Below are 115,343 nucleotides of genomic sequence, written 5' to 3' on the forward strand. Positions count from 1 at the left end.
CTATTGTGTTATCGATAACATGTTATTAACAGAATAACCCTTTTGGGTACTAATCTCCATAGTTTCTTATTAGGAAAAAGTTGGTTTTTTATGGTTCAATCAAATAAAAAAATCTGCCATTCAATTGAATGGCAGATTTTTTTCGAAAAGAGTTAATTTTCTTTCGATTTAGGCAGCTTTTAGTATTTGCGGGTGGGTAAAATCTCGCTGGCATCTTCAGGGAAGAAAATACCCTCAATGGAGGGTACCCATTTGGGGATGGGCTGGCCGTTGACCACTTTCAGGGCAAGTTCGAAAAATTGTGGACCGAGCAGGGGGTTGCATTCGACCGTGGCATTTAATTTACCTGCGATCATCGCCTCAAACGCGCCTCGCGCAGCATCTATGGAAACAATCTTGATATCCTGACCAGGGTTGAGTCCATACTCTTCGATGGCATCGATGGCTCCCAGCGCCATATCATCATTATGAGCATACACCGCAGTAATTTCATTTCCGTACTTTTTCAGGAACGCCGCCATTACTTCCCTGCCGCGCGCACGCGTAAAGTCACCTGACTCCGAATCAATAATATGCATCTGGGGATACTCTTTTAGTATTTCTCGAAAACCCAAATAACGATCATTTGCGGGGGCAGAGCCAATCGTACCCACCAACTCGACAATGCTTGCTTTCTCATTTACCAGATCTGCCATAATCCGCGCAGCTTTGCGGCCTTCTTCAAGAAAATCGGAACCCAGATAAGATACATAGAAGTCTTCCGGCACATCCGCGCGCCGATCCACAAGGATGATCGGAATACCGGCATTTTTTGCCTCCTGAAAAACTTCCTCCCAGCCTGTTTCAACAATAGGTGAGATACCAATGATATCCACTTTTTGGATGATGAGTTTTCGCACTGCCTCGATCTGATTGTCCTGTTTTTGCTGTGCATCCAGGAAACGCAACTCGACCCCCAATTGTTCGGCAGTTTCTTTTATGGATATGGTGTTTGCAGCGCGCCATTCACTTTCAGCTCCAAGTTGGGCATAACCGACGATCAAATCTTCATATTTTTTCTCAAGCCTGGAATTTGAATTTGAATCAGGCAGCAGGGTAGATAATGAATCGGGTCGTTGAATACAGGCCACAGGTCCAAAACTGGAAGCGAAAAGCGTACATAAAATCAGGATGTGTGAGATCTTCATCAAAAGTACTCCTCGAATCTTTCTGCCGCGGTTCTTAATCCTGACCGTTGGCAGGGTCTTCCTTGTTGGGAGCTTCCTCCATTTTGGCTGGGATCACCAAAGTTACACAAGTACCGCTCGTATATTCACTTTGAACGGTGAGACCATAGGGCTCGCCATAATATAGCCTGATGCGTTTATTAACGTTGCCAAGCCCGAAACCGCTTTCCAATTTGATATCACTCTGATCTTCATCCAGTTCGGCACGCAATTGAGCAAGCTTTTCCGGCGTAAACCCAATGCCATCATCTTCCACTTCAAGCAGGATCTCGTTCTCCCCCTTGCGCCTTGCACGCACGTTAATCATGCCGCGCTGACGTTTATTTTTGATGCCATGATACAGGGCATTTTCCACCAGCGGCTGAAGCAGGAGTTTTAGGATTGTGTTCCCGGCGACATCTTCATCCACTTCTATTTTGAAATCAAGGATATCGCGATAACGCATCTTCTGAATCGTCAAGTAACTTTTGATACGTTCCACCTCTTCGCCAATGGTGATCCAATCCATGCCTTTGCTCAAGCTGATCCGAAAGAAATTCGATAATGCAGTGACGATCTTGACCACCTGATCGGTCTTCTTGGATTCGGCCATCCAGATGATCGTATCCAGGGTGTTATATAGAAAATGGGGGTTGATCTGGGCCTGGAGCGCGCGCAGTTCAGCTTTCTTTAGGTTTTCTTGTTCCTTGATCTTGGAATCCAACAATTCTTTGATCTTGCCGATCATAATGTTGAAACTCATACCAAGTTCGGTGATTTCATCCACATTATCACTGGTCATTAACGCTTCCAAATCATTTTTGGTGATGGTAGTGGTGACATCGTGCAGTTTTTTTATGGGTGTGTAAATACTGCGGGATAAACTCCAGGCGGCTACCACTGAAAAGCCCACGGCGCTAAAGATCAAAATGATGGAAAAGATTTGCCAGCGCACATAGCTTTCCCGCATCAATTGATACTGGCTTTCTGTACGATTTACTTCATACAGCACATAGTTCTGTACGACTTCTTCCATCACTGATGTTGCAAAGCGGATGTTCTCCAACACTGCCTCGTTCTCTGCGGCAGTGCTGTTATGGGCGATCTTGTCACCCATCTGGTCGACATATTCCTCCAGCGATTGCAAAGTTCTAAGGATCAAATCCAGTTTCACCCTGGCTCGTTGAGAATCGGTATTGTCCATCATCCAGCGAACTTTGGCGTTTACATTGTCAATGATTTCGTATTGCTTTCCCTCTGAAAATTTAACCTTCCCGGAGACGATCTTCCACATTTCATTATCGATATCTGGCTTGATGCTGCCACTGATGCTGTTAGCGGTGGTAATGTTGGTGATAATGGCGTCATACTGACGGCTATAGTTTAGCGCTTGCAGCATGGAGACGACATTGGTGGTTCCCATCAAAAAAATGACGATACAAAGGGCGACCAAAATCTTTACGCGGATGGATAGATTAAGCCCGGCAAGAAAATCGGCCAGCCGCCCTAAAAATTTACGGGGGGATCTGCTGGTTGCATTTGCCTGCACGCCAATTCTGGTCAAAAATTGTCTAAACCCAGGCGTTGTTGTTTTTTGAGCCACGTTTTTCTCCTGCAAAAGATCCTAAATTTGTGACCGAAATTCAATGGGTGAGAAACCTGTATTTTTTTTGAAGACCGAACTGAAATAATGGGGGTCGTTATAACCCACCTGATAAGCGATATCGGCCGACCTTAATGCGGTCATACGCAGCAATTCTTTTGCCTTGTTGATACGGATCTCAGTCAGGTATTCCTTGAAGGTTTGATGGGTTTCCTGGCTAAATACAACACTAAAGTGACTCGCACTCAGGTTTGCCTGCGAAGCCACATCGTTAAGTGTCAGTTCTGGATTTGTGTAATGGTGTTCGATATATTCCTTCGCCTGGCGGATCAGGGTTTTATATTGCCCGTTAGGTTTGCTGTCACGATAGGCCAGCGCACTGGAAAGGATATTATAAGTTTGTTCCTGCAACTGATCGATCGTTTTGATGGACGACATGGTCATTTCAATGGAATTCAACTCCGGTATCACATCGTCAACATCCCCACCCAGCTCGTTCACTAATTTGGCGGTGGCCAAAACAACATCCACGAAAATATAGTTTTTGATCAGATTTGATCTCAACGCAGTTTCACCCAATGGCCGAATATAAGCATTAAAGAACTCGGTAAACTCGTCTTTTACGCCATGACGCAGGTAATTTTCAACTGCCAATTTATCCACTTTGAGCAATTCCGCCCGCTCAACAGCCTGGTGTAACTCAGTTTTATTTTCACTGGCAACATATTCTATATTCGCCAATGCTTCTACAAATGACTGGTATATATCGGCAATCCGTTTTTTGGAGCCCCCTACTCCGCTGGTTACCTTATAGCGGGTCTTAGCAACTACCTGCTCGATTTCTTCAAGGAGTAGATCACGCTCCTCTTCGAGATATTCCGGTGTACTTCCTTTCATCATCAAGATCAGGTCGCCCCAATCCCTTTTTAGCACAAAGATATCTGGATTTTTTTCAGCCAACTTGATGACAGCAGATTGAACCTGCTGGTATTCGTCATAATCATAATTTTCCGTACGATCATCCAGTTCAATTTTCAAGATCACGATCAAATAACATCTGGCGATCAGGTCAATTCCCAGTATCTGTCCCTTCTCGATGGCCTCTGTAGGGGAAATTGCGCTCACCACCAATTTAAACAGAAGCCTCTCACGAAGTATGGCCTGGTTTTCTTCCACCTGTTCCTGAAGTTTTTTTAGATTTTCTTTTTCTTTTCTTTCCTGATCCAACTGCAGGGTAAGTTTCTGAAGGATATTTTGCAGTTTTTGAACTGTGACAGGTTTTAAGAGATAATCTGTAACTCCTAGTTTAATAGCTTCCTGAGCATATTCAAATTCATCATGGCCGCTGAGAATGATTATTTTTACCCAGGGCATGCGTTCCCTTACTATTTTACTGAGCTGCAGGCCATCCATAAAAGGCATCTTGATATCCGTAATCAATACATCGGGCTGGGCCATGCGCAAGAGCGGCAAAGCCATTTCCCCGTCAGCAGCTTCACCACAAAATTCAAATCCTCCAGCTTGCCAATCCACATTATCGCGAATTCCTTCGCGGGTAATGATCTCATCTTCAACAAAGAAAACTTTGTATGGCATATTTATTCTCCGCAACCTTAAACATTTTACTCCATACAAGGCGCTACGGCAGAACTCCGAATTCTCCCAATTCCATGATTGAAAAAGGAAAGAAGAGTCCGATACAGGTGTGGGGAAATTTAGCAGGAGTGTGCCCACAGCGCATTCTTGAGAGCGGGCTTTGCAGTGCCGTCCGAAGATCATGTATACAGGTATTAGTTTAGGTCCACGGTATATCACGTAGAGGAGCGTGTATGAGATTTTATTTCAGCTATGGATCAATACCCTTTGGTATGTCCCATCTCTGGATCAGTATAAATGTAATCACAACGCAAACCAAGCCAAGAACACTGGCTTCGAGTCCAAATTGACCACCAGTCAACCATTCTGGAACTTCATTAAAGACAGGTTTTAATAAGCCCGACTGGTCTGCACCACTCACGCCAAAACCAAGTACACCTCCTTGTGTCAAATTCGCCATAAAATGCAGACCAAGCGGCATGGCCAGGCTTTTGGTACGAATGAAGGCTACTCCAAACATGAGCGACGCAATAAAAATATTAATACTCGCCAAAACTTTGACATCCCCCGTCATGCCCGGATTATTCAAATGTGTGAGCAAGAAATACCCTGCCAATATCAATTGAGCTGGCCATTGGCCGAGACCAGCGATGAGGCGTTGAAAAATGAATCCCCGAAACAACAACTCTTCTGCCGCTGCAACTCCTACAAAGAGCAGCACAATTGACATTAGAGTTGAGAATCCTATGGGATTCCATTGCCAATGAACCCAGCCCAAAAACCACATGATGAGTGCGGGGACAAGCATGAGCGCCGCACCAGTCAGGCCGCCCAGGCAAAATTCCTTGAGCCAACGCATATTGAATTTTCCCAGCAGCTCAGTCAATGATTTCCGTCGCAGCAATTGACAAATCCATGAAGCAATCACAATGATAACGGCTTGCAGCCCAATGGAGACATCCATGGAGTTTTGTTGCGCAACCAGTAAAGCTGGCATCAAGATCGAAGCAAGTACAAGAAAAAAGATAAGGATCCACCAGCCATTGCGTAACTGGCGTTCAGAATTCAGAAATGGATTAATCGACATAAGACACCTTTGTTAAGCATACACATGTAACAACCAGTTGATTAGCAACCCGAACAGATAAAGACCGATACCAAACGCAGTATGATTCATCAAGCTGCGAAGTCTCGCCTGCGTCGGATTTGACGTCTTTGATGCAGCAAACCCGAGCCCAAATGCAGGCTGCATGATGAAAAATGGCATTAGAACCGTTCCGACCCCGAAGGTGAGTGCGAGAATCAGCGTCGGATGCTGAAGCCAGCTGTTACCTGCCAATGCAACAAAAGCGATGGCGAACGTGATGCCAATTATATAGTGGGCGATCCATCCGACCAAGCATTCTGCGCTTTTTTGTGGTGCAGATGCAATATTTGAATGCCTAAAAGTTCCATCCGACATGTGTCGGAGCCAGCGCCCAACTAGACAGTAATTGGGCGCTGCTATCTTAAAGGCACGTTTGAGAAACAATGCCCATAAGTCGGTGGTGAGTGTTGCGCCAAGTCCGATCAGGATTGCGCTAATGAGGGAGAGGGCCTGACTATTCATGAGATACCTTTTCTTAATTGTTTATGTCTAACTGTGATTAGACTGTACGGCTAACTCTTTTTTCATAAAGAATGCAAGGCTAAAGCTAGAGTGCCCGCGCAGTAATCGGAAGGCAACACAAGACTTATGAATCCATTTGTGTATCACGGATTTTTCATAATTTTTTCAAAGAACGCTATGATGCTAGCATTCATATTCTTATGGAAGGCTTTCCTGTCGAATTGTCCTTGATCCGAGCATATTTCGGGAGGCGCCAGAAGGCCGCAGGGTGTGAGAAACGAGAAATGGGCAGCGCCAGGAACAGAATGAAACTCAACCCTGGAGCCAAGCGCTTCGCGAACCAGCTTAGTATTTGTGGCATACGGAACATTGATATCGTTGTCGGCGCCCCAAAGTTGAATTGGCACACGCACATTGTCAAGTCCATTCGGAACCATTGTGAATCCCAAACCTGGTGCCGCCACGACCGCCGCCTTAATTCTCAAGTCGGGCAAAAAAGCATCTCCCATCGTTAGCGTATCGGTATTCAGGTAAGGAGAATTGACGGAACGCAGCAGATCGCAAACAAGCTCAGGCGACTCGACACAATGTTTCGCTATGATGCGAAGGTCTGGCTGAGCGCCGACGGCAGTCAATACCGTGAATGCGCCCGCAGAGAAACCAAAAGCGCCGATGCGTTCCGGGTTGATGCGGTCATGACCTCGCCAATTCTTGAGCATATAGTCGACGGTAATATGGAGTTCTTTGGTGCGCCCACTCAACCAGGACAGTGAATCAACAGCGCTTTGGTCAGCATAGTTATCACCGCTGTGCATGGGAGCTACGACTATATAGCCGTCGTTCGCAAGGGCAAGGGCTAAGTCGGCATGGCTTGCAGGCCCGCCGCTGTTTCCATGCGAGATGACTACCAATGGCAAAGCATGTCCTGAAATTGGGGCATTGCGAGCTACATCCATCAGCACGATGCTTAACATTGTCGTTGGCTTAGGTTGTACCTGAGTTGGATACCACACACCGGCGGGAAAGGCATGTCCGTCCGCATCAGGGATTTGAATTATTTCAAATCCTACAGGGTTCTCGGTTCTTAACGCTGTTGACATAGCATAGTGTACGAGCCCATAAGCCAGTATTACCACAACAATCATTATCCAAACAATCCATTTCATCATTTTTTCTCCTTTTTTGAACGTTTCTGCTTAACTGAATTGGTTGATATTTTCATCTCTACATGTTTGGGTTCAACCTGGTTCACAGCAAGCAATGGCATTCCTAAGTCACGAATTTTTTTTAATACTCCATGCAATGCAGACTGATCAACCATGATTCCACTTAAAAGGGTATTGCCATCTTCCTCCAAAGTGACCGTCAATCCTTCAAACCATTTCATCCGTTGTGGCCCCAAATGCCCTTTGATCTTGAGTTGATAGACCGTCTGTTGATTCGCTTCGGGTTTTGATTTTTGTTCATCTGTCATTATTTTGCCCCACTGAGATGACAACATTACCCTTTTTGTGTCCTGCATCAACGTAGCGGTGTGCCTCGACCATGTCTTCCAGTGGATAGCAGCGGTCGATGACAACTTTGAGCTTGCCTGCCTCGATCAGCTCTTTGATGAAGACCAGGTTTTCCATGCCCTCTTTCGTGCTGAGATTGGCCATCGTTACGAAGGTCCCGTTCGGCGCGAGAACCTTCGATGCTTTCGATTTCGGGAATTTTGCAAGGGTATCAAAGATAACGTCATATCGCTCTTCTCTGGATGAAAAATCCTCTTTTGTGTAATCAATGACGTGATCGGCACCCAGCGATTTCACCAGCTCCAGATTGGCGGTACTGCAAACCCCGGTCACTTCTGCTCCGAAATGTTTTGCCAACTGGATTGCGTACGTGCCGACACTTCCAGATGCGCCATAGATCAGGACTTTTTGTCCGCGCTGGATATTTCCTTTCCGAAGCATGCGCAATGCTGTGGTCGCGCCGATGGGAAGGGCTGCCGCTTCTTTATAGGTTATATTGGCTGGTTTGATCGCCACCATCGCCTTTTCAGGCAGACATTTATATTCGGCATAGCCGCCAAAATTCTCTGTGAGGGTGGATGCGAATACCTGGTCACCGATCTTGAAACGGGTTACGTTTTTGCCGACCGCTTCCACCACGCCGGAAAGTTCAGAGCCGAAGATCGGTTGTCTGGGTTTTGTGATGCCCAACGCGAGGCGAGCGGGGATCCATAATGCGGCAGGGACGGTAAAACTTCGCATTCGAAAATCCGCGGCGGTGACGGTGGTCGCATGGACTTTGATCAAGATTTCATTGTCTTTGGGTGTCGGTTTCTCGATCTCTTTGAGTTGAAGAACTTCAGGACCACCATATTGGGTTGCTACAATTGCTTTCATTTTAGACTCCTTATTTTTGAAAATATTAAGTGAACTTGATATCAATATTCAAATTTATGCTGTGCGGGTTTGTCTGGTTGAACCCTTGCGGATGCTCCATTCAGCCACGGCAAGATTGATCACCCAGGCTGCGCCATTCAACAACGCGTTTTGAAATTCATTGGGTGTGCCGAAGATCAGTGCACCGACCATACCCGTGAATACCTGCGTACCTGCACCAAGACCGATTGCGTAAGCGCGTGTCATCCAAGCTAGGTGCTGATCAACATCCTTCCGCAGGATGGCGAGGTATCCGATGATGATCGAGAGAACCATGCCAGTTCCGAACAGGAGCCGAAAGGCATACAGCAGGTTGCTTGCGCCTTCCGGGCGGGGATAGAACACGGTCATCCATACCCCTGAAAGCCCAACGAGAAGTCCAACTGGAACCAGAAACCTGCCAACCCAACGATGCCATTTACTTCCGCGCTGCCAAAGGCGACCCACGAACTGGAGCGCGCCAAGCAGGGCATAGACCGCAGATGCAATAATGTGAATAACCACAGGCGAGGGAGAGGCAAAGAAGCGCGCGTTGTCTGGTGTGATCTCAGCGCCGCTTGCCAATTCGTTCAAGCGTAACGCGCCAAAGATCAGGGGAATGATGCTGAGGAAGATCAGCCCGACGGGCACCCACCACGATATTTGAGTTTTTCTTGCAGGTGCTTTGATTTGACTTGTATTTTGAATGATCGCTTTCATCTTAAACTCCTTGGAAATATTTATTGGTACTCAGGCGACACTGCCTGGTTCCTGTGAAACGATTCTCTGATCAAGCAAGGATTCAGACAGTTTCTCTCGTCGTTCGGAAAAGAGGGCGTACCCCAGCCAGACCATAGCACCTCCTATCGGTATCGATGTCAACTGGACGAGCTGATAAGGAAGCAGCGTGAACATGGTGCCCGCCAAAGGACCTGATATGGCAAACAGGGCAGCCGCCCAGCGCGGCAGGATGCGAGCGCGGAACATCGCAATGCCAAAGAACAGGGAGCCAAGTACATAAAGTATCGATACGAGCGAATACATTGTTGTGAGTCCGCCAAGGTTCGTTGGTTCTCCAACCCCATTTGCCAACTGCAATACGCTTTCAACAAACGTTGGCGCTACGGTCGTCAACAGCGGCAGGATTGTGGGTTCGATGAATGAAATGCACATCTGAACTGCATAATAGATGGTTAGCAGAAGATAGCCAACCAAACCCAGCCAACCGGTTTCTTCCACTTGTCTGGCGTAGAGCCCTGTAATACCGAGCAGACCAAAGATTGAGATGGAGGTCTTGAAGGAAGTGATGATGATGAATGTACTGGTATTGATAGATGGATGGGTCGGCTCAATAGCCGTGAAAATAATCCCTGCCACCACGGCGGATAAACCTGCCCAACGGATGAGTTTCGGGGTTGTCACTTTCATTTTGTCTCCTTTTTGAACCTATAAAATAAGTGTCAGTGGGTGACACCCGGCATCGCTGCCTGTTTGGGTTCGATTGAAGACAATATACAAATCAATGTGGGGAGATGTCTTCCCCACATGTGGGGATTTCGGGTGGGGATTTATGGAGGACGGGAACGATCGATTAGGTGGCAATTAAGTACACAAGGGACAAGCAATCCTACGGCGCTTGTCCCTTGTGTAATGTCTCTCGCGAATTTACTTGGCTTCGGTTTGGCTAAGCTGCGAGCTTACCTTGCCCGGCACGACTTCCGATGATCTCTCGCGGCGTTCAGAAAAGAGCGCGTATCCCAGCCACGTCAAAGCCAATGCGATCGTCAGCAATGCGACCTCAGGTTGGTACTCTGCAGGGACCATTGCGCCTACGGGAATTAGCAAGGCGCCGAAGGCAAGCAGACCACCCGCCCAGCGAGGCAGGACACCGGCACGGAACGTAGCAATGCCAAACAGTAGGGGTCCCAGGATAAACATGGGTCCTGATAGATTCCACAGTGTTGGGAGGATTCCGAGGTCGATCTCGCTGGGGACGCCGGTAAACATCCCAAGGAAGCCTGCCACAAACTCCGGTAGTACAGTGGCAAGACGAGGCAGGATAAATGCTTCCATGAAGGAAAAGGGCATAACGATCCCAAACCAGAGGCTCATCAAGGCAAAGCCCGTCAGCCCCAGCCAACCGGACTTTTCTGCCTGCCGGGCATACAGCCCTGCCATGCCAAACAGTCCAAAGAAGCTCATGGCAGTCGCGGCGATGTGGACATTCACCCAGGTGGTAGTGGTAACGGCTTCAGGGATGTTCACGGGATGAAACAACCCCATGATGACCATGCATAGTCCTGCCAGCATTGCCGATAAACCTGCCAGCCGCATGAGAGTGGATGCAGTCATTTTTGTCTTGCTCTCTTTGATCGAATTCTTTCCTTTGGCGTTCATTTATTTTTCTCCTTTTGAATTCATAAAATAGGTTTCGAATTTCGGGATATCTACTTCCTCCACGGATCGCCGGGCGCCTTCAGATAGTGATTGAAGACATAACCCCAGGGCATCACAAGTGGAACCAACACAATACCCACGAGGTTGTTGATCAGTACCTCTTGAGCGTCCGGAGCTAACTGCCCGGCAGACCATTGGGGGAGCGCGAACGCCAGAACCCAGACAGCCTTCCACAGAAACTCGAAGAACAGCAGTGGCAGCATCTTGAGTGGGCGATGAATTCCTACCCCTGCCAAGAGCGCTAGCCCAGCGAGCACACTGAGCACAACGCTGCCCATGGTCGACAAGTTTGCAGGAGGGTTGAAAATCGCGGGCAATTTATAGATTGCCAACCCAATAGCCATGAACGCATACATCGCTCGCAACATGTAGAGCCTTAATATCGATACTTCAGACCTGGTATTCATATTTGTCTCCTTTTTGAACCGATAAGATAAGTGTCTGAGGTGGACACCCGGCGTCGTCGCCTGTTTGGGTTCGGTTGAAGACAATATACAAATCAATGTGGGGAGTTGTCTTCCCCACATGTGGGGATTTGGTGTGGGGAGAATCGAAAACCCCGCCACATTTCTCTGGCGGGGTTTGGGATTTTGTGAGTTTCAGGCTTATATCAAGCCGAGTTCAATTGCCTTTTTTACAGCCGCTCGACGGCTATTGACGTTGAGTTTGTTGTAAATGCTCTTTGTATGAGTCCGAACTGTACTCAATGCGATGACAAGTTCCTGTGCGATCTCGGGACCCGACAATTCGGTTTTGAACAAGCGGAGGAGATCCAACTCACGCTGACTGAGCGCCTCGATCAGGGACGATGAAGCTGATTCAGCGGAAGGAGGCGTTTCTACATCCAAGCCTTGATCTTCCACTTCAAATGCAGATAACAGCTTGCGTGTGTAGTTCGGCAGGATTCCGCGTGCATCCATATCATGAATTAATTCTGCCATGCTAGAGCCTTCAGCTAGGAATATTCGCATATAGCCTTCAGGCTCAGACAGTTTCAGGGCACGCTCCAGGGATATAAGAGCAGCAGGCCTATCCTCTTGCATTTGATGAGCGAGTGCCTGCAAGATCAGGATTTCGATCACACTTCCGATCCTGCCACCTTCATCTGCCGCTTTCAAGAGGCGCTCCAGTAAGCCCAGCGCGTCGTGAAGCAAACTGATTAAATGGTTACCCTGATATTGAGACAGCAGAATCCTGACAAATGTGATTTGCTCGAACTCCCGCAGATAGCTGGGCTCTTCCTCAATGGACAGCTTCCGTTCACGCGCCCAATCAAGAGCCTTTTCCAACTCGCCTTGCTTGACCCATACTCGCGCCTTCAACGCTGATGTTGGGCGGACGTTGGGGGAAAAGTCGCCCACATATAGGCTTTCTGCCTCATCAAGCAGGTCAAGCGCGCCGTCCAGATCACCCTGAACTTCTTGTATTTGAGCCATGGCAACACGCCAGCGATATGGGTTTTTCGGTAATCCGTTAAGTTCACCAAGCTCCTTGCTTTTCAAAAGGTGTTGCTCGGCGATATTCAACTCATTACGCTCATAGTAGAGCCCGCTCATTCCTACATGCATGTCTGCCGCGCCTCGCAAAACTGGAGCATCCTGCTGCTTTGTCGCGAGCTGCAATCCGCGCTCGTAGATACTCATTGCCTCGTGTAAATGACCTTGCGTGATCTGTAAATCCGCCAGAGTAACCGAGCCGCCGATCACATCTGAGATGAATCCAACTTTCTGCAAATAAGCCATCCCTTTAGAGAACATCTGGTACGCTGTCTCAAGATCGCCGTTTGTCCAAAATGCCAGTCCTAGCAGAGATGATGCTGACCCGCGTAGGAGATCGTCATTCTCACGCGCCAACTCAAGCACCTGCTGGGCATGTTTCATGGTATTTGCCACATCACCTTGAGTCAGGGCAATCGCGGCATGATACATGGAAACCAAGCCGGGCAGACGCTGAAAATCCTCTTTATCCACGTAAACAGGTTGCACTTGAGTATCCGCTGGCATATCCAGCCATCGTTCGGCATTGCGCAGGCGGACCTTAACACCGTCAAGCTGACCTGTTTGCAGCAGCGTGCCTGCATAGTGAACGCTGAGCACAGGTCTGTACTGGAGCACTTCGTCAGGGATCGCCTTAAGCCAGTTTAGCAGCTGAGTCTCCTGTCTATTTCTCCGCGCTTCCGGTACGGCTCGTTCGATCAGGTTTGCCGCTCGCTCGAAATCCTGAGCGGCAAGGGCATGGTGAATCGCTTCGGATGTGGAACCATTCTGCTCGTACCATTCACTTGCACATCGATGAAGAATAGGGATTTGATCGGGTTGCTCCGTCATCAAATGCATACGAAGCACATCGGCAAAAAGATGGTGATAGCGATACCAGTGACGCTTGTCATCCAGCGGGATAAGGAAGAAATTACCCCGCTGCAATGTTTCCAATCGCTCTTTGCCCCCCAACTGGTCAGTAACGGCATCGCACAGCGGGCCATTCAATCGGTCAAGGATGGCAGTCTGGAGTAGGAAGTTTCGAATCGATTCGGGCTGGCGCCTCAGGACCTCTTCAACCAGATAATCCACAATATAGCGGTGGTCTCCTGCGAATGCATGGATGAATCCATGAACATCCTGGCGGCCTTGCATCGAAAGTACGGCTAATTGCAGTCCCGCGATCCAGCCTTCGGTGCGGATTTCCAATGCAGAAACCTCTTCCGTCGAAAGATTAAGATCCATCACCTGGTTGAGAAATTCGGCGGCTTCGGACGGAATAAAGCGCAAATCTGTAACGCGCAATTCGGTCAATTGATTGCGAACTCGCAACCGAGCCAAAGGCAGATTTGGATCCTCACGAGTGGTAATAACCAAATGCAATTGTGGCGGCTGGTGATCGACCAGAAAATTGAGAGCATTATCAATCGCTTTGGAATCAAGCATGTGGTAATCATCAAGAACGAAAATGAAATTGTCCGTGACTGCTATGACCTCATTTAGCAGAGTTGTCAGAATCGATTCGATTGGCGGTGGTTGAGGGGTTTGAAGCACACCCAGCGCCTGTTCCCCAATATTTGGTGCAATCGTCTGCAAAGCAGAGATAAAGTAAACAAAAAAGCGGGTGAGGTCGCCATCCTCTTCATCCAATGATAGCCAGGCGGTTGGTCGTCCGCAATCCGCAACCCATTCGCTGACCAGCGTCGTTTTGCCAAAACCTGCAGGAGCAGAGATGAGGGTCAGTCTGCGGCCAGAACGGAGACCCATGTTCAGTTGTTCGATCAGGCGAGAGCGAAGGACAATTTTAGCCCGAGGCGGAGGGGTATAAAGTTTAGTAGCTAAAATTGATGTAGACATATAATAATTATAAAACGAACATCCGAAAAAATGGCATTTTCCCCGAACAAGAGAAATCGCCCATTATCTCCCCCGATAAACTACAGTCCACCTTTTTCAGCAGGCATAATTTTGAAAAATCATGCCTGCTTGTAGAGGCCCTAAAAGTGGATGATTTTTATAAGTATTTGTTCGATAAAATCGTATTCTTCCGGCTTACACTCCACGCAACCACAACAGCTGACACAAACAGCAATATGGACATTGTACAAATGTGCGTACTTTAGATCGCAGATGCTTTCGCAGCTGGGTTATCGTCACCAACGATGGCTTGCCGTGTTTGCAGAATCAGCTTCATGCGGATGACACCTGTTAACAACACGGTCAGCGCAAATACCCAAATCCACAAAACAAAGTCGGGGAAGACGGTCAGGACTTCAACCCATGATTGAGCGCCAAGACCTGTGACGATGACCACGCGGATACCGATCAGGAACGCTAACGCAAAGCCGATCTCCCACGCCGCCCGCAAGCTGACTCTGATCAAGGGCAGACGATTCTCCTGTTGCTGTACCAGCAACCAGCGGCGCCAGAAGCGCATCCGCAAAAGTGGGAATAGCACAATGGCAAGGAGTCCCGCCAACAGGGTATCGATCATCAAATAGACAGTCCCCAAACGGGTTGACGTAGGCGCGGGTTCAAGATCAGCAAGCATCCGAGCAACACCTTCTTCGATCTCCCTGTATGCACCTTCATAAGCAACAATGCCGAATGAATTCATCAGCACGACCGCACCGCGCTTTGTTTCGGGCTGCATGAGCAGCAACGAATGAAAATTGACATTGACGCCATCGTGCCAGACGGCAGGCACATCGCCCACTGGCGCAATGACCCAACCAAATCCATACCCGCCATTCTCACCGCGTTTCGTTCCCGCTACTTGCATGGCCGCAACGCTATTCGCGGACAGTAAGTTTGTATCGGCGTATTGACCATCATTGAGTTGCGAGATGAGGAAGTGACTCATATCCTCGGCGCTTGAGATCATATACCCGGAAGGAAGCTGCGAAGGATTGTAGGGATGTTGTGTCGGCACAGACAGCCCGAATAACCACTGATACCCTTGAGCTAATCCAGCCTGCTTCGCTTCCTGCTCGGATGTGAAACTTTGCCGCATATCTAAAGGAGTAAAAATATTTTCCTGCATGTATGCGCCAAAAGATTGCCCAGAGATAACTTCGATGACGCGGCCAAGCACGTTGTAGTTGCCGCTGCAATAACTGTGGCGTGTGCCAACAGGCGCGTCGAGTTTTACAGTTTGAAGTTCGGCCACATATTCTTCAATGGTTTTGGCGTTTATTTTTGTGTCGCAGGCCGTGGCGGGGATACCGCTGGTGTGGAGCAGAAGATGACGCACCGTGATCTGGCCCGATGCGGTCAAGTCAGCCACTCGAAACTCTGGCAGATATTTTTGCACGGGGGCGTCGAGCTCAACCTGACCCGCATCAACCAATTGCATAATTGCCACCGCAGTCAACGGCTTGCTCACTGAGGCCAAAATAAATGGCGTTTGCGGAGTGATGGGGCGACCCGTTTGGTCGGCCTTTCCATAGCCTTTCATAAAGATCACCTTGTCGCCATCAACCAGGGCTAATGCCAGTCCGGGGATTCCGTGGCGTTTCATCTGGTTGTTCACGAAGGTGTCGATCTCTTCCACTTTCGAGGCGTTTACGGAAGACGCCGACGCAACGGGAAGCTGCGAGAATGAAAAAATCAGAATCAGCAAACCAATAAAAACTCTCGTAGACCATATTTTCATATTCTCTCCTTTTCAATACCTAATAAAGTTTTTTCTGCGTACTTTATACAAGAGATTGAGCATGGCTGGGTGCGAATCTTTGGACAAAAACTAGCACAATCTTTTCCGAACTAAGTGTGTGGAAAAATCTCCAAGGACATCATCGGATTTCTTCCTTCGCTTTATTTACCATTTTAAACTTTTTATTAAATCAGCAAGCCCGTCGCGGTCCAGATCTGTTCCATTCGAAAGGATGGCGATGCCCAACCTGTCATCGGGATAAAGGCGCATGATCGCGGCGAAGCCCGGTCCACCGCCACCGTGTTCAAGGTAGCGCTTGCCATTGGATTCGCCAACCGCCCAACCAAGTCCACGGCCATCGAGCGGGGCGGTATTTGTCAGCGTGGAGATTGATTCAGGAAGCAGGATCAACTGTCCGTTAGGTGTGACGCGGTTGAGATATGCGAGCATCAACTTTGCCACGTCAGGTGCGGATCCGATCAGACCTGTGGATGGAGTCGCATCAATGTAAACTCGATTCATCCAAAGCATTTTTCCATCCCGCTCGCGGATGAGTGTATTCGTGTCCAACAGAGTTGGCAGGAGTGGTGTGAAATAGTGGACGACAGGCAGCGTGCCAGCAGCTTCGTGTTCAGCCATTGCAGGCGAATAAACAAAACTTGTTTGCGACATGCCAAGCGGCTGCAAAATATTTTCTGTGATGTAAGTCTCGTAGCTTTGACCAGAGACAGCCTCAATGACCGCTCCCAGCACCATGTAATTCAAATTACCGTAAACAGCCTTTGTGCCTGGCTCGAATTTCAAAGTGTTGAATTCAGGTAAATATTTTTTCAGCACATCAGTTTGATTGAACGTTTCATCGTTGTAATGCACCCAGCCGATCATGGCAGGGATGGGGTCGGGCAGACCTGATGTATGTTGAAGCAAGTTACGAATGGTGATGGCGGGGCTGGTATTTGATGGATAATTCACCTCGAACCACGGCAAATGTTTTCTAACCTCATCATCGAGATTCAGGTTGCCTTGTTCCTGCAACTGCATGATGGCAAAGGCGGTGGGAATCTTGGTCATCGACCACCAGTGATAGACGGTATCGGGCGTGGCTTTGATATTGCGCGGACCATCGGCAAAGCCGAAGGCTTTGTTGTAGACGACTTCGCCATCTTTGACTACGACAGCCGATAATCCAGGCGGATTGCCTGAAGCAACCAATTGATTTAAATAGGTTTCCAATTCTGTGATATTCGCTGCCTGCTTCGGCGTGGCTGGCGGATGAGGAGCGAAGGTGTATAAACTCAAAATGATAATGAGTAGAAGGATTGAAAGTGATATCAACATGGTTCGCCTTTTCATGACTTGCCTTTCATTTAGTGGCAGTCACATGTATCGTGACTGCCACCTTTGGTGATATTTTTTATTCTTGAATTCTTGTATTTGTCCGTGAAAGGTTTTCTGCACCAGATACGGCAACCACAATAGCAGCAACGATTACCATCACGACGGTCATCATCCAATCCTGGAAATGATTGTCAGCAGTTTCGATCGAGAAGACATTCGTCCATGTATTGAAAGCAGCGTGCATAAAATAAGCCAACAGGACACTTCCACGGGTGTTGTTGTAGATCCATGTGAATAGGATAGTCAGAGCGACGGCTCGAATTGCAAAGCTGGTAAATGGGCCCATGTTCATTGCGGGGTCGAAAAACAGCGGCAGGTGGAACAAAGTAAATGGCACGCTGAGAATCACACTGGACACCAGCGCGTTATATTTAGATTGCAGTTGTGGCAGGGCGGAACCGCGCCAGGCGAGTTCTTCGCCATTGAGGATGCCACGAACTATGAACATGACCGTGATATTGAGCAACAATGCGATTGGGACAGAAGGCATTTCAGTAGACAGTATCGGAAGCGCAGGAGAAGGTCCAAATTGGTTGCCAAGCAGGACGGCCGCAATGCATATCGCTGCAATAACAAAGATGGAAAAGGCGTACCACCTGAATCCAACGCGGGCGATAAAAAGCTTTGAAAATAAAGCACGGATCCCTGCCTTGCCTTTGGTTATCCCAACGACGATCACTGCTGCGAGAGTTGGCATATACGCCTGCATAAGCATCACTGGAATCGGCAAGCGGAATGGCAAAACATTATGTGAGGCGAGAGCATCCCAGATCATGAATGGCCAGGTCAATCCAAGTACAAGCAGGAAAATAATCAGGGTTTGATACCTCTCAACAAGTGAACTGAAGCTGGTTTTGTTAGTTGATAGAACCGAAGTAGTCATTGTTAAACTCCTTATATAAAATATTCAACGAATAAAATTTTCAATATGGTGCTACAAGAAAGAAATGAGGCTATCTGTTTTCACGCCTCCTTTCTGTCGAACCAGTACGCCAGACCGCAGATCAGGAACGGTTGGAAAATCCATGACATGGCGGCGCCGTTGGCAGGCGGAGGCGTATCGGCGAATAACTGTCCCGTGACGGTCAAGGTGGTGATCAAGATCATCAGGGCGGCGATGCCGTAGCGGGCGAGGTTTGTCTTTGGCTTGACTGTGATGAGGTAGAAAACAAAGCCAAAGATGACAAGAGCAGTTTCCAGTGCGATGGCGAGCGGAAGGTTATTCCACAGGCTGAGCCCGATCTTCGGAGAGTCATCCCCGAGCAAAGGCATTTCGGGGATATGCACGAACCAATCCAAAACGAAATGGGAGAACACGGTCAGAGCGATTACCCATCCCGCCTGACTGCGCTCTTTGTATGTCCAGCGCGGCAGGACGGCGTACGTTATTCCGAATGCAAGCGCTGACCAGATAATTGAGGCCGCAAGTCCATGCGAGTACGGGAACGTGAATGTGAGATAGTGCGTCTGCGCGAAGTTCGCAGGGATGTGGATCTGCTCCAATCCCAGCAGAACAAGAATACCGAGCAGAAAATCATGGAACAGGGCGGCGAAGAACAACCAGCCTAAATTGATGCGGCGTTCCATTTTCTTGAGAACCAAACCAGCGGCTAAATGTCCAGCAAACATGAGATACTCCTTTTACTTTTCTATTATTTAGATTCAACCAGTTCACGAATAGCGTCAATGACCAGGTTCGGTTCATCCAATTGGATGTAATGTCCGCTTTGCGCGGCGATGATCTGCCTACTGTTTGAGGACAAGTTTGCCAACTCACTCTGCATTTTTGTCCATTCTTGCTCGAACACGTCATCATCACTGCCTGGATCAGGGAGGCCGTGGCTCAAAACGATTAGCGGCAGGTCACCCAACTCTGAGGTGTTCGTTGGGGATATGTTGGAATAGAAAGCGGTTGACTCAGCAATGGAAGCATTGAAGTAATTCGTGGTTGCCAAAACCGCCTGATACTGTTTGTACGCTTCATCAGGGAAGCCGCGGTTTGGGATGGTCGCAGGTGAGATTGCCATCAACCCGAATGAACTCATTGCGGATAATGTGCGGAACTGACCGATGAACTCATCCGCAGAATCTTTTAGATGTGGCATGCGCGATACCTGCTCCTCATGAGCGGAATCCACCAACACCATGCCTGCCACTTCATCGGGATAGCTCTGTGCAAAGAGGCGCACGATGATCCCGCCGAAGGAATGTCCCACCAAAATGTAGGGACCTTCGATACCGCTGTTCGTCAGCAGGGTGTGAAGTTCCTCCGCCATAACCGCGCTCGTGCGTGGATGAGGACTCGCCTCACTCCAACCCAGGCCTGCCCTGTCATACGAGCAGACTCGCGTATCCTTTGCGATCTCCGCTTGCACCTTTGACCAACTTACATGGAAGTCATTCAAGCCCGCTTCAAGGATCACAGTTGGGCTGCCTTCTCCCATGCAATACAAGTGCATGGTGTAGCCGCCGACATCGGTCAATTGACCAGATGGCAGATTCTCGCGCGTGAGTTTCGATTTTGCGTACATGCCTGCAGCGTAGGTCAACGCACTCAAACCTAAAATAAGTATCAACAAACCAGTCAGCATCTTCTTTGTCCATTTCCAAAAAGTACTCATTTTTTCTCCTTATCTAAAGCTGGTAACGAACCCAAGGTTTCTATTTTGAAGCGAGCTTCCAACATCATCGCTTCAAGATCATTAAAGGGCTTGCCGCATGCGATAACGAATTCATCAAAACCTGATGGGACGGTCATGTACGATATTCGCGCGTGCGCTGTTCCAATCACACGAAATCCATGCGGTGTGCCGCGCGGCTGGAAGAAAAACGATCCAACTTCTGCACGTTGTTTTTCATCGCCCCAAAAAATATCAAGTGCGCCTTCCAACACATGGATCGCCACATCTTCTGCGTAGTGGATGTGAAGCGGCGTTTCGTATCCAAGCGGGAGCAATATATTGAATAGGTTAAATGCACCTCCTGTCTGTTCTGCGCTCGCCATAATACTGACCAGCACTCCCAACGACTCAAATCTTTGTTCTCCATCGTTGAGCATATAAGGTTTGGTTTGAAGTGAAGTCTTTTTCATGCCCACATTAAACATCCCGCGCAGGCTTTGCAGGTAACAATTCAGTGTTACAAAAAGTGATACAATTTTTTTACATGGATACATTTGGCGAATGGCTTCGTGGACAGCGTACTGATCGCAAACTCACGCGCGAGGAGTTTTCAAATCGCGTCGGCTGTTCTGTCGCCATGCTTCGCAAGATCGAAGACGGCGAGCGCCGACCTTCCATGCAGATTGCAGAACTGATCGCAAATTGTCTGGATATTCCATTGGATGAGCGGGGGACATTTATCAAAGTAGCGCGCGGTCAATTGACGACTGAACGCCTCTCTCCCGTATCGAAGCGGGTTGCCCACCCAAACATTTCCCCGGCCCAAGCCGCTTCTTCACCTCACGTCAATCTCCCCGTTTTACCGACACCATTGATCGGTCGTCAGCATGAAGTGGACGAACTCAGCAAGACGCTGAACGACCTGCAATGCCGCATGTTGACCATTGTTGGTCCAGGCGGCATTGGCAAGACACGTCTCGCGATAGAAACCGCGTCACAATGTCAGGCTGGTTTTGAAGATGGTGTTTACTTCATTCCGCTTGCGCCAATTCAGTCATCCCGTTTTGTAGTTCCCGTCATCGCAGATTCGATTGGATTTATGTTGCAGGGTGAAAGTTCTCTACACCCCAAATTACAACTGTTCAACTATCTCAAAGAAAAAAACATTCTCCTGCTTGCCGATAATCTCGAACATCTGCTTGGCGATTCTTCAGTTACCGAGCTTTTCTCTGAATTGCTGGCACAAGCGGCCAGAGTAAAACTACTGGTCACATCCCGAGAGTCATTGGGCTTGCAAGGTGAATGGATATTTGAAGTTCACGGCTTGCCCATCCCTGAAAACGCGGACATGGAAGGCACATCTGTGGAGTTGTTCTTGCAACGTGCCCGCCGTGCTCATGTGGGTTTCGATGCTACGACGGAAGATTATCCTGCCATCGTCCGCATCTGTCAGTTGGTGAATGGAATGCCGTTGGGAATCGAACTCGCCGCAGCCTGGGTGCGGACTCTCACTTGCGACGAAATTGCAAAAGAGATCGAGAACGGCTTGGATTTTCTATCTGTCTCTGCAAAGGATCTGCCGCCACGTCACCGCTCCATGCGCGCAGTCTTCGACCATTCATGGAAATTGCTCCCCGAAGAAGAGCAAAACGTTTTACTTCGGCTTTCTATTTTTCAGGGAGGATTCTCGCGCGAGGCGGCGCAGCAGGTTGCAAATGCGACTCTCCCAGCGCTCTCGGCGTTGGTCACAAAATCATTGATCCGACGAAGTGGGACAGGGCGGTACGATCTGCACGAAATCATCAGACAGTACACTCTTGAAGAATTGGAGAACCATCCTAAAGTTAAGAAAGAAGCGGCGGCTCGTCACGGTCAATATTTCATGGCTTTCTTGAGTCAACAGGATGTGCCTTTGCGAAGTTCCATCCAGCGCGAAGCTCTTACTGAATTAATCGCCGATGTTGACAATATCCGCAGTGCGTTGGAATGGGCGCTTGCCCACAAAGAATTTGCATTGATCGAAATGACCATGCGCGCCTATTCGACATTTTTGGATACATTGGGCTGGGCACAGGAAGGATTGGATTATCTCGGGCGGGTGAAGGATGTTTTGGAAACGAAGTCATCGCTTTCCAGAACGGAGCAGGTGGCGTTGGCGCATGTGCTTACATCCCGTTCGCTATTCGCATTTCGGATGGGAAAATATGAACAAGCACATACCATGCTTACCCGCAGTCTTGAAATTCTGCGTTCCATAAATGAGCCTCGGATTCTAGTGGAAGCGGTGACCTTCATGGGAATCATCACGATCATTACAGGTGATCTTGTTGGCTCATCGAAACTATTCATGGAAGGGCTACAAATTGCCAGGGATATTAACGATCAATGGTATGAAGCTTTATGCCTGACTGAGGTGGTTGGCATCAACCTTATGACAGGCACAGCAAATGACATTCACAAACAATTTCAATCCGCTGTGGAAGCGTGGCGCAAAACAGGCGACCAGCGATTCACTGCGTTTGGACTCACCTCGCTAAGCCTGGGCGCGATGGCGGCACGTAAATACGATGATGCTTACGCAGCATTGGAAGAAAGCCTGGCGATCAATAGTTCAATTGGAGATCGTACGGGATTAGCAAATTCATATCGCGGATTGGGGCTGGTGGAACAGGCACAGGGAAAACATGCGGAAGCGCTCGGCTTGTTCCGCTCGAGTCTGCAGATCTTCACCGAACTTGGTGCCCGTTGGGATATGGCACGACTTCTTTCGGAAATGGGGCAAAGCACATTTGCCCTGGGAAATGATTCAGAAGCCAAACACCTTTGGCACGAGTCCCTGCGGCTCTCGATGGAAACCCATGGAATGATCACCGCCATGGAAGCGATCGTTGGCATTGCCAGCGCGCATGCAAAACACGCGGATCATCAGTATGCCCTCCAACTGCTTCTGATCTGCATTGATCATCCTGCTATCATGCAGGAAACAAGAGTCCGCGCTGAAAAAATGGCCGCTGAATTGAAAGAGAAATTAACTTCGAAAGAAATTAAGTCAGCAAAAATCTTTACCAAAGACAACCCACTCGAAGCAATTGTAAAAGAAATATTGAAGTGAGCTTAAAAAGAAACACGATAAAAATGTGCAGCACTGATACACCGTCGGGGAGGAACAGGCATTTTTTTCAGCGGCAGGTTGCAGGTCGGGTTTGACGCGGGTGGTAATTCGTCCAAAAACTATGCGGGTGTCATCGCTTCTCCAAGATTGAATTGCTGTACGGTCCCCTGCAATGACTTGGCCATCTCCATCAGTGATTGAGCCGAAGCAGTGACTTCTTCAACCTGCGCGCTCATCTCTTCGGCAGATGAAATGAATTTCAAAAAATCAAGCAAGGAAGGTTTTTACAACTTGATCTTTCGTAACATTTCCGTCTCCGGCTGAGTCATCACAAATTCAATTTCACCTGTATGAATGACATATTCAGGTTCTTTTTCAGCAATTGACCAATTCTCCCGAATCGTATTTTTCCCGTAATTGACAGCAGGCTCCAACACCTCATTTTGAATTGGTTTTGGCCTTCTACCATTCTTTCTATGGACATTCGTCCAATGCCTTTGCATTTTTAGCTGTACAGGTTCTTTCACAGGCAGGTTATATTGTTCAAGATCAGGAGCAGTTCTTAATGCCTCATCATGGCTCGACTCGTTTTCGACGATACCCTTCCTCCCCATGCTGATCACGTAGCGATATGTCACCCTATTATCCTGCACAAAATAATAATGCAGGAAATTGCGGGTCATGTGAAGAATCATGGTCCCCTGTCGTTCGGCAAGTTTGGCAAGATTATCCATACTGGTGACATCGATCAAGGCGGAGGTAAATTCCAGGCTTTTTTCGTGAACGTCCACTATCATTGAGCCGTAGCGTAAGCGAATGAGCGCCTCTTCGTTTTGACGGGTCATATTAAAGATGGACAGACCCATGATGGCAAGCCCACTAAATGAAATTCCTAATCCAAGCAGGGAAAATAAGCGAATAAAGTCAACTGTAGTCTCCCATCCCAGCAAGGACAAAGTACTGGCTTGCATGCTGGAGCTATTTGCAAGACCCTCTTTCGTTATGCGCATGGGGTCTATTTCATCATTCGTATTGGCAAGATAGAGATGCACTTTGTCATACTTGAAAGCAAGTGTGGGGTCAAATGTGTCAGAGATCACTTGTCCTGAAACGACAGCAGTGAAGGCAATGTTTGTAACGATTTCAACGGTATAAGAGTTTGTGCGCAGCCCTGTTTCTTTTTCAACCAAATTTACTAATGTTTCCAATTGACAAATATCCAAGGTGGCCGTACCGAAATATGGATTACTGCTGAATGCTGTTTGTGGAAGTAATGGGATGGTACGCTGCCAGCCGCTCGGCTGATCTATGATCCGTGCAAACATTTGCTGGCTGCCCGATAAACTTTGAAGCTGATTCCCCGTAATATTATAGGCAAGCCCAATATTGAGAAAACATGCCAGTCGGGGGAAAACAGGTTCCCCGCTGCGTACCATCCCCGTGTCATAAACTCCGGGGGATCCAGTCGCAGTATAGGAGTAGATACCATCCTGTTGATACGGAATGGTATCTGCCGTACGCGTGGCTGGCCGGGTGAATGCAAAAATGGCCAAGCCAAGAAACCCGATAAACAGGGTCCCCAGCAGGTATAGCATGCCCTCAAGCATTCCACCTAACCCGATTGATGAGCCATTCTTTCCCTTTTTGCCTTTTGATGGTTTGGTTATCAGACTGGACATAAAAATACCTCCCAGTAAAACAATGGTGAGTGACAGGTTAAGGGGTTTGCGAAGCCACTGCATTGCCAAACCCGCTTTGGGCAAGTAAGCCAACTGTTTGCCGGTGATTTCTTCAGGGGTGGGCTGGGATGCATCAATCCACGAATTATTATCGCCTTTTATTACGAAATGTCCCTGCTCAATGCCGACGATACGGTGAATCACATATGCGCCCATTTCTGCATCGCGATAAGTGACAACGTCACCAATTTGGTATGTTTTTGCCCTGCGAACAATGACCAGGTCACCGGTATGGTAGTTTGGCTCCATGCTGATGCCATTCACCATTACGTAGGATGCCTGTCCACCAATTTTGGTCGGGGCGAAAGTAATCCAAAAAAATATGAGTCCCACAAACAGGATGAGATTGAAGAAAATGGATGACCAGCGCTGGGTTTGTTTCATAAGATGCTTACAGGAGCATGTGTGAATTTGAAAGTTCGTTTATTGTATTTATGAAGATAAGGCCTGGCAAGGCCAGACCCTATCTTCATAATGAGCTATTCAAATGTCAGTGTCATACGGATATTACGGGTCGAGGGTGCTGCTGGCGACAATGTTCAGTGCGGTAACATCAATAAGGTTGAGAGCGCCATAGGTGCAGGTAACTTCCATGGACGGGGCGACACCAGCTACGAGGGTGCAATCTGTCCAGGCGCCGCCTGTTGCGGTCTGAAGTTTTGCTATGGCAGCAATAACTGTCCCGCTGCTGGGGGCGACGTCGAAGGTGATCGCGTCGACCAGGGTTGGGTTGGTCGTATCCAGATCATATACGATATTGGTTACTGTGTAACCAGGAATTACATTTGCCTTGTACCCCGCGGCGCTGTCTGGTACGGTATTCGTTGCGGCGAAAGCGTACACGCTTCCCGCGGCAACGATTACGACAAGAACGATCAACAGAATTTTGAAATTGCGAAACATGGCTTATCTCCTTTTGACAAATCCGATTCTCATCGGATCTGCGCTAATGAAGCGAACAGCGTTTTTGAAAAACGATCAAGCCATTTGATTAAAAAGACCCGGCTTATGTTAAGCCAGGTCAAATAATCACGTGAGGTTTCTTGTGGTATTCGGCGGCCTGGCGGTCATGGTCACTTGCGTGACGTTAGACCCATGACTTTGCGTCCCTGCCTTTAGACAGGTTTGCCTTTTCGTTTTTCTTATCTACAGTATAGTCATACGAGAAGTTTACCTCAATCGTTCCGGTACTTAAATCACTTGCGTAAAACTACTCATTTTGTTCCTGGCTATAAAAAGGGATTACCAGAATTCCAGGACATAACCGTCATTGTATCGGGGAGACTCTGCACTTTGGGCAGAAGCAGGCCCAAGGTTCGTCACGATCGGGCCGTATTTCGGCATCCACATTCGGGGATACAATGTCATCTTCAAATGAATTGAAAACGAACCATCAACCATGGAATAGTTTTAGGAGTACGTGAAATCATGAGAAAGCCCATCATTGAAGATACCGCCAAACCCGTTGAACCGATCCTCTCGAGTTCTCCCCCGCCCTCGGATGGCAATACAACCTTCGTGGCCATGCGGCATCGAAATTATCAATTGTATTTTGGCGGACAGTTGATCTCGAATATCGGCACATGGATGCAGGTCATTGCGCAGGGTTGGGTGGTGTATCAACTCGGTCATTCAGAGTTGACCCTGGGACTGGTTGCTTTTGCTTCGGCAATTCCCACGCTGATCATTTCGCCGTGGGGCGGCGTGGTGGTGGACCGTGTATCACGCCGCAACCTGTTGATGATGACTCAATCCGGCGCGATGATTCTGGCGTTTGCATTGGCAGCCCTGACATTTTCAAATGTGGTTCAAGAGTGGCATGTGATTATTCTGGCCGCCCTATTGGGCGTGGTCAATGCCTTCGATGCCCCGGCGCGTCAGGCATTTGTTCCTGAGATGGTGGGAAAAAAGGATCTTCCGAATGCCATCGCCTTGAATTCGATGATGTTCAACAGTGCACGCGTCATCGGGCCAGCGATCGCGGGGATGATGCTGGCGGTGATCGGCGCAGCCTGGTGCTTTACATTGAATGGAATTTCCTTTTTTGCAGTGCTTACCGGATTATGGCTCATGAAACTCCCTCCGCATCAACGCCGACAACAGACCACTTCGCCGTGGCAGCAATTGGTCAGCGGCTTGCGCTATGCGGCTGGCACCCGTGAGATCGCCGCATTGATCCTGCTCTCGCTGGTCTTCAGTATATTTGGTGTTTCCTATTTCACGATCCTGCCCGCATTCGTAGAGAAGACTCTTCATCAGGGAGCGATCGCCTATGGTTGGGTAAATACAGCGTCTGGATTGGGTGCAGTCATGGGAGCCTTGCTGTTGGCGAATCAAGTAAGCCATGGCAGGCGCGGAAAGTTATTGGTCATTACCAACATTGCGTTTCCGCTGATCCTTATCGCGTTTGCTTTCGTGAGCAGTTATCCGCTTTCGCTTTTGCTGGCATTTGGTCTGGGGATTGGCTTCATGGTCCAATTCACCACGATCAACACCCTCCTTCAAACCCGCGTGGAAGATAGCTTTCGCGGACGGGTCATGGGGTTATATACGCTGACCTTTTTTGGTTTCGCACCGTTCGGCAATTTGATGATCGGTGCACTCGGTGAAAAAATGGGATTGGGGTTCGCAATGACCCTGTTCGCAATTTGTTCTCTGGTTCTCTCACGCGTGGTGCTGACAAAGATGCCCGAAGTTCAAAGTCTACCGTAGACGGGTAACGTAATTGAACGCGGGCGGCAGAACGACATTGCATAAGCTGAGTTATTAAGAAAAATCAGCCCCGAAAGAATAATTTCGGGGCTGGTCATGTTTATATCGATTCTTTATCTTTTGAATTTTTTACCCGTGGCGAGTTCAACGCTCTTATACGCGCCGTCGTAGATGCCGATGCTTTTGTTCTTGACGATGCAATCGCAGAACATGGCGAGCAGGTCATCGGCTTCGGTGAGGAGGTCGATGGCTTGCAGGGTTTGCGGAATGGTGCGGGTTTCGACGGTGCTGTCGCCGATCTCTGCGCCGCGGATGGCGCCCCACATTTCATGTCCGCCGACGCGGGCGTTGAAAATTTTGGGAACGGGATAGAAGGCGAGTTCGCTGGGCTTGGTGATCATCACATCCATGACGCGCATGAGATAGTTGGTGGCATAGACCGCGTGGAAGGTATTGTCGTGCAGGAAGATGTGCAGACCGTGCGCGGGCTTCTTGCGAATGCTGTCTGTGAATTCTTTGGTGTCTTCCCAGGTGAAGTGCGTGTTGATCAGGTCTTTGTGGTGAGCAAGTTGTTCCTGCAGCCAAACCCAATTGTCTTTGTGGTCGCCGAGGTTGATGAAGAGCGCGATCTGGTCTTTCTCGATCATTGGGACAGCGTGTTCGATGATGGCTTTGAAGAGTTCACGCTGCGCGCCAGCGCCGCCCATCGTGACGAGGAAGCGGCGGGGTTCTTTTGCATTCATGCGGGTGATGCGATCTGCGCAATCGACTTCGATGTTCTCGACGAGTTCATGGTCAACGTGATGACCTGTGAAGAAGAGCGCGTCCTGCGGGACGGGCTTGAGGACTTTGCCTTTGTCGTCAAATCCGCGCATGGCACGGAAGCCGTAATAGCCTGACGGAGATTGAACCGCGTGCTTGGCGCCTTCGGTGAGTTGGAAAGCCATCGGCCAGTTGTCGAACATCATGTCCACCACGTTGGTCATGCCGCCCGCGACAGCGCCCATCGCTGTCCACATGTGGGAGGTGAGCGTGGGCATATCCGATGGAAGCGCGCCGTAAAGATTATTGAACAGCTCGCTCATCTTGTAATCTTTGACTTCGGTCTTGAGGAAGCGCCACGGCCAGGTGCTGGTCATGTAATTGAAGAGCGCGTCCAACCCGGGGAGAGTTGGTTCGCCCGTGGTGAGAGATTCCCACACGTATTTATCGAACCACGGATAACGCTGTGAGATGCGCGAATATTTGCTGTAGTTGGTATTGCACCAGTTGATCACGTCTGTGCTGATGCCGGGGATGCCGAGCAGATCAAGCCAGTACGGAGTGAAGCCCATTGCCTTTGCCGCAGAGACACCCGCCATGGCGATGCGGTAGTGACCGAATCCCATGCGGATGGTGCTGACGATGACGCCGTTTGTTTTATCGAGCGGCTTGCCATTTCCATTGCGGACGATATTCTTGAGGCCAAAGATACCTGAATCGTAAGGATGGTCTTCGACGGTAAGATTGAATTTTTCATTGGGGTCGTAATTGAATTTCTTCGCCAGCATGGCCTTCCATTGATCTGCTGCGCGGGTTTGGCGTTCTGTGATGGGGTTTCCGTATACCTCGTATCGGCCATCCTTTTTCTGTAACATGATGCACGTTCTCCTTGAAATTAAAATGATTGCATGGAATGACCGTGGACGATGGACAGCAGACTACGGTCTATTGTCCATCGTCCACGGTCTATTATCCAAACGGTCAGGCTTTGTGAACCTGGATTTTACTATCCTTTGACACCGCTGCTGGCTACGCTCTCTACAAAGAAGCGTTGACCAAGGATGAAGACGATCAGCGGCGGGACAATGGCAATTGCTGCGCCTGCCAAAATGAGATTCGGCGTATCGGATGCACGTCCGCGTAGCACGTTGAGCGCAAGGGTGAGCACATGATTCTTCTCGTTGCCTACATTGATGATGACCAGCGGCCAGAAGAAGGAATTCCACGCGTACAGGAATGTGAAGGTGGCTTGCGTTGCCAGGGCTGGCACACTGGCAGGGATGAGAATTTGCCACAGGATCTGGAGGCGTGAGGCACCGTCCAACAACGCGGCTTCTTCAATTTCCTTGGGGAAGGTGATGAAGTGCTGGCGCATGAGGAACGTGCCGTACGCAGAGAATATCCACGGGATGATGAGGGCGGCGAGGCGATTCGTCCAACCGATGAGCACCATGAGTTGATACAAGGGAACGATGAGCATGACAAAGGGAATCATGATCGTACCAAGATAAAAGACGAAGACCGTGTCACGCCCAGGGAATCGCAGGCGTGCAAAGGCATAGCCGCCGACAACCGAAGTGAGTAATTGTCCCACCACCACGAGGATGGTCACCAGCGCTGTATTGGTAAGCGCGCGGGCCATGTTATTCAGTTCAATGACTTCGGTGTAGTTCTCGGGATGCCCGCCAAAAGTTTCCACCGGTTCGCTCAAACGGACGTTTTGAAAAACTTTATTCTCTGGGTTCTGCGGGTCCACGAACTCACCCACTGTGGTCTGGCTGACCAAAATCATTGGGATGATCTGACCATCCACTTCGACATCGAAGAGTTTTTCCATCTCTCCGTTCACTTCCACTTTTTGCTGGTTCGTCGCTCCGCCAGTCGGTTTCACCTCTGTGAGATAGCGCTCAACGGTGGCCGTTAGATTGTCAGCCGGGGCGTAGGTGCCAACTTTGATATTGCTCTGGGCAAGTGCATATTCCTTCTGCACGCCGTCCACATCCACAAAGTAAAGTGGAAGCGGTTCATCGTAGCCGTCCACAACAATGGTCTCCGGGTTGCGGGGCAGCATGCGCGGCGGATAACGGAATGTGTCCGCGGGAATTTTGAAGGACGTGGCGAGCATGTACGCGAACGGGAAGATCATCACCAGCGCAAAAAAGGTGAGGACAAAGTAAACAAGGAATTTATTCAGGAACTGTAGAAAACGATAGGATTGAATTTTCATGTCTGCTCCTGTTAGCTTTCGTAAATGCTCGATTGGCGCTGGCGTTGGAACTGAACCAACGTAATACCAAAGATGACGATGAACAATACCCACGCAATTGCAGAGGCGTAGCCCTGCTGGAAATTCTGGAAACCGCTGCGATACAAATAAAGCACCAAGGTGATCGTGGAGTTGTTCGGCCCCTCGGCTGGATTCATCAAAATGAAGACCTGCTCGAAGACCTGCATAGCTTGAATGGTTGTGGTGGACACGACATAAAAAGTCGTCGGGGCAAGCATGGGGAGAGTAATGCTCCAGAACTTGTCCCATGCGCCTGCACCGTCCACTGTGGCGGCTTCGTACAATTCACCGGGGATGTTTTGCAAGCCAGCGAGGAAGAGCACGGTGTTGAATCCCATGGTCTGCCAGGCGGCAATGATAATGATGGAAAGCAAGGCTGTCTTTTCGTCTGAGACCCATTGGATCTTCGGGTCAACGACGGCGAGGTTGAAGAGGTTATTCCAGAACTCGATCCCCACCGTGATGAAGTAGTTGATGTATCCCACCGTGGCGTTGTACAGCCACTGCCAAACGAGAGAAATACCTACGACTGCGGCGATACTCGGCATGAAATAAATGGCACGGTAAAACTTCATACCGGGCAGCTTGCTATTCAAGACGTTCGACAATACCAAAGCGGGGATCACACTCAAAGGAACAGCGAACAGCACAAAGACAAGAGTGTTGCGAAGCGCGAGCCAGAAAAATTTATCGGCGGCGGCAAATAAGATCCCGCCATCCCCGATCAAAAAGCGGCCTACTTCATCATAGACTTTGATATCCACAACTTCGCGGGCAAATTGATCCGGGGTGGAAAGCCATGCAAAACGGACGTTGAGGATCTTCGCGTAATTTTCGAAGCCGATCCAGTTGGGCGTGTTGAAGGCATCTGAATCTGTGAAGGAAAAATAGAACGAAAGAATGAGCGGACCCGCAAAGAAGATGAGAAAGCCCAGCAGGTTTGGAGAAAGGAACAGCCATCCGTTGATGACCTGTTCATGGTCGGTCTTCGCATGCAGAGCCTGAGACACATTGTCCCGCATCATCGACCAGATGGATATGCTGAAAATAACGGCACCGATCACAGATGTAATTCCCATCGGTTGAACGAGCTTGCCAAGGAAATAAATGATGCCGTTGATGGCATCCACTTGCAGAAGGAAGATCGCAAAACCTGCCAGCATCACCCAGCGGCCAACGACCTTCAAACTATTTTCGGATGTCTGTTTTTTCTGCGGAAGGTATTCATCCATGATGCTCAGGAAATAACCGACAACTGTGATCCCCAAATAAGGGATGCCCTTCGGGAATGTTTCGGCAAGTGCATCAATACCAATGAATATCTCGCCTGTGTTTAGCATGAGAACAAAACAGACAACGAATGCGAGATAGTCCAGGACTAATGAGATCATCCTGCCGCTGTGATTGCGTCGCGAGATCTGAACGGCGCCGATCGCGCTGAAAATGGAGGCCATTGCCAGAGCAACGGAGATCAATATCTTTTGCCAAAGGGCGGTTTCCATCCCACCTACCCAAATATAGACCGCACCAGCGGCAGCAAGTATGGCAAATAGAATACGCCAGAAGAAATGGATGCGTAAAACGAGATTCGTTTTTGGGTCTACTTGTGAATAAGCGGTCATTGGTTCACATCTCCACGGATCAGGCCAGCACGGATGGGTCATACAAAAAAATCACGAAATCACAAATGGCTTTGTAGCTTGGGGATTTCTTTCTATTCCTAAAAAAGAGTGGCAGGCAAAATATATTTTGCCTGCCACTTCGTTCATCTTACAAGTTACTGGTTGAAGACCTTGTTGGCTTCGTCGCAGATGGTCGCGCCGAAATCTTCAACGGAGGTTGCACCAGTCAACACACCCTGGATGGCCGGGCCCATGATCTTGTCATATTCAGGCCAGGAACCAGCCCACAATGGACCTTCAGCGGTCGGGTTGGCGCCAGCGGCGATACCGTTCAAGAAAGCCTGATTGTTGGCAGGAGGTGTGAAGGTGAGGAAGGCATCGAGAGCTTCCTGGCTTACACGGCTGGGGATGTTGGCGCCGAGAGCGGAGATCTTGCCCTGGGTCTGAGCGGTAGTGAGAGCTTGAGCGAGGGCCCAGGCTTCTTCAGGATGTTCGGTATTGGCATTGATCACATAAGCGCCCCAGAACAACCAGTTACCAGCGGTACCGCTTGGGCCAGCGGGAAGTTCAACAACATCCCATTCAAAGTCCACAGTGCGGACGCCGGGGGTAGCCCAACGACCATTCTGGAACATGGCAACTTTGCCAGCGCGGAAGGTCGGCTCAGGATCTTCGCCATACGGAGTGGCGACATCAAAATCCTGATAGAGAGAGCGTTGGAAATCGAGACCGGAGAGGGACTCTTCGGTGTTGAGGGCGCAGGCAGCGCGGTCTTCAGTGAAGAAGCCGCCGCCGGAAGCGTTCAACCAAACACCATAAGGACCCCACCAGGCGCTCGCACCGTAACCGTACACATCGGAGCCGAGAGCGCGGGTCTTCTGAGCTACATCGAGGAAGGCATCCCAGGTCCATTCGCCGTTGGCAGCGAGTTCACGGGGATCGGGAGCGCCAGCTTCGTTGATCAAGTCCATGTTCAAGTAGAGAGCGAATGTGGACACATCGCGAGGAATACCCCACAGCGCACCAGAGTCAGCGCCGGAAGCGCCGGTCTCAGGATTGTAGGTGAGATGGAACATCGGGCCAGCATAGAAATCGTCAACGTTGAAATCAGATCCAGCAGCGAGGTCAGAGGCGTTCAAGATCAAACCACGGGTTGCGAAATCGGCAACATCGGTTCCGGGGATCCAGAAGACATCGGGAGCGGTTCCAGCTGCAATTTCAGCCTTCAACTGATCTTGATAGTTCGCGCCTTCGGAACCACCGGGTTCGTAGGTGAGGGTAATGCCATCAAGTTCGGAATCCAAATCAGTGCTGATCTGGCTATAGACGTCAATTTCTTCCTGATTGTCAGGGCGGGTGCGCCAGCGGATTTCAACATCTTCTGCGGCAGGTGCTTCGGTTGCGGCAGGCGCTTCAGTCATTGCGGGAGCTTCGGTAGCCTCTGGGGCTTCAGTCGCAGCAGGAGCCTCAGTAGCTGGGGCACCACAAGCGGTCAAGATGAACGATGCAACTACGAAAAGGCTGAGAGCCTTCAAAAACATATTGTTCTTCATTTATTCTTCTCCTTGAATATTTAAGAGCGATAGACTTGCAAAAAACTGTTTTCGTCAAAGGTTGCTGTGAACTAGGAATCACCTCCTTTATCAGATGTTGATTGTCGAATCACCAACTGTGCCGATAATTTCAACTCGCGCACTGCCGGGGTTTTCTTTTGGATGATCTCCAACAACATGCGGGTGGCTTCCTGCCCAATGAGCGGCATATCCTGCTGCATGGTGGTGAGAGGCGGATCAAAATAAGAGGACAGCGGCATATCGTCCACGCCGATGACCGCCAGTTGTGAAGGGACTTTTAAATTCACATCACGCGCTGCACGCAGCACACCCAACGCCATGCGGTCATTTTGCGCAAACACTGCTGTTGGCACATTTCCACTTTCAACAAAGGAAAGCAAAGCGCGCTGACCAGATGAAGCCGACCAGTCCCCTTCCAGCACCTTGGATTCATCGTATGCAATGCCAGCCTCTTGCAAGGCACGACGGTATCCTTCTGCGCGGTCCTGCGAACAATCCTCTTCCATGGGACCAGTAACAAGCGCAATGTTGGTATGACCCAGCGAGATCAAATGACGGGTAGCTTCATACGCCACTTTTTCATCATCCAATGAAACAGAGCAAATTTCCTTTTCATGGGAACGCGCACCCACGAATACCACAGGAAAATTCTCAGGGATATGTAAAAAGCGGTCATCGGAATACGGATTGATGACGATCAACCCATCCACTCGGCGGTGCCCCACCAATTCATCCACTAACGCTTGAAACGCCTTCGGATCAGTAGCAGACGAAGACAGCATGAAATAATCATGCTGTCGGGCTTCCACTTCAGCGCCCTCGATAACGCTGGCAAAGGTGTAATCTGTCAAATTGGGGGAAATGCAAGCTAACGTGTGCGTCTGACCGCGCGCCATCGAACGGGCAATCGCGTTCGGGCGGTATCCTAACTGCTCAATCGCGGCTTCCACGATCGCGCGGGTTTCGGGAAGAACATCCTCACTCCCATTGATCACGCGCGAAACGGTCTGGTGTGAAACACCAGCTAAACGGGCAACATCACGAAGGGTTGGGTGAGAATTTGACATTTCTTGTGGGGGTTTGTATAATGTTACCGTTCATGTGAACGGTAACATTAGTTTACAAGAACGACAATACTTTGTCAAGAGGCAATTTCTCCAAATGGTCAAAATCAACGAAAACCAGCACAAAATCCACGTCACCTCCCCCACCTACGCATGGGAATGGGACGCCGAGACTGACATCTTCAACCTATACGATGCGAATCTGCGGCTCATCTCTCGCGCGAAACACAAGCCGCTCATTATCGGGGCGGAAATGTTTCTCGACTCACAGACCAGTTATCAGATTAAGAATGACCGCGTTTCCATCATCTACCAAGCGACAAAAAACGCATCGCGCTTAACTGTGAGCTGGTTCTTCCAAATGGACTTTATCTCCCTCGAACCGCTTCTGCTCGAATCCCCCGTGGACAGTGACATCGCTCAAATTATTTACTTCCCCGAAATGGACGGCGGCGCATACAAGCCTTCGATGTACAGCCATTACGCGGTGGTGCCTGGCTTGTGCATGAGCACGTCCATCAACCCCGTGGTGGATTTGCATTCGCGGCTTTCGGTGACGACGGTGCTCGGCTCTGGCGCCATGCGCGGCCCTGGGCTCACGCAGCAATGGGGATTGCCCGCGCATTATTTTTGCACCTTCAACACATCGGATAAGTGGAACGCCATCGGCGCGAAGGCGCTGCAATCGGGCGCGGCATGTTGGGGACTCGCCGAATTGCCGCAAGGTGATTTCCGTTTGGAGATTCGCGAAATTGGAATCAGCCCTGTGTTGAATCTTCGCAGCGACATTTGGAAGCACAAGCCAAACAAACTTGGCTTTTCGTTTTTGATTGCGTTCGGCGAGAATTATCACGAAGCCATTCGCAGTTATTACAAAATTCTTCAACGTGAAAAAATCATTGCGCCAAAAAATATTTCGGGCAAGAAAAAAGATGTGATGCTCGCGCCGCAATACAACACATGGGGAGTTGAATCATCCATGGCGATGAACTCCGAAGAGTTGACCGAAGAAATCGTCAGAGACATTTTCAATAAACTTCAACGCTCTGGAATGAAGGCGCGCACGTTTGTGATTGACGACAAATGGGAAGGTCAACACGGCGAGTTAAAACACGACGCCGAACGCTTCCCTCATTTTGAAAATTTATTGAATGACATTCGCGGGCAGGGATATTTCATCGGCTTGTGGGCGGCGTTCCTGCGCTGTCAAAACCCCGCCGCCCTCGGCTTGGACGAATCCAATCTCCTGCAAACGCCCGCAGGCAAACCGCTCTGGCTCGACCATCAAACCTCCCGCTACGGAATCTACGATGTCACGCAGCCCATCGTCCAAAAAGTTTTGAGCGAACGCGCCAAAGAGTTTGTCCGCCGCTACAAACCTGACCTCATCAAATTTGACTTTGGCTACGAACTCCCCTCGCTCGATGTCGCCGCCCCTGCCGACATGAACTTTGCAGGCGAACGCCTTCTCCAAAAAGGTTTGGAAGTTGTGATTGGCGCGATGAAAGAAGAAAACCCAGACCTCGTCATCATGTACTACGGCCTCTCGCCGCTGTTGATTGAGCATTACGATTTACACAGCCCCGATGACCTCGTCTATTGCATCGGCGACTACGACCTCGAAACCAATCGCCGCGTCTTCTTCAGCAGCCTGTGCGGCGAACTCGGCATGCCCACCTACAGTTCCTCAGGCTACGAATGGGAATCCGCGCCCGATATTTGGTTCGACACCATCGCCTCTGGCACACTCGGCTCCCTGCATTGCTTTGATGGTGATGAAAGCGGCGGCATGCCCACAGACGAAGTCATTGCAAAATTCAACGGGCTCGCTGCCATTGCACGCAATCAAGTTGTTTTCCAAACGTATCCCGTCCATGCAAAATGGCAGGGCGGTTTGCGCGCTGGCTTTTCTCCCTCGTGGGAACGCATCGAAAACGACAAGACCGTCCTCCTCGCACTCCGCACTCACAACCTCGATGGAAAGCCCGCGCCGAAAAATTACAAAGACATCCTTCACACCGATGTCACACTGGTCGTCGCATCCCTAACCGACGATGGCATTTCAGAATCTACTCACCTCGGCATCGTCCCATTTGGCGATGGCAGTTGTACAATCAGTCATACTCCGCTTCACAACAGCGCAACCATCATCGAACATTATTTCAGCGGACGCGCAACGAAAACGCAAGTTGCCTGTTCAAACAGCCGAATAGAAATCAAGCTCCAACAAACCCAAAACCACGAAATCCTTGAATGGATAGAAATCATTTTTGAGAAGGAATAACCATGTTGAACAATCCACACCGCCGCTATAACGCCCTCACGGGTGAATGGGTGCTCGTCTCGCCGCACCGCGCCAAACGTCCCTGGCTTGGGCAGGTCGAAAAACTTTCCCCCGAAACCCTCCCCACCTACGACCCCACCTGCTATCTCTGTCCGCGCAACGAACGCGCTGGCGGCGTTTTCAATTCTGACTATTCTGGCACATACGTCTTCAACAACGATTTTGCTGCGCTGCTGCCTGATGCTCCTGAAGACGCTTCCGCCTCATCCCACCCGTTGCTTGTCTCTGCTCCCGAGCAGGGGAAGTGTCTGGTAGTTTGTTTCTCCCCCCGCCACGACCTGACATTGCCCGAACTCGAATTGCCCGTCATCGAAAACGTGCTCAACACATGGACAAATGAATCCGCAAAACTCGCCGAATTGGATTACATCAAATATGTGCAGGTCTTTGAAAACAAAGGCGCGATGATGGGCTGTTCCAATCCGCACCCGCACAGCCAGCTTTGGTCACAGTCCCAACTGCCGAATGAAATCATCAAAGAACTTGCCACACAAACGGAATATTTCAATAAGAACAGCAGTCCATTGCTGGTGGATTATATAAAAGAGGAACATAAACAAAAAGACCGCATCTTATTCTCCAACGACCATTTCACAGCGTTGGTCCCTTTTTGGGCGGTGTGGCCGTTCGAGGTGCTTGTGAGCGCGCATCGCGCATCCGCTTCGTTGAAGGAACTGTCATCGGTGGAAATCTCTGCATTGGCCGAAGTCTTCAAACAGGTCACGACAAGATACGACAATTTGTTTGAGATCTCATTCCCCTATTCAATGGGATTCCATCAAGCCCCCGCTGATGGACAGCCGCATCCCGAATGGACTCTGCACGCGCATTTTTATCCGCCGCTGCTGCGCTCGGCCACCGTCCGCAAATTTATGGTCGGCTACGAAATGCTCGCCATGCCGCAACGTGACATCACCCCCGAAGTGGCAACGGAACGATTGCGATCACTGTCGGATATTCATTACAAGCAACATTAGAAACAACTGGAGGGTAAAAATATTAACACTGCCATATAATCGTTTCATAAAGTAAAAAGCCGCCCAAAAAATTTGGGCGGCTTTTTACTTCTCTAACTGGTTATGGTATTTCGAAGGTCTTCACTAAAAAGACCGCCATCTCAGCACGGGTGACCAGACCCTCCGGACAGAAGTTTCCATTACCGCAGCCGCTGGTGATCTCCATAAATGCCAGTTGTTCGATCCAGCTTGCTGCCCAGTAATCGGCAGGGACATCGTTGAAGGTCGTACCAGTGGCTGGCGGCGGGGTGTGGGTGTTGCCAAATTTCGAGCGCAACAGGAAGATGGACATTTCCGCGCGAGTGATGGCACTTCCCGGACAATAGTTTCCGTTACCGCACCCGACTGTAATGCCTTCTTCTGCCAACTGCTCGATCCAGTCGGCAGCCCAATAATTCGTGGGAACATCAGTAAATACGGTGCCCGTGGCAGCAGGCGGGACATACGACTTGCCATGCACCCCGCGCAGGATAAAGATCGCCATCTGTGCACGGGTAACTTCCTGTTCAGGGCAGTAGATCAACGGATTTGTATCACAACCGGCCGTAATGCCCGCCAAATATAAACGCTCAATTTCATTATTTGCCCAGTAACTGAAAGGAACGTCGTCAAATATCGGTTCTTTGGGCGGCTCAACAACCGGACTTGTGAAAGCGGCTTTGACGGATTTGTCACTGTCCATGGTGATCGAAATGGGATTCGTACTCCCGCTCAAATCTCCGCTCCAGTTTATAAAACTTTCGCCTGTGGCAGGAATGGCCGTCAACTCAACCACTTCGCCTTCCTGATAGATGGCCTTATTAGGCGATCTAGTAACCGATCCGCTGCCAGTTACAATAATTTTCAACGTATACCCAACCTGTGAGACATTGACAGTCACTGTTGCGCTGGATACAGCTTCATTCGGATCTGAAATGGTGTATATGAATGTGTCGGTTCCGAACCACCCAGCATTGGGTGTATAGGTTATCGTCCCATCTGGGTTGATGACGGCAATTCCATTGGCAGGCATGGCAACGTCAAAAATGGAAAGGGCATCGCCATCAATGTCTTCGTCATTATCCAATACATTGATGATGACCGGCACATCCTGGTCTGTCACGGCGACGTCATTGGCCGCCAGCGGAGCATCATTGACTGATGTAATCGTGACTGAAACCAATACGTCTGCACTGTTAAGCACACCGTCACTGGCCCGGTAGGTGAAGCTGTCATTGCCGCTGTAATTTGCAGCGGGAGAGTAATTCAACAACCCACCGTTGACAAAAGCAGTGCCGTGCTGGGCAGGCGTTACAATCTGATAGGACAAGATTGCATTGTCAACATCCATGCAATCAGGGCTGGATGTGGCGGACGTATCCTCCGCTGTGTTTATGGCAACTGGTTGGCAAACTGGCGCATCATTGACTGCAACAATGTTTATATTCACCAACGCCTCAGCACTCGCCTGCCCATCATTGACAATGAATGTGAAGCTGTCAGTGCCGTTGTAATCTGCGGCAGGTGTATATGTCAGGCTCGGGGCGGTTCCGCTCAAACTGCCATGGGCTGGGGAAATGCCAACGGCATAGGTCAATGTATCGCCGTCCACGTCAGCGCCGGTAAGTGTGATCGACCTCAACATATCTTCGTTCATCGTCAGAGTCTGGGGATCCGCAATCGGGTCATCATTGACCGCCGAGACCGTGAGGGTCACATCGGCAACGTTACTCTCCACCAAGCCATCCGATACTTTGTAGGTAAAGCCATCAATCCCGTGCCAGTTTGCGGCGGGAAGGTAGGTGAAGGAACCATCCGAATTGAAATTCAATATGCCATGAGCCGGGTCGCTGACTTTGATCGCTGTCAGTGTATCAAGATCGGCATCTGTGTCATTACCAAGCACACCAGATGCTGGCACCACCAACTGCGTATCTTCATCGGCAGTGTAAGAGTCTATTACAGCAGACGGGGCCACGTTGACCAGGTTAACTTTGATCGTAACGATTGCCTGATCCACAGCATTACCGTCATCCACCTGATAAGTGAATGTATCCTCTCCGCTAAAACCCGAATCCGGCGTATAAGTAAATGAGCCGTCCGAATTGAGGGTAAGCGAACCCTGTGTCACATCTGTGACGAGTGAAACGGTTAGTGGATCGCCATCCAGGTCAAGGTCGTTGCCGAGCACGCCCGCAGCTGGTACATCCAGCATTGTATTCTCAGCGGTCGCATAAGTATCGGCAACAGCATCAGGCATATCGTTGAGCGGATCGACCGTGATCGTTATCGTCGCCTGACTTGTAAATTCCCCGTCACTGACCTCAAAGACAAAGCCATCACCACCGTTGAAATTTGGATTGGGAGTGTAGGTCAGGTTCGGAATTATGCCGCTCAATGTTCCATCAACCGGCGGGGTGACAAGGCTGAATGTCAATGGATCGCCATCGACATCACTGCCGCTCAGGGTAATTCCAACAGAGCCATCTTCAGCGACACTGACGGATTGGGGATTCGCATCCGGAGCATCGTTGACCGAATTGATCGTAAGCGTCACTGTAACCACATTGCTGTCAAGGAGGCCGTCATTGGTCTTGTAGGTGAAAGAGTCACTGCCGTGGAAATCCTGAGACGGAGTGTAGATAAAGGAGCCATCGGCATTCAGAGTAAGGGAACCATCCTGAACATCATTGACCAAGATCACAGTCAGGGCATCGCCGTCCAAATCGTTGTCATTGCCCAACACACCATCAGCAGGCACATTCAATTGCGTATCCTCATCTGTGACATAGGCATCATTTGCGGCAATGGGAGCGGTGTTCACGAATGTAAATGTGGCGGTAACGGCTTTATTTCCATCCATGGTGATAAAGGCAGGATTGGCCGAGCCGTTCATATCGCCGCTCCATGTGGAGAAGACCCATTTGGTATCGGGCGCGGCCGTCAGTTGGACAACATCGCCATAATGGTATGGACCGTTGTTATTTCTTGAAACCGTACCGTTGCCAAGGGTGCTGACAGTTAATGTGTACTCGTTCTGACTGTAGTTCGCGGTAACTGTTGTATTGCCATTAATCGTGACCTCATTGTTGGTCAACGCTGGCGTCCAATCTGTGAACGTCCAACCCGGGGCAGCCGTCACATCTAGAGTGATGACATCACCAAGATGATAGGTTGCCTGATCCGGGGTCTTTGTCACGGTTCCGTGGCTGCTGACGATCGTTAATGTGTATTCATCCTGCGAATAATTGGCTGTGACAGCCACATTACCTGTGATTGTCAGATCGACTGGATTGATGGTATCGGTCAGGCCGCCGCTCCAGCCAATAAAGTTCCAGCCTGTATCGGGAGTAGCGGTGAGGTTAACAATGTCGCCGAGATGATAGGTTGGCTGGTCCGGCAATTTGGTCACTGTGCCGTGCGCGCTGACAATAGTCAGTGTGTATTCATTCTGTGTGAACAACGCAGTGACGGTTTTGTTCGCATCCATCGTTATTGAGATTGGATTTACCAAACCTGCTGCATCGCCTGACCAGTTCGCAAATGTCCAGCCTGCGGCTGGGGTTGCCGTGAGTTCGACAAGGTCGCCATGATGATATGGACCGGAAATGTCAGTTGCCACTGAACCATCGCCGATCGTATTGATCGTGAGGCTGTATTCGATCTGGGTGTAATTTGCGGTGACCGACGTATTGCCGTTGATCGTTAGCGAAACGGGGTTGGAGATTCCTGTTACGCCACCGCTCCAATTCGTGAAGGCCCAGCCCACGGCAGGTGTGGCTGTCAATTGGACAGAGTCTCCATAATGGTAGGTGGCCTTATCCGGGTTCTTCGCAACCGTTCCATGGTCGCTCGTGATCGTGAGTGTGTATTCGGTCAGGTCAAAGTTGGCAATGACCGATTTTGCTGCATCCATCGTGACGGTGCATGTGCCTGTACCTGAGCATCCTGCGCCGCTCCAGCCGGTGAAGGTGGAACCAAGGGTCGGTGCGGCAGTCAATACGACAGATGTATTGCGCGGGAAGTTATATGTACAGGCCGCGCCGCAGTTAATTCCAGCCGGTGCGCTTGTAATCGTACCAGTTCCCGTACCGGTCTTGCTCACGCTCAATGGAGCGATCCCGGCCAATGCCTGAATCTCGTCAACGGTCAGCGAGCGGTTATAAACGCGGACCTCATCCATGCCGCCCATAAAGTAACGGGAGTTATTGCTTTGAGCGCCAATCGTCAGCGGCAGGTTGTTTGCAGCGACAGTAAAGCTGGCGGGCAGACTGGATTCGAGCACGCCGTTGATATACAGCTTGATGGTGGCGCCATCATAGGTTGCGGCCACATGCATCCAGGTCGTTCCATCAAACGGATAATCGGTAATGGAATTGACGCGGTATGTATCTCCGCTGGTTACTTGATTGAAGCGGACAAATACCTTACTCGGCGCCGGTGAAGACGGTTGATTGGTGGCAAGAGCCACTTCATATCCATTCGTTCCGCCATTGATCGCCTTCTTGATCAAATCCTGTGTGGCTTGTTGTTCCGGGCGGATCCACAGGGAGATGGTGAGCTGGTTGGTAAGATCAAGCGTCGGGTCGTCAGGAATCGCCACATATTGGCTGGTTCCATTCAAATCGAGAGCCAAGCCTGTATGGCCGGTCACCCATGCCGCGCCGTTGACGGTTGCGCCGTCATTGAAGTAGGCAGAACCATCGATGATGCTCGTGCCGCTCCCCTCCTCCATCGGCCAGCAGCCAACGAGGGTTGGGTCGTTTTCGCAGGCGACGGTTGTGGCGATGATGCTGTTCGTGTCGCTGGCTGAGTTGTTCACTGTTAATGGGTCAGTCATGCCCGAAGGAACTGCAACAGTGGCAGTGTTTGTAAAGCTGCCGCTGGCGGCATTGCTGATTTGTGCGTTGAGTGTGTATGTCACACTTGCACCGACAGGCAGATCGGCCAGGTCATTGATACTGCCTGTGCCGCCCGCGGCGCATGTGCCTCCGCTTGCACCGGTACACGTCCATGCTGCGGATGCAAATGCCGAGGACAGGGTATCCTGCACGCTCGCACCGATCACCGCCTGCGGCCCATTGTTTTGAACAACGATCGAGTAGGAGACGATATCTGTTGGGCGGACAGATGTAACCGTGTCGGTCTTCGTGATCGACAGATCCGCGCCAATGGATGGAACAGGCGCACAGATCTCACCAGCCACATGCGTGGCGCTAGAGAAGATGGTCACCAATTCACTGGTGTAATTCCCCTTGCTGCCGGAAGCATCGTTGAACGCACCGGCATTCAGGGTGGTTCGATTTCCAAAAGCAATCGGCGAGATCGTGGATTGCTTGTACACCATCGGGTTGTAGCCTTCGGCGGAAGTATATAAAACTGTGAGATATCCATTGACTTCATCGAGCATAAGCGTGGCGCGAGTGCCCGCATCGTCAATGTTATAAAGGTTGTCCCAGGTTCCAGCGGGTCTGCGGACAAGCAGGGCAATCTTGGGATAACCTGCTGTGTCGTAGCTGGTCTTGACCACAGCATAGATCGTTCCATCAGAAGCGACGGTCATGTGCATGTGATCATCTGCCATGCCGAGGCCCACATTTTGCGCCGATTGTGAAGCGGGTACTTCATCCGCAATCCATGTGCCGGGCGCTGCGCCATCGTTGTGCAGGCGGAAACCATATCGTTGTGTGTTCTGATTCGACCACAAAATACCGATCTGATTGGAAGGCAGGGCGATGATGGTTGAAATATCGTCGTTATTCACGCCCGATGCAATCGTGATCGGCGCGCTCCACGCGCTGTAAGGTGAATCGCTGTAATAGGCAACAATCTGCCCGGTTGCATCATTTTCAGAGGCGAGCCACATGCGGCCAGTGGAATCAATTTCGATCGTGGCGATCTCACTGTTCGCGAGGGAAATGCCCGCCGGAGCCGCGCGCCCGCTCCAGGTCACGTAGGAAGCGCCATTATATTCAGCCGAAACAAGCTGGGTCGTTGTCCCTGCATACAGCAGAATGTGCGCAACATCCCCGGCCGTCTTCACATCGGCTTTGGTGTTCGTGGCGGTTGAGAGTTTGAGTTCTTCAACCCATGTCGTACCTTGCAATCTCCACAGCCATGTACCGGCCGAGGATGCGCCCGAAACATTGGTCGGGAAGACCGCCCACCATATGCCGTCATGCTGCCAGACTTTGGATTGCGGTTTTTCACCCGTAGATGCCGTGGTGGGTTTGGATGTAAGATCCGCGCAGACCAAACCGCTGGCAGGCGGAATGGCATCCGTGATCGTCCATGTGAAGTTGACGGAAGTCACGCCTCCGACTCCGTCCGAAACTGTTACTGTTACGTTGAATGGACTCGACGCTGAGGCAGTGTAATCCACCGCGCCGTTGATCGAGCCGTTGATTGGATTAATGCTCAACCCGGTTGGTAAATTCAACGCGCTGTATGTCAACGTGTTGTTTTCAACGTCACTGGCGACGATCTGTAATGAGACCGTTGCACCTTCGGCATTGGTTTGACCGCCCGGGTTGGTAACGTTCGGCGCATCGTTGGCGGGGTTCACTGTAACCGTCAGGTTGAATGTATTGCTGTCAGCCGTGCCATCATTGACTTTTACTGGAACCGTAAGCGTGCCATTGAAGTTGGCAGCCGGGGTGATGGTCGTTCCGGCAACGGTGTAATTCGCGCCGTTTTGCACGGTGAGCGAGAAATCGGTCGGGTAGGTGTTATCTGTATCTGTGACGAGCAGGTCCGTGAAAGCGATGAGCAGGGCGGCGTCTTCGTTCGTTGCAAGTGGATTCTGCCCTGTGATCACCGGCGAGGTATTGACCACGTTAACGGTGACAATCAGATTGAAGGTATTGCTGTCGCTTGTGCCATCGTTGACTTTGACCGGTACGGTCAAAGCGCCGTTGAAGTTCAATGCGGGCGTGATCGTATTCCCCGCAAACGTATAATCCGTGCCGCTCAAAACGGTGAGCGTGAACCCGCTTGGGTAAGTGTTATCCACATCTGCGACATTCAAGTCTGTCAGCGTAATCGTCAGCGCGGTGTTTTCGTCTGTGGCGAGCGGGTCCTGGCCGGTGATGATCGGCGCATCGTTGACCGAAGCAACCGTAACCATGAATGTCGTCTCGACAAACATTCCGCCCGTATCTGTAGCGCGGATGGTGATATTGGAAGTACCGAACACATTCGGCGCATAATCGAGAACCAGATTTTGATTCGCGTTGATATTGGCGGAGGTGAAGAGCGCCGCGTTGGTATTACCTGTGAGGGTGTATGTCATCGCGCCGTCCGCATCTTCGGCATCGGCAAACGACTGCCACAGGTCAATGGATGTATCGACCGCATCTTCGTTGACGTTCACTGCGGCAATACCGCTGGTGGTCGGCTGGCTGTTGCCAAAGAGAACCTGAATCTCTGCAAGGCTGAGTTCGCGGTTGTACACGCGCACATCATCCAACAATCCCTGATACAGGTTGATGAAAGTAGGCTCGGCACCAACGCCCAGATTCGTTGCATTGGGCGCAATCGTAAGAGTCGCCGCCTTCGTATTATCGAGGACGCCATTGATGTACATTCTCAGGGTTGTGCCATCATAAGTAGCGGCCACATGCATCCATGTATTTCCATCAGATGGATATGAAGCGAGAGAATCTATGCGGTAGTTAACATTGCCATTCAAGCGCATGAAGACCTTTCCCGCCGCGGAAAGAGAAAGTTCATAGCCATTGGCGGTGGTTGTGCCCGTGGTCTTCTTGATGATATTTTGGGTTGCGACCTTCTCCGGCTTGATCCAGGCAGACAGGGTGATTCGATTGGATGCAATGTCCAAACTATTGTTGTCTGGAACCATGGCATATTGGCCGGTGCCGCTCAAATCCAATGCGAGGCCATTCATGCCGGTGACCCAGGTCGGGCCGCCGGTGATGCTGCCGTCATTGCCAAAGGTGGTTGCATCAATGATGAACGTCCCGTTCCCCTCTTCCATCGGCCAACATCCGACGAGCGCTGGATCATTCGCGCATAAACCTGAAGCGGCTTGTAAAACTGTCCACGTGAAATTCGCAGGAGAAGCTGTTGTCCCATCGTTCACAGTGACGGTCACATTGTATGGGCTGGTTGCCGCGGCACGATACGTCAGTGTTCCGCTGATCAAGCCCGAGGTTGTGTTGATGCTTAATCCATTCGGCAGGTTGGCCGCGCTGTAGGTCAAAGTGTCGGCTGGAATATCCGCATCTGTGGCAATGACTTGTAGTGAAACGACTTCCCCTTCCGCGCTTGTCTGCGCTCCCGGGTTTGTCACTTGCGGCGCATCGTTCTGCGTATTGACGGTAACCGTCAGGTTGAAGACATTGCTGTTTGCTGTACCGTCATTGACGAGCACCGGCACAGTGAGCGTACCAATGAAGTTTGTAGATGGGGTAATGGTTGTCCCAGCTACTGTGTAATTCGTCCCACTCTGCACCGTGAGGCTGAATCCGGTTGGATAGGTATTGTCCACATCCGCGACGATCAGGTTGGCAAGCACAATTGTCAATGCAGTGTCTTCATTTGTGGAAAGCGGATTTTGCCCGGTGATGACCGGCGCATCATTGACTGGAGTCACTGTCACGGTCAGATTGAATGGAACACTATTGGCCGTTCCATCATTCACCACCACTGGAACGGTCAACGTGCCGGTGAAGTTTGCGGCCGGGGTGATGGTATTGCCAACGAATGTGTAATTCGCCCCGCTCTGGACCGTGAGGCTGAATCCGGTTGGGTAGGTATTGTCAACATCCGAGACAATCAGGTTCGCCAGAGTAATCGTCAAAGCCGTATCTTCATTTGTAGAAAGCGGGGTTTGTCCAGTAATGACCGGCGCATCATTAACAGGATTAACGGTAACGCTCAAGTTGAAGGCATTACTGTTATCCGTCCCATCGTTGACGACGACAGGCACTGTCAGCGTGCCGTTGAAATTCAACGCCGGGGTGATGGTCGTTCCGGCAACGGTGTAATTCGCGCCGTTTTGCACGGTGAGCGAGAAATCGGCTGGGTAGGTATTATCAGGATCGGTTACCGTCAAATTACCCAATGTGATATTCAATGAAGCATCTTCATTTGTGGAAAGCGGATTCTGGCCGGTGATGGTCGGAGGAACATTTGCTGGCTCCTCAGTTGTAGTACTCCATGTTGGGCCAGTTGTAGATGCGATTCCGTCGCTGACAACTGCGTACCATTCATACTCGGTATTGTTATTCAAGTTTGGCCAGGTAACGCTGGCGGTTCCACCGGAAGGCACCGTATCTGTTCCGATCAACTGATAGGAATTGACCAGGTCGGCCGTCAGGTTGAACTGACTGTCTGCATCGGCTTCAAACTGATTTAACCACGGCGAGTAGGTCTTCACCTGAATGTTATTGCTGGAGGGCGAGATGGTAATAATACGCAGCCAGCCATTGCCGCCAGCCGTACGTCCCTGATAATCAGACATCAGGCTGTAAACGGTATGACCGTTAAAGGTATCTGAACGCTGGCCTTCGGCAGGGCTTGGGACGTGTCCGCCCAGCATGAGGAACAGGTTGGGGTTATCTTTCAACGCATTGTAGATGGCCTGTCCCTGCGAACTGAAAGAGGCATTATTGCCGCCATTGATGAGCCAGTGGGTCACTACAATAGCGCGGCGTGTGCTGTAGGTCTGTAACAGGTTATCAGCCCAGTTCAGCACTGCGGCATTGGCAGATGTATCATATTCGAGGTGGATCACGATGAAGTCCATGCCGCTGGCGCTGAACAATTCATAATGATTATCGTTTTTAGTTCCATAATGACCGCCATAATAGTCACGGCCAAGGAAGCGTGATTCGCCAAAGAATTGGTTGTATAGCGTCGTGCCGGAAGGCGTACCGATCGGGGTCTGGTCATGATTTCCGGGGGCAATGCCATATGGCATTCCATACGGTAAACCTGTCGTAAGCGGGTTTTCGATCGTTTGGAAGAACTGGTCGGCACGCTGCCATTCAACGATGAATTGGTCGCCGTGCTCCGTGCAGTCGCCCAATTGGGTCACAAACTGAATGTTGTAGGCCGCCTTATTATTCACGACCCACTGGGTTTGCGTATCCATGATTGCGGGAGTCCCGCCGTTTAACGCACTGGTGTAATACTGGGTATCCGGAATCGCGATGATGGAGAAATCAGCGCCAGGCGCTGAATTTACCGGGCGTCCGTAGAACTGCACGGTCAGATTGCCGCCATCGGGGTCGGAGACATCCACAGACAAGGTGGGAGATGTCGAAGTGCCGGTACTGTTATCGGCCGGGCTGACAAGCGTCGGGGCGTTTGGAGCCGTGTTGAAGGTGGCATTGAACGGCGCGCCGGGCGTGATCCAGCTATATCCGCTGCCAGTTACGGTTCCCGTGATCGTCGTTCCAGCGGTCCCGCCCACCACTGCCCCACTTCCTTCGTTCAATCCCCAGCGCGCAACCAACCCGCTCACTGGAGAACTGATCTGATTATTAACATCGCTCATGATCTGCGCCTGACTGCGGGCTGTATTCCAAATACGAACCTCATCCATGGCGCCGTCGAAGAATCCATTTGCCGTGTTGGTGGAAGTGAGCATGGTTGCCAGAGCAGTGGCAGAGTTATTCGCTGCGTTAACGGGCTGGCCCACCAACACATCCGCTTCAAGATTACCGTTCAAATAAAGTTTCCAGCGGCTTCCATCATAAGTGACGGCCGCGTGGTACCAAACTCCGTTTTGAATTGTTGTGGTTCCATAAACCGGGTGATTCAATCCCAATTGACCGCCACCTGCGCCTTCTTCAAAATCAGCACAGAGTACATCCAAAGCATCATCAATGCACAAAAGATAATTCACATCCACGTTGCTATTTTCAGCTTCAGGAGCACCGTTGGAGATGAGCGGGATCGCATTGGGAATGCCGCCCGTGCCTGTTGTATTTGACGCGCCAGTTCCATCGCGGCGGAACCAGCCCTCAAGGGTGAATTGCGCCATGTCGAGGGTATTGGCATCGCCAAAAGTAACGTAGGAATGCGCGGTGCCAAAATCCAATGCGCTTGCATTTTCAGCAAGTGTGGTAACGCAAGAGACGTTGCTATAACCTGATGGACCAACGGCATTCGTGGCACGTACGCGATAGCAATACTGGATGGCAGGGAAAACATTTGTATCTGCAACTGTAGTGACGTTTTGACCAAGCGTGGTCAATGGGCTGAACGGACCCGCAACAGCGCTTCCGATCTCAACCTCGAAGCTGGTCTCGTTATTTGAGTTATCCGTCCACGTGAGATCGACTTGATAAGACGATGACGAAGTGGCGCTCAACCCCGTGGGGTCAGCAGGCGCTACAAGCACGAGATCAAATGGAGCTCCGGGAGTAATCCAACTGTAGCCGCTTCCAAATACCGAACCATTCACTGTGGTACCCGCCGAGCCATGGACACTTGTACCGGCATCTTCATTCAGGCTCCAGCGCGCAAGCAAGCCGGTTTGGGCAGTTGAAATCTGCGCATTGGCATTACCTTGAATCTCCGCCAAGGTGCGTGGATAATTCCATATTCTCACTTCATCCAGCGAGCCATTGAAATATCCCTGCGTGGTGTTTCCATTTGACTCAATGGAAGTACCCAAGGCAACCGGGGGAATACCCACTGCATTCGCAGGCTGACCCACCACCAGCGATGCTTCCAACAGGCCATTGAGATACAGCTTCCAAGTTGTGCCATCGTATGTGGCTGCGGCGTGATACCAGGTTCCATTGACAATGGGAGTCGTTCCACAAACAGGATGGTTCTGGCTGGGCACGGCTCCAGATGCGGCTTCTTCAAAGTCTGCACATAATGTATTGGTAGCAGAGTCGATGCCGAGGAAATAATTGATGTCGGCGTTTGCATTTTCGGCTTCGGCTGTGCCCTTGGTGATCAAAGGAATCGCGGAGGCAATGCCGCCTGTCCCGGTATCAGTGCCTATGCCCGCGCCATCGCGACGGAACCAGGTTTCGAGCGTGAAGGTGCTGGAATTCAGGCTGGCCGAATTCGCAAATTTTGTATAAGCATTTGCACTGCCTAATTTCAAAGCCGCGCCGCTTTCCGTCAATGTGGTGGCACAGGAAACGCTGCTATAAGCAGATTGTCCACCTGCATTGATCGCACGCACACGGTAACAATACTGCGTGAGCGGCAGGGCAGTGCCATCGGAGTAGGAGGTGGCGTTTAACCCCGCGGTTGCCACATAACTGAACGGCCCGGCAATATTCGTCCCGCGCTCGATCTCAAAACCAACCTCATTGCTTGAATTATCCGTCCAGGTGAGGTCAACTTGATTGCCAAAGGAGGCGGCGGCATTTAATCCACTGGGTGCGGCGGGAATGCTGAAATTGATATTGAACGGTGCGCCCGGCGTAACCCAACTGTAACCGCTGTCGTTGATCGTGCCATTCACGCTTGTTCCTGCAGATCCATTAATAGCCGTACCGGTATCTTGATTCAAGCCCCAGCGGGCGATCAACCCGGCCTGCGCCGTGGTGAGTTGAGCATTGATCGTGGCAAGGATTTCCGACGGGGTACGCACGTAATTCCAAATACGCACCTCTTCCAGGGTGCCGTTGAAGAATCCCTGGGTTGTGGCGCCATCCGATTGAATGGATGTGCCAAGTGAAACGGGGGCGATATTCATATCGTTGGCTGGCTGGCTCACGGTTAAGGATGCTTCGGGCATTCCATTCAAATATAAATGCCAGGTTGTTCCATCATAGGTTGCAGCGGCGTGATACCAAACCCCGTTTTGGATCGCTGTCGTTCCGCAAATGGGATGGTTCAGACCGGGGGTTGTGCCAGAGGCGGCTTCTTCAAAGTCTGCACACAGTGTATTCCCGCCTGGGTTGATGCCAAAGATGTAATTGATATCCGCAGTGGCGTTTTCCACTTCGGCGGTACCTTTTGCGATCATGGGCTCAATAAAAGTCCCGTTAGCGCCGGTGGTGGTTGCGATACCGGTTCCATCTCGGCGGAACCAGGTTTCGATGGTATAGGCAGGCGTATTCAAGCTGGATGAAGTCGGGAAAACCACATAAGCGCTGGCATTGCCGAGTTTCAGCGCCTTTCCGCCTTCTGCCGGAGTGTTTGCACACGACACATTGCTATAAGCAGACTGTCCGCCTCCGCTCACTGCACGCACGCGGTAACAATACTGTGTAAGCGGGCTGACGGTTCCATCTGCATGAGTAGTTATGTTGGTGCCAACACTGGTCAATGCGCTGAATGGACCAGCCGCATCGCTTCCGCGCTCGATCTCAAAGCTGGTTTCGTTATTCGAGTTATCCGTCCATGTCAGGTTGATGTTGGAACCGGATGTCGCTGTGGCATTTAATCCTGCTGGCGCGATAGGTGCGCCGATGACGATATTGAATGGCGCACCAGAAACCCAAAGTGGATTATTCGTCAGTGTGCCATTAAACGTACCAACAGAGCTGGCAATCGCGGCACCAGCGCCTTCATCCATGCTCCAACGCGCGCTCAAGCCGCTTCCGCTTGTCAATTGCGAATTGATATTTGTTTGGATCTCTGAAAGGGTCAGAGCGCGATTCCAGATACGAGGCTCATCCATGACCCCAGCAAAATATCCCTGAATGGTAGTGCCATTGGAACGAATGGAAGTTGCAAAGGCAGTTGGGGAAGTCGTTGCACTGGCAACGGGCTGACCCACTGTTAACGAATTTTCCAAAACCCCGTTCAGGTAGATCCGCAATGTTGTCCCGTCATATGTCATTGCGGCGTGGTACCAGGTATTGTTCACGATGACCGTTGTTCCTGAGATCGGATGATTCAGGCTTGGAGCAGCCCCGCCTGCACCCTCTTCAAAATCGGCCACCAGCACAGCAGAGGACGCATCAATACCCAGGAAATAGTTAATATCTGCAGCGGCAGCTTCGCTTTCCGACGTTCCCTTTGTGATCAAAGGAATGGCAGATGTAATTCCACCGCCGCCGGTCGTGACGCCAACACCTGCACCTGTGCGTTTAAACCAGGTTTCGATCGTATAAACAGGCGACGCAAGGGAATTGCCCGTTCCAAACGTAACGTATTGATTGCTTCCATTAAATTGCAGTGCCGCCCCTTGAGCAAGAGAAGGCGTTACATCCACTTCCGCGGAATCAACCGACTCATTAGCGGATGTATCAACCGCCCGCAGGACATAATAGTAGGTTGTGTCATTGGTCAGGCCTGCATCCAGATAAGTTAATGAAGTCAGCAGGGAAACATTGACCTTTGTATATGGCCCCCCCGCGATTGTGCCCCGGTATAAGTTGTACCCGGCAAAGTCAGAATCAGAACTGGCCGTCCAGGACAGGTTGACGTTTCTACTATATGAACTGGCAGTTAAACCCGTCGGCGCAGCAGGAGGGATATTATCCGGAAATCCTGTTACCCAGGTCGGGCCATTTACCAGTGTGCCATTCTCCGCAGTGGGGATGGCTGAATCATTGACAATCGTACCCGTGCCTTCATTTAACCCCCAACGCGCAAGCAAGCCGCTGCCGCTGGCGAGTTCAACAAACCTGTTTGTTTGAATTTCATTTTGAGGTAATGCACGATTCCAGACTCGAGCCTCATCGATTGTACCGGCAAAGAATCCTGCGCCAAGCACACCGGCAGAATTTATCCCGGCCGCCAAACCGGGATGCTGGTAACTGGTGGATTCCGGAGTCGCATTTGGGCATGCCACAACAGCGGCATTTAATGCATCAAGATTGCCATCAAGATAGATTGACCAACAGGAACCTGTATAAGTAACCGCAATATGATGCCACTCACCGACGGGGACCAACGTAGTTCCCCAAGCTGGATGATTTGCGCCCCCAGCAGTATCTTCAAAATCCACGCCTACAAACCCATCGGCGGTGATTCCCATGAAATAGTTTGTGTTCAAGTTGGCCGGATTCTCCCCCTCCCCCATGCCTTTGGTGAGAACGGGGTAAATACCATTCGGTCGACCACCGCCCCCGTCAAAGCCGTTCGTGCCTGTGCTCATGGTAAGTCCACCGGCAGCGCGCTTTACCCAGGCTTCGAGTGTAAAAGATGTTACTCCCAATCGGTTCAGGTTACTTGCGGTTGTACCCGAGCCGTCATTTAAACCCCAACGACCAATCAGCCCACTGGTTGGAGTTAAGATTTCAGAATTCATACCTGACTGGATCTCGGCCTGTGTACGAACGACATTCCATACACGCACTTCATCCAACCTTCCTTGAAAATATCCTGCGGGTGTACCAGCAGAAGTCAACGCAGAACCGATGGCAGCATGCTGTATGCTGTCAGAGCGTGGGAGGACATTGGCGCCTAGATCCGATGTTCCATCTGCAACACCGTCCAGGTATAAGGTCCATACTGCACTGACACTATCGTAACTTACCGCGGCATGATGCCATGCGTTTGTGGTTATCGTGGTCAACCCGATAATGGGGTGATTCGCCCCCGTGGCGGCATCCTCAAAATCAGCCGCCAGTTTTCCGCCCTGGATCCCAAGATAATAATTCGCATCCACGTTGCTACCGTCGGCCTCATTACGTCCCTTGGTAATTAAAGGATAAACCGCGGTCAGGCCTCCCCCGCCTGTGGTTCCAGTTGTTCCACCGCCCTGCCAATAAAACCAGGTTTCGAGGGTAAAGTTTGTAACACCTAATTCTGGTGCGGCACCAAACGTCACATACTGGCTGGTCCCATTAAATAATAGCGATGAACTGCCCAGCCTGGAGTTGGCTAATGTATTCCAAGCAGGAGTACCCGTCAGTGTACCTGGAATAGAGCGGGTGTTTCCAAATGTAACATGTTGATTCGTACCATTGAATTGCAAGGCTGTTCCAGCAGGGGCAGCCAGCACGCTTTGCACTGGAATACCTAAAGCACTAAACAGCATACTTAATATCGCAATGCAAGAAAACACACGAGCTTGGAATCGATTGTTCATCATGCCTCCACCTATTTAGAACATAAAGGATAGTTTATATCTGAAAACAAAAAAACCAGCCATTAGGCCGGTTTCGCTATTTGCTCCTCAAGGATATTCCCTTCCATGTATGTTACTTTCGGAGCATGAAGGTAAAGCGACCAAATTAGATCCCTGAATCATCGCAGCCAATTGACTCAACAACCTTGCAAAAATGCAAGGCGATTTGTATTAGTATACAGATTTACAAACTGATTTCAATTAGGTAGTTCTTCCCGGTTTAATAATCAAATGTCATAACCGTTTTGGGAGCGATTTGGCTGTCTGAAAAGCTTTTCCAAGCCGCAAAACTGTCTACCAGGCGGAAAGTGAATAGATTGCCATCCTTGCCTTCATGGGTACGATGCCTACAAGCGATTTGTTGAGTAAAATGAGCATACAAGAAACGAATCCTGTCGAAAAAGGTCTAAACCATGAGAACATTCCGTCCCTTCCCCCAACAAAACACACGCATTGGTTTGTTGGGCGTCGCATTCGATGAAAACTCATCCTACATGCGTGGTGCGGCGCTGGCTCCGCAACGGATCCGTGAGGCGTTTTTCTGCGACTCGTCCAATCAGTGGACGGAAGATGAAACCTATCTCGGTGCGGATAGTATCTTCGCGGATGCTGGCGACATCACACCGTCGCAGGCGGATATGCCCATTGAGACCGAGCAGGCCGCAGGTCGATTGTATGAAGCGGGGTTGAAGGTCATGGCATTCGGCGGTGATCATTCGGTCACATATCCGCTGGTGAAGGCGGCTGCGAAAGCTCATCCGAATTTGAGCATTTTGCATTTCGATGCCCACCCCGACTTGTACGATAACTTTGATGATAATCCGCATTCACATGCCAGCCCGTTCGCGCGGATCATGGAAGCGGGTTTGGCGAAACGCCTGGTGCAGGTGGGCATTCGCACCATCAACGGACATCAACGCGAACAGGCGAATCGCTTCGGCGTGGAAGTGCTGACGATGAAAAATTGGCAGGATGTTTTCAACATAAATTTCGATTCACCGCTTTATATCACCTTTGACATGGATTGCCTTGACCCTGCATTTGCGCCCGGCATTTCGCATTGGGAGCCGGGCGGGCTTTCCACACGTGAGGCATTGAGCGTGATCCAGTCACTGCAGGCAAACATTATCGGCGCGGATGTGGTGGAGTTGAACCCAACACGGGATCCCTTGAATATGACCGAGATGGTGGCGGCGAAGGTTTTCAAAGAGATCGTAGCAAAGATGCTCATGAGGTAGAATCGGGCTTACATCCTCTTTCATAAGGAAACCGCTTATGTCTCAATCTGATTCATCCAGCACGGGCGCAAAACAATATTCATCGCTTGAAGAATTATTCAGTGTGATGAAACGTATGAGTGACGATCCGCTGGCAAAGGCTGGTACCAATATCGTCATCAGCCGCGGCAATCCGAAGGCCAAATTGTTGATCATCGGTGAAGCGCCGGGACCCGAGGAAAATATTCAGGGAAAGCCTTTTGTGGGGCGCGCAGGCCAGATGCTTGATAAGATCCTGCAAGCCGCGAACTTCGACCCTGAGCAGGATGTGTACATCACCAATTCCGTTTTTCGCATGCCGCCCGGTGAGGATGGAAAGAATTTCCGCAAACCCACCGATACCGAAACCGATTTTTATCGCCCGTATGTTTTTGAGATCATCCGACTGATTGATCCGTTCGTAATGCTGCTGACGGGAAACGTGGCCAGCTATTCCATTCTGCGCAAGACAGGCATCACCTCCCTGCGCGGAAAATGGACCGAGCTTCAGGGCCGCTGGATCATGCCGATCTTTCACCCATCCTATCTACTGCGAAATCCATCCAAAGAGCCTGGCTCACCCAAAGCCCAAATGTGGGATGATATTCGTGAAGTCCGCAAAAAATATGACGAATTGACCGGGAAGACAGCGGCCTCATGAATGACCGCTCGAAGGAATTGGATGGATTGCGAGGCATCGCGATCCTGCTTGTCATCGCGCATCATGTTCTAAAACGAGCCGATTATTTCACTGCCAACGGCTTTTTGCATTTCATCACGCGCCTGTCACTGGTCGGCTGGATGGGCGTGGATATTTTCTTTGTGCTTTCGGGCTTCCTGATCACATCCATTTTGTTGAAAGCCAAAGACGAAAAAAATTATTACAAGAACTTCTATGCGCGGCGGGTGCTGCGCATTTTTCCGCTGTACTATGCGGCGCTCGCCCTGTTCCTCATCGCAGTGAAATTCGTCCCCGCCGTGGCAAAGACAGCCGACACCACCATCCCCTATTTGCCAACCTTCCTGCTTTATCAACAGAATTGGTTGTACCTGTTCTCGATTTATCCCTCTGCTTATTTGAGCGTTACCTGGTCGTTAGCCATTGAAGAACAGTTCTATTTGATCTGGCCCGCCATCGTACGCATGACGAATCAAAAATTACTGACGTGGATCAGCGCGGGCATCGTCATCCTCTCCCTGCTGGTGCGCACCGTGGCCACTCTGCTCTCGCCCGATTCGGAACAATTGCCCGTCATCTTTTTCTACAACACATTCACCCGTCTCGAAGGATTGGCACTGGGCGCATTGACCGCCATCTTCTTCATCACGCCCACAAACTGGCAGGCAACGGTCAAACGCTTGGCGCTGCCCGCCTCCATTGTGACGATGATCTTGTTCCTGTATCTGGCATTTATCGCCAGCCCTGCGGGGCCGCATCCGCTTTACAGAAACATTCCGCTCGGCACCATCGGATACACCCTGCTTGCATTTTCCTCTGCCGCGATGATCATTTTCCTCACCAGCGGCGCAGAGGCCTCGCTCATCCGAAAAATATTTGCAAACGGCGGTCTGGTCTTCTTCGGCAAGTACAGCTACTCGATGTATCTATTCCATATGCCCGTGGCTTTGACCCTGCTCGATATCATGGTCAAAGCCAAAGTTCGCGGATGGGAATACTACGTCGCCTACAGCGCGCTGACAGTTGTCATCACATCCCTGCTGGCATTACTGACCTGGAACATTCTCGAAAATCCGCTACTGAAACTTAAGCGTCATTTCACGAATGAATCCGAAACACACGAAGCAACTCAAATCGCAAAACAGCGGTCAACCTAACTGAAAGTTGACCGCTGTTCCTCTTTATTTATTTCCCCTGATACGACCCAATATTCATTTGGCAGGCGCAGGGACCATCGCCCCGCCAAAATATCTCTTCTGGAAGAAGAACGCCACATTGACCAGCCCGATCATCACTGGCACTTCGATCAACGGCCCGATGACAGCGGCAAAAGCAGCGCCAGAGTTAATGCCAAAGACCGCCACCGCTACCGCAATCGCCAACTCAAAATTGTTACTGGCAGCAGTGAAGGAGAGCGTCGTCGTCTTGGAATAATCCGCGCCGATGGATTTGCCCATGAAGAAGCTGACCAAAAACATGATCACGAAATAGATCAGCAAAGGAACAGCTATCCGCACCACATCGAGAGGCAGTTCCACGATCACATCTCCCTTGAGCGAGAACATGACCACGATGGTGAACAACAGCGCGATCAACGTCAACGGGCTGATCTTGGGAATAAAGACCTTGTGATACCAATCCTTGCCCTTCGCGCGGACAAGGAAGAAGCGCGTGAAAAATCCCGCGATGAATGGAATGCCCAGATAGATGAAGACGCTTTTTGCGATCTCACCGATGGTGATGTTCACGATATTGCCTGTCATACCGAACCATGTCGGCAGGACCGTGATGAACACGTAGGCATACACGCTGTAAAACAAGACCTGAAAGATACTGTTGAATGCCACCAGCCCCGCCGCATATTCGTTATCACCCTTCGCCAGCTCATTCCATACGATGACCATCGCAATACAGCGCGCAAGACCAATGAGGATGAGCCCCGTCATGTATTCAGGGTAACCGCGCAAGAATACGATCGCAAGAACGAACATCAAAATCGGACCGATCACCCAATTTTGCACGAGCGAGAGACCGAGAATTTTCCAGTTACGGAACACATCGCCCAACTCATCGTAGCGGACTTTCGCCAACGGCGGATACATCATCAGGATCAGGCCGATCGCAATCGGGATATTCGTCGTCCCAACTGAAACAGCACGATTGAACGCAGCCACCGTTGCCGGCATAACAAAACCAATACCCACGCCAACTGCCATTGCGAGAAAAATCCACAAGGTCAGATAGCGATCAAGGGTTGATAATTTTTTGGTCGTACTTTTTTCCTGTGTCACAAGAGCCTCCATATTAAGAATATGTCTTGAGCAAAGCGATCATTTCTTTTTCTATATCATCGCGCACTGCGCGAAAAACTTCCATCACTTCCTCATCCGTCCCCTCGGCTTTCGCAGGGTCGGGGAAACTGTGGTGTACACGCTTTCCTTTTCCAAGCCAAACGGGACATTCTTCTGCCGCCGAATCACAAACCGTCACGACAAGGTCAAAGTCCACGCCCTGGAATTCATCTACTCGCTTCGAACTACCCGTGTGCTGTATCCCGATTTCTGACAGAGCTTCCAACGCCTTGGGGTGGATGTAGCCCGCAGGTTTTGTTCCCGCGCTGACTGCCTGCCACATATCCCCCATCCGCGCATTGACAATCGCCTCCGCCAATTGCGAACGGCAGGAATTTCCAGTGCATAAAAATAAAACCTTTTTCATGGTCATCTCCATACAATTTTTCTAAAGTTTTATCACACCCATAAAATATTAATTGTTATCGTCTTGTTAAGAAGATGAATACTACGGGCAGCGGATCAATCCACGTGCCCAAAGGCAGCCGCCGCATGTCGGCTGGATATTGCCAAAACAATCTTCCAAATTTCCATTCGCCATTTCACAGCTGTTACAGAACGCGCAGGGTGAAAAATCAAAATCCTGAATTCGCTTTCTCAAGTCTTTGTAATCGCCGTTATTCCAGATGCGCAGCAGGTCTGTCTCTTGAATATCGCCGACAAAATATTCCTTCGATGTGCGTTCCCGATCATCCAGAAAATGCGTGTGCGTGTAAAGTAACGGCAGGCACGGACTCACTTTGCCATCCCAGCGAACCGCCAGACTTCCGCGCTCAACAAAAGGACATTGGTCCGTGTTTTGATTCAAGAGACTGCCAGAGAGTTCGAGCCGGTTCATGTCTTTCTGCACATCTGATAGGGCTTTGATCGTTCGAGGTTGAATATCCATCAGCGGCATGTGGACCAATGGTCTGATCTCCTGCCCCACCACCATGCTCATGGAATGCATGTATAAATTTTCATGGAGCAGTTCGGTATTATGCGCCAGCACGTTGCTGATGGAGAATTCCACTGCGCCGAGCCTGCTCCCCAATCGAACCACAGCACCCAGGTCATGGATGTTGCGCTGCATGGCGACGAAGGCTATCCCAAGCTTTGGGTATCCGGCCCAATTGGAAGCGCCAAAGGTCTGATACCTTTGCAATTGAAGCTGCTTCAGGTTTTCGATAACAGTCGGCAGGGCGTCTCCCAAACGGACATCGACATAACATTCCGGCGAAGCACCGTCCAATGAAACCCAAAGCATATCCAGCTTGAGGTCAATCAATTTGCGGATGATTTGTTCAGTTAATAGGATTCCGTTGGTAATTAAAGATACACGGTGTCCAAGCTCTTTGGCTTGTTCTATCATTTCCAGAATATGGGGATGAGAAAGCGGTTCACCATAGCCGCCCAGGAATAATTCAGGTTTATTCGGCTGGTTTTGAAAGCTCAAAAGGATGTGCTTAAAAGTTTCATCCGACATGCGCCCATATTTCACATCCCAAACGTTGCGCATGCAGGTACTGCAATTCAGATTGCACTTGTTGGTTACTTCCACATAAACCCGTTTTAGGGTCGTGATGGAGGAGTGAATGTGCAGGCCGTGGCCATTTGGCTCCACCCGTATTTCATCGCCAGGGGCAATGCCCAACTCGCTGGCAAGATGAGATGGCAGAACGATCCTTCCATGTTCATCAACCTGTGCGTATTGTATTTTGGCCATGCCTGCAACACTCCGTGCTTTGGGTAGGTTTTATGCCTTTTCCATAGCGTCAGCCAGCCAGGTTGTCACTTCGGCTGGCGTTGGAATTCGTCCTGTGGAAACGATCTTTTCATTGATGACCAGCCCGGGTGTGGACATGACGTTGTATTTCATGATCTCAGGATATTCGGTCACTTTGATGACTTCGGCTTCCAAGGTCATTTCTTGCACAACTTTATGTACGATCTGCTCAACGCGTTTGCAGTTGGCACAGCCCGAGCCAAGAACTTTGATGGTTAACATGTTTACTCCTATTACAAAATGATATTGAAAAGATAGCCCGTGAAAATGATCGCAACGGCAATGACACCGATGAACACGGCGATCAACTGCGGTTTAAGTACGCGGCGCAGGATGATCGTCTCTGGCAGGCTTAGCCCAACGACAGCCATCATGAAAGCCAGCACGGTTCCAAGGGATGCGCCTTTTTCCATCAATGCACTCACAATGGGAATGATGCCCGCAGCATTTGAGTAAAGTGGGATGCCGAGCAAGACCGCCGCAGGGACAGACCACCAGGCTTGTTTGCCCATGATCCCAACCAGCGCACTCTCAGGCACATACCCATGAATCCCCGCCCCGACAGCGATCCCAACGACCACGTACAACCAGACCTTGCCAACGATCTCTTTGACAGATTCCCAAGCCCGTTCAATGCGGTCGTTCCAGGTCAATTTTTCATCCAGCACCTGCCCTGCCCCGCTTTTGATCTGCCAGACGAAGTCCTCCACGTAGCGCTCCATTTTGAGGCGGCCGATCACTATGCCTGCCAGAATAGCGATGACCAACCCAGATGTGACGTAAAGTGCGGCGACTTTCCAGCCGAATAGACCGAACAACATGATGACAGCCACTTCGTTGATCGTGGGCGCGGCGATGAGGAAGGAAAACGTCACGCCGAGCGGAATGCCTGATTCCACAAAGCCGATGAAGAGCGGAACGGCGGAGCATGAACAAAAGGGCGTGACAATGCCAAGCAAGGCTGCAAAGACATTTCCAATCCCTTCACGTTTTCCTCCAAGCATGGCACGAGTGCGCTCCGGGCTGAAAAAGGTACGAATGATGGAAATGGCAAAGACCATGCCTGACAGCAGGAGCAAAATCTTTGGTACATCATAGAGGAAGAACGCCAGTGATTCGCCAAAGCGCGAGTCGCGGGCAAGTCCAAAGGCCGTATAGGAAACCCAATCTGCGAGAGGTTGGATGACGTTGTAAGCGATCAGCCAAAGCAAGGTGGTGAGAAAAACATAAAGTGGGAGATTTTTGTGGGATTGAGCAGGCGATGGGGATGAAAGAGTGGTCATTGTTTCCTTATAAGCTGTTCGCGGGAATCAATACAGGCGCACATTGCGGACATTCACATGACGGATACGCACGGGTATTGACGAGCGTTGAAACTGATTCAGCGGCGAGCCCGCTTAGTGCCGCTGAGGCAGTGATCAGGTCCAGAAAAGAGGCGTTTCTTAATTTATAAAAAACGTAACGGCCTTCGCGTCTATCCTGCAAAATATCGGCTTTGCGAAGAGCCATCAGATGTTGGGAGATGTAAGCCTGCCGCCAACCCAGCGCGGTTTCGAGGTGACAAACACAGGCTTCGCCAGTGCCAATGGCAAGCAAAATGGCAATGCGCTGCGGTGCGGAAATGGCGGCAAGCGGCACGGAAATTTGTTCTGAAATTTGAGTAATGGATTGTTTTTTCATATTCGTAAATTTGAATATATTATAGCAACACATTCAAGTTTGTGAATGTAATATTTGTCATGAGTTATGGCGCCGGACATCCCGACCCAAAGGTTATAATGGGCGGAATTCATTAAAAGGAAACTCACATGATGCAAACCTACGATGCCATTGTTATCGGTGCTGGGGTAATGGGCGCAAGCATTGCCTTTCACCTCGCCGAGCGCGGACTTCAAACCGCCATCCTCGAACGCAAGGTCACGGCTTCGGGAGCGACGGGGCACTCCAGCGGACTTGTGCGCATGCATTACGACCTCGCCGCAGAATCAGAATTGACCTTCGCCAGTTACAAAAATTATTTCGGCAATTGGAAGGAACGCGTGGGTGGGGAATGTGGATTTATTAACACGGGTTTTTTACAGGTTGCCAAACGCGAACATGAAGATAAATTGCGCGGCAACGTTGCCAACCAGCAGAAGATCGGAATTAATACGTCGGTCATTTCAGCGGCGGAAGTGAAAAAGCTTTTCCCCGATCTTGTGACGGAGCATTTCGATTACGCCGCCTATGAGCCCGATTCTGGTTATGCCGATGCCACGCTGACTACGAATTCATTTCTTGATTCTGCAAAGCGGAACGGGGCTACGTTGATCCAAAACTGCGAAGTGACGGCCATTCATACAACGGGCGGAAAAGTGACGGGAGTCAGTACTACAAAAGGTGGTTTCGATGCGCCGATCATCATCAATGCGGCGGGGCCTTGGGCAAAGCATGTTGCGGCGCTGGCAGGTGTGGATGTACCGCTGGTTACATGGACACATGATGTGGCGTTCCTGCATCGCCCGCCTTCATTGGGTAAATTCCCTGCGGTGATCGATGATGTCATTAATTGCTATTTCCGCCCCGAAGGCAGCGCGCTGATCCTTGCCGCGGGCGAGGACGAATCTCTGCGCGGCGAAGCGCCCGATGCCGAAGACCAGACTCCCACACCTACTTTCGTGGATAAACTTATTGACGCGATGGTTCAGCGCATTCCGAAGATCGAAGAGAGTGGATTGCATTCAATCCATGTGGGACGCGATGGCATTACCCCCGATCAGCGTTCCATCTACAGCGCGGCAGGACCTGATGGGTTCTATCTCGCGTGCGGTTTGAGCGGCACAGGTTTCAAGACCTCCCCCGCCGCGGGCGCAAGCATGGTGGAGTTGATCCTGGATGGCAAACCAAAAACCGTGGACATCACCCCGTTCCGATTCCAACGCTTCGCCGAAGGGAAGCTGATCGAAGGCGAGTATGGATACGGCCATATTTGGAAGTAAAAATAAAAATCCCGAGACTTGTCTCGGGATTTTTATTGAAGCTAATTCCGCAGTTGTCTGGCCCTGCCGAAGATGGCGAAGGCGATCAACGCAATCGAAAACGGAATGAAGAATTCAGGGCGGCCGTTGCTGTGGGAGCCGATGTAATCCAACTCGGGGACTTTGTTGAGCGGGCCGATGTACCAGATGACCATATAGAGAATTTCGAAGAGCTTGCTGGTTCCGCTCCACACGCCTGAGGCGAGAGCAAGCGATGGGATGAAGATTGCACCTGAAAGTAAGGCGAGCAGGCCGACGGTGTCACCGTCCATGATGAAGCGGAAGATGGCGCCGATGCTGACAAGCAAGGTGACGATCAACCCAGCCAGCCATTGCGAAGGGACCTGCCGCCACAACGGGGAAGCCGAAGAGAAGGTCAACTGCTGGACGTTGTTGTGGATTTCACGGTTGCCGATGGAGGACCAGATCAAAATGGGCCAGACCCAGGCGATGGGCAAAACAATCTCGCGTACAACAGTAGAGGGATTCGCAACGCAGGCGACGATGATTCCAAGTGCGACAACGTACCACCACCAGCGCTGTCCTTTAAGCAGGAGTTTCAATTCAGCAATGAGAACGGTGAAGAAGCTAAATCGATTCGCAGACTTGTTAAGCGGAGTCAGATGCGGCACAGGCAATGCCTGGGATGTTGAAGCAGGCGTCGGTTCGGAGGAAGAAGCGGAACGCGCTTTGCGCGGTTTTGAGCGCGATGGGTCGAAGCGGTCGAAGAAAAGCGCGGCGAGGAAAATCAAGCCGACGGCAAGAACGATCAAAGAGAATCGCGCAAAGATATATTCGGGCGTCCAGGCGATGCCGTTCCAGACGAAGGTGGTGGTGGCCTGTTCCACAATGCCGCCGCCGAGGGTGAAACTGCCGTCATAATCGGGGTGGATCGCGCTGACAGCCCTGCCCATTTCACCTGATAACAGGCCCAGCCCCATCGGTTCGAAAGCGGGATATTGGCTCAGCGTATCGTTTTCCATGAAGAGCGGCACGAACATGATGAACGCGAAAAAGTAAACGATGTTGCCAAAGCCGCCCTGCAAAAACGAGATCGACTCGAACAAGACAGCCAGCGCGGCCACAAGCGCCATGAGCGGCATAACGATGAAAACGAACGGGTCAAGAAAAGCGAACAATTGGATCTGTGTGTTTTCGCCCTGTAGCAATTGAATGACGATACCTGCCAGCGCAAGTACGCCGACCATCGCCATCAACACGGCGAAGTTGCTCAGCCATTTGCCCAGCAAATACAGCGGACGGGTGAGCGGTGTGGTCGCCATGATCTGACCGACGCCCGTTTCGCGGTCACGTGCCACCGAGCCTTTGACGAGATAGAAGCCGAACCAGCCGATAAAAAATGTACCGATCAATGACATCATCGCACCGACCCAGGCGGAATTGAATTCGCCGCGATACTGTCCCAACTCGAGTGCCATGTTACCGATAGCGGTTTGATAACCGAGAAAAACCACCAGCCCCAGCATCACGAGAAAACTATAACGGCGCACACGCTCGAAGAAATCGGCGCGGGCAAGATGATAGATGATGCGTGCCGATTTCATTATTTACCGCCGATGAAAAACAGATAGGCATCTTCGAGATTCGGCGAAACATTTTGGGCGTTAGCATCGGGTTTGGTCTCGCTCACCACACGCACCTGCACCCCATCGCTTCTGCGGATCGTGCCGCTGATGATATGCTTTTGCTTCAACGCGGGCAGGTCATCGCTGTGGATGGTCCATTCCCAAACTTTGTTTTCGAGTTCGCTGAGCAGGTTTTCAGGCGCAGCCTCACGCAAGAGCTTTCCTTTGTTGACAAGCGCGATATGCGTGGCGGTCGCTTCCACATCTGAAACGATGTGCGTGGATAAAATAACGATTCTTTCTCCCGATAAATCTGAGAGCAAATTCCTGAAGCGGACTCTCTCTTCGGGATCCAACCCGACGGTGGGTTCATCCACGATGAGCAGCTGCGGGTCGTTGAGCAAAGCCTGGGCGATGCCCACGCGCTGTTTCATGCCGCCCGAATATCCGCCCAGCGGACGCTTCGCGGCCTGCACAAGATTAGTCAATTGAAGCAATTCGTCGATGCGCCTCTTTGCGGTGACCGAATCGAGTCCCTTGATGGCGGCCATGTATTCGAGGAATTCCACTGCGGTCAAATTCGGGTACACGCCGAAATCCTGCGGCAAATATCCCAGCACATCACGCAGGGTGTCGGGCTGTTTGACGATATCCACGTCGTTCCATTTAATACTGCCGTCGGTCGGCTTGGTGATGGTTGCCAGCATCCGCATGAAGGTGGATTTGCCCGCACCGTTCGGGCCGAGCAATCCTAAAATACCGGGTTTGATCTCAAGGGAGAAGTCCTTCAAGCCCCAGAAATCGCGTTTATATTGTTTGCCAAGATTTTGAATTTTTAACTGCATGACATCCTCTGAATGATTTTTTGGTTTCCCTGTCCTGATAATGACAAGTTTTACTACTAATAAGTGGATAATACTATTTGATTTTCAATAGGTCAATAGCCGCAGAGTACTGTTTTGGCGGGAAAACGTATTCCGAGATCGGTATTTTCTACGGAACGCGGCCGATTAAGTTGCTGTGGCTCTTATATCTTATATTCATCGAAAGCACGATGGGAGATTTATAATCTCCATCAGTCAACCAGCGCGAAACGGAGAACCCCATGTTGAAAATTCAAAACATCTTGTTCATGTTTTTATTTCTTCTCACCTCGGCCTGTCAGGCGGCGACTCCCCTGCCGAATCTGACTCCTGCCGAAGGAGAGGAGTTCACGCTGGCTGCGGGTCAATCCGCCACGGTCAGCGCTTCAACCCTGACCGTGAAACTGGTCGGTGTGACCGAAGATGATCGCTGCCCGAGCGAAGTCACCTGCGCCGAAAGCGGACCTGTGTCCATTGCGGTGACGGTGCAAGCGGGTAACGAAGAGCCGATGGAAATCAACCTGCGAACCTTTACAGACTATCAAGGCCGCACGCCCGAGATGGAATTTGAAGGGATGCAAGACCGTATTGAATATGAGGGCTATTTGATCCGCGTAATTTCTGTGCTGCCTTACCCCGTCAATTTGGAAGATAAGATCGAAGCGGGCGAGTATCGGGTCACGTTCATGGTAACGAAGGCATAAATGGAAAATCGCAAACGCGCACGGGAATTGGGAATCGCCCCGGGCATTCTACCCACTGGCAGGTGGAATGCCATCACCGATGTGGCGGGCGTGAAAGTCGGGCAGGTCACATTGCTCGAAGGCACAGACATTCGCACAGGCGTGACCGCCATCCTGCCGCATGGCGGGAATCTGTATCAGGAGAAAGTCCCTGCGGGGGTGGCGGTGGGAAATGGATTCGGCAAGCTGATGGGGTCAACGCAGATCGAGGAACTCGGTGAGATCGAAACACCCATCGTTTTGACGAATACGCTGGCTGTGCCACACGCTGCCGAGGCGCTGATCCTGTTCACGTTGGAGCAGGCAGGCAACAGCGAAGTGCGAAGCGTCAATCCCGTCGTGGGTGAGACCAATGATGGGACGTTGAATAATATCCGCAAGATCACAGTCACAAAAGAGCATGTCATCCAGGCGATCGAAAGCGCAAAGGGTGGAGAAGTCAGCGAAGGCAACGTCGGCGCGGGCACGGGGACGATCTGCTTTGGGTGGAAGGGCGGCATAGGTACGAGTTCGCGTGTGCTGCCGCAGAACCTCGGCGGACATATGGTGGGCGTGTTGGTGCAATCCAATTTCGGCGGCGTGCTGCAAATGAATGGTGTGCCTGTTGGGCAAAACCTCGGTCAATATTATTTGAAAAACAAACTCGATGACAGCAGCGCCGATGGTTCAATCATGATCATCGTCGCCACCGATGCGCCGCTCTCCGACCGTAACCTCAAGCGCCTCGCCAAACGCGGACTGGCAGGCCTCGCACGGACGGGTGCCTCCATGAGCGATGGGTCGGGAGATTATGTCATCGCGTTTTCCACGGCGGAGGAAGTGCGCAGAACGGCGGAGCGGCGCGGGAAAATTTGGGCATATCCTGAAGTACCCAACATGGGGATGTCACCTTTGTTTCAAGCTGTCATTGAAGCCACCGAAGAAGCCATCTATAATTCACTGTGCATGGCCAAAACCATGACAGGATACGAAGGACGTACAATTCAAGCATTACCTATAAATGTAGTAGCGTTTTGACAGGAATGGATGTTCATTAAATTTACCGGGAGAATCAAACATGCAAGCATCTACAATACCGACCGAAAAACTTTTGGAATTTATGGAAACAGCCGGTGTACCGGGATTGGTATTCAGTATCATCAAAGACCGTCAGGTGATATCCACCCAAGCCATTGGCGTGAAAAATTCAGAAACAAAAGAAGAGCCGATCACCGAAAATACGCTTTTTCAAGCTGCGTCTCTGAGCAAGCCAGTATTTACCTATGGAGTTCTAACCTTGAAACAAGAGGGCAAACTAGACCTCGATAAACCTCTGCACGATTATCTTCCCCTGCCCGAAGCGGACGAGATCCCTCAACTCAAACTTATCACGACACGTCAGGCGCTGACACATACATCAGGCCTGCAAAACTGGCGTTTTGACATCGAAGACAAATTTGAATTTGAATTCGAGCCAGGCACGGGCTTCTCCTATTCAGGCGAGGGCTTCTTCTACGTACAACGTGTTATCGAACAGATCACTGGTCAAAGCATTGAATCGTTTTTACAGAAACGGGTCCTGCGCCCGTTTGGAATGACCAACAGCACCTATATTTGGCGGGCGGAGCACGAAGCGATGATCAGCATGGGGCATCGTGACCGCGGACAAAAAGCCAATCCGTGGAACGCATGGCAGGGTCGAAAATTGTTGGAAATCGCCGCGCAAAAGAATAAGGCGTTGGATAGCTGGTTGTATCAGGATTTTGTCGAAGCCCTGCCGCAGGTTCACGCGAATCTATCGCCCCTGCCTAACAACATGATCCCCAATGTGGCTGGCAGTTTGTTAACCACGGCACCCGAATACGCCCAATTCATGCTTCGTTTTCTTGAACCGAAAAACGAAATCGCCGGGCACATGCTCAAATCCCAACATCAATTGAACAGTCTGCTCTCCTGGGGAATCGGGATCGGGCTTGAAAAGATCGACAGTGAAACCTGCTTCTGGCATTGGGGTGAGAACGGCTGTTTTGAGAACTTCATGTTCGGAAACCCAAAAACAGGAAATGGGATCGTTATTCTGACAAATGGCAACAGAGGACTGAAAATCTGCGAGCGGATCGTGCAAACCGTAACTGAACAGGGTCTCAACGCTTTTTTATGGATATGATTGCCAGAGCCAGAATCACGCTGGTAAGAGTGCGAGAAGAAAAAATGGAAATTTGAATTAATATTGTCTTTGCCAGACATATGTGATTAAATCCCCACCATCACAAATTCAAAGGCAGGAACAAATCATGCAAATCCTCGGAATTGACGTAGGCGGATCAGGCATCAAAGGCGCGCCAGTTGACACGAAAAAGGGCCAACTTCTCGCAGAGCGCATCCGCATCAAGACCCCTAAAAAAGGCGAGCCCGAACCCATTGCGGAAGTAGTCAAGCAAATCGCGCAGTCCTTCGATTGGAAGGGCAAGATCGGTATCGGCTTTCCCGCCCCGATCAAAAGCGGCGTGGCGATGATGGCGGCCAATGTTTCAGAAAAATGGGTCGGTCTCAATGCAGATGAGCTTTTCACCAAAGTTACAGGATGTGAATGCACCATGATCAACGATGCGGATGCGGCAGGCCTGGCAGAAATGACCATCGGTGCGGGGCGCGGTCAATCCGGGACCGTTATCATGATCACCCTCGGGACGGGAATCGGCACCGCGATCTTTTACCGCGGACAACTGCTCCCCAACACGGAATTTGGCCACCTCGAAATCAACGGCCAGGACGCGGAGTTCCGCGCCTCGGCATTTGCCCGCGAACGTGACAAACTTTCATGGAAAAAATACGCAAAACGACTGAATAGATATTTGAATACGATGGAGAAACTTTTCTGGCCCGACCTTTTTATCGTTGGCGGCGGCATCAGCAAAGACTCTACAAAATTCCTGCCCCTGCTCACCATTGACACCCCCGTTGTCGCCGCTCAATTATTGAACGATGCGGGCATCGTCGGCGCGGCGCTGGGCGCACTGCAGAAATGACAAGGCGCTGATTGAGGTCGGCCTGATAAAGCGCCTGTTTAGAAAGAGATCAAAATGACGACCCAACCTCAACTTCTCTGGCACGACCCCGAATGGCAAAAACAAGCCCATGACTGGATCCAGTCTGAGGCAAAGCGAAATTCAATTGAACTGACAGGCGAGATCGAACAGCCGCATGCCTATGCATGGTCCACGGTGATGCGCGTCCCATCCGACGAAGGAACATTGTTCTTCAAAGCCACCGCGGCCGAAACGATCCATGAAATCGCATTGACCCAAAGAATGGCTGAGTGGTTCCCCGATTGTCTGCCCGACATCGTGAGCGCGGAACCATCACGCGGCTGGATGCTGATGCGCGATGGCGGCGAACAACTGCGCGCCTCCATCCGCCCAACAAAGGACATCAAGCCGTGGGAACCAGTCATCACCCGCTATGCCGAATTACAGATCGGACTTGCCGAGCACATCTCTGAGATACTGACAATGGGGATTCCAGACCATCGGCTTGCCCTGCTGCCAACCCGATATACAGAATTGCTTGCGGATGAAGCCAGCCTGATGATCGGCCAGGAAAAAGGGCTGACCCCTACAGAGTTTCAGCAATTAAAAGAACTGAAGCCGCGCCTCGAACAAATCTGTACGGACCTATCTTCCTTTGGGATTCCCGAATCACTGAACCACGGTGACTTCCATGACGGCAATATCCTGCTCAAAGATGGGCGCATCACCTTTTTCGATTGGGGCGATGCCAGCGTGACCCATCCCTTTGTATCGCTTCGCACCCTGTTCGTCAGCATTGAGATCGCTCTCAATCTGGACGATTATTCCTTCACCCCCGAAATGGCCTCTCTGTTGGATCGCTATCTGGAACCATGGCAGAAATTCGCGTCGAAGGATGCGTTGCTAACAGCCTATCGCCTCTCCAAGCCTGTGGCAGCCATCGTCAAGACGCTCTCGTGGCATTTGACCATCTCCAGACTGGAGGGTCCCCTGCGCGAAGAATATGCATGGATCGTTCCTGAAGTGCTGCGAGAGTTTATGGTATACGAAAAGATGCTGTCTGAGTAAAAATTTCAGCGCCTTTGCGCTAAGGATCCAGTTAAAATCGCTAAAAGATGATCGAACTAGGCAAGCAGCCTGCGCGACATTTTGGCCAACAGGAAATACAGCGCGGCGAGAAATACCGCAAAGACCGCCACGTTCCATCCACTTGTATAAGCATCGCCAATCGCCAGGCGCGACAACGCCGTGATTGGCGATGTGTTTAATAAGGTGCTGATTCCAGCACCAGCCAATAGCAAAAGCGAGTAAATGAATTGCGAGCGTTCACGGTCTTGCAGCATCACCGCACCCAACATCGCCGCCGTGGATGTGATACCTGCAATGATGGCCGCCAGCAAAAGGATCCAGCCCGTGTTTTGAATGACGATGTCATTCATTTGCAGCAAAGCAATCCACGCAACAGCCTGCACAAAGGACAGGATCACCGATGCCAAAATCTTCGCGCTCACCATCCCATTGATGCTCAACGGTGTGGAGAGTAAAGTTTGTAGAGTTTTATTTTCCACTTCTTCGGTCAGCGAGTCCACGGACATGCTGCCAGAGACGAAGGCGGGAAAGAACATCAGCATGGGGATGAGTACCGAATACACGAACTCATAAGAGGTCGAAGGCTTGCCTTTCAAGTCCGTATAACGGACTTCAATTCCCTTTTGCCCGCGCAGGTAATTCTCGTATTGTTTGAGCGGCTCCTGAATCACCATGCGGATCAGCGAACTGATCGCATCCAGATCTGGAAGATATAGCTTGATCTCTGTAATTCCATTTGCATCCACAGGGGTATCCACCACCGCGCTGACTTCATTGTTGAAAAACGCGGTCTGCGCCTCGGTCAATGTGGCGTACTGAACAACCGTTAATCCACGCTCGCCCATCAACGAAGCAAGTGTGTTATCCGATGAATCCACCACCCCGATCTTGATCCCCGCGCCGCCGAAGTTCATGATCGTATCCGAGTCATACAGCGAGAGCATTCCCAACAGCAAGGCCGATGAAAATGAAGCGATAAACAACTGGATCAAGATCGAGATGATAATGGTACGGTCACGGATGACCGAGGCCAATTCCTTTTTGACAACTGCAAAAAACGGGGCGATCACATTCCACCTCTCAGCACATACACGTTATAAATAAAATGCACAATGGTTCCGATCCCCAAAGCCAGCCAATAGGGAAATCGCAACTTCGTCCGCAGCACGGTGATGATGGTCGAGAAAACGAAATGCGCGATCAGCGGGATGAACAGGAGCAGCCCCGCGCCAAACAACGCGCCCGCAACCGGAGCCTGTGACACCATGCTGATGGAAACCAGCAGCAAGAGTTTCTCGCCGATCAAAAATCCCAAAGCGGATAAAAATGAAAGACCGATGATCTCACGCCATGTCTTCACCGCGCCATGCTCGGCCAGCGCCACAATGCCAACCGTCTTGACCACCTCCTCGATCAAGGCGGATGCGAAAAGCGTAAAGCCGAGGATCAACCCCACGGGCAGGTTGGTCGCAAACGCAAGGAAAACGATCTGCGTCATGTACACAACGGGGATGGTGATCAAACTCCACAACGGCACGGCGATGTACGGCTTCGAGTGCGCCATCATCAAATAGATCGCGTCGCTGAGCTTGCGCGTGAGCGGCTTGTAGCCCATCAAAAATTCTTCGTTCAGCAGGCGCGTGCCTGCGAACATGGCAAGACCAAAGATCGCCGCCATCGGCAGGGACGGGAACAAATATTCGCGCCAGCCAAACGGCTCGTTGCGGTACATCTTCACAGCCAACGCCAGCGGCGAAATATACGCAAGGTCATTTACGTTGGTGAACATCGCGGGGAATACAAGATAGGCCGTTGTCAGCGTAGTCACGAGCATCGCGATAAAGGTCGTGTCTTTGAACGTGCGGTAAAACAGCGGCACCATCAAATAGATCGCGAAGATGAACAACGTGGTCGGCGCGAAAATGGCCAGAGCGAGGAGAATGTTCGTTTTGGTCAGAGCAGCTATCAGCACGGTTGAAGCGAGGGCGAAGATCGCGTAGGGCAGCATCTTGCCAAAAATAATCTGAAAAGGAGTCACAGGCGCGGACAGCAAAATCGTCAGGCGGCGGTTCATTTTTTCATCCATAAAACTGCTGGTGAAAAAAATGCTGATGAAGGTGATCGGCATGATGTAAAGCAGCGCCACGAGGACTTGTGTGAACGGCGCGGGAGGCGGCGTGAGGGATGGGATGATGACTTCCTCGGGCGTTGTTATGGGAAGCGCTCCGCCCGCGTCATTCTGCGCTGCGGCCTGCTCGGCGGCTCCGAGATAGTTGATCGCCACCCGCAGAGGGAACGCGTCCGCGTTTGCGAAGGAATTGCCCACGCGGATCAGCTCCTGCTTTTCCATGTATTGCTTCAAGGCACGCACAGCAAACTGTGACTTGTCATCCTCGCGTGAATAGACCTGCGAGCCGTCGATGAACACATCAATCACTTTTTGTTCGAGCAAAGTTTGCCCCTGCTCTGCATCCACTTCCATCACAGCAAAGCGGCTGTCACTGATGGCAGGCACATCACCAGAAACACCAACGCGATACAAGCCGCTGCCAAGCGAAACCGTATCGCGCAAATAATACGCGGACAGACCCAGCACAGCCAGCAACGCCACCACCGCCAGCGGACTCGCTCCGCCGCCAAAACGTTTACGCAGGCGCGTCACTTCACGCCATGCAATCACAAGGATTTGATTCATAATCCACTCTTTAATAATTTGTCACCCTTCGCGACAGCGAAGGGTCTCAGCCTACAGAGGTAGAGATGCTTCGCTCCGCTCAGCATGACACTTTGAGATAAAATTACAGCATGATAACCATCGAAAATGTCACCAAGCGCTACGATAATACTACAGTCGTTCATGAGCTGAACTTACAAATTCATGCGGGCGAGATCGTCGGGATCATCGGGCATAATGGCGCGGGGAAAAGCACCACCATGAAAATGATCGCGGGGCTGATCGAACCGAGCGAGGGAATTGTGCGGGTGATGGGAGAGGACATTCAAAAAGGCAGCGCGAAGATCAAACAGAAGATCGGCTACCTGCCTGAGGAAAGTCCGCTGTATGAGGCGATGACCGCCCAGCAATATCTGCTGTTCTTCTCCGAGCTGTATCAGATGCCGCGCCAAAAGGCATTGACACGGATTGACGAACTTCTCAATTCGCTGGACTTGCACGAGACAAAGAAACTGACGGGCGAATTCTCCAAAGGCATGAAGCGCAAGACCGCCATCGCGCGCGCGCTGCTGCACGACCCCGACCTGCTGATCCTGGATGAACCCAACTCAGGCCTCGACCCGTTGACCTCGTTCTTCATCATCAATTATCTCAAAACCCTGCGCCACGAAGGCAAGACCATTTTGTTGAGCGCACATAACCTCTTTCACGTGGAAACCATTTGCGACCGCGTGGCGATCATCAAGAACGGCAAACTGCTCATCCTAGACACGATGGACGCCATCCGCGCGAGATTGGGCAAGCGTGAATATCAGGTCATCTTCCACGCGGACCAGAAACTGGACTATGAGCAGGTCAACGGCAATTACATCTTCCGCACCGCCGAAGTGGACGCGATCGCGGGCATGCTGGAAACCGTCTCTGCCAACAAGTGGACGCTGATGGATTTGTCCATGCGCGAATCGGCGCTGGAAGAGATCTACGTCAAATTGATGACGAATGAGTAAACACTAGTGGTTCCCTACGGGGACTTCGCGGTACTCCCCTCAAAAGCATTCGGGGCTACTCAACCACCGTGTTTCCCACACAAATAGGAGCAGTATGCCTCATAAGAAAATCCCAATGGAGCACGACAAGAAGATCGCCCTTGTGGCGCATGACAATATGAAACGTGACCTGTTGGAATGGGCAAAATTCAACAGCGTGCTGCTATCGCATCATCAGATTTATGCAACAGGCACAACGGGGAAACTACTGGAAAAAGAACTTGGTTTCAAGATCACCAAACTCAAAAGCGGACCGCTCGGCGGCGACCAGCAGATCGGTGCGAAGATCGTGGAAAACAAAATCGATTTCCTCATCTTTTTCTGGGATCCGCTGGAACCTCAGCCGCATGACCCCGATGTGAAGGCGTTGTTGCGTATGGCGGTTGTGTGGAATATCCCCATTGCCAACAACCGAGCTTCCGCAGATTTCATGATCTCCTCTCCACTCATGGATAGTCTGTACGACAGACTGGTACCTGATTATGAAAATTATGTGGCGCGGAAAATTGATTTGGAGGAGAAGACAAGTTAGGGCGACGTTAGGGGGGGGGGGGGGGGACTGAAGTCCTCCCAGATGGGAAAGGGCGGCAAGGCATAAGCAGCGACGAGTCCGCTTCAGCGGACTTCCACGAACTGAGGCAGGGCTTTAGCCCGCCGAAAACCTTTGGAGGACACCATGAACTACGACGCAATCATCATCGGCTCAGGCGCAGGCGGTCTCACCGCAGCCGTTGCACTCGCACAAGCTGGCAAAAAAGTGATCGTGCTCGAACAGCACGACAGGCCCGGTGGCTGGACTCATTCGTTCACGCTCGAAGGTTATCGCTTTAGCCCGGGCGTGCATTACATCGGGTCGTTGGAAGAGGGCGGCGGCTTGCGTCGAATTTATGATGGGCTTGGCGTTTCGCAAGACCTGACCTTCTGCGAGCTTAACCCTGATGGCTACGACCATGTGGTCATTGGTGATCAACGCGTGGATTTTCCCAAAGGCAAGGAAAATTTAATTGAACGACTGAAGAGTCATTTTCCGCATGAAGCAAAGGGAATTGATTCTTATTTCGCTGACCTAACCAACATGATGGAATCGCTTTCGAACATTGGCAAGTTGAGCGATCCGTTGAAAGCGGTGACGAGTGCGCCGTCCATTCTCAAGTGGATGCGTGCCACAGGCGCGGACTTGATCAACGCGCACGTCAGCGATCCCGTTTTGCGCGGCGTGCTGGCGGCGCAATCTGGCGATCATGGCATGCCGCCGTCGAAGGTTTCGGCCTTCGTCCATGCGGGCATTACGCATCATTATTTCAACGGCGGATATTATCCGCTGGGCGGGGCGTTCGCGTTGCCGCGCGCATTTGTCAGGGCGCTGAAAAAGTCTGGTGGCGAGATCAGGCTTCAGTGTAGGGTGAAGCGGATTCTCGTCGAAGGGAAAAAAGGTTATCGGCGTGGAATTGGACAGCGGCGAAGAGATCCGCTCGGATGTTGTAATTTCCAATGCGGACCCTGAGATAACGTTCGGTCAATTAATTGGGAAGGAAAAGCTCTCGCCTCGACTCAAGCGGAAAGTTGATTCCGTCCGATATTCGACTTCTTGCCTAAGCCTGTTCTTCGCCACCGATATGGATCTGCGCGCAGCAGGACTCGACTCGGGCAACTACTGGTTCTACGACCACGCCGATGTGGACAAAATTTATTCCGATGGATTAACCGATGCTGTCTTGAAAGATGAGACTCCGCCCGGCATGTTCCTGACCGCGACCACGTTGAAAGACCCGTCGAAACTGCACAGCGGACATCACACCTGCGAGTCGTTCGCGTTCGTGGGCTATGAGGCCTTCGAGCAATTTGCGAATTCGAAATACGGTTCGCGCCCCGCGGACTACGAAGCGATGAAGGAAGACCTGGCGTGGCGCATGGTGCGCGGACTGGAGAAGCACGTGCCTGGCTTGAGCAAGCACATTGTGTTTTACAGCCTCGGCACGCCGCTGACGAATGAACATTATCTCAACGCCACGCGCGGAAATTTATACGGCATCGAGAAATCGCCGCAACAGGTGGGGCCGTGGGCCTTCTCGCCGCGCACCGAGTTCGAAGGCTTGTATCTGTGCGGCGCGAGCACGCTCAGTCACGGCGTGGCGGGCGTGACCCAATCGGGAATCAACGCAGCCAAGGCCGTGCTCAACTGTCGCACGCGCGATATTCTCACTCAGCACGGCGCAAGCCTAACGTTCTTGCCTTCGGAAGATGTATCCGCGTGGCCTGAGAATTTGAGAAGGAAGATGGAACGCGGAGAAGTGGCGAGGGAGGATGAGGAAAGGGAGGTGTGATATTAATAAAAAAACTTGTTTCACAACCAAGTCCGAAGGTTTGGGCATTGCTTTCCAGCCAGAAAGCAATGTCCCCTATGCCGTTGTAATGGATATTGGGCTCGGCGCAGGCACGGTAACCATTTTCAGTTCCAACCTGGGTGATGGGAGTATGTACGGCGGAGGAACCCCGGGAGGGATCGAAGACGAAAATGCACGAAAGACTTCGATCAATTTTGTAATGATAGCAGGTGGATTTATTGATAAAATGAAATTAACCGCTGAGTTCCCATTGTCGCTAAAAAAAACAATGTCAAATTTATTTACTAACTCCAACCGGCGTATACACAATAAAAGAAGTTAACGCCAGCTTGCTTGCGGCGGGCAACCACGAGAAAGCGCCCTTGCTTCTTGCAGATAATGATGCAATAACAACATTGAGGATTGTCAGTCCACAATAGCATCTCCGTCTGAAAATTAACAGACTGGGGAACTTAAAACAAACAGTACAAACTTTATTTCAGGAGGGTAATGGAATATTAAAAAAAAACTAAAACTTCATTCATCAAATTCTTCATACAATTCAAGGAGATAAATCATGAAACAAACTGCAAATAAACTGACTCTGGTCGTAGTATTGGTATTAATTCTGACCACATTTCAGCCTGCACATGCTCTCCATCAGGGATATTCTGTAATCGATCTGGGTACTTTGGGCGGGCCATTTGGCTACGCATTTGCAAACAACAATCGAGGAGACGTCATAGGCACGAGTGTTACTGCAGAAGAAATAAGCCACTCATTCATCTGGCGAAATGGAACAATGACAGATTTAGGATCCCTGACCGAGAATGGCGAAACAGAAGCAAGGGGAATTAATAATCGCGGTCAAGTCGTTGGATACAGTTCTGCTGATGCGGGAGGAGCTTTCCTTTGGGAAAATGACACCATAACCAATTTGGGAACCTTTCCCAGCGGCACCATCAGTTGGGCTAACGATATAAATGAGAACGGGGTGATCGTTGGCGCCAGCGACTCTGCATCAGGTGAAGTTCATGCGTTTATGTTTAGCAGGGGGACCATGACAGACCTTGGGACATTAGGCGGCGCAAACAGCGATGCGATGGCAATTAATAACAAGGGGCAAATTGTTGGCACCAGCGAGACTGCGACAGGGGCTAATCACGTATTTCTTTGGCAAAAGGGCGTGATGATAGACATTGGCACATTGGACGAGTCCTCGGATTATTTCCCTGTTGCCATTAATAACAAAGGCCAGATTCTAGGGTATTACGGAGATACGCATGCAGGCAGCAGCCATGCATTTATTTGGTATAAGGGCGTCATGAAAGACCTGGGATCTCTGGGAGGAGACTTCACACATCCTGAAGATATAAATGAAAAGGGACAAATCGTTGGTGGCAGCACGACTGCAACTGGAGAGCATCACGCTTTCTTATGGGAAAGAGGAGTTATGACTGATCTGGGAACATTGCCAGGCGGCTCCCACAGTGCAGCAATTGATATTAATGAGCGCGGGCAAATTGTCGGGCAGAGCGATGACGGAATAATATCCATGGCTGTTCTTTGGCAAAAAAACAAAATGTTCCAATTAGATACATTGGGAGGTTCTTTTACTTCCGCCAACTCCATTAATGATCACGGACAAATTGCGGGGCAAGGGGGCGTTGAAGGGAATCAAGAATCACACGCCGTTGTATGGACAAAGTAAATATAAAGTTTCGATAAAGTGAATTCAAAAAAGTATCCTTTAAACAGATTCATGGTGTGAATGGATGCCGTTTGATTCGGCAAGAATCCATGCACGAAAGAAGATGCTGATTGGCACAGGGATTTGGTCAACGGGCAGCCCCCTCCGCCCTTCGGGCACCTCCCCCAAATGGGACAAAAAAACGTATGCAAATTTTGTGAAATCATCATGTCCCATTTGGAGGAGGACGAGTGGGGCGGATTTACAAACGGGCACAAACTGAAGCAACTGATAAAATAAAAACAACAAGGAGCAATGATAAAAAATGAAGCACCTGGTTGAGTTCCGCTCGTATGCTCTGAAACCCGCAAGCCGTGACAAGTTTCATCAACTCGTTGTTGAACAGTCTGGTCCCATGCTGAAACGCTGGAACGTGGACGTGGTTGATTTCGGTCCATCCGCCCACGATGACAACTCCTACTACCTTATCCGCAGATACGACAGCCTCGCCCATCGCCAGCAGAGTCAGGATGCCTTTTACGGCAGTGACGAGTGGAAACAGGGTCCGCGCGAGGCGATCATTGCCCTGATCGAGAGTTCGACAGAGTTTGTACTCGAGCTGGATGATGTCATCGTGCAAGGGCTGCGGAGTCAACGATCTCTGTAACAGACGAACAGGCGGGTTTTGCTTTAGTCCCCTCTTTTGATACAATGAAATCACATCACTCTCATAGAGTCCGCAGAGTGAAAAGGAGCAAGTCGCGATGTTGAACAAACCGAGCGAAGAGTATATCAAAGATGGGGCGCAAAACGTTACACCAAAAGACGTTGAAAAAGTGATCAGCAGGTCTGAAGAGATACAAAGGAAATTCAGCGCCAAAGGTCCGCTGGCGCGGTTCGTAGAAGATGGCAAACTGCTGATCGCCATCGTCAAGGATTACTGGGCGGGGGCGTATCGTCAAATCCCATACGGATCGATCGCTTCGATCGTCTTCACACTGATCTATGTGTTCAATCCATTCGACATGATGCCCGATATGCTGCCTATCATCGGTCAACTGGATGATGTGGCAGTGATGGGCGCATGTTTGATATTGGTCGAACAGGATCTGCACAAGTATAAGGATTGGAAGGATGGGCAGGTTTAAGAGGGGATATCTGGCGGCGTACCAGCCGCCTTTTTATTTGAGTTTGCGCAAATGATATACTTCGCCGCATGGACGATTTCAAGCAACTGATTCGAGAACGCATCCTCGCCCGTGAGACCTTTGTCCGCGCAACTTTTAGCGGCGGGCAAAAGGGCTTTTCCATCCAGTGGGAAAAGGTCATCGTGCGCCCTGTTGAAATTCAGGGCGAGGTTCAATTGCAATTCTCGTATTTCGACGAAAAAAAAGACACCACCCAAAATTACCCCTTCAAACAAGCCAAAGCCAGAGTAGATGAACTGCTGGCGCTGCCCTTCCGAAATATTTTTGTAGAGAGCAACGCGGGCAATGTGCAGGTCAATGTTTCCAAGAAGGGCAAGCCCATCGTCAATGAATTCAAACCTGCCGCCGTGCCCGTGCCTGTGAATCTGGCGCACAACCGCGAGAAGCACCGCATCCTTTCCGATGAAAACGCGCGTCCATTTTTGGAGGCGGTCGGAATCATGACGAAGGATGGCCGCATCAAAGCGGATATGCAGCGCAAGCACAAACAGATCAACGAGTTTTTGCGACTATTGGATGAGACCGCATCCTTCGACGCCTGGAGCGGGTCGCCCGTTAATGTAGTGGACTTCGGCTGTGGCAGTGCCCACCTCACCTTTGCCGTCTATTATTATCTGCGAAATATTCTGGAGCTCGATGTCCACGTAACAGGTGTGGATGTAAAAGCCGAGTTGATCGAACGCCATCAACAAACTGCTGCCGCCATGGGCTGGGATAGATTGTCATTCGAGGTCGGCTATATCGCAGAGTACGAACCCGAAGTGAAACCGAATGTCATCCTCGCCCTGCACGCCTGCGATACCGCCACCGACGATGCGCTGGCCAAAGGCATTCAATGGGAGAGCAAGGTCATTGTCTGTGCGCCGTGTTGTCAACACGAATTGCAGGAACAGTTATCACATGCGCCGACACCGAGTCAGATGCTGCCTGTTTTCCATCACGGCATTTTGTTCGAGCGCATGGGCGATATTCTGACAGACACCTTCCGCGCCACCATTCTGCGCATCATGGGCTACCGCACCGATGTGACGCAGTTCGTCCCCATCGAGCATACGGGCAAGAATCTGATGATCCGCTCCATGAAAACCACCCCGCCCGGCGATCCGCGCTGGGTGGAGGAATATCGAAATTTGAAGTCGTTCTGGCAGGTCAAGCCGTATCTGGAAAAGCTGCTGGGCGAGGCGTACGCCAAGTATTTTTAGAACGTCGTTTTCGCGCTCCATCAGGGCTGATTCTGCTTGGGATGACAGGAGCAGGCCCACCCTGAGTCCGAGGCGCAAAATCCATTTCAAAACGATGACAAACAGGCTGAATCGCCTGTTTGTTTTATTTCCGCTATTGACGATTTTCCCGCCCGTATGTAAACTGAATTCCATCTTAGAGGTGCGCATGCCCAAAGCCGAAAAAAATAAAAAAGCAACGCCAAAACCGCTAAAGAAAAAGTCCGCCGCTGCTGCTCCAAAATCAGTTTCGAGTGCGCGCATCCGCAAAGAGTTGGAACAGCGCGAAGCTGAGCTTGCGATCATCAAAAGCGTGCAGGACGGCCTCGCCTCCAAATTGGAATTGCAGGCGGTATATGAGCTTGTGGGGGATAAGATCCATGACCTCTTCGGCGCGCAAACGACCATCATTGCGTCGTTTGACCTGAAAACCGAAATCCAATATTTCAATTATTACATCGACCGTTTTGGCAGGGAACATTTGGACCCCGCCCCGATGAGCGATTTCATGAAGACGCTCGTGCGGGTGAAAAAGACCTTCCTGTTCAATGACAAGGTCGGGGAACAGATGCAGGAATACGGCGCGCGTCTTGTGCTGGGACCGCTGATCCCCAAGTCGGCTTTGTATGTGCCGCTGGTCGCCGCCGATGAAGTGCGCGGTGTGATCTCGCTGCAAAACATGGACCGCGAGAATTCATTCAGCCCATCCGATGTGCGCCTGCTGGAGACTCTGGCAAGCTCGATGAGCGCGGCGCTGGAAAATGCGCGCCTGCTGAATGAGACCCAGCGCCTGCTCAAGGAAACCGAACAGCACAACGCCGAGCTTGAGGCGATCCGCAGGGCCAGCATCGACCTGTCATCGAATCTGGAATATTCCACAGTATTGGATTCGATCCTGCAAAACACATCCGAGTTGATGCCGAGCATCGAGAATATCAACTTGTTCCTGTATGAAAATGAAGAGCTGGTCTTCGGCACTGCCATCGCCAATGGGGATATCAAGGACGTGCCTGTTTCAAAGCCGCGCCCCGGCGGATTAACCGATATCGTGGCGAGGACGGGCGAGATCGTGCTGGTGGAAGACATGCGCACGCATCCGCTTTACATGGGTTCACCATCAAAGTGGACAGGGTCGTTGATCGGTCTGCCGCTCAAATTCCGTCACCGTGTGGTCGGTGTGATGAATATTCACTTCTCCGACCCGCGTACCTTCGCCAATTCCGAGCTGCGCCTGCTGCAATTGTTCGCAGACCAGGCCTCCATTGCCATTGAAAATTCGCGTCTCTTTAATGAAACCCAGCGTTTGCTGGAAGAAAGCACCCAGCGCGGCGCCGAGTTGGAGATCGTCAACAGCGTGCAGGCGAAACTCGCCTCCAAACTCGATATCGATATGATCCACGAGTTGGTCGGGGAAAAGATCGCAGGCATCTTCGATGTACAGACCGTGATGATCGTTTCCTATGACGCGGAAAAAAATCTCTGTCATTTCCCATACCTGAGCGAAAAAGGAAAACGTCTCGATCAGGAGTCCCTGCCCCCCAGCGGAATTTCAGGGTATGTCATTCGTACCCGCCAGCCTGTCATCATTAATTCGAACATGCCCGATGAAGAGGAACGCCTGATCGGCACACGCTCCATCATCCTCGGCGGCGGGGAGGATATTCAATCGCGCATGGATGTGCCCATGCTGGTGGGAAATCGGGTGAAAGGCGTCATCTCCCTGCAAAATGTGGATAGAGAAAACGCGTTCAGGGAATCAGACCTGCGCCTGCTGCAGACTCTGGCCAACTCGATGGCAATCGCGCTGGAAAATGCCCGCCTCTTCGACGAGACTCAGCGCCTGCTCAACGAAGCGGAGCGGCGCGCACGGGAAAGCTCCGTGCTCAATGACGTGGGGCGCGATATTTCATCCACGCTTGAATTGAAGGATGTGATGGATAAGATCGCCCATCATGCGCGTGACCTGCTCTCGGCCTCCACCAGCGCCATTTATCTGCCGCAGGGCGATGGCTCCTATTTTCAAGCGATTGCCGCCGAAGGCGAGATCGCCGCAGAGATCAAAGTGGATACCATTTATCTGGGTCAGGGCATCATCGGCACCCTTGCGCAGCTTGGGCAGGGCGAGTTCATCAACGATACCAATCACGACCCGCGCACCATACAAATTCCAGGCACACCGGTCGAGACCGAGGAACGCCTGATGGTGGCTCCCCTGCTGACAGGCGACAAGGTCGGCGGCATGATGGCGGTCTGGCGCAATGGCGGCAATCCCTTTGTTGAAGTGGACCTTGATTTCCTGAAACGGCTCTCGATGCAGGCGGCCATCGCCATTCAAAATGCCAGCCTGTTCGACTTCATCAACAAACGCGCCAACGAACTTTCGATCATCAATAATATGATCTCAGGGCTTGACCCCAAGCTCGATATTCAAACCATCTACGATGATGTCGGCAGCCAGATTCAAAAAATCTTCGATGCCCAAACCGTTGTGCTGACCATGTACGACAAGGCCACCAACATCACCCACTTTCCGTATATCATCGAGAACGGCGAGCGGTTTTATCAGGAACCGCTGGTTTTGAAGGACGGCATGGGCGGCTTCAGCGGTCATGTGATCCGCACGGGCAAGCCCATCATCGCCAACCGCAATTTCGAAGAGCTTTCGCAAAAATACAATTCAATGCTGCTTGGCACAAATCCAGGCGATGTGGTCGTGCGGTCTGGCATGTGGATCCCGATGATGGTGGCGAACGAAGTGCGCGGCGTGGTCTCTCTGCAAAACCTCGAACATGAAGAAGCCTTCAGTGAAGCCGATGTGCGCCTGCTTACCACCATCGCCAACTCGTTAAGCGTCACCATCGAAAACGCGCGCCTCTTCGATGAGACCCAACGCCTGCTCAAGGAAACCAAACGCCGCGCCGCGCAGTTGGAAATCCTCAACAATATCGCGCAGGTGCTCACCCAGCAATTGGATGTGCAAACCATCATCGAGCGCGTCGGTGACAAGATCCGCGAACTGGTCATGGAGGATAACGTGGGCATCGGTTTATTCGACCCCGAGTCCCGCTCTGTCACCGCGCACTACGTCACCCGCAAGAACGAACGCATTCAAACGGCTTCATTCCCCATCAACGATTTCACCATCAAATCGTCCATGCTCGGCAAATCGCTGGTCATCAACCGCCAATCGCCCGCGCTGTGGAAACGCTTCGGCGCGAATATGACCGCACTCAACGAAATTCCAAAATCGGTCATCATGGTCCCGATGGTGGTCGGCAGGGACCTCATCGGCGGCATCACCATTCAAAACTTCGAGCATGAAAACGCCTACGATGAATCCATTATCACGTTGATGGAATCCATCGCATCCAGCATGGCAACGGCCATCCAGAATGCGCGTCTCTTCGAGGATGCCCGCATCGCCCGCGCCGCCGCCGAACAAGCCAACGAAGCCAAGAGTTCCTTCCTTGCCACCATGAGTCACGAGATCCGCACCCCGATGAATGCCGTCATCGGCATGAGCGGACTCCTGCTCGATACCAAACTCGACAACGAACAACGCGACTACGCTGAAACCATCCGCAACTCGGGCGATGCCCTGCTCGCCATCATCAACGATATTTTGGATTTCTCCAAGATCGAAGCGGGCCGCATGGATATCGAACATCAGCCGTTCGAATTACGCGACTGCGTCGAATCATCACTGGACCTGGTTTCTGCGCGCGCCGTCGAAAAGGGAATCGACCTCGCCTACATTTTCGAAGGCGAAATTCCTCCCGCCATCGTCGGCGATGTGACCCGCCTGCGTCAGATCATCACCAACCTGCTCAGCAACGCGGTCAAATTCACCGAGAAAGGTGAAGTGGTGCTGACGGTTTCCAGCCAGCGCTACAAGAACGGCGGCACAAAGGAAAAGGCGCTCCTCAATTTCTCCGTCCGCGATACGGGCATCGGCCTTTCGAAAGACGGCATGAGCCGACTCTTTCAATCATTCTCGCAGGCCGACTCATCCACCACGCGCAAATATGGCGGCACGGGTCTTGGGCTGGCCATCAGCAAACATCTCGCTGAAATGATGGGCGGCACCATGTGGGCCACCAGTGAAGGCATGGGCAAGGGCTCCACGTTCTACTTCACGGTCAAAGCAGAAGTTGCAGAATTACCGCCCACCCAAAAACGTTATTATGCGGGCATCCAACCGGAGCTTCAAAACAAACACGTGCTCATCGTGGATGACAACGCCACCAATCGTTACATCCTCAACGTGCAGACCGCCAAATGGGGCATGACCTCCCGCGAAACCGATTCCCCCATCACCGCCCTGCAATGGATCGAAGACGGTGAAAAATTCGACGTGGCCATTCTCGACATGCACATGCCCGAAATGGACGGCCTCGAACTGGCAAAGAAGATTCGCAGCAAGACAAAATTCCCGTTGGTGCTGTTCAGTTCCCTCGGTCGGCGTGAAGCGGGCGATGAAACCAACATCTTCGCCGCCTATCTCACCAAACCGATCAAACAATCGCAGCTGTTCGATACATTGGTCGGACTCTTCTTCAAGCCTTCGGCTTATGAGGAACCTCCCACAATCGGGCGCTTCAAACCTGACCCGCAGATGGCTGTGCGGCATCCGCTTCGCATTCTCCTCGCCGAGGATAACGCCGTCAATCAAAAGCTTGCGCTGCGCCTGCTTGAGCAAATGGGCTACCGCGCAGATGTAGCCTCGAATGGGATCGAAACCATCCAGTCACTTGAACGCCAGCCATACGATGTGATCTTGATGGATGTGCAAATGCCCGAAATGGACGGCCTCGAAGCCACCCGTCAGATCGTGGCGCGCTGGGTAACCAAACGTCCCTTCATCATCGGGCTGACCGCCAATGCCATGCAGGGCGACCGCGAGATGTGCATGACCGCGGGCATGAACCACTACATCCCCAAGCCCATCCGCGTGGCGGAGCTGGTGGATGCGCTGCTCAAGGCGAGAAGAGTCGGTTAATTTTTCGAACACAAACTTTCACACCCCTGAAGAACTGACGGGGCTGCAACCTGCCTCATATGCAGAGACTACAAAAACTGGAGAAACATGTCTGTCATAGATATGAATACATTTAATGCATTAAAGGAAGCCGCGGGAGCGGATTTTATCGGTGAATTGATCGACACTTTTTTGGAAGATACGCCAGGTCAGATCACGACCATGAAGAATGCGCTGGCTGCGCAGGATGCCGATTCGTTTCGGCGTGCGGCGCACTCGCTCAAATCGAATGCGGCGACATTTGGCGCAACCAGTCTTGCAGGGCTGGCTCGCGAGTTGGAAATGCTCGGGCGAGAGAATGTCCTCGAAATCGGGAACAGGCTTGAGGTCCTGCAGGATGCGTTTGAACAAGTCAGGGGTCAATTGGATGGATTGAGGTAAATTGATGACCGTATCTTCAAGTCCCGCCCATTTGCTTATCGTGGATGACAACAAGGTCAACCGCATGGTGCTTTCGCGCAGTCTTGAACAACAGGGGCATGTTGTAGAGACTGCTGAAAACGGCAGGGAGGGTTTGGAAAAATTCCGCACGGGCGTGTTCGACCTGATGCTGCTTGATATTGAGATGCCCGAGATGGACGGCTTTGAGGTGCTCGAAGCCTGCCTGAATGATGTGGACCTTCGGCAGATCCCCATCATCATGACTTCAGCGATGGAAGAGTTGGATGCCGTGGTCAAGTGCGTCGAACTCGGCGCGGAAGATTACCTGACAAAGCCTGTCAACCCGATCCTGCTGCGCGCGCGGGTAAATGCCAGCCTCGAAAAGAAACGACTGCGCGATGAGCAGCGACGTTTGTTTAGAACCTTCGCAACGAAGGAAGTGGCCGAACAATTGCTGCGCTCGGGCTTTTCGCTTGGAGGCAAACAGGTGAAAGCCAGCATTATGTTCGCCGATATTCGTTCGTTCACTACCATTGCAGAAAATCAGGAGCCGTCTGAATCCATTGACCTGCTCAACCAATATTTCAGCTTGATGTTCGATGCCATTACGAATAACGGCGGCACGGTCAACCAGGTGGTCGGCGATGGGTTAATGGCTGTCTTTGGCGCGCCCATTTTTTTTGAAGACCATTCTGAAAAAGCCGTGCGCGCCGCCCTGCAAATGCTCGAACAGTTGAAGGTGTTCAATCAAAACCAACTGGCACAGGGGAAAATGCAGATCCGCATTGGGATCGGCATTGCCACGGGTCAAATGGTGGCGGGATATACAGGCACGCAAACACGCGCCATTTACACCTGCATCGGCGATACTGTGAATGTCGCCTCAAGAATTGAAGAATACACCAAGGAAGCTCTGCATCCCCTGCTTATCGATAACTACACCCGCGAATCTCTGCCCGAAGACATCAAAGTGGAAGACCTTGGGAAGATCATTTTCAAAGGGAAAAATCAGGCCATCAACGTCTTTGCAGTACGCGGCTCATAACTGCGAAAGTGGAGGCATCCTTTTTGACGGGAATGGGTTTATATCCGCATGAATGATTCGCTCAAAACTCTCTGGCACCAACCCGTTTTCTCAACCATCCTCGAAAGTCGCGTTGAGACTGCCGCGATCGTCGGGTTTGGGGTGGTCCACCTGGGGCTGGGCATGATGGGACTGTCGTTTTGGAATTGTCCCATCCTCGCGGCAACAGGCGTCCCCTGCCCAGGCTGCGGATTGACCCGCGCGACCATGCAGTTATTTCACGGCAACATCTCGGATTCCCTACAGACCCATGCGTTTGCTCCCATCTTCTTGATGGCCCTGTTATTGATGATCACAGTTTTGGTATTACCCAAGTCTGCCAGGATAAAAATTATCAATTTCGTAAACCGCCTTGAAAGACGTAACGGGATTACAGCATGGGTGTTTACTTCATTGATGTTTTATTGGGCGTTCCGCCTGATTGCATAAATCCAACCAACTTTAAGAGGAGAGTGTGAAATGGAATTTTCAGCAAACATGGGAATCGGTGGCGTCCTTGCTTTCATTGCAGGCATCTGGGTTCTGATCAAGTTGTTCCAGAAGGAAGGTCTGCTGAAGGGCATTTTGGGTTTCATTTGCATGCTCTACACCTTCATCTGGGGTCTTCAAAACATGAAGAATGAAGACCTCAAGCTCAAGACCCCGATGTACATCTGGATCGGCGGCATCGTTTTGGGTATTATCATCAACTTCGCCATGGGTGGTGGCGGGGAATAATCCGCCAGCAGAAACAAAGAAGCCTCCCGAAAATTCGGGAGGCTTCTTTGTTTAAATTCCCAGCAATCCCTTTTGTGCAGCGACCGCCACAGCCGCAGCACGCGAATCTACACCATACTTTTGATAGATACTTTGCAAGTGAGCTTTGACGGTTCTTTCCGTGATGCCCAATTTGTAAGCGATCTCTTTGTTGCGCTCGCCTCTCGCTGCGGATTGCAGCACTTCGAGTTCGCGCTCTGTCAGCGTGGATTCGATTTGGGTTGTAGCCTCAGGTTTCGGCTGAGTCTGAGGCGCGAGTACGCGGGCGAGTATCTCCGGCTTGAGCAGCGTCTCGCCCTTCGCGGCTGCGTGGATCGCATCCAATAAATTTTCACGGCTCGAGTCTTTGAGCAAATATCCGCGCGCGCCAGATTGCAAACCGCGGATCATCAAATCATCTTCGTTGTAGGTAGTGAGAATGACGATGGCGATTTCGGGAAAATCTTTTCGCAGATGCTCGATGGCGGTGATGCCGTCCATGCGCGGCATTTGCAGATCCATCAGAATGACCTGGGGATTTAATTTCGCGACGAGTTCAAGACACTCTGCGCCATCCACCGCTTCACCGACGACTTCGATATCATCAGCCGTTTCAAGGATCAGCCGCAATCCCTCGCGGACAATGAGATGGTCATCCGTGATCATCACGCGGATCATCACGACCTCCCCACGATAAATTGAACACTCGTACCGCTTTGATTTGATTTAATAGAAAGCATCCCGCCTGTCAGCCGCGCACGTTCATGCATCCCGACCAGCCCATAATGTCCGCTCGTATTTTTATTCACATCAAAACCTTTTCCATTGTCGCGAACTTCGAGTTGTAGATTTTTATCCTGAATTGCAAACACAACTTTCACTTGAGTCGCCTGTGCGTGACGGGCGATGTTGGTCAGAGATTCGTTCAAGATATTGAGGGCATGATTCGTTATTTCAAGGGCAAGTTGATTCTCGTTTACAGAGATTTCCAATTCACAGGGAATGCCCGTCGCTTGTGTGAAGCGTTCAAGTTTTTCACGAACCGAGTCGGAGACATCTGTGGAAGCCGCGCGTAAATCATCAATTGCCGCGCGGGATTCAGCAAGGGTGCTCCGTGCGCGTGTGAGCGACTGCTCAACGATGGCTGATGCGCGTTCATTGCGGTTGGACGCAAGGTGCGCTTTCACCGCTTCAAGCTGTAAGACGAGTCCCGCCACACCTTGCGCGAGTGTGTCATGCAACTCCCGCGCCATGCGCTGGCGTTCGTTCTGCAAGGTCAGCGATTCGATCTTGGCGGCAGAAGCGGCAAGTTTTGCGTTCGCGCTTTCAAGGCTCTCTGCAAGTTCTTCGGCTTTTTGGCGCTCGGCGAGTTGCTGATTGAACATCACCATCAAAAGCACAATAAACCCGCCATTCACCAACATACTGGATAGGGCAAGCGGCAATCTATCGCGCCCGACCGCGAAATACAGCATGACCACCATAAAGATAAAAAGGAAAATCCCCAAATACAAGGCACGGCGCGTGTTGCCCCACAGCCCCAGTGACTCGCCGATCAAACAAAGAATGGATGAACCCAACAAAGTCAGGTTGATGTCGCTTGCGAATGGCTGGTTCACCATCGCAACGATCAAAACAACCTGAGCGGGATAATAAAAGAACCACCAGCGCGAATTTTCATCCTGCCGTGTATTCGACCAGAACAATGCAATGTGAAGAAGGAATAGAAGTGAAAAAATCGCAGTGTAGATCAGCGAACTTGAATTCCACAGATCGCGTATCGCGATAACCGCAATCGCCCCGATCAAGAGGGAAATAAAGATGTAGAAGGGATAGGAAATAAAGGCAGCCTTACTTGAGTTTTGTTCCATACGCCTATTCTACTCGTGACACGCTCCTGGGCATATTGTCCGAACGGACAATGTCCGCTTTCGCTCTGAATGGACGATGTGGCGAGAGGGGTAAATCCATACAATAGCGACTATCACCAATTACTAATTACCAATCACTACACAGGAGACCCACATGAACAAACGCTATCTCTATCTCGCACTCGCTGCCATCCTCGGCTTATTCATCGGCGGCAAATGGAACATCCCGCTCGCGGCATGGATCGTACCCATCTTCATCATCCGCTTCTTCCGCGAAAGCGACAAAGCCGGGCGCAACTTCCTTCTGCTCTGGGTTGTCTCCGCCATCCCCACCATCATCTCATGGCAGGGCGCAACCTTCATGTCCAAAATACATCCGCTCGCCGAAGTCGGTTTCTTCCTACTCACCACGCCGCTCGGCTTACTGCCCTACGTCATTGACCGCATCTACTATCGCCGCTTCGGCAGCACCGCCTGGCTCACGCTCATCTTCCCCATCGCCAACACCGCCATGGATTTCTTCTCCGCCAGCGGCAGTCCCTTCGGCACCTTCGGCGCAATGGCATACTCCCAACGCGATTTTCTGCCCGCCATGCAGATCGCCTCAGTGACAGGGCTATGGGGCGTGACCTTTGTGATGAGTTGGTTCGCCAGCCTCGTCAATCATTTTTGGGATAAAAAACCCGCGCCTCTTTCCTGGACTTTTGCCGGGGCGCTCGCCCTCATCCTTTCTCTCAGCCTCGGGCGGACTCTGCTCCCTGCCCAACCGACGCACACCGCCCAGATCGCAGGCTTCTCGCTCCCAGCTGGGAAACTGATCGAAGTGATGACTCAATTCTCGGCAGGCGGGAGCGCGAAGCGGCAATCTCCGACCTGCACGCGGATGAACTAAATCAAATCCGCATATTGGCAGACGAAGGCGCGAACATCGTCGTCCTGCAAGAAGGCGCGGGCATGGGCTCCTCGGAGCAGGTTGAAAAACTCATCGCCGATGCATCTGCACTTGCCAAAGAAAAAAATATTTACATCGTGCTGCCTGTCTTCGACCTCGGCAAACAACCTGCTGAAAACAAAGTCCACATCATCGACCCGAACGGCGACGTGGTACTGACTCACGTCAAATACGGCGGCAACGATTTTGAAGGCTCGCTCAAAGGCGACGGCATTCTACAAACGATTGACACGCCCTACGGCAAACTCAGCGCCATCATCTGCTGGGACGCTGACTTCCCGAATGCGGTCAAACAAGCTGGCGAACAGAATGTGGACTTGCTCTTCGTCCCATCGAATGATTGGCTCGAAGTGAAAGACATTCACGCGGGCATGGCAACCTTCCGCGCCGTGGAAAATGGCATGAGCATCTTCCGCCAAACGGGTGAAGGTGTGTCGATGGTGACAAATGCTTATGGCAAGATTATCAACCGCGTGGACATGTTTGAAGAAAACGCAAGCGGCTTCACGGGCATTCAAAACGTGCAAACGCCGATTGGGTCTGTGAACACGCTGTATCCATCCGTTGGCGATGGCGTTGGCAATGTGATGCTGCTCGGCTTGGTCGGTTTGTTGATCGGGTTGTGGGTGACGAGAAAAAAATAAACCGATAAGCGCAATAAAAATGCCCCGAGTTTCCATCGGGGCATTTTGCTTTTGAGCATAAACTTTCTAACGCACTCTGCGTTTCCATTCCTCTTTCAATTGCAGGTCGCGCGGGCTTGCGCCGGAGTCGAGTGCGAGGAAGTCGGTCATCAGGCGGTTGAATTGAACAGGGTTGTCCACCATTGGGAAATGTCCCGAACCGTCGAGATTGACCAAGTGCATGTGCATCGGGAATGAATCTGTGCGATCCTGTGTGGGCATGCTGATGGCAGGGTCTTCGGGACCATAAGCGAACAAGCACGGTACACCCAGATCGCGGATTCCTGCGAAGACATTATTTCCCTGCAGAGCAGCCATCGAAGCAGAAACAGCTTGAGGGTCCGCTTTGGCCGCATCTGAAAGCGCAGATGTTGCTTCGGGGGTACGTCCTGCCAGCCATTCCACCAACTCGGGCATGGTGGCGGTCCGCATGCGCGAATTGATCGAATCATATTCAAGCGGACAATTGATCGCCATCATGCGATCGACCGTCGTTGGGAATTGTTTGAGGTAGGAAAAACCAACGAGCGCGCCGAGGCCGTGACCCACCAGCGCCACTTTGCCGATACCCATTTCCTGCAGGAAGCGATTGACAAGTTCGGACTGCTTATCGAGTGAATAGCGCAACGGGTCGCGGGAGGTATCACCAAACCCGAAGAGATCGAGCGCATACGCGCGGAAAGATGTGGATGCGACCTGCATGGCATTAACCCAGTAACGCCATGAGCCGACCCAATCGTGCAGAAAGACAATGGGGCGTCCGCGTCCCAATGCCTCGTAATGCACCATCGAACCGTCGAGAATAATTGCGCTCATTGAATCATCATTTTCCGAATTTTGAAAGAATTACCTTCACACGTTCAGAAAGCTGGTCGGGGGCAAAAGGTTTAAGCAGGTATTCCTCCGCACCCGCATCCAATCCAGTTTGGATCTCAGAGTCCTGTCCTTTGGCTGAGAGAAAAACAACGGGAATATCCTTCAGGATGGGGTCGGCCTTCATGGCGCGGCATGCATCGTAGCCGGTCATTCGAGGCATGCGTACATCCATGATGATGATATCGGGAATGATCTGGGAAGCCTGATGCAATGCCTCTTCGCCATTGGATGTAGCTGTCACCTCATGCCCCGCAAAACGCAGGGTGAAAGCGACGAGCTCGCGAATATCTGGTTCATCTTCTGCTATTAAAATCCTTGCCATTCAAACTCCATTATGTACGATGGGCAGTGTGAAGGAGAATGTACTTCCTTCACCTGGCACACCTGTGCTTGTCATCCAGATACGTCCGCTGTGCATTTCAACCAGCTGACGAACGATGGGTAGTCCCAAACCAGTTCCGGGCGTCGCAAGAACGAGCGGATGCTCGCCGCGGAAGAAACGATCAAAGATACGCGCCTGATCCTGTGGCGCAATGCCCACACCGTTATCCTGAACATCCACCTGAATTTCATTCTCTTTCCGTTGAATGTTCACGCGGATGGTTCCATTGCTGGGTGTGTAATTGAACGCATTATCCACAAGGTTGCCAATGATCTGACGGACACGATCACTATCACCCATAACCTGAGGCATCTTTGCAGGGGCATCAAGGGAAAGCGCCATGGGTTTTTCTTCATTCTGCGAGCGGCGCAGCGCTTCAGCGATGACATCCTCTGCGATCTCGCGCAGGTTAACCGACTGCGGATTGAGCGTGACGCGTCCTGCTTCGATGCGGGAAATATCCAGCAGGTCATTGACCAGAATATTAAGGCGTTCGATATTGTTACGGACAATATCGAGGAAGTGCAGCTGGTTTTCGGTGAGGGCGCCAGCCGCACCCATTGTCAGAATGTCCACGTAGCCTTTGATGGCTGTCATGGGCGTACGAAGTTCATGGCTTACCGTCGCCACGAATTCAGATTTCAGGCGGTCCACTTCCACTTCATGCGTAATATCGCGGAAGATGGACACGGTGCCAAGGAAATCGTTTTGCAAGATTACAGGCGCAAGGTGGACCAGCGCGATGCGCTCATTTTCAAGTTCCAATTGCTCGGCATACGTGTCACCGGACAGATAGGAAGACGGATCTTCCGACCAGCGGCGGATGGTCTCCATCCATGTGCTTGCGGCTTTTCCGAACAAGCCGCCGAAGACATCAAGCGGATTGCCGAGCAGACGCGCTTCGTCGAGTGCAAGAATACGCTCCGTGGAGGAGTTGACGAAGGTGATGTGATTGTCGGCGCCCGTGACGAGCACGCCATCTGCCACAGCTTCGAGGATGGCTTGCGAGCGGCTGGCATCTTCCTGTTCTTTGCGAAGCATGACGCCGAGTCTTTCAGCCTGATCGCGGATCAATTCATACAGATGCGCGTTGTTGATGGCAACCGCCACCTGACCACCGATGGCCCTCACAAGGTTGAGCATTTCCGAGCTAAAGAAACTGGTGGCCCGCTGGAATACCATAAGCACGCCGATCACATCCTCACCCACTTGCATGGGGGCTACGATGGCGCTGCGATGATCGAGGCCGGAAGCAGAACTCCGCACCCAACGCGGGTCAAGATGGAGGTCGTCTATCAAGACCGCTTCACGATTCTGGACAACCCAACCAGCAAGACCTTCACCGACCTTCAAGGTAAAGCCTCGTCCACTGGCATCGTTGCGATCTGAAAGGTAACCATAACCTGCGCGATAATGCAAAAGATTGTCCTCGGCATGCAGGAGCATAATGGTACCTTGTTCCGCTCCGATGGCTTCGTTTAGCAATGACAATGTACGGTTAAGGGCACGGTCCAAGTCAAGGCTGGAGGACACTTCTGTGAGAATGCGCAGGAGGGTTTCAGTATTTTGCTGCTCGCGCTGCAACTGTTCCGTGCGTTCGATAACGCGCTTTTCAAACTGGGAGGCGAGGCTCTGCGTTTCTGCAAACAAACGTCCGTTTTGAATGGCGACGATAACCTGATTGGCCAGTGTTCCGAGGATCTGTACATCCTCTTCGGTGTACATGCCTTCCTGATAACTCTGAGCAGAAAGCATGCCGAGTGTCTTACCACCCAGCGCCATGGGCACTGCCACAATGGATCGGGTCTCTTCATCATCCCCTTCACCAGCCTGCACTGTATTCATGCTGGAGGCCTGCTCAAGCGTGGAAGTGAGGATGGGTTTGCCGCTTGCAATCACCTGGCTGCTCATCCCTTTTCCAAACGGAACACGTTCCGCCATGATACGTCTACCGCGATCCACCATGTAGGCAGGCTCGATCTCATTCTTTTCCACGTCGAGCAGTGTGATGACAAATGAGTCCAAAGGTACGAGACGCTCAGCCGCCTTACGAGCCGCCATGTAAACGTCTTCCGGATTCAGGCTCGAATTCACGAGGGAACTGGTTTCATTAAGAATGGAGAAGCGATCCGCCGTGCGTACAGAGAGTTGGAACAGGCGGGCGTTTTCCAGGGCCACGGTGGCCTGATTGGTGATGGTCTTTGCGATCTCAAGTTCGTTAAAACCGAAACGTGCTTCACCCGTCATTTGAGCGAAAACAAGCGCCGAGAGATTCTGTCCGCTTGCGAGGGGCAAAACCAAAAGAGCAGTGGTATTCTCGCCGAGCATTTCGGCGAGCGGCACGAGATCAGGTTCGTTGCGGGCATCATCTGTATTGAAGATGCCAAGGGATTCACGCAAGCGGCTAAAGATGGGCGAATCCGGCAAGGGACGGGGGAGTTTGATGCGTGTTCGAGGGGCGGAAACTTTCCAGTACGCCCCGCCCCGTTCAAAGGTCACAACAGAGACGCGCCGTGCGCCCAATCCCTTGAGCAATTCGTTGGCGGTCAAATTCAGAATCTGTTCCGTATCCAACAAACCTGTGAGTGCGGACGCAAAACGATTCAGCGTGGCAAGACGTTGTGAGCGTTGGTCGAGTTCGGTGGCGCGGCTGACGCTGTCTTCGTACAGGCGGGCGTTATCCAGCGATACAGCCGATTGACTTGCAAAAGTAAGGCTGACTTGCATCTGGTCGCGGGTGTAATAGTGCGCCTGCCATTTTTCAACAGCAAGCACGCCCACCATTTCACCTTTGGAGATCATGGGAATTCCAAGCCACGAAAGGCGTGGAGCTTCCACGGGCATAAAGCGCGAATCTTCGCGCACATCGTTGATAAGGATGGGTTGGCCGGTCTGCGCCATTTCCTTGAAGAGGGCGCTATCTTGAACTGCTACAGACAAACCAAGTCGTTCTTCCGTGTCGGGGAAGCCGCGGGCAGAAACGACCGCGAGGCGATCTTTTTCACGCAGCCACAGTGTAGCCGTGTCGTAGGGAATGATGGGAACAAGCTGATCGAGCAGGGAGCTTATCAATTCGTCGCTGCGCAAACTGGAAGTCAGAGATGCGGCAGCATTGTTCAAGGCGTGCAATTGCCCAGCGCGTTCCTGCGTAGCCTGCACCAAACGGACGTTATCGAGTGAGAGCGCGATCTGTTGTGTAAGCGAAAGCAGCAGGGCTTCATCTTCATGTGAGAAAGCGGATGTGGCATTGAAGTTATCCAACACCAGCAGGCCCAAATTCTGTTCCGCTGTCCCAATGGGAACCAACAAGCTCGAAACGGGCAGACGTCCACCAGTGGCTTGACGATACAGCGCGAGGTTTTCAGGGCTTAAGTTGTAATCGCGCACGAAATTAACTTCGTCAATTCGGCGCGCGGATTTGTTCATAAAGACAGTGCCGGGTAAAGCCTCACCCTGACGATAGCTGATCGCCGTCATGCTGGTGTTATCGGCATAGCCTGAAGCGGCGCGCGGCACAAGCAATTCAGTTTGTTGATTCCAAACCAGTGCCACACCTGCATGCGCATGTTGAAGAACACGAATGGAACTATCAAGCAGAGATTTGACGATCGCATCCGGATCCATACCCGAAAGCTGGCGGCTGAAATCAAGCAGTAGATTCACCTCATCAAGACGTCGGCGCGTCTGGCTGAGCAGTGAAATATTTTGCAGAATAAGCGATGCCTGTTGTGAGATCTGCAGGTATACCTTGTTGTCTTCATCATTGAAATCCGGCAGCGCTTCGTGGCTGATGGCAAGCATGGCTGCCACAGTTTTATTTTCAACAAGCACCGGCAAACAGATCACACTTTTCGCGCGCAGTGAGGTCAACAACGTGGCGTCACGCCATTCATCGTTCTCATCGAGGCTGGAAATGAGAATGGGATTTCCAGTCTGCAGGCAGGCGCGCAACGGATTGCGCTGACCGAACAGGGATTCCACATTGGTGGAGCGCGGCAGACTGCCGAGCACATGGATCAGGCGCGGACCGTCCGAAGTATTCTCAGCGACAAGCGCGATCGACATTCCCAACTGGGTCAGTGTTTCGCGGCCCAATGCACTGAGCGCTGAAGTCGCATCCAACTGACGGCTGACGGATTTGGTAATGGCAAGACCGGCTCGCACACGTTGGGCACGCTGATCGAGGTTGTAAAGAGAGATGGTTTGCTCAAGGTCCTTATGGAGCAAAATGGGCAGGTCGTTCTGGGTAATGTCGATCAGTTTTTGTTGGCGCTGCAAACCAGAAGAAAGCGAATCAATGCGCATGCGCAATTCGCTCTGACGCAAAGTATTACTGATCAGCAGTGCAGCCTGCGCGGCAAAGACCTCCACGGATTCGATGGTGGCATGGTCCGGGCGCAGACCATTGGATGGGTCATCCAAACTGATCAAGCCGACGATCTGCCCATCAGCATCTTCAAGCGGAACAAGCAGGGCATCATCCGGATCCCAGGCATTGGGTAGCTTATCAGAGGCAGTAGTCACATCCAACGTGACCATGTGCACATCAGAAGGAACCACAGGCGATTGGTCAATGGGGATGAAATAGGAACGGCTGATCTTAAAATCAGGCTTCATGAGCTGCTGAACACTTGCCAAAGGCTGCTTGCGAACCAGCAATTCATTCAGCGTTTCACGCGGAATACCAACAGCGGTCAGACGGCGCAGCATGCCGGTCTCTGTTTCCACCATGCTCATCAAGACTACGCGGAATGGAGTTGAATCTCGAATGCCGCGCGCGATGATCTGGAGAGCCTGGTCAAGCGGTTGATCGTTGCCAAGGCTGTAGCTTACATCGGTAAGGCGCACAAGCGTATCTGAGCGGCGGCGCATCAATTCAGCGCTTCTCTTTTCAGATTGATAACGCTGCGCATTGCTTAATGAGATTCCAGCTTGTACCGCCAGAATTTGTGCAAGTTCAATGTCACCGGATGAAAATGCGTTGAGTTTATTCGAATGCAAACTGATCAACCCTATCAGTCGCGCCTGATAGGTGATCGGTGCGATCAGGGCAGAGCGAACCCCGGCATGCGGCTGTGGATGCTCTCCTTGCGAAAAGTCTGCAATGAGTCTGGGTTCGCGGGTCATCAACACATCCTGCTCGATCGCAGACAATTCACGTTCGCCGCACCCAGCAAAAAGCTCAACTTCCGTACCGGCTGGGTCGCCATTTTGATGGAAAAGGAAGACAGATGAACAGGTTGCCTGCACGATATGCAAGCTTTCATCATGAATGGTCTTGAGCAGATGGTTGATATCAAGCGATGCGCCCAATTCTCTGCCGATGCGTGTGACCGCCGAAAGCTGATCCACGCGGCGGCGTAAAAAGTCATCGGTTTGATTCAACAGGCTGGATGATTCCACGGCTGTGGCAAGCTGCCCTGCCGCCGTAGCTATCACTTGAAGATCATATGAATTGAAATAGTCGGGTTTGAAACTTCCCAGCATCAACTCGCCAATGCTGCGATCACGCACGATCAAAGGAACGACGATGGCCGACTCAAGCGAAAGCGTGGTCGTCAGCGGACGATAGACCGTGAGAATCCTTCTATCGGTGCTGAGATGCCCGGAGATGAATGGTTTCTGGCTTCCCGAAACTGTGGAACGATAGTTGGGGTCATCCATAAAAATCTGGATGAAAGAACTGCTGATGTCCTTCGGCAATCCAAATGTGGATTCGCGCCTCAAACGCAATTCGCCGCGCGATTCGTCCATCAGGAAAATTGCACCTGCATCCGCCTGAAACAGATTCGACAATTCCCGAATCGAGAATTTGAGGATCTCTTCAAGTGTGGCAGACGAACCTGAAAGGCTGGCAATGCGGCGAAGTGCATCGGAACGTTGAGCACGTCCGCGTGCCTGCTGAACCAGCAGCACGTTCTCAATGATCGCCGCCGCCTGATTGGCAACGATGTTCATCAAGCGAATCTCGTCCATACCGAAGCTGGATGTGCCGCGGGTGTGATGGCCGATCTGCAAATATCCGAGTGTGCGCCCGGAGGAAAGCAAAGGAACCAAGGCAATATCACGCAAACTGGCCGCCATCGCAATATCAGAAAGGCCCAGCGTACGCCAGTTCTCGTCTGTGGAGGCATTTAAGGTGAGGATGGGCTGCTGTCCAGCGATCACCTTCTCAGCAAGGCTTTCAGCAGGGACGGCCACACGATAGATCTCAACCAGGTGGGCAGGTAAACCGTGGAAGGGAGATTTCCCTTCCATCGTATGCTTCTCTTCATCATATAACAGAAAACCCACGATCTCGGCAGGGAACAAAGGTGCCACGCTATTCACGAGCCGTGTGAAAAGCTCCTGCATATCGCGGACAGTGCCAAGTGTCTGATTTAGATTCGCGAGACCGGCGAGTTCCGACGCGCGTTTCTGTTCATTTACATATAGTCTCGCATTACGGATCGCAACCGCTGCCTGTCCCGAAACCAACAACAGCAGATTAAGATCATACTGGCCAAACGCCCCGCTTCCCGTTTGACCAGCTTCGAGTGAGCCGACCAGCTCTCCCCCCGCCAGAAGCGGGATTCCCAAATAGGATTGGATGGGAAGCACTTCTCCATTCGTCTCAAATTCAGAACGGGAACGCACATCCCCAAACAGAATGGGGGCACGGCTTTCGATCAATCGGTTTGTCAGGCTTCCAAAATAAGACGCGGTCACACGTGCCGGTCCATTGGAACCCGGGTTGGCATTTTGAGAACGATAAAGGACCAGGGCCTGGTCCTCAGCATTCCATAATTTCAATTCAAGGATATCGGAGGGCACAAGACGGCTGACGTTATCCAAAATAGATTGCGCCGTGGTTTCAAGGTCAAGGCTGGCGGCGATACTTTGACTGAACTCCGTCACCACACGCAGAATCTCTTCCGATGCGCCGTCATTTTGTTCCAGCGCTGGAGCAAACTCTTTGCCGCGCAGGGAAATGAGCATTACGGGGTATGTGCCCGGAACTTCATAAGAGGCCACTTCAACAAGTTTGCCATTAATGGAAAGGCGCTTATATCCTGAAGTTACGCACAGATCCAAAAAATCATCCGATGGACGAACACGTCGTGAAAGGCGTTCAAGATCATAGGGCTCGTTCTCACGCAAATCAAAATAAGTGCGGGCCAGCGCACTTATGTATTCCACCCGCCCACCGGGCGCGAGAATAATGATGGCGTCATTTGAATTTGACGATTCGGGGACTGTAAATGAGTTGGGAGCAACAGCCTGCGGAGCAGCGGACGGGGTGCGCGATAAAACCCGCAAAATCACCCAGACCAGTGCTCCAAAAACTAGCCCGGCAATTAACAGGTTTAAACCCAACCCGGAAGACATGAAAACGCTCGCTTCTATCAGGCAGCAGAAGTGGCAGCGGTATCCTGTCGCCGTGCTTCAGCCGCAAGTTCAGTGATCTCTCGAATATCTGCGAAGGATTGAAGGCTCGGCGAAACCAATCCCGCAGATAAATACATAAACCCGACCTTCTCCACTCCCCCTTCAGCTTTCGGGGCTTGAATAAAACCCTGCTGGCGGTCGATAAAGTTGTAGTGACTTTGCACCTCGCTGGCAAAGCGGTCTTTCAATCTTGTGCGAATGTTCGGGGCGGCCTCATTCGTTGTAATGATAATGAAGTTGTCGCCTCCAGCGTGACCGATAAAATCGCTCGTGGTACCCAACTCGTCTACAACTTCGCCGATCATCATTGCGGCAAAACGTACAACATCATCGCCAGCCACAAAGCCGTACACATCCTTGAAGGCTTCAAAGTTGTTGACACGCACATCCAACAATGCCCAATCCTTCTCACGAATGATGCGGCGCAGTTGTTCCTCGATGAGTCTTCCTGCAGGCAGGCCGGAGCGCGGGTCGGTGAGGCTCTCGCGTTCCGAGCGTCGAATGGCACCCTGTACGCGCAGTTTCAATTCCTCGATATCAAAAGGTTTGGTGATGTAATCATCCGCGCCCAATTCAAGGCCCTGTAATTTATCGCTGCGTTCATCTTTTTGGGTAAGGAAAATCACCGGGATATGACTGGTACGGGTGCTCGTCCGCAAATTGCGGCACACCTCATAACCATCGATATCCGGCAACATAATATCCAATACGATCAGGTGCGGCAGAACCTGCTTTGTCTTATCAAGAGCATCACGGCCGCGATTTGCTACATCCACGTCATACTGCAGACTCGTGAAGTAGATCTTGAGCATATTGGCGATATCAACATCATCTTCCACTACCAAAAGCCGGGCATTTCCCATGTTGAGCCTCCTTTAAGCACGTCGTAACCCTTTGCGGGCGTTTTGTCGAACGGCTTCAATCTGTTCATTGGTTACTTCGCGCTCGAACGATCTGAAACCACTCATGCGAAAGCCGTGTCGTTCTGCGATCGCGGTGATATCCTGTACACGTTCCAACGTAATATCCTTGCCAACGGTGTAATCTTCAAAGCGGCCTTCCAAAGCAAGAGCGATGGTCTCAGCCATGCAAGCATACGCCTTTCCATCAGGAAAGCCGAAGTTGAAATGGAAATTTACGGCGCCAGGCACATCAACCATTCCGCCGTCAATCACTAATATATCATCTCTCGCCGCCGCAACCATTGCAGAAACATCACGGGGACGGGCCACATCGCACACCACACTACCCGGCTGTAAATGCTCCGGGCGGATGACGTCATGGATGGAACTGGTAACCGTTAAGATCAATTCTGCGTCCTTTAAAACATCCATTTTGGTGCTGATGACCAACTCGCTTCTTGCGTGGACCTTGAGCCGGTCCCGCAATCCTTCGAGTTTTTTCTCATCCCGGGCCACGAGTAAAACCCGTGCCGCTTCACCAGCCAGCAGTTCAGCGCAGACCCGGCCGATCGCGCCAGTCGCGCCTACTACTGCCACTGTCGCGCTTTCCATTTTAATGTCCATCACGTGCGCCGCATCCCGAATAGCTTGTACGGCCATTGCCACGGTAAAGGAATCGCCCGTGGTTACGGGAATTTCGAGTTTGTTTGCGATGGTCACGCCTGCGTCCCCCACCACAGAGGTGAAGGCACCCAGGCCGAGAATATTGGCTCCAAGTCTTTCAGCCATGTGCCCGGTCTGGATAATTTTACGATAGACTGTGCGCTCAGGCAACTCCATCATGCGCCTTGGAGTATACGGACATGCAAGGAACCAGCCTTTAATGGTCTTGCCGGTCGCCTGTGAGGTGATTCCTTCGATTTCCGAGATGTAAACCGGCGGAAAAAAGGTGGAAAAAAAGTCGATCTGTCTCTCACTCAATACACGGCCTAGAAATGGGAACTTTCGGCTGACGTCTCGCTTGGGATCGATGGGGTGAATGATGAATGCAAAACTATCCATTTTATCTCGACGGTGCTTGATGGCCGTTTACCATGACTCTGAGTCACCTTTTGATTGCATGTGATATGGGGTTTGATGAAGATGAGCAAGTTTGAGGTTGTGGTGGTCGCTATCCTCGAACGTGATATCCCGGTCAATCACACGCCGTTCCTTGGAAGCTGCCAACACCACATCCGACTCGATGGTGCGCGCTGGGTAAACGATCATGCCCGAGCCGACACGGCAATTATGACCCACACAGCCACCCATCACCGGGCGGTTGGACAGGCTCAATTTTCCGTTGCCATCGCGGGCGCGGATTGGAGCAGGGATGAGGTTGTAATCGGTCCATGTGGAGCCTGCGCCGATAAATGTATTTCTACCGATCACGCACATTTGCAAACAGGTGTTCTGCGCCAACATGCTATTTTCCATGATGGTGGTCATGAAGAGTGAGGCACGGAAGGGCAGGAATGCCCCATCCCCCACCACTGAAAGCATGACCTGCACATCTTGTGAAATGTTAACGTTGTTTCCAATAATGCTGTTCTCGATCACGGCCCCCGCATTGATGGTCACATTATCGCCGATGATGGCGGGGCCGTGAATGACAGCGCTTGGGTCAATGACACAACCCTTGCCCACCTTCACCAACTCGGAGCACTCAAGAACCTGCCTGCCTTCGTAGATGGCCTTGCCAATGATCTTGAGCTTGAAACCAAGTTCTTCATTTAATCTCTTTTCAAACCGCGCACCGTGCGCAAACTGACCAAACACGGTATCTGCAATGAAGACATGCACCCAGGAATCGATCGCCATCATTGCGCGCAAAGGCACCTGAAAGACAAGGTCGCCGCTGCGGTCGCCCATATAGGTCGGCACATGGTAATACCCAATCTCGCGCGCCTGCATATCAATGACAAGTGGTTCCGCACCAGCCACGGGGCCATTAGGGTAATACCACAAATCCGCAAGGTATAAACTCCCCGCAGGGGTATAGGACGTGGAAAGCGGCAGGGCATGTTCACGGAAGGCAGGGTCATCTGAACGGAACGCAGCCCGCACAGGCTTGTTAAGTTTGATTGCCTGATCCATAAATGCCTGGATATAGTATTTATCGAAGAAGAGATTATCGCGATAGACGATGGCCTGCTCGCGCACAGGCTGCAGGCGTTCGCCCTGCTTCAATTCCATTTCGCGTGTTACATACGGGGCTAGTAAGTTGCGCTGATGCAGCCAAAGAGGAGAGTTTTGGATGCGCAATTCGCGCGCCGGTTCACAAAACGGCATGATCTGATTTTGGGCATGCAGGACAACTTTCAACATAATATATGATTATAAATCAAAGTATGTGGCAAAATGCCCGTCCAACAAAACTGTTAAACATGGCCTTTTGCCGTTTATGAAAGTGGAGTTTGGTCTATAACTATGGTACAGGTTTCGTCGCCACGGGCGACGCAGGCGGTTTCTTCAACGCTAAACACTTTCCCCCCGCTGAGCCAATATAACGCCTCTTGCAATACCCCAACTGCCAGGTGGCAAATCGCCTCATCCGCCGTTCTTTCCCAGCAAAGCGGACAGTGCTCGATGATCCAATAGATTTTATTTTCTGATTCGTCCACGCGAACCTTCTGATCAGAGTGCTTGTTGAACAGGTCAGCAAACACTCTTGCGCCGGTGCGCAGCTTTGTCGGGAGAGGCAGGAGGCGGAAAGCCATCTCAGTCAACCCGAGCATGGATCCGTATTCTTTTAATCCATATCGGAATGAAGAACGACCCACACGCAGTGCCACTCCCCGCCCGCCGCGCGGACCATAAACTTTTTCAAGGGAAGCCTGAAGCGCGCTGACCGTCTCAAAGGAGAAGGTACGCTCAGAACTGGTCGTTGGGTAATTTTCAATAATACTGTCAAGGGAGCCAAGATGAAGCACGGTATTCACCCCACTCGTGCCCATAACCTCCTCCATGCCCTGCAGGATGAGTCTCCCCATTTTCTGAGGATAGTAATACTGCGGACTCATGAAGTCGGATTCTCTTGATCCAGGAATGATTTTAGTTTTTGGGTGAACTCAAGCGGTTCATCCAACATGATGAAATGTCCCGCTTTTGGAAATCGCTCAATACGAGCCTTCGATACGCCTTCCTGCAGCGGCTTCCATTGGTTTGGATTCACCACGATATCATTATCACCATACATGCCCATCACCGGCACCTGTATGGTATGAAGGCTGGGGCGTAGATCCGTCCGTCTTAATGAGCCAATGCTGGCAAAGAAAGCTTCCAATGTGGTCCGGGATACATCCCGGTCCATCATTTCAGCCCAATGTTTATCTTTTGAATAGTAGGGAGCAAGGATGCGATAGAAGGATTTATAAATCCATAAATTGTGATAAGTAAGCCAGCCAAACGCGCGGTATCCGAATACACGCGGGAAAAAATACAGGGAAGAGCCTGAAATGGGCGAACCGATCACAACCACTTTTTCGACCCGTTCCGGGTATTGCATGGCGGTCAACAAACTGACCGTACCGCCCATGCTATGTCCCACCAACGGGGCGCGGATAATTCCCAACTGCTCCATGAACTGGTTGACCAAGCCGACAAAATCTTTTACAGCATATGTCTCACGTTTTGTACCGGATTCTCCAAACCCCCAAAAATCCAAGGCATAGGTGCGATAAAAGGCACCCAGATAACCCATGGTCTGCTGCCATAACCCCCATGAACCTTGATACCCATGCAACAGAATTACCGGGCGTCCCCGCCCGTAAACCTCATAATGAACTATTCCCTGATCAGTAGTAATTGAAGACACAGCAAGGATACACCTGACCCTATTTTTCGGAGTCCATTTCTTTTAGGATGCTATACAACAACTCCAGCAAAACCGTTTTGACAGTATCGCGATTCGTTGCCACACAGGGTAATAATTTTGTTTCACCGTCAAGGCGCAAGGCATGGCGTACATCCTCAAGATCCCAGGCATCATCCACATCCTGTTTATTGGCTGCAACTACAAAGGGTGTAGGGGCATATGCGCGAAAAGTCTCAAGAATCGAACGCGCTTCGCGGAAAGTTTCAGGGCGGGTGCTATCCACCATGACGATGAATCCGAGCATGCCTTCCGAAAGAATCTCCCACATGAAGTCGAAGCGCTTTTGGCCCGGTGTACCAAATAGATACAATACCAGGTCTTCGTCCACCGTGATGCGGCCGAAATCCATTGCCACTGTGGTGGCAGATTTTACGGAGCGCTCTTCATCGGAAGAGATCCTGCGTTCTGTGGCAACTACATCAATTTCGCTGACAGACTGGATAAACTGAGTCTTGCCAGCGCTGAATGGACCTGTCACTACCATTTTGACCGTTTGCATAATTTCTGTCCTTCTAGCCCTGATGATTACATTGTTCGAATGCGGCCAATCAATTTATTGATCAACGATTTCTGTTCTTCTTTATTCTGCACCGGGAATTGCTTCGGGTTTGGCGGAGGAACCGTGCCCTGCGGGCGCGCCAATTCAACCAGACCCGCCTGCAACAAACCATAAACGATCCTGCGGATATCAAGGTCACTCAATTTGTTTGTGCTGGCAATCTGGCGCATTGTATTCTTTGGGTCAACGAACTTAACCACTTTCCACTCTTCAATACTCAAGTTCACGTTGGTGAGCGGACGTTCGGTAAACTTTAGCGCCATATCGAGGCTGGGAATTTCATCTTGCAACTGTTCCAATTCGCGCAGTTGTCGCGAGCCTTCGATAATAATGTTTTCGAGATCAAGCCTGACGTTGATGCGGTCATCCGGCGGAAGCATTTCATTCTCGAAGCGGAAGATTCCCTCCACCCATGTGAAAAGCTTTCGTACCACCTCGGTGAAATATCCCTGCAAATTCAGCAGAATGTCTTCCTGGGTGACATAACCTGCATTAATAAGAAGCAGGCCAAGTTCCTTATCGGTCATCTGGCCTGCCCGGTCCGCTATAGCGCGGTATTGATTCACATTAATCTTGTTTGCCTTGTGTAAAACCAGGGCAAGGCTTCCATCTTCCTTGCCGATGCGGGCATAGGCAAGCTTCCCTTCACGAAAGGAAACATAGGCCTGCTCTGAAGGACCATCCAAAATCAGGGTCCCGGTTTTGCTGGCAAGATTTATCAGATTAAGTAATTGTGTAATCGTAAAATCACGTAAATTTCCACGCAGGGCCATATATCCTCTATATTCGCCATCCATGGATGACTAGGTGAAAATTATACATGCAAGGTGACATTGCGTCAATTAACCCGCTTATCATTCTTGTGAGGGTACCGACAAAACTGCACTGTCGCCTTATTACCCGAAACAGATTGACAACTTCCGAAAGCGACAATTTCAAGCTTACATTTACAAGTGACATAAGTCACGTGCACTATGGCGCAAATTAACTTGTCTTTAATCTTCAAAGAACATAGAATTCGGAGGTATTTGCTCGAAATGCCCATGTATAGATTGAGCTTTATTTCACTAAAGGAGGCTTCGCAGAAATCACATAGAAATATTTAGATCAGGTTTTCAAACTTTGATAAAGGAGAATGCAAAATGAACTTCAAGAAAATGTTAGTATTGCTCGGTGTGATGATTGTTGTCGGCGCTATTTTAGCGGCTTGCGGCGGCACACCCACCAGCGCACCAGCCCCGGAAGCAACCGAGGCCCCGGCAACCGCCCCATTGCCAGAAACCCCCTACTTGGCTGATTGGCAAGGTTCCGGTCACAACGACGTAGCTGGCGAACCATTCCGTCACTGGGATGATGCAGCTGAAAATCCTGATGGTGTGCCCACCACCTGTGCCAAGTGCCATTCCAGCGCTGGCTACCAGGATTTCCTCGGCCTCGACGGCTCTGAAGCCGGCAAAGTTGACGCGGCAGTTCCCGCCGCTGAAGCCCAAGGTATTCAGTGCGTGGCTTGCCACAATGCTGGTACCATTTCCAAGACAACCGTGGTATTCCCCTCCGGCGTAGAGATCAAAGCCGGTGATGATGTCCGTTGTATGGAATGTCATCAGGGACGTGAGTCCAAGGTCAGTGTTGACGGCCTCATCGCCAAGTTCGGTGAGAACGTTGATCCCGACGCTGTGCCCGCTCCTGTAAAAGATGACCAGGGCAAAGATGTCGTTCTCGGCTTCCGTAATGTTCACTACTATGCCGCAGCGGCCACCCTTTACGGTGGCATGACCCACGGCGGTTATGAATATGATGGCATGGGCTACGACTCCAAGAATACCCACGTCGAAGGCTATGATTCCTGCACCGGTTGTCACAACCCCCACACTCTCGAAGTGAAGGTTGAACAGTGCGCGAACTGCCATGAAGGTGTTGCCTCTGTGGATGATCTCAAGAACATCCGCATGGTTTCCTCCACCCCCGATTACGATGGTGATGGAAACGCTGAAGAAGGCATGTACTATGAAATCGAAGGCCTGCAGGAAGCCCTTATGGCCGAGATCACCAAGTACGCCGCAGGGACTGCTGGCGCTGAGATCAAGTATGATGCAGCCACCTACCCCTACTTCATGGGTGCCGACGGCAAAGCCTACCCCAACTGGACGCCCCGCTTGCTCAAAGCCGCTTACAACTACCAGGTATCCCTGAAGGATCCCGGTGCGTATGCCCACGGCAACAAGTACATCGTCCAATTGCTCTTCGACTCGATCGCCGACCTCGGCGGTGACACCAGCAAACTTGCCCGCACCGATGCTGGCCACTTTGCTGGCGACACCATGCCCTTCCGCGATTGGGATCTGACCGAAGACGGTCAACCCAACTACATGGTGCCCTTCGGCTGTGTGAAATGCCATACTGCCCAAGGTCTGCCCACCTTCATCAAAGATGGTGGTACAACTGTAGTAACTTCCAACGGAACAACCTCCACTACTGGCGTACAGTCTATGCCCTCCAGCAATGGCTTTATGTGCTCTACATGCCATAACGAAGAAGCTTGGCCAGAGCGCTATGCTGTTACTAATGTTGTCTTCCCAAGCGGCAAGACCGTCTCCTTCGGCGGTAAAGATGCCGATGGCAACTGGGTCGCTGACGATGCCAATCTGTGCATTTCCTGCCACATGGGCCGTGAATCCACCTCAAGTGTGAACAACGCCCTCAAAGGCAAGGATCCGGACACAGTTGACGCCAAGATCCGTTTCAAGAACATCCACTACTTTGCGGCTGGCGCCACCCTCTTTGGCAACGATGCTCAAGGGTGCCTACCAGTACGAAGGCAAGACCTATTTCGGTCAAAACATGCACGCTGACGAAGAAGGCAAGATGAACAAGTGCCAGGACTGTCACGATGTTCACGCCCTCGAACCCAAGGTTGAGTCCTGCGAAACCTGTCACGACACCACCGATCCGTTGGCCATTCGCGAAAGCGATGTGGACTATGACGGCGACGGCGATGTGACCGAAGGTATCAAGGGTGAAGTTGATACACTCGCAGAAGCCCTCTATGCCCAAATGCAGAACTATGCTGCGGCAAACGGTGGCGCCAATCGAATACAACCCCGCCGCTTACCCGTACTTCTTCTGGTGCTGACAGTGGCAAATCCTATGCAACGCTGGACACCCCCGCCTGCTCCAGGCGGCCTTCAACTATCAATATAGCCAGAAGGACCCAGGTGTTTACGTTCACAATCCGAAATACGTCATCCAGATCTTGATCGACTCGATCGAAGACCTGGGCGGCGATGTGACCACCTACACACGCCCGGAAGTTCCGGCCCCCGCTCAGTAAAGTAATTTCAAGTATTAAAAAAGATGGCGGACAGCAATGTCCGTCATCTTTTTTTAATCCCTTATTAATCACACCAAAACAGTGATATTCAGCACTTTATTCCCGTGATGACCTCTCTTACAATATGGGGCAATTGCCCCATGACACATTTTATTCGGGCTATAATCGGACAAAACTTCCTTTAATAGGAGCATGTAATGGATTTTAGAAAACCACTCCGCCCGCGTCATCTCTGGACCGTTAGCCTGTTGCTCGGAATTGGGCTTTTTCTTTTCGCCCTGATTTCTCTCACCACCCCCGCCCAGGCCGCACCATCCCATCAAGATGATAAGCCCTCAAATGATTTCTGCCTCGCCTGTCATCAGGAGGAAGGCGTAGATCTCACTCTCGGCAAAGAGTCTCTTCCCGTCACCATAAACCCAACTCAATTTGGGCTGTCAGTTCACGGCGAAGAAGGAATCGCCTGTGTCGACTGTCACTCGAACATCAGCGATTATCCCCATCCTGATGTAAAAGTAAAAAACGTGCGCGACTTCACACTGGGTTTCCTGGATACCTGCAAGGAATGCCACGAAGAGCAATACAACAAGGCGCACAACAGCGTACATCAGATCGCCTTCGATGAAGGCAATAAGAATGCCGCAGTCTGTATGGACTGCCATAACCCGCACACACAATCTCGCCTGACCGGCAAGACCAGTGGTGAGCTCACCGCCTCTGCCCGCCTGCACATCCCTGAAACGTGCGCCCAATGTCATAGCACCATTTACGACCAGTACAAGACCAGCGTACACGGAAACGCACTGACAGAGGAAGGCAACACTGACGTGCCCACCTGTATCGACTGCCACGGTGTGCACGATATTCAAGACCCCACCACGGTCTCGTTCCGAAACAGCACACCCTTCCTGTGCGCCAACTGCCATACCGATGCAGAGATCATGGATAAATATAAAATCTCCACGAATGTGCTCAATTCCTACGTGGCAGATTTTCACGGCACCACGGTCAAACTCTTTGAAGAGGAATTCCCGGGCCAGCCCACCAACAAGCCGGTCTGTACCGACTGTCACGGCGTACACAACATCTCCAAGGTGGATGACCCGACTACAGGCATTGCCCTGAAAGACAACTTACTGGGAAAATGCCAGCGCTGTCACCCGGATGCCACCTCCAACTTCCCCGACGCGTGGATGAGCCACTACGAACCCAGCCCGGAGAATTTCCCACTCGTGTATTACGTCAACCTGTTTTATAAATTCTTCATTCCTGCCGTATTGGGAGGCATGATCGTGTTCATTATTACCGATATCTACCGACGCATCATCAATCGCGTCAAAGGAGTCAAGCACTCATGAGCCAGTCATCTACCAATCTCTACCTGCGCTTTCCCATTGCGCGCCGCATCGAGCACTGGGTGATGATGCTTTCTTTCACCCTGCTGGGCATCACAGGGCTTGCACAAAAATTCTCGGGGCATCCGGTGGCGGTTTCCATTCTGAACACGCTTGGCGGTATTGAAAACTTGCGCACCATCCATCACATCGCCGCCATTGTCATGATGTTCGGCACAGCCTGGCATATCCTCGTCATGGGCTATAGCGTCTTCGTATTACGCGACCAGATGTCCATGCTTCCATCCCTTCAGGATGCCAAAGATGGAATTCAGGCCCTGCTTTATAACATCGGTTTTGCAAAGACCTACCCACAAATGGGACGCTATACCTTCGAAGAGAAAATGGAATATTGGGCTTTTGTATGGGGCGCTGCGGTCATGGGCATGACAGGCTTCCTGATGTGGAATCCCATCACTGCCACAAATTATCTACCCGGTCAATTTGTGCCCGCGGCCAAAGCTGCGCATGGCGGCGAAGCCGTTCTCGCGGTACTGGCCATCATCATCTGGCACATGTACGGCGTGCATATCAAACGTTTCAACAAAGCCATGTTCACGGCAAACAAACCGAAGCGGAAATGCTCCATGAACATCCTCTCGAACTCGCGGATATGAAAGCCGGTATCACTGACCGACGCCCCGACGCTGCGACGCTGCGCAAACGAAAGATGATCTACTACCCCATCGCCGCCATTGTGACCCTTGGCATGCTCGCTGGAATCTTTGGCTTTATCAACGCTGAAGAAACCGCCCTCACCACCATCACCCCGCTGACCGAATCTGAGATCTACTCACCTCAGCAGGCACCTCAGCCGTAATTTAATCGGACCCTAAAGACGCTGAACCTTTAGGGTCCGATTTTTTGGAGGAACAATGAAGCTACGCGAACGGATTTCAAAATTTTTTCATCCCGCCCCCGGCTCTCCTGGCTGGGTTCTGATTCTCCCATATGCGGTTTTGATCCTTCTTTTCATTGGGGTCACATTCGGCGGTATTCACACCTGGGAATATACAAACTCGCCTGAGTTCTGCGGCACGGCTTGTCATACCATGCCGCCACAGGATGTAGTTTATAAAGAGTCTCCGCATGCGAATGTTACCTGCGAAGAATGCCATATCGGCCGCGCCTCCTTCATGGACCAGGCCATGCGCAAGACCCAGGGCATTAAGGAAACCTACTATGAGGTATTCAAGCTTTACGAGTACCCTATCCGTGCAAAGGCCCTGCGCCCCTCCCTCGATACCTGTGAAAAATGCCATCGCCCTGAAACCTTCTCCGATGACAGCCTGCGCCAGATCAATCATTTCGCCAGCGATCGCGAGAATACCGCTTCAAGCGTATACCTGATCATGAAGACCGGCGGCGGGGATGCCCGTGAGGGAAACGCACGCGGTATCCACTGGCATATTACAAGCAAGGTTCAGTACTATTCCGACGATGAACTAAGCCAGACCATTCCTTACGTGCGCGTGTATAACGACGACGGTACCTTCACCGAATATACCGATGTTGAATCGGGTTTCGATCCGTCTACCATTGACGAAAGCCAGCTCAAACAAATGGACTGCGTGACCTGCCACAACCGTGTGACCCACAACTTCAAGGAACCATCCAAATCTGTGGATCAATCGATGTCGAACGGCCTGATTGACCCGTCCATTCCATTTATCCGACAGAAGGCGGTTGAAGCGCTCACCACGAAATATGCGACACGTGATGAAGCGGTAAAAGCCATCGCCGATATTGAAGAAGAGTACAAACGCAACCTATTCGATGTATACAGCCAGAACGGCGAAAAGATCCAACAGGCCATCGTTGAAATTCAGGCCATTTACGACCGCACCGTCTTCCATGACCAGAAGATTGACTGGGAGACCTACCCAAACAATCTCGGCCACATCGATGCGCCCGGCTGTTTCCGCTGCCACGACGGCAAACATCTAAATGCTGAAAATGAGGCAATACGCTTGGAGTGTAATGGGTGTCATGCGATCCCTGTGACCGCCAATGCCGATGACTTCGTCACCCGCATTGAGATCAGCCGCGGACCCGAGCCCGAGACCCATCTCAACCCGAACTGGATCAGCATGCATAATCAGACGCTGGGTCCATCCTGTTCGAACTGCCACAATACAAAAGACCCGGGCGGCACAAGCAACACCTCGTTCTGTTCCAACAGCGCCTGCCACGGAAACGTATTCACTTACGCGGGCTTTGATGCTCCTGCCCTGCGCGAGATCATCAAGAGCCAGCTGCCTCCGCCAGAACCCGCATTGGAAGTGCCCGTGTTGACCGGTGAACCGACCTACGAAAACTACATCGGGACGTTATTCACCGTCAAGTGCACGGGATGCCATACCGAAGGCGATGCGGCTCCTGAAGGCCTTGACCTTTCCACATATGCCGCCATTATGAAGGGCAGCGAGAACGGCCCGGTGATCATCGCCAACGATCCCACGAACAGCCTGCTCGTTCAAGTCCAGTCGGTTGACCACTTCGCGAATTTCACCCTCGATGAGCTGACTAATGTGATCAACTGGATCATTGCGGGCACACCCGAAAACTAGACAAACAGATAAACAAAAAAGAGTCATCCGTTTGGATGACTCTTTTTTGTTTCCACGAGTGCGAACGCACCCAGATTATGCTTTTATAGCATCATCAGCCATGACATGAACGGTTTCATACTCTTCGCTGGTCAGGCGGTGATCCACCACCCGCAGATACTTCACACCGATGGAGAAAGCCAGCAGGCCAAAGGCAATGATTCCAAGCCCAGCCGCCCATTCAACCAGAGACGGTGAGTAGGAGGTATAGGAAATCATGGCTTCGCCGGGCAGGTAGGAAATGACGGTGAGGAAACCGACGATATTCGTATCGAAACGGAAGGCAACCACGCCGCCCACGATCATCGCCAGGCCAAGCATCCGCCAGAAGGGAGATAAACGTGTGGGTTTGTAGAGCAGGATGATGGTCGGGATGAGCGCGCCGAATAACATCTCGCCGAACCAGAAGTTGAAGGAGAGAGTCCCGCTGGTGAGCAATTTGAAGGCTTCGGTTCGTCCAGGTTCGTAGGTATAGGTTTGGGCCAGCCAATCCCAGAAGCGCCAGTACAGATACGCGATCATCATATAACCGAGGACCTGTGAGACACGCTCAACAAGGATGTCATTCACTTTGGCTTTTGGGGTTAGGCGGGCGGCCAGCATCGAGGCGAAAAGGGTCAGTGCAACACCGCCGAGGATGGCCGTGAACATAAACATGACAGACATCTCAGGCTTATACCAAATGGGGCGTGCTTTGATGACGCCGTACACTGCGCCAAGGGAAGATTGATGCAGGCTCGAAAGACCCAAGCCGAGGATGGCAAGCACGGGAGCATAATGATGCATGTGTTCCATCTTTTCGGCAATGCGCGGGAATTTCTTGCGCAGCCATTCAAAGGAGGCCACGATGGGCATCACTTCAAAGACGAGCACCGTAAAGTACAGGCCCACGCACATGGTCACTTCCCAAAGCAGGGAGTGTGTATTCCAATACACAAAGGATTTCCAGAAACGGTCGGGGCGGCCAATGTCGAGCAGAAGAGCCATCATGGCCATGCTGTACCCCGTGAAGCCGATGAAGGTGGCTGTGCGCGCAATGGGCTCATAGCGTTTGAAACCAAAGAGATAGACGATCGCGCAAAGGCTGAATGCACCTGCCGCCACGGCAATGGAGGAAAGGTCGATCGTGATCCACAGACCCCAAGGGACGATGTCGGTGAGGTTGGTGATGGAAAGGCCGAACCAGAAGACCGAGAGGCCTGCCACCAGCGCTGTAGCCAATAGCACACCGAGAAAGCTCAGCCACAAACCCCAAGGGGTGAAGATATTTTCGCGAATGGTTTTAAAGATGGTTTTCATGTTAGTTCTCCACAACGCCGTCTTCTCTTACGGGCAGGTAATAAACACGTGGATTGGTTCCCAGGTTTTCGCGCAGACGATAGGACGGGTGCTTCTTCAAGACCAGGCTGACATTCGAATGAGGGTCATTCAGATCGCCGAAAATGCGAGCGCCCGTCGGGCAGGTGACCACGCAGGCCGGGGTTGCTTCCGCATCCACACCAGGGACGAGACCAACAGACATGCCGCGATCGATACGGTTGTAGCAGAAGGAACATTTCTCCGGCACACCGCGCGGACGACGATCCACCTCGGGTTCGCCCCATTCGGGCACGGCGGGGTTTTCCCCGGTAAATTCCTTCCAGTTGAAGACGCGCGCATCGTACGGGCAGGCGACCATGCAATAGCGGCAGCCGATGCATTTGTCGTAGTCCATCATCACGATACCGTCATCACGGTAGTAGGAGGCGCCCACAGGGCAGACTTCCACACATGGAGCATGTTCACATTGCATACATGGGCGGGGCAGGTACACCTTTTCGCCATTGAGTTCGCCCGCATCGAGAACCTTTGTCCATTGCAATTCGGGATTGATGTCGTTATGGGCATGGCAGGCCAGATTGCATTGATCACAACCTGTGCATTTGGATTGGTCAATCACCATCACCCACTGATGTTCGCCCTTTGCGGCACCGGAAGCTCCCGCTTCCTGGATGATACGTGTTCCAGCCGCTACTGCGAGTCCAACAGCAGAGAGCTTGATGAAATCACGACGATTGAAATTATTCTCAGTCATGGTGGGTCTCCTCTGATTTTTCACGATCAGGCGATACCAGCGCTCAAGCCAGGGAGCAAGAACCATGCCAGCGGCAAGACCGATTAGAGCGGCCAAACCTGCGTAACCGATCGGGGAAACAGGAGTCGGTTCAGGCATGATGGAGGACATTTCTACTGCGGGGGTCGGCTCAGCGGTAGGTTCCGTTACTGAAATACTGGAAACTTCCTTGGTCGAAGCCACATCGCCGGCTGCATGCATTTGCTCTGCATGGCAGGTGGTGCAGGTCTTGATACTGGCCTTGAATGAATGATCGGGAACTGAGTGGATCTCTTTGTTGGAGTTTTCCAAATGTTCAAGGTGGCAGT

The 115,343-nt window shown here is 51.3% G+C and carries 86 protein-coding genes and 2 riboswitches (1 of these 88 cut by a window edge); of the genes, 34 read left to right on the forward strand and 52 right to left on the reverse strand.

Annotated features, from left to right (window positions below; translation table 11 throughout):
* Positions 1–179: 179 nt before the first annotated feature.
* The 19 genes from IPI86_RS18195 to IPI86_RS18285 all read right to left on the reverse strand — a co-directional run bounded on the left by IPI86_RS18195 (position 180) and on the right by IPI86_RS18285 (position 20,500).
* Positions 180–1,187 carry an ABC transporter substrate-binding protein gene (locus IPI86_RS18195; RefSeq protein ID WP_345299429.1) on the reverse strand — a complete coding sequence of 336 codons (1,008 nt, stop codon included), beginning with the start codon at positions 1,185–1,187 and terminating at the stop codon, positions 180–182.
* Positions 1,188–1,221: 34 nt separating this feature from the next.
* Positions 1,222–2,808: a sensor histidine kinase gene (locus IPI86_RS18200; protein ID WP_345299430.1), complete on the reverse strand. Its 1,587-nt coding sequence runs from the start codon at positions 2,806–2,808 to the stop codon at positions 1,222–1,224.
* Between the two features lie 21 nt (positions 2,809–2,829).
* A complete protein-coding gene (locus IPI86_RS18205) occupies positions 2,830–4,404 on the reverse strand; it encodes a response regulator (RefSeq protein WP_345299431.1) in 1,575 nt (524 codons plus the stop codon).
* A gap of 250 nt (positions 4,405–4,654) precedes the next feature.
* A complete protein-coding gene (locus IPI86_RS18210; RefSeq protein ID WP_345299432.1) occupies positions 4,655–5,491 on the reverse strand; it encodes a type II CAAX endopeptidase family protein in 837 nt (278 codons plus the stop codon).
* A gap of 12 nt (positions 5,492–5,503) precedes the next feature.
* Complete coding sequence (locus IPI86_RS18215; protein ID WP_345299433.1) at positions 5,504–6,013, reverse strand: DUF2938 domain-containing protein; 510 nt, start codon at positions 6,011–6,013, stop codon at positions 5,504–5,506.
* Between the two features lie 143 nt (positions 6,014–6,156).
* Complete coding sequence (locus tag IPI86_RS18220) at positions 6,157–7,182, reverse strand: dienelactone hydrolase (protein ID WP_345299434.1); 1,026 nt, start codon at positions 7,180–7,182, stop codon at positions 6,157–6,159.
* The gene (locus IPI86_RS18225; RefSeq protein WP_345299435.1) at positions 7,179–7,487 is read right to left on the reverse strand and encodes a hypothetical protein; all 309 of its coding nucleotides are present in this window, start codon (positions 7,485–7,487) and stop codon (positions 7,179–7,181) included. The genes IPI86_RS18220 and IPI86_RS18225 overlap by 4 nt, the downstream gene beginning before the upstream one ends.
* Positions 7,477–8,403 (reverse strand): NAD(P)-dependent alcohol dehydrogenase, encoded by a 927-nt coding sequence (locus IPI86_RS18230; protein ID WP_345299436.1) that lies wholly within the window; start codon positions 8,401–8,403, stop codon positions 7,477–7,479. Before IPI86_RS18230 ends, IPI86_RS18225 begins: the two co-directional genes overlap by 11 nt.
* 54 nt (positions 8,404–8,457) lie before the next feature.
* Positions 8,458–9,141, reverse strand: a complete 684-nt coding sequence (locus IPI86_RS18235; RefSeq protein WP_345299437.1) for a DUF2306 domain-containing protein — start codon at positions 9,139–9,141, stop codon at positions 8,458–8,460.
* Between the two features lie 30 nt (positions 9,142–9,171).
* Complete coding sequence (locus IPI86_RS18240; RefSeq protein WP_345299438.1) at positions 9,172–9,849, reverse strand: hypothetical protein; 678 nt, start codon at positions 9,847–9,849, stop codon at positions 9,172–9,174.
* A 237-nt stretch (positions 9,850–10,086) separates the two neighbouring features.
* Positions 10,087–10,818: a hypothetical protein gene (locus IPI86_RS18245; protein WP_345299439.1), complete on the reverse strand. Its 732-nt coding sequence runs from the start codon at positions 10,816–10,818 to the stop codon at positions 10,087–10,089.
* A gap of 50 nt (positions 10,819–10,868) precedes the next feature.
* Positions 10,869–11,285: a hypothetical protein gene (locus IPI86_RS18250; RefSeq protein WP_345299440.1), complete on the reverse strand. Its 417-nt coding sequence runs from the start codon at positions 11,283–11,285 to the stop codon at positions 10,869–10,871.
* Positions 11,286–11,483: 198 nt separating this feature from the next.
* Positions 11,484–14,123, reverse strand: a complete 2,640-nt coding sequence (locus tag IPI86_RS18255; protein WP_345299441.1) for a LuxR C-terminal-related transcriptional regulator — start codon at positions 14,121–14,123, stop codon at positions 11,484–11,486.
* 352 nt (positions 14,124–14,475) lie between these two features.
* Positions 14,476–16,011 carry a serine hydrolase domain-containing protein gene (locus IPI86_RS18260; RefSeq protein WP_345299442.1) on the reverse strand — a complete coding sequence of 512 codons (1,536 nt, stop codon included), beginning with the start codon at positions 16,009–16,011 and terminating at the stop codon, positions 14,476–14,478.
* Between the two features lie 165 nt (positions 16,012–16,176).
* Complete coding sequence (locus tag IPI86_RS18265; protein WP_345299443.1) at positions 16,177–17,349, reverse strand: serine hydrolase domain-containing protein; 1,173 nt, start codon at positions 17,347–17,349, stop codon at positions 16,177–16,179.
* 76 nt (positions 17,350–17,425) lie between these two features.
* The gene (locus IPI86_RS18270; RefSeq protein ID WP_345299444.1) at positions 17,426–18,292 is read right to left on the reverse strand and encodes a type II CAAX endopeptidase family protein; all 867 of its coding nucleotides are present in this window, start codon (positions 18,290–18,292) and stop codon (positions 17,426–17,428) included.
* 80 nt (positions 18,293–18,372) lie between these two features.
* Positions 18,373–19,038, reverse strand: a complete 666-nt coding sequence (locus tag IPI86_RS18275) for a hypothetical protein (RefSeq protein ID WP_345299445.1) — start codon at positions 19,036–19,038, stop codon at positions 18,373–18,375.
* 23 nt (positions 19,039–19,061) lie between these two features.
* Positions 19,062–20,030 (reverse strand): alpha/beta hydrolase, encoded by a 969-nt coding sequence (locus IPI86_RS18280; protein ID WP_345299446.1) that lies wholly within the window; start codon positions 20,028–20,030, stop codon positions 19,062–19,064.
* Positions 20,027–20,500, reverse strand: a complete 474-nt coding sequence (locus IPI86_RS18285) for a cupin domain-containing protein (RefSeq protein WP_345299447.1) — start codon at positions 20,498–20,500, stop codon at positions 20,027–20,029. Before IPI86_RS18285 ends, IPI86_RS18280 begins: the two co-directional genes overlap by 4 nt.
* Positions 20,501–20,574: 74 nt before the next feature.
* Between IPI86_RS18285 and IPI86_RS18290 the strand changes: the two genes are divergently transcribed.
* The gene (locus IPI86_RS18290) at positions 20,575–23,142 is read left to right on the forward strand and encodes a tetratricopeptide repeat protein (RefSeq protein ID WP_345299448.1); all 2,568 of its coding nucleotides are present in this window, start codon (positions 20,575–20,577) and stop codon (positions 23,140–23,142) included.
* A 119-nt stretch (positions 23,143–23,261) separates the two neighbouring features.
* On the opposite strand, the gene IPI86_RS18295 is transcribed toward IPI86_RS18290, so the two are convergent.
* The 3 genes from IPI86_RS18295 to IPI86_RS18305 form a co-directional block, all read right to left on the reverse strand.
* Complete coding sequence (locus IPI86_RS18295) at positions 23,262–23,417, reverse strand: hypothetical protein (RefSeq protein WP_345299449.1); 156 nt, start codon at positions 23,415–23,417, stop codon at positions 23,262–23,264.
* Positions 23,418–23,426: 9 nt separating this feature from the next.
* Positions 23,427–25,265: a signal peptidase I gene (locus IPI86_RS18300; RefSeq protein ID WP_345299450.1), complete on the reverse strand. Its 1,839-nt coding sequence runs from the start codon at positions 25,263–25,265 to the stop codon at positions 23,427–23,429.
* 123 nt (positions 25,266–25,388) lie between these two features.
* Positions 25,389–25,784: a hypothetical protein gene (locus IPI86_RS18305; RefSeq protein WP_345299451.1), complete on the reverse strand. Its 396-nt coding sequence runs from the start codon at positions 25,782–25,784 to the stop codon at positions 25,389–25,391.
* A gap of 148 nt (positions 25,785–25,932) precedes the next feature.
* A riboswitch (cyclic di-GMP riboswitch) is annotated at positions 25,933–26,021 on the reverse strand.
* A 288-nt stretch (positions 26,022–26,309) separates the two neighbouring features.
* Between IPI86_RS18305 and IPI86_RS18310 the strand changes: the two genes are divergently transcribed.
* Positions 26,310–27,593 (forward strand): MFS transporter, encoded by a 1,284-nt coding sequence (locus tag IPI86_RS18310; protein WP_345299452.1) that lies wholly within the window; start codon positions 26,310–26,312, stop codon positions 27,591–27,593.
* Between the two features lie 113 nt (positions 27,594–27,706).
* Here IPI86_RS18310 and IPI86_RS18315 read toward each other — a convergent pair whose 3' ends face one another.
* From IPI86_RS18315 to IPI86_RS18335, 5 genes are all read right to left on the reverse strand, one after another.
* Complete coding sequence (locus tag IPI86_RS18315) at positions 27,707–29,230, reverse strand: hypothetical protein (protein ID WP_345299453.1); 1,524 nt, start codon at positions 29,228–29,230, stop codon at positions 27,707–27,709.
* A 131-nt stretch (positions 29,231–29,361) separates the two neighbouring features.
* Positions 29,362–30,582 (reverse strand): carbohydrate ABC transporter permease, encoded by a 1,221-nt coding sequence (locus IPI86_RS18320; protein ID WP_345299454.1) that lies wholly within the window; start codon positions 30,580–30,582, stop codon positions 29,362–29,364.
* 11 nt (positions 30,583–30,593) lie between these two features.
* Positions 30,594–32,264, reverse strand: coding sequence for a sugar ABC transporter permease (locus IPI86_RS18325; RefSeq protein WP_345299455.1), 1,671 nt, complete (start codon positions 32,262–32,264; stop codon positions 30,594–30,596).
* A 155-nt stretch (positions 32,265–32,419) separates the two neighbouring features.
* Complete coding sequence (locus IPI86_RS18330) at positions 32,420–33,817, reverse strand: sugar ABC transporter substrate-binding protein (RefSeq protein ID WP_345299456.1); 1,398 nt, start codon at positions 33,815–33,817, stop codon at positions 32,420–32,422.
* Between the two features lie 71 nt (positions 33,818–33,888).
* Positions 33,889–34,905 carry a LacI family DNA-binding transcriptional regulator gene (locus IPI86_RS18335; RefSeq protein ID WP_345299457.1) on the reverse strand — a complete coding sequence of 339 codons (1,017 nt, stop codon included), beginning with the start codon at positions 34,903–34,905 and terminating at the stop codon, positions 33,889–33,891.
* 94 nt (positions 34,906–34,999) lie between these two features.
* Here IPI86_RS18335 and IPI86_RS18340 point away from each other — a divergent pair, with 94 nt between their 5' ends.
* On the forward strand, positions 35,000–37,186 hold the full coding sequence (locus tag IPI86_RS18340; RefSeq protein WP_345299458.1) for a TIM-barrel domain-containing protein: 2,187 nt from the start codon (positions 35,000–35,002) through the stop codon (positions 37,184–37,186).
* Between the two features lie 2 nt (positions 37,187–37,188).
* Positions 37,189–38,223, forward strand: coding sequence for a UDP-glucose--hexose-1-phosphate uridylyltransferase (locus tag IPI86_RS18345; protein ID WP_345299459.1), 1,035 nt, complete (start codon positions 37,189–37,191; stop codon positions 38,221–38,223).
* 100 nt (positions 38,224–38,323) lie between these two features.
* On the opposite strand, the gene IPI86_RS18350 is transcribed toward IPI86_RS18345, so the two are convergent.
* Entirely contained in the window at positions 38,324–54,226 is a 15,903-nt protein-coding gene (locus tag IPI86_RS18350) for a LamG-like jellyroll fold domain-containing protein (RefSeq protein WP_345299460.1), read from the reverse strand.
* Between the two features lie 53 nt (positions 54,227–54,279).
* Positions 54,280–54,401, reverse strand: a riboswitch (cyclic di-GMP riboswitch).
* A 274-nt stretch (positions 54,402–54,675) separates the two neighbouring features.
* On the opposite strand from IPI86_RS18350, the gene speB reads away from it, so the two are divergent.
* From speB to IPI86_RS18365, 3 genes are read left to right on the forward strand one after another with little or no spacing between them, the layout of a single operon-like run.
* A complete protein-coding gene (gene speB, locus IPI86_RS18355; RefSeq protein ID WP_345299461.1) occupies positions 54,676–55,500 on the forward strand; it encodes an agmatinase in 825 nt (274 codons plus the stop codon).
* 37 nt (positions 55,501–55,537) lie between these two features.
* The gene (locus tag IPI86_RS18360; RefSeq protein ID WP_345299462.1) at positions 55,538–56,179 is read left to right on the forward strand and encodes a uracil-DNA glycosylase; all 642 of its coding nucleotides are present in this window, start codon (positions 55,538–55,540) and stop codon (positions 56,177–56,179) included.
* A complete protein-coding gene (locus tag IPI86_RS18365) occupies positions 56,176–57,354 on the forward strand; it encodes an acyltransferase (RefSeq protein ID WP_345299463.1) in 1,179 nt (392 codons plus the stop codon). The genes IPI86_RS18360 and IPI86_RS18365 overlap by 4 nt, the downstream gene beginning before the upstream one ends.
* 54 nt (positions 57,355–57,408) lie before the next feature.
* On the opposite strand, the gene arsB is transcribed toward IPI86_RS18365, so the two are convergent.
* The 6 genes from arsB to IPI86_RS18395 all read right to left on the reverse strand — a co-directional run bounded on the left by arsB (position 57,409) and on the right by IPI86_RS18395 (position 61,993).
* On the reverse strand, positions 57,409–58,500 hold the full coding sequence (arsB, locus tag IPI86_RS18370) for an ACR3 family arsenite efflux transporter (RefSeq protein WP_345299464.1): 1,092 nt from the start codon (positions 58,498–58,500) through the stop codon (positions 57,409–57,411).
* A gap of 1 nt (position 58,501) precedes the next feature.
* Positions 58,502–58,915, reverse strand: a complete 414-nt coding sequence (locus tag IPI86_RS18375; RefSeq protein ID WP_345299465.1) for an arsenate reductase ArsC — start codon at positions 58,913–58,915, stop codon at positions 58,502–58,504.
* An 81-nt stretch (positions 58,916–58,996) separates the two neighbouring features.
* Positions 58,997–60,253, reverse strand: coding sequence for a radical SAM protein (locus IPI86_RS18380; protein WP_345299466.1), 1,257 nt, complete (start codon positions 60,251–60,253; stop codon positions 58,997–58,999).
* Between the two features lie 30 nt (positions 60,254–60,283).
* Positions 60,284–60,535, reverse strand: coding sequence for a thioredoxin family protein (locus IPI86_RS18385; RefSeq protein ID WP_345299467.1), 252 nt, complete (start codon positions 60,533–60,535; stop codon positions 60,284–60,286).
* An 11-nt stretch (positions 60,536–60,546) separates the two neighbouring features.
* Positions 60,547–61,596: a permease gene (locus IPI86_RS18390; RefSeq protein WP_345299468.1), complete on the reverse strand. Its 1,050-nt coding sequence runs from the start codon at positions 61,594–61,596 to the stop codon at positions 60,547–60,549.
* A gap of 7 nt (positions 61,597–61,603) precedes the next feature.
* Positions 61,604–61,993 carry a metalloregulator ArsR/SmtB family transcription factor gene (locus tag IPI86_RS18395; protein ID WP_345299469.1) on the reverse strand — a complete coding sequence of 130 codons (390 nt, stop codon included), beginning with the start codon at positions 61,991–61,993 and terminating at the stop codon, positions 61,604–61,606.
* Between the two features lie 128 nt (positions 61,994–62,121).
* Here IPI86_RS18395 and IPI86_RS18400 point away from each other — a divergent pair, with 128 nt between their 5' ends.
* The gene (locus IPI86_RS18400; protein ID WP_345299470.1) at positions 62,122–63,291 is read left to right on the forward strand and encodes an FAD-dependent oxidoreductase; all 1,170 of its coding nucleotides are present in this window, start codon (positions 62,122–62,124) and stop codon (positions 63,289–63,291) included.
* A gap of 41 nt (positions 63,292–63,332) precedes the next feature.
* On the opposite strand, the gene IPI86_RS18405 is transcribed toward IPI86_RS18400, so the two are convergent.
* Positions 63,333–64,895 (reverse strand): ABC transporter permease subunit, encoded by a 1,563-nt coding sequence (locus tag IPI86_RS18405; protein WP_345299471.1) that lies wholly within the window; start codon positions 64,893–64,895, stop codon positions 63,333–63,335.
* A complete protein-coding gene (locus tag IPI86_RS18410) occupies positions 64,895–65,761 on the reverse strand; it encodes an ABC transporter ATP-binding protein (protein ID WP_345299472.1) in 867 nt (288 codons plus the stop codon). The genes IPI86_RS18405 and IPI86_RS18410 overlap by 1 nt, the downstream gene beginning before the upstream one ends.
* A gap of 260 nt (positions 65,762–66,021) precedes the next feature.
* Between IPI86_RS18410 and IPI86_RS18415 the strand changes: the two genes are divergently transcribed.
* The 5 genes from IPI86_RS18415 (at position 66,022) to IPI86_RS18435 (ending at position 70,598) form a co-directional block, all read left to right on the forward strand.
* Positions 66,022–66,483, forward strand: a complete 462-nt coding sequence (locus IPI86_RS18415) for a hypothetical protein (protein WP_345299473.1) — start codon at positions 66,022–66,024, stop codon at positions 66,481–66,483.
* Entirely contained in the window at positions 66,484–67,539 is a 1,056-nt protein-coding gene (locus tag IPI86_RS18420) for a P1 family peptidase (protein WP_345299474.1), read from the forward strand. It begins immediately after the preceding gene.
* A gap of 40 nt (positions 67,540–67,579) precedes the next feature.
* Positions 67,580–68,668, forward strand: coding sequence for a serine hydrolase domain-containing protein (locus IPI86_RS18425; protein ID WP_345299475.1), 1,089 nt, complete (start codon positions 67,580–67,582; stop codon positions 68,666–68,668).
* A 127-nt stretch (positions 68,669–68,795) separates the two neighbouring features.
* Positions 68,796–69,530 (forward strand): ROK family protein, encoded by a 735-nt coding sequence (locus IPI86_RS18430; protein WP_345299476.1) that lies wholly within the window; start codon positions 68,796–68,798, stop codon positions 69,528–69,530.
* Between the two features lie 54 nt (positions 69,531–69,584).
* Positions 69,585–70,598: a phosphotransferase gene (locus IPI86_RS18435; RefSeq protein WP_345299477.1), complete on the forward strand. Its 1,014-nt coding sequence runs from the start codon at positions 69,585–69,587 to the stop codon at positions 70,596–70,598.
* A 56-nt stretch (positions 70,599–70,654) separates the two neighbouring features.
* Here the strand turns inward: IPI86_RS18435 and IPI86_RS18440 are convergent, their stop codons facing one another.
* Positions 70,655–71,689, reverse strand: coding sequence for an ABC transporter permease (locus IPI86_RS18440; protein WP_345299478.1), 1,035 nt, complete (start codon positions 71,687–71,689; stop codon positions 70,655–70,657).
* Positions 71,686–73,314, reverse strand: a complete 1,629-nt coding sequence (locus tag IPI86_RS18445) for an ABC transporter permease (protein ID WP_345299479.1) — start codon at positions 73,312–73,314, stop codon at positions 71,686–71,688. Before IPI86_RS18445 ends, IPI86_RS18440 begins: the two co-directional genes overlap by 4 nt.
* Positions 73,315–73,424: 110 nt before the next feature.
* Here IPI86_RS18445 and IPI86_RS18450 point away from each other — a divergent pair, with 110 nt between their 5' ends.
* The 13 genes from IPI86_RS18450 to IPI86_RS18510 all read left to right on the forward strand — a co-directional run bounded on the left by IPI86_RS18450 (position 73,425) and on the right by IPI86_RS18510 (position 88,001).
* A complete protein-coding gene (locus IPI86_RS18450; protein WP_345299480.1) occupies positions 73,425–74,300 on the forward strand; it encodes an ABC transporter ATP-binding protein in 876 nt (291 codons plus the stop codon).
* 94 nt (positions 74,301–74,394) lie between these two features.
* Complete coding sequence (locus tag IPI86_RS18455) at positions 74,395–74,871, forward strand: methylglyoxal synthase (RefSeq protein WP_345299481.1); 477 nt, start codon at positions 74,395–74,397, stop codon at positions 74,869–74,871.
* A gap of 132 nt (positions 74,872–75,003) precedes the next feature.
* Complete coding sequence (locus IPI86_RS18460) at positions 75,004–75,843, forward strand: NAD(P)/FAD-dependent oxidoreductase (protein ID WP_345299482.1); 840 nt, start codon at positions 75,004–75,006, stop codon at positions 75,841–75,843.
* A complete protein-coding gene (locus IPI86_RS18465) occupies positions 75,782–76,663 on the forward strand; it encodes a hypothetical protein (RefSeq protein ID WP_345299483.1) in 882 nt (293 codons plus the stop codon). The genes IPI86_RS18460 and IPI86_RS18465 overlap by 62 nt, the downstream gene beginning before the upstream one ends.
* 577 nt (positions 76,664–77,240) lie before the next feature.
* A complete protein-coding gene (locus tag IPI86_RS18470; protein ID WP_345299484.1) occupies positions 77,241–78,374 on the forward strand; it encodes an HAF repeat-containing protein in 1,134 nt (377 codons plus the stop codon).
* Between the two features lie 304 nt (positions 78,375–78,678).
* Positions 78,679–79,020 carry an NIPSNAP family protein gene (locus IPI86_RS18475; RefSeq protein ID WP_345299485.1) on the forward strand — a complete coding sequence of 114 codons (342 nt, stop codon included), beginning with the start codon at positions 78,679–78,681 and terminating at the stop codon, positions 79,018–79,020.
* Between the two features lie 97 nt (positions 79,021–79,117).
* The gene (locus IPI86_RS18480; protein WP_345299486.1) at positions 79,118–79,501 is read left to right on the forward strand and encodes a DUF1232 domain-containing protein; all 384 of its coding nucleotides are present in this window, start codon (positions 79,118–79,120) and stop codon (positions 79,499–79,501) included.
* A gap of 68 nt (positions 79,502–79,569) precedes the next feature.
* Complete coding sequence (locus tag IPI86_RS18485; RefSeq protein WP_345299487.1) at positions 79,570–80,763, forward strand: SAM-dependent methyltransferase; 1,194 nt, start codon at positions 79,570–79,572, stop codon at positions 80,761–80,763.
* Positions 80,764–80,950: 187 nt separating this feature from the next.
* Positions 80,951–85,780 carry a GAF domain-containing protein gene (locus IPI86_RS18490; RefSeq protein ID WP_345299488.1) on the forward strand — a complete coding sequence of 1,610 codons (4,830 nt, stop codon included), beginning with the start codon at positions 80,951–80,953 and terminating at the stop codon, positions 85,778–85,780.
* An 87-nt stretch (positions 85,781–85,867) separates the two neighbouring features.
* Positions 85,868–86,200, forward strand: a complete 333-nt coding sequence (locus IPI86_RS18495; RefSeq protein ID WP_345299489.1) for an Hpt domain-containing protein — start codon at positions 85,868–85,870, stop codon at positions 86,198–86,200.
* A 4-nt stretch (positions 86,201–86,204) separates the two neighbouring features.
* Complete coding sequence (locus IPI86_RS18500) at positions 86,205–87,245, forward strand: adenylate/guanylate cyclase domain-containing protein (protein ID WP_345299490.1); 1,041 nt, start codon at positions 86,205–86,207, stop codon at positions 87,243–87,245.
* A gap of 48 nt (positions 87,246–87,293) precedes the next feature.
* Positions 87,294–87,713, forward strand: a complete 420-nt coding sequence (locus IPI86_RS18505; RefSeq protein WP_345299491.1) for a DUF2752 domain-containing protein — start codon at positions 87,294–87,296, stop codon at positions 87,711–87,713.
* A 30-nt stretch (positions 87,714–87,743) separates the two neighbouring features.
* Complete coding sequence (locus IPI86_RS18510; RefSeq protein ID WP_345299492.1) at positions 87,744–88,001, forward strand: hypothetical protein; 258 nt, start codon at positions 87,744–87,746, stop codon at positions 87,999–88,001.
* 51 nt (positions 88,002–88,052) lie between these two features.
* Here the strand turns inward: IPI86_RS18510 and IPI86_RS18515 are convergent, their stop codons facing one another.
* Together IPI86_RS18515 and IPI86_RS18520 are read right to left on the reverse strand one after the other, a co-directional pair.
* A complete protein-coding gene (locus IPI86_RS18515; protein WP_345299493.1) occupies positions 88,053–88,697 on the reverse strand; it encodes a response regulator transcription factor in 645 nt (214 codons plus the stop codon).
* Positions 88,697–89,890 carry a sensor histidine kinase gene (locus tag IPI86_RS18520; protein ID WP_345299494.1) on the reverse strand — a complete coding sequence of 398 codons (1,194 nt, stop codon included), beginning with the start codon at positions 89,888–89,890 and terminating at the stop codon, positions 88,697–88,699. The genes IPI86_RS18515 and IPI86_RS18520 overlap by 1 nt, the downstream gene beginning before the upstream one ends.
* Before the next feature lie 154 nt (positions 89,891–90,044).
* Between IPI86_RS18520 and IPI86_RS18525 the strand changes: the two genes are divergently transcribed.
* Positions 90,045–90,782, forward strand: coding sequence for a hypothetical protein (locus IPI86_RS18525; RefSeq protein ID WP_345299495.1), 738 nt, complete (start codon positions 90,045–90,047; stop codon positions 90,780–90,782).
* Positions 90,783–90,796: 14 nt separating this feature from the next.
* A complete protein-coding gene (locus IPI86_RS18530) occupies positions 90,797–91,486 on the forward strand; it encodes a carbon-nitrogen hydrolase family protein (RefSeq protein WP_345299496.1) in 690 nt (229 codons plus the stop codon).
* 66 nt (positions 91,487–91,552) lie between these two features.
* Here IPI86_RS18530 and IPI86_RS18535 read toward each other — a convergent pair whose 3' ends face one another.
* The 10 genes from IPI86_RS18535 to IPI86_RS18580 form a co-directional block, all read right to left on the reverse strand.
* Positions 91,553–92,341, reverse strand: coding sequence for an alpha/beta hydrolase (locus IPI86_RS18535; RefSeq protein ID WP_345299497.1), 789 nt, complete (start codon positions 92,339–92,341; stop codon positions 91,553–91,555).
* A 7-nt stretch (positions 92,342–92,348) separates the two neighbouring features.
* Positions 92,349–92,723 (reverse strand): response regulator, encoded by a 375-nt coding sequence (locus IPI86_RS18540; protein WP_345299498.1) that lies wholly within the window; start codon positions 92,721–92,723, stop codon positions 92,349–92,351.
* Complete coding sequence (locus IPI86_RS18545; RefSeq protein WP_345299499.1) at positions 92,724–100,151, reverse strand: GAF domain-containing protein; 7,428 nt, start codon at positions 100,149–100,151, stop codon at positions 92,724–92,726.
* Between the two features lie 17 nt (positions 100,152–100,168).
* On the reverse strand, positions 100,169–101,074 hold the full coding sequence (locus tag IPI86_RS18550; protein WP_345299500.1) for a response regulator: 906 nt from the start codon (positions 101,072–101,074) through the stop codon (positions 100,169–100,171).
* Between the two features lie 12 nt (positions 101,075–101,086).
* The gene (locus tag IPI86_RS18555; protein WP_345299501.1) at positions 101,087–102,175 is read right to left on the reverse strand and encodes a shikimate dehydrogenase; all 1,089 of its coding nucleotides are present in this window, start codon (positions 102,173–102,175) and stop codon (positions 101,087–101,089) included.
* 27 nt (positions 102,176–102,202) lie between these two features.
* Positions 102,203–103,480 carry a multidrug transporter gene (locus IPI86_RS18560; protein ID WP_345299502.1) on the reverse strand — a complete coding sequence of 426 codons (1,278 nt, stop codon included), beginning with the start codon at positions 103,478–103,480 and terminating at the stop codon, positions 102,203–102,205.
* 74 nt (positions 103,481–103,554) lie between these two features.
* A complete protein-coding gene (locus IPI86_RS18565) occupies positions 103,555–104,109 on the reverse strand; it encodes a 4-vinyl reductase (protein ID WP_345299503.1) in 555 nt (184 codons plus the stop codon).
* Between the two features lie 62 nt (positions 104,110–104,171).
* Positions 104,172–104,969: an alpha/beta hydrolase gene (locus tag IPI86_RS18570; protein WP_345299504.1), complete on the reverse strand. Its 798-nt coding sequence runs from the start codon at positions 104,967–104,969 to the stop codon at positions 104,172–104,174.
* 19 nt (positions 104,970–104,988) lie between these two features.
* A complete protein-coding gene (locus IPI86_RS18575) occupies positions 104,989–105,528 on the reverse strand; it encodes an ATP/GTP-binding protein (protein WP_345299505.1) in 540 nt (179 codons plus the stop codon).
* Positions 105,529–105,554: 26 nt separating this feature from the next.
* On the reverse strand, positions 105,555–106,385 hold the full coding sequence (locus IPI86_RS18580; protein WP_345299506.1) for a DUF4388 domain-containing protein: 831 nt from the start codon (positions 106,383–106,385) through the stop codon (positions 105,555–105,557).
* 345 nt (positions 106,386–106,730) lie between these two features.
* Here IPI86_RS18580 and IPI86_RS18585 point away from each other — a divergent pair, with 345 nt between their 5' ends.
* The 6 genes from IPI86_RS18585 (at position 106,731) to IPI86_RS18610 (ending at position 112,883) form a co-directional block, all read left to right on the forward strand.
* Positions 106,731–108,440, forward strand: a complete 1,710-nt coding sequence (locus IPI86_RS18585) for a hypothetical protein (RefSeq protein WP_345299507.1) — start codon at positions 106,731–106,733, stop codon at positions 108,438–108,440.
* A 13-nt stretch (positions 108,441–108,453) separates the two neighbouring features.
* Positions 108,454–108,789, forward strand: coding sequence for a hypothetical protein (locus IPI86_RS18590; RefSeq protein ID WP_345299508.1), 336 nt, complete (start codon positions 108,454–108,456; stop codon positions 108,787–108,789).
* A 327-nt stretch (positions 108,790–109,116) separates the two neighbouring features.
* Positions 109,117–110,277, forward strand: coding sequence for an ammonia-forming cytochrome c nitrite reductase subunit c552 (locus tag IPI86_RS18595; RefSeq protein ID WP_345299509.1), 1,161 nt, complete (start codon positions 109,117–109,119; stop codon positions 110,275–110,277).
* Positions 110,274–110,930, forward strand: a complete 657-nt coding sequence (locus IPI86_RS18600) for a cytochrome b/b6 domain-containing protein (protein WP_345299510.1) — start codon at positions 110,274–110,276, stop codon at positions 110,928–110,930. Before IPI86_RS18595 ends, IPI86_RS18600 begins: the two co-directional genes overlap by 4 nt.
* On the forward strand, positions 110,927–111,133 hold the full coding sequence (locus IPI86_RS18605) for a hypothetical protein (protein ID WP_345299511.1): 207 nt from the start codon (positions 110,927–110,929) through the stop codon (positions 111,131–111,133). The genes IPI86_RS18600 and IPI86_RS18605 overlap by 4 nt, the downstream gene beginning before the upstream one ends.
* A 55-nt stretch (positions 111,134–111,188) precedes the next feature.
* Complete coding sequence (locus IPI86_RS18610) at positions 111,189–112,883, forward strand: NapC/NirT family cytochrome c (RefSeq protein ID WP_345299512.1); 1,695 nt, start codon at positions 111,189–111,191, stop codon at positions 112,881–112,883.
* Positions 112,884–112,958: 75 nt separating this feature from the next.
* Here IPI86_RS18610 and nrfD read toward each other — a convergent pair whose 3' ends face one another.
* A complete protein-coding gene (gene nrfD / locus IPI86_RS18615; RefSeq protein WP_345299513.1) occupies positions 112,959–114,221 on the reverse strand; it encodes an NrfD/PsrC family molybdoenzyme membrane anchor subunit in 1,263 nt (420 codons plus the stop codon).
* A 1-nt stretch (position 114,222) separates the two neighbouring features.
* On the reverse strand, positions 114,223–115,343 hold the 3' portion of the coding sequence (dsrO, locus tag IPI86_RS18620) for a sulfate reduction electron transfer complex DsrMKJOP subunit DsrO (protein WP_345299514.1). It continues 628 nt past the right edge of the window; 1,121 of the gene's 1,749 nt are visible here — the last part of the coding sequence; the start codon falls outside the window, past its right edge; the stop codon is at positions 114,223–114,225.

Source organism: Candidatus Villigracilis affinis (assembly GCF_016705895.1).
Lineage (GTDB): Bacteria > Chloroflexota > Anaerolineae > Anaerolineales > Villigracilaceae > Villigracilis > Villigracilis affinis.

Excerpts from the sequence above, each read along its gene's own strand:
- IPI86_RS18395 (WP_345299469.1), bottom strand. The coding sequence starts at position 61,993 with ATGAAAAAACAATCCATTACTCAAATTTCAGAACAAATTTCCGTGCCG.
- IPI86_RS18310 (WP_345299452.1), top strand. The coding sequence starts at position 26,310 with ATGAGAAAGCCCATCATTGAAGATACCGCCAAACCCGTTGAACCGATC.
- IPI86_RS18605 (WP_345299511.1), top strand. The coding sequence starts at position 110,927 with ATGAAAGCCGGTATCACTGACCGACGCCCCGACGCTGCGACGCTGCGC.
- IPI86_RS18490 (WP_345299488.1), top strand. The coding sequence starts at position 80,951 with ATGCCCAAAGCCGAAAAAAATAAAAAAGCAACGCCAAAACCGCTAAAG.
- IPI86_RS18585 (WP_345299507.1), top strand. The coding sequence starts at position 106,731 with ATGAACTTCAAGAAAATGTTAGTATTGCTCGGTGTGATGATTGTTGTC.
- IPI86_RS18450 (WP_345299480.1), top strand. The coding sequence starts at position 73,425 with ATGATAACCATCGAAAATGTCACCAAGCGCTACGATAATACTACAGTC.
- IPI86_RS18400 (WP_345299470.1), top strand. The coding sequence starts at position 62,122 with ATGATGCAAACCTACGATGCCATTGTTATCGGTGCTGGGGTAATGGGC.
- IPI86_RS18405 (WP_345299471.1), bottom strand. The coding sequence starts at position 64,895 with ATGAAATCGGCACGCATCATCTATCATCTTGCCCGCGCCGATTTCTTC.
- IPI86_RS18595 (WP_345299509.1), top strand. The coding sequence starts at position 109,117 with ATGGATTTTAGAAAACCACTCCGCCCGCGTCATCTCTGGACCGTTAGC.
- IPI86_RS18320 (WP_345299454.1), bottom strand. The coding sequence starts at position 30,582 with ATGAAAATTCAATCCTATCGTTTTCTACAGTTCCTGAATAAATTCCTT.
- IPI86_RS18215 (WP_345299433.1), bottom strand. The coding sequence starts at position 6,013 with ATGAATAGTCAGGCCCTCTCCCTCATTAGCGCAATCCTGATCGGACTT.
- IPI86_RS18470 (WP_345299484.1), top strand. The coding sequence starts at position 77,241 with ATGAAACAAACTGCAAATAAACTGACTCTGGTCGTAGTATTGGTATTA.
- IPI86_RS18610 (WP_345299512.1), top strand. The coding sequence starts at position 111,189 with ATGAAGCTACGCGAACGGATTTCAAAATTTTTTCATCCCGCCCCCGGC.
- IPI86_RS18425 (WP_345299475.1), top strand. The coding sequence starts at position 67,580 with ATGCAAGCATCTACAATACCGACCGAAAAACTTTTGGAATTTATGGAA.
- IPI86_RS18485 (WP_345299487.1), top strand. The coding sequence starts at position 79,570 with ATGGACGATTTCAAGCAACTGATTCGAGAACGCATCCTCGCCCGTGAG.
- speB (WP_345299461.1), top strand. The coding sequence starts at position 54,676 with ATGAGAACATTCCGTCCCTTCCCCCAACAAAACACACGCATTGGTTTG.
- IPI86_RS18220 (WP_345299434.1), bottom strand. The coding sequence starts at position 7,182 with ATGATGAAATGGATTGTTTGGATAATGATTGTTGTGGTAATACTGGCT.
- IPI86_RS18330 (WP_345299456.1), bottom strand. The coding sequence starts at position 33,817 with ATGAAGAACAATATGTTTTTGAAGGCTCTCAGCCTTTTCGTAGTTGCA.
- IPI86_RS18540 (WP_345299498.1), bottom strand. The coding sequence starts at position 92,723 with ATGGCAAGGATTTTAATAGCAGAAGATGAACCAGATATTCGCGAGCTC.
- IPI86_RS18250 (WP_345299440.1), bottom strand. The coding sequence starts at position 11,285 with ATGAATACCAGGTCTGAAGTATCGATATTAAGGCTCTACATGTTGCGA.
- IPI86_RS18455 (WP_345299481.1), top strand. The coding sequence starts at position 74,395 with ATGCCTCATAAGAAAATCCCAATGGAGCACGACAAGAAGATCGCCCTT.
- IPI86_RS18590 (WP_345299508.1), top strand. The coding sequence starts at position 108,454 with ATGAACAAGTGCCAGGACTGTCACGATGTTCACGCCCTCGAACCCAAG.
- IPI86_RS18340 (WP_345299458.1), top strand. The coding sequence starts at position 35,000 with ATGGTCAAAATCAACGAAAACCAGCACAAAATCCACGTCACCTCCCCC.
- IPI86_RS18435 (WP_345299477.1), top strand. The coding sequence starts at position 69,585 with ATGACGACCCAACCTCAACTTCTCTGGCACGACCCCGAATGGCAAAAA.
- IPI86_RS18205 (WP_345299431.1), bottom strand. The coding sequence starts at position 4,404 with ATGCCATACAAAGTTTTCTTTGTTGAAGATGAGATCATTACCCGCGAA.
- IPI86_RS18275 (WP_345299445.1), bottom strand. The coding sequence starts at position 19,038 with ATGTTTGCTGGACATTTAGCCGCTGGTTTGGTTCTCAAGAAAATGGAA.
- IPI86_RS18235 (WP_345299437.1), bottom strand. The coding sequence starts at position 9,141 with ATGAAAGCGATCATTCAAAATACAAGTCAAATCAAAGCACCTGCAAGA.
- IPI86_RS18240 (WP_345299438.1), bottom strand. The coding sequence starts at position 9,849 with ATGAAAGTGACAACCCCGAAACTCATCCGTTGGGCAGGTTTATCCGCC.
- IPI86_RS18265 (WP_345299443.1), bottom strand. The coding sequence starts at position 17,349 with ATGTTGATATCACTTTCAATCCTTCTACTCATTATCATTTTGAGTTTA.
- IPI86_RS18260 (WP_345299442.1), bottom strand. The coding sequence starts at position 16,011 with ATGAAAATATGGTCTACGAGAGTTTTTATTGGTTTGCTGATTCTGATT.
- IPI86_RS18245 (WP_345299439.1), bottom strand. The coding sequence starts at position 10,818 with ATGAACGCCAAAGGAAAGAATTCGATCAAAGAGAGCAAGACAAAAATG.
- IPI86_RS18325 (WP_345299455.1), bottom strand. The coding sequence starts at position 32,264 with ATGACCGCTTATTCACAAGTAGACCCAAAAACGAATCTCGTTTTACGC.
- IPI86_RS18520 (WP_345299494.1), bottom strand. The coding sequence starts at position 89,890 with ATGGAACAAAACTCAAGTAAGGCTGCCTTTATTTCCTATCCCTTCTAC.
- IPI86_RS18560 (WP_345299502.1), bottom strand. The coding sequence starts at position 103,480 with ATGTTGAAAGTTGTCCTGCATGCCCAAAATCAGATCATGCCGTTTTGT.
- IPI86_RS18270 (WP_345299444.1), bottom strand. The coding sequence starts at position 18,292 with ATGACTACTTCGGTTCTATCAACTAACAAAACCAGCTTCAGTTCACTT.
- IPI86_RS18290 (WP_345299448.1), top strand. The coding sequence starts at position 20,575 with ATGGATACATTTGGCGAATGGCTTCGTGGACAGCGTACTGATCGCAAA.
- IPI86_RS18580 (WP_345299506.1), bottom strand. The coding sequence starts at position 106,385 with ATGGATGGCGAATATAGAGGATATATGGCCCTGCGTGGAAATTTACGT.
- IPI86_RS18345 (WP_345299459.1), top strand. The coding sequence starts at position 37,189 with ATGTTGAACAATCCACACCGCCGCTATAACGCCCTCACGGGTGAATGG.
- IPI86_RS18390 (WP_345299468.1), bottom strand. The coding sequence starts at position 61,596 with ATGACCACTCTTTCATCCCCATCGCCTGCTCAATCCCACAAAAATCTC.
- arsB (WP_345299464.1), bottom strand. The coding sequence starts at position 58,500 with ATGGAGGCTCTTGTGACACAGGAAAAAAGTACGACCAAAAAATTATCA.
- IPI86_RS18505 (WP_345299491.1), top strand. The coding sequence starts at position 87,294 with ATGAATGATTCGCTCAAAACTCTCTGGCACCAACCCGTTTTCTCAACC.
- IPI86_RS18420 (WP_345299474.1), top strand. The coding sequence starts at position 66,484 with ATGGAAAATCGCAAACGCGCACGGGAATTGGGAATCGCCCCGGGCATT.
- IPI86_RS18550 (WP_345299500.1), bottom strand. The coding sequence starts at position 101,074 with ATGGGAAATGCCCGGCTTTTGGTAGTGGAAGATGATGTTGATATCGCC.
- IPI86_RS18350 (WP_345299460.1), bottom strand. The coding sequence starts at position 54,226 with ATGATGAACAATCGATTCCAAGCTCGTGTGTTTTCTTGCATTGCGATA.
- IPI86_RS18545 (WP_345299499.1), bottom strand. The coding sequence starts at position 100,151 with ATGTCTTCCGGGTTGGGTTTAAACCTGTTAATTGCCGGGCTAGTTTTT.
- IPI86_RS18555 (WP_345299501.1), bottom strand. The coding sequence starts at position 102,175 with ATGGATAGTTTTGCATTCATCATTCACCCCATCGATCCCAAGCGAGAC.
- IPI86_RS18360 (WP_345299462.1), top strand. The coding sequence starts at position 55,538 with ATGTCTCAATCTGATTCATCCAGCACGGGCGCAAAACAATATTCATCG.
- IPI86_RS18565 (WP_345299503.1), bottom strand. The coding sequence starts at position 104,109 with ATGGGCACGAGTGGGGTGAATACCGTGCTTCATCTTGGCTCCCTTGAC.
- IPI86_RS18495 (WP_345299489.1), top strand. The coding sequence starts at position 85,868 with ATGTCTGTCATAGATATGAATACATTTAATGCATTAAAGGAAGCCGCG.
- IPI86_RS18300 (WP_345299450.1), bottom strand. The coding sequence starts at position 25,265 with ATGAAACAAACCCAGCGCTGGTCATCCATTTTCTTCAATCTCATCCTG.
- IPI86_RS18375 (WP_345299465.1), bottom strand. The coding sequence starts at position 58,915 with ATGAAAAAGGTTTTATTTTTATGCACTGGAAATTCCTGCCGTTCGCAA.
- IPI86_RS18445 (WP_345299479.1), bottom strand. The coding sequence starts at position 73,314 with ATGAATCAAATCCTTGTGATTGCATGGCGTGAAGTGACGCGCCTGCGT.
- IPI86_RS18225 (WP_345299435.1), bottom strand. The coding sequence starts at position 7,487 with ATGACAGATGAACAAAAATCAAAACCCGAAGCGAATCAACAGACGGTC.
- IPI86_RS18335 (WP_345299457.1), bottom strand. The coding sequence starts at position 34,905 with ATGTCAAATTCTCACCCAACCCTTCGTGATGTTGCCCGTTTAGCTGGT.
- IPI86_RS18210 (WP_345299432.1), bottom strand. The coding sequence starts at position 5,491 with ATGTCGATTAATCCATTTCTGAATTCTGAACGCCAGTTACGCAATGGC.
- IPI86_RS18365 (WP_345299463.1), top strand. The coding sequence starts at position 56,176 with ATGAATGACCGCTCGAAGGAATTGGATGGATTGCGAGGCATCGCGATC.
- IPI86_RS18255 (WP_345299441.1), bottom strand. The coding sequence starts at position 14,123 with ATGGGTCTCCGTTCTGGCCGCAGACTGACCCTCATCTCTGCTCCTGCA.
- IPI86_RS18480 (WP_345299486.1), top strand. The coding sequence starts at position 79,118 with ATGTTGAACAAACCGAGCGAAGAGTATATCAAAGATGGGGCGCAAAAC.
- IPI86_RS18230 (WP_345299436.1), bottom strand. The coding sequence starts at position 8,403 with ATGAAAGCAATTGTAGCAACCCAATATGGTGGTCCTGAAGTTCTTCAA.
- IPI86_RS18305 (WP_345299451.1), bottom strand. The coding sequence starts at position 25,784 with ATGTTTCGCAATTTCAAAATTCTGTTGATCGTTCTTGTCGTAATCGTT.
- IPI86_RS18385 (WP_345299467.1), bottom strand. The coding sequence starts at position 60,535 with ATGTTAACCATCAAAGTTCTTGGCTCGGGCTGTGCCAACTGCAAACGC.
- IPI86_RS18285 (WP_345299447.1), bottom strand. The coding sequence starts at position 20,500 with ATGAAAAAGACTTCACTTCAAACCAAACCTTATATGCTCAACGATGGA.
- IPI86_RS18510 (WP_345299492.1), top strand. The coding sequence starts at position 87,744 with ATGGAATTTTCAGCAAACATGGGAATCGGTGGCGTCCTTGCTTTCATT.
- IPI86_RS18525 (WP_345299495.1), top strand. The coding sequence starts at position 90,045 with ATGAACAAACGCTATCTCTATCTCGCACTCGCTGCCATCCTCGGCTTA.
- IPI86_RS18315 (WP_345299453.1), bottom strand. The coding sequence starts at position 29,230 with ATGTTACAGAAAAAGGATGGCCGATACGAGGTATACGGAAACCCCATC.
- IPI86_RS18515 (WP_345299493.1), bottom strand. The coding sequence starts at position 88,697 with ATGATCCGCGTGATGATCACGGATGACCATCTCATTGTCCGCGAGGGA.
- IPI86_RS18600 (WP_345299510.1), top strand. The coding sequence starts at position 110,274 with ATGAGCCAGTCATCTACCAATCTCTACCTGCGCTTTCCCATTGCGCGC.
- IPI86_RS18535 (WP_345299497.1), bottom strand. The coding sequence starts at position 92,341 with ATGAGCGCAATTATTCTCGACGGTTCGATGGTGCATTACGAGGCATTG.
- IPI86_RS18195 (WP_345299429.1), bottom strand. The coding sequence starts at position 1,187 with ATGAAGATCTCACACATCCTGATTTTATGTACGCTTTTCGCTTCCAGT.
- IPI86_RS18500 (WP_345299490.1), top strand. The coding sequence starts at position 86,205 with ATGACCGTATCTTCAAGTCCCGCCCATTTGCTTATCGTGGATGACAAC.
- IPI86_RS18430 (WP_345299476.1), top strand. The coding sequence starts at position 68,796 with ATGCAAATCCTCGGAATTGACGTAGGCGGATCAGGCATCAAAGGCGCG.
- IPI86_RS18410 (WP_345299472.1), bottom strand. The coding sequence starts at position 65,761 with ATGCAGTTAAAAATTCAAAATCTTGGCAAACAATATAAACGCGATTTC.
- IPI86_RS18280 (WP_345299446.1), bottom strand. The coding sequence starts at position 20,030 with ATGAGTACTTTTTGGAAATGGACAAAGAAGATGCTGACTGGTTTGTTG.
- nrfD (WP_345299513.1), bottom strand. The coding sequence starts at position 114,221 with ATGAAAACCATCTTTAAAACCATTCGCGAAAATATCTTCACCCCTTGG.
- IPI86_RS18415 (WP_345299473.1), top strand. The coding sequence starts at position 66,022 with ATGTTGAAAATTCAAAACATCTTGTTCATGTTTTTATTTCTTCTCACC.
- IPI86_RS18575 (WP_345299505.1), bottom strand. The coding sequence starts at position 105,528 with ATGCAAACGGTCAAAATGGTAGTGACAGGTCCATTCAGCGCTGGCAAG.
- IPI86_RS18380 (WP_345299466.1), bottom strand. The coding sequence starts at position 60,253 with ATGGCCAAAATACAATACGCACAGGTTGATGAACATGGAAGGATCGTT.
- IPI86_RS18475 (WP_345299485.1), top strand. The coding sequence starts at position 78,679 with ATGAAGCACCTGGTTGAGTTCCGCTCGTATGCTCTGAAACCCGCAAGC.